Annotated in this window: 123 protein-coding genes, 1 tRNA gene and 1 riboswitch (2 of these 125 running past the window's edge); of the genes, 50 read left to right on the top strand and 74 right to left on the bottom strand. The window is 73.5% G+C overall.

What is annotated here, in order from left to right:
• Together nhaA and O2W15_RS06980 are read left to right on the top strand one after the other, a co-directional pair.
• On the top strand, positions 1-2,008 hold the 3' portion of the coding sequence (gene nhaA / locus O2W15_RS06975; RefSeq protein ID WP_269178876.1) for a Na+/H+ antiporter NhaA. The gene continues 650 nt to the left of window position 1, outside the view; the window shows 2,008 of its 2,658 coding nt (coding positions 651-2,658); its start codon lies beyond the left edge, outside the window; it ends in the stop codon at positions 2,006-2,008.
• Complete coding sequence (locus tag O2W15_RS06980; RefSeq protein WP_269178877.1) at positions 2,005-3,003, top strand: DUF2332 domain-containing protein; 999 nt, start codon at positions 2,005-2,007, stop codon at positions 3,001-3,003. The genes nhaA and O2W15_RS06980 overlap by 4 nt, the downstream gene beginning before the upstream one ends.
• Positions 3,004-3,018: 15 nt before the next feature.
• Here the strand turns inward: O2W15_RS06980 and O2W15_RS06985 are convergent, their stop codons facing one another.
• Entirely contained in the window at positions 3,019-3,474 is a 456-nt protein-coding gene (locus tag O2W15_RS06985) for a MarR family winged helix-turn-helix transcriptional regulator (RefSeq protein ID WP_269178878.1), read from the bottom strand.
• A 123-nt stretch (positions 3,475-3,597) separates the two neighbouring features.
• Between O2W15_RS06985 and O2W15_RS06990 the strand changes: the two genes are divergently transcribed.
• Positions 3,598-4,110 carry a hypothetical protein gene (locus tag O2W15_RS06990; RefSeq protein WP_269178879.1) on the top strand — a complete coding sequence of 171 codons (513 nt, stop codon included), beginning with the start codon at positions 3,598-3,600 and terminating at the stop codon, positions 4,108-4,110.
• A 1-nt stretch (position 4,111) separates the two neighbouring features.
• Positions 4,112-4,393 carry a hypothetical protein gene (locus O2W15_RS06995; protein WP_269178880.1) on the top strand — a complete coding sequence of 94 codons (282 nt, stop codon included), beginning with the start codon at positions 4,112-4,114 and terminating at the stop codon, positions 4,391-4,393.
• Positions 4,394-4,412: 19 nt separating this feature from the next.
• Here the strand turns inward: O2W15_RS06995 and O2W15_RS07000 are convergent, their stop codons facing one another.
• From O2W15_RS07000 to O2W15_RS07015, 4 genes are all read right to left on the bottom strand, one after another.
• Positions 4,413-5,387, bottom strand: a complete 975-nt coding sequence (locus tag O2W15_RS07000; RefSeq protein WP_269178881.1) for a methyl-accepting chemotaxis protein — start codon at positions 5,385-5,387, stop codon at positions 4,413-4,415.
• Positions 5,384-5,899 carry a PAS domain-containing protein gene (locus O2W15_RS07005; RefSeq protein ID WP_269178882.1) on the bottom strand — a complete coding sequence of 172 codons (516 nt, stop codon included), beginning with the start codon at positions 5,897-5,899 and terminating at the stop codon, positions 5,384-5,386. Before O2W15_RS07005 ends, O2W15_RS07000 begins: the two co-directional genes overlap by 4 nt.
• A 146-nt stretch (positions 5,900-6,045) precedes the next feature.
• Positions 6,046-7,308 carry a glutathionylspermidine synthase family protein gene (locus tag O2W15_RS07010; protein WP_269178883.1) on the bottom strand — a complete coding sequence of 421 codons (1,263 nt, stop codon included), beginning with the start codon at positions 7,306-7,308 and terminating at the stop codon, positions 6,046-6,048.
• Entirely contained in the window at positions 7,305-7,733 is a 429-nt protein-coding gene (locus tag O2W15_RS07015) for a hypothetical protein (protein ID WP_156119136.1), read from the bottom strand. Before O2W15_RS07015 ends, O2W15_RS07010 begins: the two co-directional genes overlap by 4 nt.
• Before the next feature lie 143 nt (positions 7,734-7,876).
• On the opposite strand from O2W15_RS07015, the gene O2W15_RS07020 reads away from it, so the two are divergent.
• Positions 7,877-8,665 carry an alpha/beta fold hydrolase gene (locus O2W15_RS07020; protein ID WP_269178884.1) on the top strand — a complete coding sequence of 263 codons (789 nt, stop codon included), beginning with the start codon at positions 7,877-7,879 and terminating at the stop codon, positions 8,663-8,665.
• 70 nt (positions 8,666-8,735) lie between these two features.
• Positions 8,736-9,137 (top strand): VOC family protein, encoded by a 402-nt coding sequence (locus tag O2W15_RS07025; protein WP_269178885.1) that lies wholly within the window; start codon positions 8,736-8,738, stop codon positions 9,135-9,137.
• 73 nt (positions 9,138-9,210) lie between these two features.
• Here O2W15_RS07025 and O2W15_RS07030 read toward each other — a convergent pair whose 3' ends face one another.
• Positions 9,211-9,663: a nuclear transport factor 2 family protein gene (locus tag O2W15_RS07030; RefSeq protein ID WP_269178886.1), complete on the bottom strand. Its 453-nt coding sequence runs from the start codon at positions 9,661-9,663 to the stop codon at positions 9,211-9,213.
• 26 nt (positions 9,664-9,689) lie between these two features.
• On the bottom strand, positions 9,690-10,088 hold the full coding sequence (locus O2W15_RS07035) for a DUF2237 family protein (RefSeq protein WP_269162604.1): 399 nt from the start codon (positions 10,086-10,088) through the stop codon (positions 9,690-9,692).
• 92 nt (positions 10,089-10,180) lie between these two features.
• Between O2W15_RS07035 and O2W15_RS07040 the strand changes: the two genes are divergently transcribed.
• Together O2W15_RS07040 and O2W15_RS07045 are read left to right on the top strand one after the other, a co-directional pair.
• The gene (locus O2W15_RS07040; protein WP_269178887.1) at positions 10,181-11,104 is read left to right on the top strand and encodes an NAD(P)H-binding protein; all 924 of its coding nucleotides are present in this window, start codon (positions 10,181-10,183) and stop codon (positions 11,102-11,104) included.
• Positions 11,101-11,895 (top strand): CPBP family intramembrane glutamic endopeptidase, encoded by a 795-nt coding sequence (locus O2W15_RS07045; protein ID WP_269178888.1) that lies wholly within the window; start codon positions 11,101-11,103, stop codon positions 11,893-11,895. The genes O2W15_RS07040 and O2W15_RS07045 overlap by 4 nt, the downstream gene beginning before the upstream one ends.
• A gap of 6 nt (positions 11,896-11,901) precedes the next feature.
• On the opposite strand, the gene O2W15_RS07050 is transcribed toward O2W15_RS07045, so the two are convergent.
• From O2W15_RS07050 to O2W15_RS07080, 7 genes are all read right to left on the bottom strand, one after another.
• Positions 11,902-12,936 carry an alpha/beta fold hydrolase gene (locus tag O2W15_RS07050; protein ID WP_269178889.1) on the bottom strand — a complete coding sequence of 345 codons (1,035 nt, stop codon included), beginning with the start codon at positions 12,934-12,936 and terminating at the stop codon, positions 11,902-11,904.
• A gap of 32 nt (positions 12,937-12,968) precedes the next feature.
• Positions 12,969-13,796 carry an MOSC domain-containing protein gene (locus tag O2W15_RS07055; RefSeq protein WP_269178890.1) on the bottom strand — a complete coding sequence of 276 codons (828 nt, stop codon included), beginning with the start codon at positions 13,794-13,796 and terminating at the stop codon, positions 12,969-12,971.
• Between the two features lie 73 nt (positions 13,797-13,869).
• A complete protein-coding gene (locus tag O2W15_RS07060) occupies positions 13,870-14,142 on the bottom strand; it encodes an FmdB family zinc ribbon protein (RefSeq protein WP_269178891.1) in 273 nt (90 codons plus the stop codon).
• 60 nt (positions 14,143-14,202) lie between these two features.
• Entirely contained in the window at positions 14,203-15,465 is a 1,263-nt protein-coding gene (gene fmdA, locus O2W15_RS07065) for a formamidase (protein WP_269178892.1), read from the bottom strand.
• A 36-nt stretch (positions 15,466-15,501) separates the two neighbouring features.
• Positions 15,502-16,755, bottom strand: a complete 1,254-nt coding sequence (gene fmdA, locus O2W15_RS07070) for a formamidase (RefSeq protein WP_269178893.1) — start codon at positions 16,753-16,755, stop codon at positions 15,502-15,504.
• A 62-nt stretch (positions 16,756-16,817) separates the two neighbouring features.
• Entirely contained in the window at positions 16,818-17,477 is a 660-nt protein-coding gene (locus tag O2W15_RS07075; protein WP_269178894.1) for an AmiS/UreI family transporter, read from the bottom strand.
• Between the two features lie 52 nt (positions 17,478-17,529).
• Entirely contained in the window at positions 17,530-17,853 is a 324-nt protein-coding gene (locus tag O2W15_RS07080) for an FmdB family zinc ribbon protein (RefSeq protein ID WP_269162613.1), read from the bottom strand.
• A 185-nt stretch (positions 17,854-18,038) separates the two neighbouring features.
• Between O2W15_RS07080 and O2W15_RS07085 the strand changes: the two genes are divergently transcribed.
• The 3 genes from O2W15_RS07085 (at position 18,039) to O2W15_RS07095 (ending at position 21,107) form a co-directional block, all read left to right on the top strand.
• Complete coding sequence (locus O2W15_RS07085) at positions 18,039-18,239, top strand: hypothetical protein (RefSeq protein WP_269162614.1); 201 nt, start codon at positions 18,039-18,041, stop codon at positions 18,237-18,239.
• Positions 18,240-18,383: 144 nt separating this feature from the next.
• Positions 18,384-19,652 (top strand): acyl-CoA dehydrogenase family protein, encoded by a 1,269-nt coding sequence (locus O2W15_RS07090; protein WP_269178895.1) that lies wholly within the window; start codon positions 18,384-18,386, stop codon positions 19,650-19,652.
• Between the two features lie 159 nt (positions 19,653-19,811).
• On the top strand, positions 19,812-21,107 hold the full coding sequence (locus O2W15_RS07095) for an AI-2E family transporter (protein WP_269178896.1): 1,296 nt from the start codon (positions 19,812-19,814) through the stop codon (positions 21,105-21,107).
• Here O2W15_RS07095 and O2W15_RS07100 read toward each other — a convergent pair.
• Positions 21,064-23,793, bottom strand: a complete 2,730-nt coding sequence (locus tag O2W15_RS07100) for an ATP-binding protein (RefSeq protein WP_269178897.1) — start codon at positions 23,791-23,793, stop codon at positions 21,064-21,066. The genes O2W15_RS07095 and O2W15_RS07100 overlap by 44 nt on opposite strands.
• 196 nt (positions 23,794-23,989) lie before the next feature.
• Between O2W15_RS07100 and O2W15_RS07105 the strand changes: the two genes are divergently transcribed.
• A complete protein-coding gene (locus tag O2W15_RS07105) occupies positions 23,990-24,367 on the top strand; it encodes an FKBP-type peptidyl-prolyl cis-trans isomerase (protein ID WP_269178898.1) in 378 nt (125 codons plus the stop codon).
• A 49-nt stretch (positions 24,368-24,416) separates the two neighbouring features.
• Here the strand turns inward: O2W15_RS07105 and O2W15_RS07110 are convergent, their stop codons facing one another.
• Positions 24,417-25,121: an SDR family oxidoreductase gene (locus tag O2W15_RS07110; RefSeq protein ID WP_269178899.1), complete on the bottom strand. Its 705-nt coding sequence runs from the start codon at positions 25,119-25,121 to the stop codon at positions 24,417-24,419.
• A 93-nt stretch (positions 25,122-25,214) separates the two neighbouring features.
• Here O2W15_RS07110 and O2W15_RS07115 point away from each other — a divergent pair, with 93 nt between their 5' ends.
• Genes O2W15_RS07115 through O2W15_RS07125 form a run of 3 tightly spaced genes read left to right on the top strand, consistent with a single transcriptional unit; the run spans position 25,215 to position 26,643 of the window.
• Positions 25,215-25,580 (top strand): MerR family transcriptional regulator, encoded by a 366-nt coding sequence (locus O2W15_RS07115; protein WP_269178900.1) that lies wholly within the window; start codon positions 25,215-25,217, stop codon positions 25,578-25,580.
• A 44-nt stretch (positions 25,581-25,624) separates the two neighbouring features.
• Positions 25,625-25,909, top strand: a complete 285-nt coding sequence (locus O2W15_RS07120; RefSeq protein WP_269162621.1) for a DUF1905 domain-containing protein — start codon at positions 25,625-25,627, stop codon at positions 25,907-25,909.
• Positions 25,910-25,950: 41 nt separating this feature from the next.
• On the top strand, positions 25,951-26,643 hold the full coding sequence (locus tag O2W15_RS07125) for a DsbA family oxidoreductase (protein WP_269178901.1): 693 nt from the start codon (positions 25,951-25,953) through the stop codon (positions 26,641-26,643).
• 84 nt (positions 26,644-26,727) lie between these two features.
• Here O2W15_RS07125 and O2W15_RS07130 read toward each other — a convergent pair whose 3' ends face one another.
• From O2W15_RS07130 to O2W15_RS07145, 4 genes are all read right to left on the bottom strand, one after another.
• Positions 26,728-27,690 carry an NAD(P)H-dependent flavin oxidoreductase gene (locus tag O2W15_RS07130; RefSeq protein WP_269178902.1) on the bottom strand — a complete coding sequence of 321 codons (963 nt, stop codon included), beginning with the start codon at positions 27,688-27,690 and terminating at the stop codon, positions 26,728-26,730.
• Positions 27,691-27,732: 42 nt separating this feature from the next.
• Positions 27,733-28,233: an FBP domain-containing protein gene (locus O2W15_RS07135; RefSeq protein WP_269178903.1), complete on the bottom strand. Its 501-nt coding sequence runs from the start codon at positions 28,231-28,233 to the stop codon at positions 27,733-27,735.
• Positions 28,234-28,357: 124 nt separating this feature from the next.
• Positions 28,358-28,600, bottom strand: coding sequence for an acyl carrier protein (locus O2W15_RS07140; RefSeq protein ID WP_269178904.1), 243 nt, complete (start codon positions 28,598-28,600; stop codon positions 28,358-28,360).
• Between the two features lie 107 nt (positions 28,601-28,707).
• Positions 28,708-28,944, bottom strand: a complete 237-nt coding sequence (locus O2W15_RS07145) for a hypothetical protein (RefSeq protein WP_269162626.1) — start codon at positions 28,942-28,944, stop codon at positions 28,708-28,710.
• 81 nt (positions 28,945-29,025) lie between these two features.
• Between O2W15_RS07145 and O2W15_RS07150 the strand changes: the two genes are divergently transcribed.
• Together O2W15_RS07150 and O2W15_RS07155 are read left to right on the top strand one after the other, a co-directional pair.
• On the top strand, positions 29,026-29,355 hold the full coding sequence (locus tag O2W15_RS07150) for an ArsR/SmtB family transcription factor (RefSeq protein WP_036335844.1): 330 nt from the start codon (positions 29,026-29,028) through the stop codon (positions 29,353-29,355).
• The gene (locus O2W15_RS07155) at positions 29,352-29,855 is read left to right on the top strand and encodes an SRPBCC domain-containing protein (RefSeq protein ID WP_269178905.1); all 504 of its coding nucleotides are present in this window, start codon (positions 29,352-29,354) and stop codon (positions 29,853-29,855) included. Before O2W15_RS07150 ends, O2W15_RS07155 begins: the two co-directional genes overlap by 4 nt.
• A 92-nt stretch (positions 29,856-29,947) precedes the next feature.
• Here O2W15_RS07155 and O2W15_RS07160 read toward each other — a convergent pair whose 3' ends face one another.
• Positions 29,948-31,123, bottom strand: coding sequence for an NADH:flavin oxidoreductase/NADH oxidase (locus O2W15_RS07160; protein WP_269178906.1), 1,176 nt, complete (start codon positions 31,121-31,123; stop codon positions 29,948-29,950).
• A 206-nt stretch (positions 31,124-31,329) separates the two neighbouring features.
• Here O2W15_RS07160 and O2W15_RS07165 point away from each other — a divergent pair, with 206 nt between their 5' ends.
• From O2W15_RS07165 to O2W15_RS07175, 3 genes are all read left to right on the top strand, one after another.
• Entirely contained in the window at positions 31,330-33,135 is a 1,806-nt protein-coding gene (locus O2W15_RS07165; protein WP_269162629.1) for a phosphoenolpyruvate carboxykinase (GTP), read from the top strand.
• 184 nt (positions 33,136-33,319) lie between these two features.
• Positions 33,320-34,567 carry an MFS transporter gene (locus tag O2W15_RS07170; protein ID WP_269162630.1) on the top strand — a complete coding sequence of 416 codons (1,248 nt, stop codon included), beginning with the start codon at positions 33,320-33,322 and terminating at the stop codon, positions 34,565-34,567.
• Between the two features lie 76 nt (positions 34,568-34,643).
• Positions 34,644-35,312, top strand: a complete 669-nt coding sequence (locus O2W15_RS07175; protein ID WP_269178907.1) for an acVLRF1 family peptidyl-tRNA hydrolase — start codon at positions 34,644-34,646, stop codon at positions 35,310-35,312.
• A 26-nt stretch (positions 35,313-35,338) separates the two neighbouring features.
• On the opposite strand, the gene O2W15_RS07180 is transcribed toward O2W15_RS07175, so the two are convergent.
• On the bottom strand, positions 35,339-37,168 hold the full coding sequence (locus O2W15_RS07180; RefSeq protein ID WP_269178908.1) for an NAD(P)/FAD-dependent oxidoreductase: 1,830 nt from the start codon (positions 37,166-37,168) through the stop codon (positions 35,339-35,341).
• 196 nt (positions 37,169-37,364) lie between these two features.
• On the bottom strand, positions 37,365-38,390 hold the full coding sequence (locus O2W15_RS07185) for a zinc-binding dehydrogenase (protein WP_269178909.1): 1,026 nt from the start codon (positions 38,388-38,390) through the stop codon (positions 37,365-37,367).
• 55 nt (positions 38,391-38,445) lie between these two features.
• On the opposite strand from O2W15_RS07185, the gene O2W15_RS07190 reads away from it, so the two are divergent.
• Positions 38,446-39,129, top strand: coding sequence for an alpha/beta hydrolase (locus tag O2W15_RS07190; protein ID WP_269162634.1), 684 nt, complete (start codon positions 38,446-38,448; stop codon positions 39,127-39,129).
• Between the two features lie 17 nt (positions 39,130-39,146).
• On the opposite strand, the gene O2W15_RS07195 is transcribed toward O2W15_RS07190, so the two are convergent.
• Positions 39,147-39,926, bottom strand: coding sequence for a YsnF/AvaK domain-containing protein (locus tag O2W15_RS07195; RefSeq protein ID WP_269178910.1), 780 nt, complete (start codon positions 39,924-39,926; stop codon positions 39,147-39,149).
• Positions 39,927-40,028: 102 nt separating this feature from the next.
• Between O2W15_RS07195 and O2W15_RS07200 the strand changes: the two genes are divergently transcribed.
• From O2W15_RS07200 to O2W15_RS07210, 3 genes are all read left to right on the top strand, one after another.
• The gene (locus O2W15_RS07200) at positions 40,029-42,110 is read left to right on the top strand and encodes a HelD family protein (RefSeq protein WP_269178911.1); all 2,082 of its coding nucleotides are present in this window, start codon (positions 40,029-40,031) and stop codon (positions 42,108-42,110) included.
• A gap of 23 nt (positions 42,111-42,133) precedes the next feature.
• Positions 42,134-42,988, top strand: a complete 855-nt coding sequence (locus O2W15_RS07205; RefSeq protein WP_269178912.1) for a PPK2 family polyphosphate kinase — start codon at positions 42,134-42,136, stop codon at positions 42,986-42,988.
• Between the two features lie 84 nt (positions 42,989-43,072).
• Entirely contained in the window at positions 43,073-43,654 is a 582-nt protein-coding gene (locus O2W15_RS07210) for a putative glycolipid-binding domain-containing protein (protein WP_269162638.1), read from the top strand.
• On the opposite strand, the gene O2W15_RS07215 is transcribed toward O2W15_RS07210, so the two are convergent.
• From O2W15_RS07215 to O2W15_RS07235, 5 genes are all read right to left on the bottom strand, one after another.
• The gene (locus O2W15_RS07215; protein WP_269178913.1) at positions 43,645-44,478 is read right to left on the bottom strand and encodes a YihY/virulence factor BrkB family protein; all 834 of its coding nucleotides are present in this window, start codon (positions 44,476-44,478) and stop codon (positions 43,645-43,647) included. The two genes, O2W15_RS07210 and O2W15_RS07215, sit on opposite strands and share 10 nt — an antisense overlap.
• Positions 44,479-44,543: 65 nt before the next feature.
• Positions 44,544-44,690, bottom strand: a complete 147-nt coding sequence (locus O2W15_RS07220; protein ID WP_269178914.1) for a hypothetical protein — start codon at positions 44,688-44,690, stop codon at positions 44,544-44,546.
• Between the two features lie 158 nt (positions 44,691-44,848).
• Positions 44,849-46,402, bottom strand: a complete 1,554-nt coding sequence (locus tag O2W15_RS07225) for a phytoene desaturase family protein (protein ID WP_269178915.1) — start codon at positions 46,400-46,402, stop codon at positions 44,849-44,851.
• Positions 46,399-46,851: a GNAT family N-acetyltransferase gene (locus O2W15_RS07230; protein WP_269178916.1), complete on the bottom strand. Its 453-nt coding sequence runs from the start codon at positions 46,849-46,851 to the stop codon at positions 46,399-46,401. Before O2W15_RS07230 ends, O2W15_RS07225 begins: the two co-directional genes overlap by 4 nt.
• Positions 46,852-46,855: 4 nt before the next feature.
• Positions 46,856-47,401 (bottom strand): hypothetical protein, encoded by a 546-nt coding sequence (locus O2W15_RS07235; RefSeq protein WP_269178917.1) that lies wholly within the window; start codon positions 47,399-47,401, stop codon positions 46,856-46,858.
• A 169-nt stretch (positions 47,402-47,570) separates the two neighbouring features.
• Positions 47,571-47,726: riboswitch (cyclic di-AMP (ydaO/yuaA leader) on the top strand.
• 16 nt (positions 47,727-47,742) lie between these two features.
• Between O2W15_RS07235 and O2W15_RS07240 the strand changes: the two genes are divergently transcribed.
• The 3 genes from O2W15_RS07240 to O2W15_RS07250 all read left to right on the top strand — a co-directional run bounded on the left by O2W15_RS07240 (position 47,743) and on the right by O2W15_RS07250 (position 50,777).
• Positions 47,743-48,924, top strand: coding sequence for a C40 family peptidase (locus O2W15_RS07240; RefSeq protein WP_269178918.1), 1,182 nt, complete (start codon positions 47,743-47,745; stop codon positions 48,922-48,924).
• A gap of 148 nt (positions 48,925-49,072) precedes the next feature.
• Positions 49,073-49,441, top strand: a complete 369-nt coding sequence (locus tag O2W15_RS07245; RefSeq protein ID WP_269178919.1) for a DUF3817 domain-containing protein — start codon at positions 49,073-49,075, stop codon at positions 49,439-49,441.
• A gap of 7 nt (positions 49,442-49,448) precedes the next feature.
• Positions 49,449-50,777 carry a serine hydrolase domain-containing protein gene (locus O2W15_RS07250; protein ID WP_269178920.1) on the top strand — a complete coding sequence of 443 codons (1,329 nt, stop codon included), beginning with the start codon at positions 49,449-49,451 and terminating at the stop codon, positions 50,775-50,777.
• A gap of 3 nt (positions 50,778-50,780) precedes the next feature.
• Here O2W15_RS07250 and O2W15_RS07255 read toward each other — a convergent pair whose 3' ends face one another.
• The 3 genes from O2W15_RS07255 to O2W15_RS07265 are packed head-to-tail and all read right to left on the bottom strand — an operon-like array spanning position 50,781 to position 52,990.
• The gene (locus O2W15_RS07255; protein ID WP_269178921.1) at positions 50,781-51,416 is read right to left on the bottom strand and encodes a pyridoxamine 5'-phosphate oxidase family protein; all 636 of its coding nucleotides are present in this window, start codon (positions 51,414-51,416) and stop codon (positions 50,781-50,783) included.
• 59 nt (positions 51,417-51,475) lie between these two features.
• Positions 51,476-51,994 carry a hypothetical protein gene (locus tag O2W15_RS07260; protein WP_269178922.1) on the bottom strand — a complete coding sequence of 173 codons (519 nt, stop codon included), beginning with the start codon at positions 51,992-51,994 and terminating at the stop codon, positions 51,476-51,478.
• Between the two features lie 42 nt (positions 51,995-52,036).
• Complete coding sequence (locus tag O2W15_RS07265) at positions 52,037-52,990, bottom strand: aldo/keto reductase (protein ID WP_269178923.1); 954 nt, start codon at positions 52,988-52,990, stop codon at positions 52,037-52,039.
• A 45-nt stretch (positions 52,991-53,035) separates the two neighbouring features.
• Between O2W15_RS07265 and O2W15_RS07270 the strand changes: the two genes are divergently transcribed.
• The gene (locus tag O2W15_RS07270) at positions 53,036-53,287 is read left to right on the top strand and encodes a DUF3253 domain-containing protein (protein WP_269162650.1); all 252 of its coding nucleotides are present in this window, start codon (positions 53,036-53,038) and stop codon (positions 53,285-53,287) included.
• Positions 53,288-53,357: 70 nt separating this feature from the next.
• Positions 53,358-54,827 carry an AAA family ATPase gene (locus O2W15_RS07275; RefSeq protein WP_269178924.1) on the top strand — a complete coding sequence of 490 codons (1,470 nt, stop codon included), beginning with the start codon at positions 53,358-53,360 and terminating at the stop codon, positions 54,825-54,827.
• A gap of 10 nt (positions 54,828-54,837) precedes the next feature.
• On the opposite strand, the gene O2W15_RS07280 is transcribed toward O2W15_RS07275, so the two are convergent.
• Genes O2W15_RS07280 through O2W15_RS07290 form a run of 3 tightly spaced genes read right to left on the bottom strand, consistent with a single transcriptional unit; the run spans position 54,838 to position 56,313 of the window.
• Positions 54,838-55,428 (bottom strand): hypothetical protein, encoded by a 591-nt coding sequence (locus O2W15_RS07280; protein WP_269178925.1) that lies wholly within the window; start codon positions 55,426-55,428, stop codon positions 54,838-54,840.
• Positions 55,429-55,478: 50 nt separating this feature from the next.
• Positions 55,479-55,829 carry a hypothetical protein gene (locus tag O2W15_RS07285; protein WP_269178926.1) on the bottom strand — a complete coding sequence of 117 codons (351 nt, stop codon included), beginning with the start codon at positions 55,827-55,829 and terminating at the stop codon, positions 55,479-55,481.
• Positions 55,822-56,313 carry an Lrp/AsnC family transcriptional regulator gene (locus tag O2W15_RS07290; RefSeq protein WP_269162654.1) on the bottom strand — a complete coding sequence of 164 codons (492 nt, stop codon included), beginning with the start codon at positions 56,311-56,313 and terminating at the stop codon, positions 55,822-55,824. Before O2W15_RS07290 ends, O2W15_RS07285 begins: the two co-directional genes overlap by 8 nt.
• Before the next feature lie 228 nt (positions 56,314-56,541).
• Between O2W15_RS07290 and pdhA the strand changes: the two genes are divergently transcribed.
• The 7 genes from pdhA to O2W15_RS07325 all read left to right on the top strand — a co-directional run bounded on the left by pdhA (position 56,542) and on the right by O2W15_RS07325 (position 63,266).
• Positions 56,542-57,681, top strand: a complete 1,140-nt coding sequence (pdhA, locus tag O2W15_RS07295) for a pyruvate dehydrogenase (acetyl-transferring) E1 component subunit alpha (protein ID WP_269178927.1) — start codon at positions 56,542-56,544, stop codon at positions 57,679-57,681.
• Positions 57,678-58,655 (top strand): alpha-ketoacid dehydrogenase subunit beta, encoded by a 978-nt coding sequence (locus O2W15_RS07300; RefSeq protein ID WP_269162656.1) that lies wholly within the window; start codon positions 57,678-57,680, stop codon positions 58,653-58,655. The genes pdhA and O2W15_RS07300 overlap by 4 nt, the downstream gene beginning before the upstream one ends.
• Positions 58,655-60,160 carry a dihydrolipoamide acetyltransferase family protein gene (locus tag O2W15_RS07305; protein WP_269178928.1) on the top strand — a complete coding sequence of 502 codons (1,506 nt, stop codon included), beginning with the start codon at positions 58,655-58,657 and terminating at the stop codon, positions 60,158-60,160. Before O2W15_RS07300 ends, O2W15_RS07305 begins: the two co-directional genes overlap by 1 nt.
• Before the next feature lie 2 nt (positions 60,161-60,162).
• On the top strand, positions 60,163-61,359 hold the full coding sequence (locus O2W15_RS07310) for an AGE family epimerase/isomerase (RefSeq protein ID WP_269178929.1): 1,197 nt from the start codon (positions 60,163-60,165) through the stop codon (positions 61,357-61,359).
• Between the two features lie 81 nt (positions 61,360-61,440).
• Complete coding sequence (locus O2W15_RS07315) at positions 61,441-61,911, top strand: hypothetical protein (protein WP_269178930.1); 471 nt, start codon at positions 61,441-61,443, stop codon at positions 61,909-61,911.
• A 114-nt stretch (positions 61,912-62,025) separates the two neighbouring features.
• Positions 62,026-62,484 carry an SRPBCC family protein gene (locus O2W15_RS07320; RefSeq protein WP_269162660.1) on the top strand — a complete coding sequence of 153 codons (459 nt, stop codon included), beginning with the start codon at positions 62,026-62,028 and terminating at the stop codon, positions 62,482-62,484.
• Positions 62,485-62,645: 161 nt separating this feature from the next.
• Positions 62,646-63,266 (top strand): flavodoxin family protein, encoded by a 621-nt coding sequence (locus O2W15_RS07325; protein WP_269178931.1) that lies wholly within the window; start codon positions 62,646-62,648, stop codon positions 63,264-63,266.
• 81 nt (positions 63,267-63,347) lie between these two features.
• On the opposite strand, the gene O2W15_RS07330 is transcribed toward O2W15_RS07325, so the two are convergent.
• Genes O2W15_RS07330 through O2W15_RS07345 form a run of 4 tightly spaced genes read right to left on the bottom strand, consistent with a single transcriptional unit; the run spans position 63,348 to position 67,604 of the window.
• The gene (locus O2W15_RS07330) at positions 63,348-63,608 is read right to left on the bottom strand and encodes an HPr family phosphocarrier protein (RefSeq protein WP_269162662.1); all 261 of its coding nucleotides are present in this window, start codon (positions 63,606-63,608) and stop codon (positions 63,348-63,350) included.
• Positions 63,609-63,640: 32 nt separating this feature from the next.
• On the bottom strand, positions 63,641-65,797 hold the full coding sequence (locus O2W15_RS07335; protein WP_269178932.1) for a PTS fructose transporter subunit IIABC: 2,157 nt from the start codon (positions 65,795-65,797) through the stop codon (positions 63,641-63,643).
• Between the two features lie 20 nt (positions 65,798-65,817).
• Positions 65,818-66,840 carry a 1-phosphofructokinase family hexose kinase gene (locus O2W15_RS07340; protein ID WP_269178933.1) on the bottom strand — a complete coding sequence of 341 codons (1,023 nt, stop codon included), beginning with the start codon at positions 66,838-66,840 and terminating at the stop codon, positions 65,818-65,820.
• Positions 66,837-67,604, bottom strand: a complete 768-nt coding sequence (locus tag O2W15_RS07345) for a DeoR/GlpR family DNA-binding transcription regulator (protein ID WP_036336305.1) — start codon at positions 67,602-67,604, stop codon at positions 66,837-66,839. Before O2W15_RS07345 ends, O2W15_RS07340 begins: the two co-directional genes overlap by 4 nt.
• A gap of 224 nt (positions 67,605-67,828) precedes the next feature.
• Here O2W15_RS07345 and O2W15_RS07350 point away from each other — a divergent pair, with 224 nt between their 5' ends.
• Together O2W15_RS07350 and O2W15_RS07355 are read left to right on the top strand one after the other, a co-directional pair.
• Positions 67,829-69,547 carry a phosphoenolpyruvate--protein phosphotransferase gene (locus tag O2W15_RS07350; protein WP_269178934.1) on the top strand — a complete coding sequence of 573 codons (1,719 nt, stop codon included), beginning with the start codon at positions 67,829-67,831 and terminating at the stop codon, positions 69,545-69,547.
• A gap of 317 nt (positions 69,548-69,864) precedes the next feature.
• Positions 69,865-70,020, top strand: coding sequence for a hypothetical protein (locus O2W15_RS07355; RefSeq protein ID WP_269162666.1), 156 nt, complete (start codon positions 69,865-69,867; stop codon positions 70,018-70,020).
• A 175-nt stretch (positions 70,021-70,195) separates the two neighbouring features.
• Here O2W15_RS07355 and O2W15_RS07360 read toward each other — a convergent pair whose 3' ends face one another.
• The 9 genes from O2W15_RS07360 to O2W15_RS07400 form a co-directional block, all read right to left on the bottom strand.
• Positions 70,196-71,035, bottom strand: a complete 840-nt coding sequence (locus O2W15_RS07360; RefSeq protein WP_269178935.1) for a tyrosine-protein phosphatase — start codon at positions 71,033-71,035, stop codon at positions 70,196-70,198.
• Between the two features lie 18 nt (positions 71,036-71,053).
• Positions 71,054-71,329 (bottom strand): hypothetical protein, encoded by a 276-nt coding sequence (locus O2W15_RS07365; protein WP_269178936.1) that lies wholly within the window; start codon positions 71,327-71,329, stop codon positions 71,054-71,056.
• Between the two features lie 474 nt (positions 71,330-71,803).
• Positions 71,804-72,505, bottom strand: a complete 702-nt coding sequence (locus O2W15_RS07370; RefSeq protein WP_269178937.1) for a hypothetical protein — start codon at positions 72,503-72,505, stop codon at positions 71,804-71,806.
• A 206-nt stretch (positions 72,506-72,711) separates the two neighbouring features.
• Positions 72,712-73,071 (bottom strand): hypothetical protein, encoded by a 360-nt coding sequence (locus tag O2W15_RS07375; RefSeq protein WP_269178938.1) that lies wholly within the window; start codon positions 73,069-73,071, stop codon positions 72,712-72,714.
• A gap of 307 nt (positions 73,072-73,378) precedes the next feature.
• A complete protein-coding gene (locus tag O2W15_RS07380; RefSeq protein WP_269178939.1) occupies positions 73,379-73,810 on the bottom strand; it encodes a hypothetical protein in 432 nt (143 codons plus the stop codon).
• A gap of 380 nt (positions 73,811-74,190) precedes the next feature.
• Positions 74,191-75,609: a recombinase family protein gene (locus O2W15_RS07385; RefSeq protein WP_269178940.1), complete on the bottom strand. Its 1,419-nt coding sequence runs from the start codon at positions 75,607-75,609 to the stop codon at positions 74,191-74,193.
• Between the two features lie 179 nt (positions 75,610-75,788).
• Complete coding sequence (locus O2W15_RS07390; RefSeq protein ID WP_269178941.1) at positions 75,789-77,408, bottom strand: hypothetical protein; 1,620 nt, start codon at positions 77,406-77,408, stop codon at positions 75,789-75,791.
• Positions 77,409-77,525: 117 nt separating this feature from the next.
• Positions 77,526-78,413 carry a 3-methyladenine DNA glycosylase gene (locus tag O2W15_RS07395; protein WP_269178942.1) on the bottom strand — a complete coding sequence of 296 codons (888 nt, stop codon included), beginning with the start codon at positions 78,411-78,413 and terminating at the stop codon, positions 77,526-77,528.
• Positions 78,404-79,087 carry a hypothetical protein gene (locus O2W15_RS07400; protein WP_269178943.1) on the bottom strand — a complete coding sequence of 228 codons (684 nt, stop codon included), beginning with the start codon at positions 79,085-79,087 and terminating at the stop codon, positions 78,404-78,406. Before O2W15_RS07400 ends, O2W15_RS07395 begins: the two co-directional genes overlap by 10 nt.
• Before the next feature lie 177 nt (positions 79,088-79,264).
• Between O2W15_RS07400 and O2W15_RS07405 the strand changes: the two genes are divergently transcribed.
• The 4 genes from O2W15_RS07405 to O2W15_RS07420 are packed head-to-tail and all read left to right on the top strand — an operon-like array spanning position 79,265 to position 82,897.
• The gene (locus tag O2W15_RS07405; RefSeq protein WP_269178944.1) at positions 79,265-80,227 is read left to right on the top strand and encodes an ABC transporter ATP-binding protein; all 963 of its coding nucleotides are present in this window, start codon (positions 79,265-79,267) and stop codon (positions 80,225-80,227) included.
• Entirely contained in the window at positions 80,224-81,051 is an 828-nt protein-coding gene (locus O2W15_RS07410) for an ABC transporter permease (RefSeq protein ID WP_269162670.1), read from the top strand. Before O2W15_RS07405 ends, O2W15_RS07410 begins: the two co-directional genes overlap by 4 nt.
• Before the next feature lie 41 nt (positions 81,052-81,092).
• Positions 81,093-82,295 carry a sensor histidine kinase gene (locus O2W15_RS07415; RefSeq protein ID WP_269162671.1) on the top strand — a complete coding sequence of 401 codons (1,203 nt, stop codon included), beginning with the start codon at positions 81,093-81,095 and terminating at the stop codon, positions 82,293-82,295.
• Positions 82,292-82,897 (top strand): response regulator transcription factor, encoded by a 606-nt coding sequence (locus O2W15_RS07420; RefSeq protein WP_269162672.1) that lies wholly within the window; start codon positions 82,292-82,294, stop codon positions 82,895-82,897. Before O2W15_RS07415 ends, O2W15_RS07420 begins: the two co-directional genes overlap by 4 nt.
• 78 nt (positions 82,898-82,975) lie before the next feature.
• Here the strand turns inward: O2W15_RS07420 and O2W15_RS07425 are convergent, their stop codons facing one another.
• From O2W15_RS07425 to O2W15_RS07480, 12 genes are all read right to left on the bottom strand, one after another.
• A complete protein-coding gene (locus O2W15_RS07425) occupies positions 82,976-83,155 on the bottom strand; it encodes a hypothetical protein (RefSeq protein ID WP_269162673.1) in 180 nt (59 codons plus the stop codon).
• A 177-nt stretch (positions 83,156-83,332) separates the two neighbouring features.
• Positions 83,333-85,177 (bottom strand): acyl-CoA dehydrogenase, encoded by a 1,845-nt coding sequence (locus O2W15_RS07430; protein ID WP_269178945.1) that lies wholly within the window; start codon positions 85,175-85,177, stop codon positions 83,333-83,335.
• Between the two features lie 117 nt (positions 85,178-85,294).
• A complete protein-coding gene (locus O2W15_RS07435; protein ID WP_164703369.1) occupies positions 85,295-85,450 on the bottom strand; it encodes a hypothetical protein in 156 nt (51 codons plus the stop codon).
• Positions 85,451-85,494: 44 nt separating this feature from the next.
• Positions 85,495-85,917 carry a hypothetical protein gene (locus tag O2W15_RS07440; protein ID WP_269178946.1) on the bottom strand — a complete coding sequence of 141 codons (423 nt, stop codon included), beginning with the start codon at positions 85,915-85,917 and terminating at the stop codon, positions 85,495-85,497.
• 22 nt (positions 85,918-85,939) lie between these two features.
• Positions 85,940-86,563: a TetR/AcrR family transcriptional regulator gene (locus O2W15_RS07445; RefSeq protein ID WP_269178947.1), complete on the bottom strand. Its 624-nt coding sequence runs from the start codon at positions 86,561-86,563 to the stop codon at positions 85,940-85,942.
• A 156-nt stretch (positions 86,564-86,719) separates the two neighbouring features.
• Positions 86,720-86,842 (bottom strand): hypothetical protein, encoded by a 123-nt coding sequence (locus tag O2W15_RS07450; RefSeq protein WP_269178948.1) that lies wholly within the window; start codon positions 86,840-86,842, stop codon positions 86,720-86,722.
• 69 nt (positions 86,843-86,911) lie between these two features.
• Positions 86,912-87,793, bottom strand: coding sequence for a metal ABC transporter permease (locus O2W15_RS07455; RefSeq protein ID WP_269178949.1), 882 nt, complete (start codon positions 87,791-87,793; stop codon positions 86,912-86,914).
• A 3-nt stretch (positions 87,794-87,796) separates the two neighbouring features.
• Positions 87,797-88,594 carry a metal ABC transporter ATP-binding protein gene (locus O2W15_RS07460; RefSeq protein ID WP_269178950.1) on the bottom strand — a complete coding sequence of 266 codons (798 nt, stop codon included), beginning with the start codon at positions 88,592-88,594 and terminating at the stop codon, positions 87,797-87,799.
• Positions 88,591-89,607 carry a metal ABC transporter solute-binding protein, Zn/Mn family gene (locus O2W15_RS07465; protein WP_269178951.1) on the bottom strand — a complete coding sequence of 339 codons (1,017 nt, stop codon included), beginning with the start codon at positions 89,605-89,607 and terminating at the stop codon, positions 88,591-88,593. The genes O2W15_RS07460 and O2W15_RS07465 overlap by 4 nt, the downstream gene beginning before the upstream one ends.
• Before the next feature lie 388 nt (positions 89,608-89,995).
• Positions 89,996-90,160 carry a hypothetical protein gene (locus O2W15_RS07470; RefSeq protein ID WP_269178952.1) on the bottom strand — a complete coding sequence of 55 codons (165 nt, stop codon included), beginning with the start codon at positions 90,158-90,160 and terminating at the stop codon, positions 89,996-89,998.
• A gap of 37 nt (positions 90,161-90,197) precedes the next feature.
• Positions 90,198-91,121, bottom strand: coding sequence for a ribokinase (locus tag O2W15_RS07475; RefSeq protein WP_269178953.1), 924 nt, complete (start codon positions 91,119-91,121; stop codon positions 90,198-90,200).
• Positions 91,122-91,153: 32 nt separating this feature from the next.
• The gene (locus tag O2W15_RS07480) at positions 91,154-91,666 is read right to left on the bottom strand and encodes a DUF6328 family protein (protein WP_269162684.1); all 513 of its coding nucleotides are present in this window, start codon (positions 91,664-91,666) and stop codon (positions 91,154-91,156) included.
• A gap of 48 nt (positions 91,667-91,714) precedes the next feature.
• On the opposite strand from O2W15_RS07480, the gene O2W15_RS07485 reads away from it, so the two are divergent.
• From O2W15_RS07485 to O2W15_RS07495, 3 genes are read left to right on the top strand one after another with little or no spacing between them, the layout of a single operon-like run.
• Positions 91,715-92,068: a DUF3140 domain-containing protein gene (locus O2W15_RS07485; RefSeq protein ID WP_269178954.1), complete on the top strand. Its 354-nt coding sequence runs from the start codon at positions 91,715-91,717 to the stop codon at positions 92,066-92,068.
• Between the two features lie 10 nt (positions 92,069-92,078).
• On the top strand, positions 92,079-92,825 hold the full coding sequence (locus tag O2W15_RS07490) for a methyltransferase domain-containing protein (RefSeq protein WP_269178955.1): 747 nt from the start codon (positions 92,079-92,081) through the stop codon (positions 92,823-92,825).
• 43 nt (positions 92,826-92,868) lie between these two features.
• Entirely contained in the window at positions 92,869-93,897 is a 1,029-nt protein-coding gene (locus tag O2W15_RS07495) for a type III polyketide synthase (protein ID WP_269178956.1), read from the top strand.
• Between the two features lie 14 nt (positions 93,898-93,911).
• Here O2W15_RS07495 and dhaM read toward each other — a convergent pair whose 3' ends face one another.
• Genes dhaM through dhaK form a run of 3 tightly spaced genes read right to left on the bottom strand, consistent with a single transcriptional unit; the run spans position 93,912 to position 95,958 of the window.
• Positions 93,912-94,322 carry a dihydroxyacetone kinase phosphoryl donor subunit DhaM gene (dhaM, locus tag O2W15_RS07500; protein WP_269178957.1) on the bottom strand — a complete coding sequence of 137 codons (411 nt, stop codon included), beginning with the start codon at positions 94,320-94,322 and terminating at the stop codon, positions 93,912-93,914.
• Positions 94,323-94,324: 2 nt separating this feature from the next.
• The gene (dhaL, locus tag O2W15_RS07505; protein ID WP_269162690.1) at positions 94,325-94,954 is read right to left on the bottom strand and encodes a dihydroxyacetone kinase subunit DhaL; all 630 of its coding nucleotides are present in this window, start codon (positions 94,952-94,954) and stop codon (positions 94,325-94,327) included.
• A gap of 2 nt (positions 94,955-94,956) precedes the next feature.
• Positions 94,957-95,958, bottom strand: coding sequence for a dihydroxyacetone kinase subunit DhaK (gene dhaK, locus O2W15_RS07510; RefSeq protein WP_269178958.1), 1,002 nt, complete (start codon positions 95,956-95,958; stop codon positions 94,957-94,959).
• A 211-nt stretch (positions 95,959-96,169) separates the two neighbouring features.
• Here dhaK and fdhA point away from each other — a divergent pair, with 211 nt between their 5' ends.
• Positions 96,170-97,396, top strand: a complete 1,227-nt coding sequence (fdhA, locus tag O2W15_RS07515; protein WP_269178959.1) for a formaldehyde dehydrogenase, glutathione-independent — start codon at positions 96,170-96,172, stop codon at positions 97,394-97,396.
• Positions 97,397-97,433: 37 nt separating this feature from the next.
• Here the strand turns inward: fdhA and O2W15_RS07520 are convergent, their stop codons facing one another.
• A complete protein-coding gene (locus O2W15_RS07520; RefSeq protein ID WP_269178960.1) occupies positions 97,434-97,988 on the bottom strand; it encodes a GNAT family N-acetyltransferase in 555 nt (184 codons plus the stop codon).
• A gap of 88 nt (positions 97,989-98,076) precedes the next feature.
• The gene (locus O2W15_RS23965; protein WP_442928847.1) at positions 98,077-98,382 is read right to left on the bottom strand and encodes a hypothetical protein; all 306 of its coding nucleotides are present in this window, start codon (positions 98,380-98,382) and stop codon (positions 98,077-98,079) included.
• A gap of 730 nt (positions 98,383-99,112) precedes the next feature.
• On the opposite strand from O2W15_RS23965, the gene O2W15_RS07525 reads away from it, so the two are divergent.
• Positions 99,113-100,021 (top strand): hypothetical protein, encoded by a 909-nt coding sequence (locus tag O2W15_RS07525; protein ID WP_269178961.1) that lies wholly within the window; start codon positions 99,113-99,115, stop codon positions 100,019-100,021.
• A gap of 16 nt (positions 100,022-100,037) precedes the next feature.
• On the opposite strand, the gene O2W15_RS07530 is transcribed toward O2W15_RS07525, so the two are convergent.
• The 4 genes from O2W15_RS07530 to O2W15_RS07545 form a co-directional block, all read right to left on the bottom strand.
• The gene (locus O2W15_RS07530; RefSeq protein WP_269178962.1) at positions 100,038-100,850 is read right to left on the bottom strand and encodes a hypothetical protein; all 813 of its coding nucleotides are present in this window, start codon (positions 100,848-100,850) and stop codon (positions 100,038-100,040) included.
• A 341-nt stretch (positions 100,851-101,191) separates the two neighbouring features.
• Positions 101,192-101,470 carry a hypothetical protein gene (locus O2W15_RS07535; protein WP_269178963.1) on the bottom strand — a complete coding sequence of 93 codons (279 nt, stop codon included), beginning with the start codon at positions 101,468-101,470 and terminating at the stop codon, positions 101,192-101,194.
• Positions 101,471-101,586: 116 nt separating this feature from the next.
• Positions 101,587-102,054: a hypothetical protein gene (locus O2W15_RS07540; protein ID WP_269178964.1), complete on the bottom strand. Its 468-nt coding sequence runs from the start codon at positions 102,052-102,054 to the stop codon at positions 101,587-101,589.
• A gap of 173 nt (positions 102,055-102,227) precedes the next feature.
• Positions 102,228-102,929: a hypothetical protein gene (locus tag O2W15_RS07545; RefSeq protein ID WP_269178965.1), complete on the bottom strand. Its 702-nt coding sequence runs from the start codon at positions 102,927-102,929 to the stop codon at positions 102,228-102,230.
• Between the two features lie 478 nt (positions 102,930-103,407).
• Between O2W15_RS07545 and O2W15_RS07550 the strand changes: the two genes are divergently transcribed.
• Positions 103,408-103,587, top strand: a complete 180-nt coding sequence (locus tag O2W15_RS07550; RefSeq protein WP_269178966.1) for a hypothetical protein — start codon at positions 103,408-103,410, stop codon at positions 103,585-103,587.
• A 241-nt stretch (positions 103,588-103,828) separates the two neighbouring features.
• Here the strand turns inward: O2W15_RS07550 and O2W15_RS07555 are convergent, their stop codons facing one another.
• The 5 genes from O2W15_RS07555 to O2W15_RS07575 form a co-directional block, all read right to left on the bottom strand.
• Positions 103,829-104,104, bottom strand: coding sequence for a helix-turn-helix domain-containing protein (locus O2W15_RS07555; protein WP_331253863.1), 276 nt, complete (start codon positions 104,102-104,104; stop codon positions 103,829-103,831).
• A 128-nt stretch (positions 104,105-104,232) separates the two neighbouring features.
• Positions 104,233-104,306 (bottom strand) — tRNA-Gly (locus O2W15_RS07560).
• 84 nt (positions 104,307-104,390) lie between these two features.
• Positions 104,391-107,072, bottom strand: a complete 2,682-nt coding sequence (locus O2W15_RS07565) for a S8 family serine peptidase (protein ID WP_269178968.1) — start codon at positions 107,070-107,072, stop codon at positions 104,391-104,393.
• A 123-nt stretch (positions 107,073-107,195) separates the two neighbouring features.
• Positions 107,196-108,146, bottom strand: a complete 951-nt coding sequence (locus O2W15_RS07570; protein WP_269178969.1) for a methyl-accepting chemotaxis protein — start codon at positions 108,144-108,146, stop codon at positions 107,196-107,198.
• Position 108,147: 1 nt separating this feature from the next.
• Positions 108,148-108,675: a PAS domain-containing protein gene (locus O2W15_RS07575; RefSeq protein WP_269162704.1), complete on the bottom strand. Its 528-nt coding sequence runs from the start codon at positions 108,673-108,675 to the stop codon at positions 108,148-108,150.
• A 187-nt stretch (positions 108,676-108,862) separates the two neighbouring features.
• Between O2W15_RS07575 and dcd the strand changes: the two genes are divergently transcribed.
• Both dcd and O2W15_RS07585 read left to right on the top strand, forming a co-directional pair.
• On the top strand, positions 108,863-109,456 hold the full coding sequence (dcd, locus tag O2W15_RS07580) for a dCTP deaminase (RefSeq protein WP_269178970.1): 594 nt from the start codon (positions 108,863-108,865) through the stop codon (positions 109,454-109,456).
• Positions 109,457-109,546: 90 nt separating this feature from the next.
• Positions 109,547-110,161, top strand: the 5' portion of a protein-coding gene (locus O2W15_RS07585) for a methyltransferase domain-containing protein (protein WP_269178971.1). It continues 159 nt past the right edge of the window; the window shows 615 of its 774 coding nt (coding positions 1-615); it begins with the start codon at positions 109,547-109,549; its stop codon lies beyond the right edge, outside the window.

The following is a 110,161-nucleotide window of genomic DNA, read 5'->3' on the forward strand; positions in this document are numbered from 1 at the left end:
CCGGCTGAAGGTGTGGCGCGGGCCGGCCTACTTCGCCGTCGGCGTGGTGATGTGGCTGGCGATGCACGCCTCGGGGGTGCACGCCACCATCGGCGGCGTGGTGCTGGGCCTGCTGGTCAGTGCCTACCGGCCGCGCCGGGACGAGGTGGAGTCCGCCGGCACGCTGGCCCGCGCCTTCCGGCAGGCACCCGACGTCGCGCTGGCCCGGCGGGCGAAGCTGTCGGTGGAGCGGGCGATCTCGCCGAACGAGCGGATCGGCGCGCTGCTGGTGCCGTGGAGCGGGTACGTCGTCGTCCCGGTGTTCGCGCTGGCCAACGCGGGGGTGCAGTTCAACACCGAGCTGCTGGACCGGGCGCTCACCTCCCCGATCACGATCGGCGTCTTCGTGGGCCTGGTCGTCGGCAAGTTCGTCGGCATCGGGCTGGCGTCCACGCTCGCCGTCCGGTTCGGGATGGGCTCGCTGCCGCCCGGGGTGTCGCTGGGCAGCGTGTGGGGCGGGGCGGCGCTGTCCGGCCTGGGCTTCACCGTGTCGTTGTTCGTCGCCGACCTGGCCTTCGACGACCCGGTGCTGCGCGAGGAGGCGATGGTCGGCGTCCTCGCCGCCGGCGTCGCCGCCGCCGCGTTGGGCGCGGTCTGGTTCTGGGCGCTGGGACGACGTTCGCCCCAGGTGGCCAGCACCGGGCCCCGGCAGCTGGACCCGCCGGTCGACCCGGACGTCGACCACCTCCGCGGCCCGGTCGACGCGCCGCTGACCCTGGTCGAGTACGGCGACGCCGAGTGCCCGTTCTGCGGCCGGGCGACCGGGGTGGTCGAGGAGCTGCGCCGCCGGTTCGGCGACGACTTGCGCTACGTCTTCCGGCACCTGCCGCTGCCCGACGTGCACCCGCACGCCGAGCTCGCCGCCGAGGCCACCGAGGCCGCCGGCGCCCAGGGCGCGTTCTGGGCGATGCACGACCGGCTGTTCGCCCACCAGGACCAGCTCGAGGCCGACCAGCTGCTCGACCACGCCGCCGCGCTCGGGCTGGACCTCGGCCGCTTCGCCGAGGAGCTGGGCAGCGGCAGGCACGCGGCCCGGGTCCGCGCCGACGTCGCCGGAGCGGAGGCCAGCGGGGTGCAGGGCACCCCGACGTTCTTCGTCAACGGCGTCGGGCACGACGGCCCGACCACCACCGAGGCGCTCGCCGCCGCGCTGGTCGCCTCCGACCCGCGCGGGCCCGGCCACGGCAGCCTGCTGCCGGCGGCCGAGCTGGTCACCCCGGCGCGGTCGTCGGTCGCCCTCTCCCCGGCCGCCCAGCTGCCCGCGATGGACGTGCTGCCGGGCGAGCGCCTCGCCGAGACGCCGGAGGACGGCGCCTCGCCACGGCTGTCCGACGGGCACACCGCCGTGCTGCGGCGGGTGGGGCGCCGGCTGAGCACCACTCGCGGGCAGGTGCTGCTGCGCTCGGGGCAGGCGGAGTTCGACTTCTTCGTGGTCCTCGCCGGCACCGTCGCGGTGGTCGAGGGGCCGCTGGACGGCGGGCCGGACGGCGGCAAGCGGGTCGTGGCCGTGCACGGCCCGGGGCGGTTCCTGGGCGGGCTGAACATGCTGGCCGGGCAGCGGCCGGTGCGCTCGCTGGTGGCCGCCGAGGACGGCGAGGTGCTGGTGCTCAGCCTGGAGCAGCTGCGCGCCGTCTTCACCCGGGACCGGGGGCTGGCCGACGTCATCACCCGGTCGTTCCTGCTGCGCCGGGCGATGCTCATCGGGCAGGCGAGCGGGCTGCGGGTGGTCGGCGACCGGCGCTGGCCGGCCAGCACCGAGCTGCGTGCCCAGCTGGCCGAGGACGGGGTCCCGCACACCTGGCTGGACCCGGCCGAGGACGACGCCGCCGCCCGGCTGCTCGCCGAGCTCGGGGTCGAGGAGGCGTCCGCGCCGGTGGTGCTCACCCCCGACGGCCGGGTGCTGGTGGAGCCGACCCGCGACGACCTGGCCCGCTTCGCCGCCGCCCCGCGCGACCTGACCACCACATGAGGTCCCTGGACGAGGAGCTGACCGACCTGGCCGACCACTACCGGTGGTTCGCCCAGGTGGAGGCCGCGCCGGTCTCGCCGCGGTACGCCGAGCTCGCTGCCGCGGTCGCCGAGGACGCCGAGGTGCTGGCCTTCCTGGGCACCCTGCCGCGGCCCAAGCGGCAGGCCAACCTGCTGCTCGGCGCGCTGCAGTACCTGTACGGCGGCCCGCCGGCCGACGGCGCGCAGCTGCACGAGCGGGTCACCGGCGACGCCGACCGGCTGCGGGCGACGATGCTGGCCCGGGCGACCCAGACCAACGAGGCCGCCCGCTGCGCAGCGCTGCTGCCGGTGCTCGCCGGCCTGCCCGGGCCGCTGGCGCTGATCGAGGTGGGCGCATCGGCCGGGCTGTGCCTGTACCCCGACCGGTACGGCTACGCGTACGACGACGTCCGGGTCGGGCTCGCCTCGAGCCCCGTGCAGCTGCGGTGCGCGGTGACCGGGCGTGGGCCGGTGCCGACGGAGGTGCCGCAGGTCGTCCGCCGGGCCGGCATCGACCTGAACCCGCTCGACCCCGCGGACCCCGACGACGTCGCCTGGCTGCAGGCGCTGATCTGGCCGGGCATGGACGAGCGACGCGACCGGCTCACCGCCGCGGCCGCGATCGCCGCCCGGGAGCCGGCGGAGATCCGGCGGGGCGACCTGGTCGAGCAGCTGCCCGGGCTGGTCGCGGCGATGCCGGCGGAGGCCACCGTCGTCGTCTTCCACACCGCGGTGCTGGCCTACCTGCCGGCGCCGGTGAAGGAGGTGTTCACCGAGCTGGTCACCGGGCTGCCGGTGCGCTGGGTCTCCCAGGAGGGGGTGGGCGTGCTGCCCGCCGTCCGGGAGCGGTTGCCCGCGCCGCCGGCCGACGACGAGGCCCGCTTCCTGCTGGCCCTGGACGGCGAGCCGCTGGCGTACACCGCCGCCCACGGCGGCCGGATCGACTGGCTCCCCGCCGCGGCCGCCCTCGGCTGAGGTCCCCGAGGCGGGTCAGGGGGCCGGCGGAGGACGGCGGGAGAGCTCCATCGTCAGCCGGAACAGGTCGCCGTCCGGCGGGAGCGCGGCCAGCGAGCGCAGTTCGACGTCCACGGCGGTGATCGCGGCCTGGCCGGCGGCGAGCAGCCGGTGGCCCTGCTCGGTCACCTCGAGCAGGGCCCGCTTCCCCCGGCCCGGCCCCGCAGGGGCGACCGCGCCGGCCTCGATGAGCGCGGCGACCGTGGCGTGCACGCTCTGCGGGGTCACCCGGGCCCGGCGGGCGAGCTCCGTGTAGGACAGCCCGGGCTGCCGGGCCAGGTGGCCGAGCGCGCCCATCAGCCGCAGCGACAGGCCGCTGGACTCCAGTGCCGCACCCAGCCGTGACTCGACCTCCCGGCCCAGGGCGACGAGGAGCACGGCCGGGCTCGTCGCCGGCGGCTCCGCGGCACCCGGCGCGGTCGGGTCGGTCACGTGGGTCTCCCTCGGTCCACCGCCCGGACGGCGGAACGCCCATCCTCGCAGCCTCCAGCACCGCAGACCGTCCCCAGTTTCAGCCGGGCTGATACTGTCCGCGGCGACCGAGAGGAGCAGTCGATGGCGGGGTTCCTGCTGAGCGTCCACGTGGTGGCCGCGATCGTGTTCGTGGGGTCGGTGACCGTGGCGGTGAGCCTGTTCCCCCGCTACGCCCGGCTCGCGCTGGAGGAGGAGACCGCGGCCCCGGCACTCCCGGCGGTGCACCTGCTGCACCGGATCAGCCGGGTGTACGCGGTGCTGGCGCTCGCCGTCCCGGTCTTCGGGATCGCGGTCGGGTCGGCCCTCGGGGTGCTCGGCGAGCCCTGGGTGCTGGTCTCCATGGCGCTCACCCTCGTCGCGGGGCTGCTGCTGGGCGGCGTCGTCCTGCCCCGGCAGCGACAGCTGCTGCAGCTGGCCGAGGGCGGCCCGGGGCCGACGTCCGCCGCGGCTGCACTGGTCGCGCCGACGACCCGGCAGGCGGACGCCGCCGTCCTGGTGCGCCGGCTGGCCATGGCCTCCGGCACCTTCAACCTGCTCTGGGCGGTGGTCGTGGTGCTGATGATCCTGCGCCCCGGATCGACCACGGGGGTCTGAGGTGCAGACCCGCTGGCTGACGGTCGCCGCGGCGGTCGAGACGGCGTCCCTCGTCCTGCTGCTGGCCAACCTGGCGACGGTGCACCTGCCGGCGGTCGCCTCCGCGCTGGGCCCGGTGCACGGCTTCTGCTACCTGGTCGTGATCGTGCTGGCCTGGCAGCTGCCGGTGCCGACCCGGGTGCGGCTGCGCGCCCTGGTACCGGCGATCGGCGGCCTGTTGGTGCTGCGGCTGTGGCGCCGGGCGACGAGCCGGCCCGCCTCGCCGCCCCCGCGCACGAGCTGACACCGGGCAGGGGTGGAGGTCAGCCGCGCATCTCGCCGAGGAAGCCGGTCATCTGCGACCGCAACTGCTCCGCCAGCTGGGAGAGGCCGGGGGAGGCGCCGCCGTCCTGGCCCAGTGCGGGTGAGCCGTCCACGGCCGTGGTGATGCCGTCGACCAGTCCGGTCATGTCCGCGACCGTCGTCCCGACGTTGCTCATCACCTCGGCGACGTCGTCGCAGGCCGCACGCACCGACTCCACCTGTGCGGTGACCCGCTCCGTGGCACTGGCGGTCTGGTCGGCGAGGTCCTTGACCTCGGAGGCGACGACGGCGAAGCCCTTGCCCGCCTCGCCGGCGCGGGCCGCCTCGATGGTGGCGTTCAGCGCCAGCAACCGGGTCTGCGCGGCGACGGCGTCGATCAGCGCGATCACCTGCTGGATCTCGGTGGAGGAGGCCTCCAGCGAGGTGATCGTCTCCCCGGCCCGACGCACCTCGGTGCTCGCGGAACCGGCGGCTCCGGTCAGCCCGGCAGCCGAGGCGCTCAGCTCGGTCGACGCCGTGGCCACCTGCTCGGACATGGCGAGCACGACCGACTCGAACTCGTCGGCCAGCCGCAGGCGGGTGGCCTGCGCCTCGGTGACCCGGCCGGCGGAGGCGCGCATCGCCTCGGCCGCCTGGTTGAGCACGCCGGCGCTGCGGCGGAAGGTGCCGGGCAGCCCGGCGGGCAGCACCCGACGGTGGAACCGGCCGCTCGCGGCGGAGGTCAGGGCGGCCCCGGCCTCCCGGACGAAGGTGTCGGAGACGTCCAGCAGCTGGTTCACCCCGTGCTGCAGCTCCCGCAGCTCGGGTACGTCCGCGGAGCCGTCCACCGCCCGGCTGCGGGCCTCCAGGTCACCGGCAGCCGCGGCGCGGCAGACCGCGCTCAGCTCGCGGACGAAGGCGCGGTAGACCGCCAGCTCCTCCTCGGCGCCCCGGGGCCCCCCGCCGTTCCGTCGCCTCCTCGGCAGCGCGCTCACCGAGGCCCTCCCTCACCGATCAGCGACCAGACGAACTCGTCGTAGCTCATCGCCCGCTCGGCCAGCAGCGAGCTCAGCAGCGCCGAGGACGCCGCGGTCGCTGCCCGGGCGTTCGGGTGGCGCCGCTCCTCGGTCAGCAGCAGGTCGTAGACCGGGCGCACCCCGGCGATCGCCTGCGGTGCCGGTGCCCGGCGGCTGGAGTGGTAGCCGATCACCGCGCCGCCGGGGTCGAAGGTGGGCGTGACGTTGGCGAGCACCCAGTAGTTGGCGCCGTCGGCGGCCAGGTTGTCCACGTAGGCGAAGACCTCCTGGCCGGCGGCGACGGTGTCCCACAGCAGCGCGAAGACCGCGCGGGGCATGTCGGGGTGCCGGATCAGGTTGTGCGGCTGCCCGAGCACCTCGTCCTCGGCGTACCGGGAGACCCGGAGGAACGACTCGTTGGCGTAGGTGATCACCCCGCGCAGGTCGGTCTTCGACACGATCAGGTCGTCGGGCTCCAGTCGGCGCTCCACGCCGCTCGGCTGCACCGTTCGCCGTCCGTGCCGCGGCTGCGCGCGCTCCGGCAGCGTGTCCGTCCCCACGTTCCTGCGTCCCCCTCGTGCCGGTGCCTCTGTCCAGCTTCGGCGGCGGGGCGCGGGAGTTGAGCGGAGCGCGGGGCTCAGGCCGACCAGGTGGTGTTCGGCGGGCGGCGGAAGTCGATGGTGTGCGGCACGAAGTAGGACAGGTCGTCGGTGATCAGCCCGTCGGACTCCCGGATGCCCAGGCCCGCGGCCTCCCCGTCGACCACCCAGGCGCCGAGCACCGGGTGGTGCGGGCCGTCGGGGCCGGCGAAGTCCGGCAGCGCGCACAGCTGCTGCACGACCCAGCCCTCCGCGCCGTACTTCCCGCCGAGCGAGGCCAGCGGCGCGCCGCCGGGGGCGAACAGCTCGACGTTGTTGCCCTCCCGGCCGAACAGCGGCTTGCGGGCGTACCCGGTCCGCTCCAGCTCGGCGGCGCGCGGGTCGTCGGCGAAGTAGGCGGGGAGCAGGTGCTTGGCGATCACCGGGTCGTCGGCGTAGCGCTGCCAGAGCACCGGCAGCAGCCCCTTGTTCGACCACAGCATCTTCCAGATCGGCTCGATCCAGGTGGTGCCGTCGGGGGTCCACAGGTCGGCGATCACCGAGGGGCCGTAGGCGTCGTCGAGCAGCCACTCCCAGGGGTAGAGCTTGAAGACGACGTCGACCCGGTTGCCCTTGGGGTCGTAGAACCGGGCGTCGCCGGTGTCCAGGCCCAGCTCCTCGGTGGTCAGCACCACCGTCTCGTAGCCGGCCCGCTGGACGGTGTCGGCCAGGTAGGCCACCGTCATCCAGTCCTCACCGCTGCGGTCGCCGTTGGTCCAGGCCAGGTGCACCCGGGGACGACGGCCGTGCTCGGCCTCCCAGCGGGACAGGTTGCGCCGCCAGGCGTCCACCAGCCGGTCGTCGAGCTGGTTCCACTGGTCGCGGCCCTGGCCGGTCTCCAGGTGCCAGGCCCACTGCACCACCGCGGCCTCGACCAGCGAGGTCGGGGTGTCGGCGTTGAACTCCAGCAGCTTCGGGGCGCCCTCGCCGTCCCACCACAGGTCGAAGCGGCCGTAGACGCTGGGCGGCTCCTGGTCCCAGGTGGCCTTGATGACCTCCCGGGCGTCGTGCGGGATCCGCATCCGGTCCAGCAGCCGCTCGTCGGCCAGCGCCACGTCACCGGCCTCCACGCAGGCGGCGAAGAGCTGGTCGGTGACGTCGGCGAGGTGGTCGATCTCGGCGGAGGTGAAGTCGTAGAAGACGTCCTCGCGCCAGTACGAGCGGGTCTCACCGCCGGGGACGGTCGTCTTGTTGTAGACCAGCCCCTGGCTCTCGATCTCGGCCTCCCAGCCGAGCCGGGCGGTGCCGTAGAGGCGTCTCACGAGCCGACGCTCCCGCTCCCGACCCGGCCCGAGCCGATGCCGCCGGAGATCCGGGTGCCGGAGGTGACCCGGCCGCTGCCGGGCAGCCCGGCCCGGGACCGCGCCGTGGTGTCGGCGGGGTTCACCCGGGTCGCCGCGCCGGTGTACTGCTGCGGGATGGTCTGGCCGACCGCGTACCGGTTGCCGCCGAAGCCGCCCAGCAGGAAGAAGTAGGGCACCCCGCCGATGAAGCCGCCGTTGCGTTCGGCCTCCTCGCACTGCTCCTCGTCCACGACCTGGTCCTGCTCGTCGACGCAGTAGACCCGCTCGGCCTCCTGCTCGTCCTCACCTGCGACGCCACAGGCGGACAGGAAGCCCATCGCCGCCCCGGTCAGGCTGACCGTGCCGATCGCCGCCCGCACCCGGTTGCTCCTCGACGTGCTCACCGTCCGCGCTCCTCACCTGGGCGTCCACCGTGTCCCCGGACCGCACATGCTGTCGGACCCGGCGTCCTGCCGTGCACCCGCCCCCTCGCATCATCCTCGGATCGGCCGGGGGTGCCGCGGCGTCGGCGGGGTACGGGACGGCGATGGCCCTCGCAGCGCACCGGACCGGTTCCGGCGACCCCCTCGTCCTCGTGCACGGCCTGGGCGGTTCCTGGCGCTCCTGGGACCCGGTGCTCCCCGGCCTGGCCGCGGCGCGAGAGGTGGTGGCCGTGGACCTGCCCGGCTTCGCCGGCGACACCCCGCCGCTGGCCGACCCCGGCTTCGGCTCGCTCACCGACGCAGTGGCCGACTGGCTGCGGGCCGAGGGGCTGGCCGACGCCCCGCTGGTCGGCAGCTCGCTGGGCGCCCGGATGGTGCTGGAGCTGTCCCGGCGCGGGCTGGGCGGGGACGCCGTGGCCCTCGACCCGGGCGGGTTCTGGACCGACCGGGAGGCCGCGGTGTTCCTGGCCAGCCTGCGCGCCTCGATCGCGCTGGTCCGCCGGGTCCGGCCGGCGCTCCCCACCCTGCTGGGCAACCCGGCCGGGCGGACGGCGCTGCTGGCCCAGTTCTCCGCCCGCCCGTGGGCGCTGGACGGCGAGGTGGTCACCCGTGAGCTCACCGGGTACGCGGACTCGCCGTCCTTCGACGCCGTGCTCACCGACCTCGCCCGCGGGCCCCGCCAGCAGGGCGCCCCGGCCGGGTCGCTGCCCGGCCGGCTGACCATCGGCTGGGGACGGCGGGACCGGGTGACCCTGGCCCGCCAGGCGGCGCGGGCGCTGGAGGCGTTCCCCGACGCCGAGCTGCACTGGTTCGACGGGTCCGGTCACTTCCCGATGTGGGACGTGCCCGCGGAGACCGTCGCCCTGGTGCTCGCCGCGACCGCCCGCCGATGAGTTCCCCGGGGATGGCCGGTCTGACTCGTGACGGGACCGGACGGTGGTCCCACGAACCGAGGAGCTCCCTGTGCGCACCATCTTCGTGAACCTGCCGGTCACCGACCTGGACCGGGCCACGGCCTTCTACGCGGCGCTGGGCTTCCGCAACGACGCCCGGTACACCGACGAGACCGGGGCCGCGATGGTGGTCGAGGAGAACATCCTGGTGATGCTGCTGACCCGGGAGAAGTTCGCCGGGTTCGTGGCGGGCGAGGTCGGCGACCCGGCGCAGGCCACCTCGGTGCTCAACGCCATCTCCGCCGCCGACCGGGCGGAGTGCGACGACCTGCTCTCCCGGGCGCTGGCCGCGGGCGGCAAGCCCTGGCAGCCGGCCCAGGACCACGGCTTCATGTACGGCACCAGCTTCACCGACCCGGACGGCAACGTCTGGGAGGCGGCGTGGATGGACCCCGCCGCGCTCGAGGGCTGACCCGCCCCGTCGAGTGGCGACCTGTGCACGTCTGCCCCGGGGCCGAGGGGTGCACAGGTCGCCGGTCGGTGGCTCAGTGCAGCGGGATCTCCGGCTCGTCCGGCGTGCGGGGGCCGGTCAGCCGCCGCTCGGCCTCGGTGATCGGGACGTCGTTGATGCTGGCCTCCCGTCGCCGCATCAGCCCGTGCGCGTCGAACTCCCAGTTCTCGTTGCCGTAGCTGCGCCACCACTGGCCGTCGGCGTCGTGCCACTCGTACTGGAACCGGACGGCGATCCGGTCGTCGGTGAACGCCCACAGCGACTTGCGCAGCACGTAGTCCTGCTCGCGGGCCCACTTGGCGGTGAGGAAGTCGACGATCTCGGCCCGGCCGGTGACAAAGGTGTCCCGGTTCCGCCAGACCGAGTCCTCGGTGTAGGCCAGTGACACCCGCTCGGGGTCCCGGCTGTTCCAGGCGTCCTCGGCTGCCTGCACCTTCGCGGCGGCGGTCTCGGCGGTGAAGGGGGGCAGCGGCGGGCGGTCGGTCACCCGCCCATCCTGGTCCGGTCGGCAGCTCAGAGCGAGGAGAGGTCGTCCGGGACGTCGACGGCCTGAGACCGCAGCGCCTCCAGCGGCACCACCTCCAGGGCGCGGGCGTTGGTCGCGGCCAGCACCACCCCGGCCGGTGTGCCCGCCTGGAGCGCCTGGAGCCAGCGGACGGCGACCATGCACCAGCGGTCGCCGGGGCGCAGCCCGGGGAAGTCGTACTCCGGGCGCGGGGTGATCAGGTCGTTGCCCAGCTCGCGCTGCATCTCCAGGAACTCGGCGGAGACCACGGCGCAGACGGTGTGGCTGCCCAGGTCGGCCGGCCCGGTGCGGCACGACCCGTCCCGGGTGAAGCCGGTCATCGGGTCGGTGCCGCACGGCTCCAACGGACCGCCCAGCACGTTGCGGTCCTCGCCGGGGGCGCTCATGGGCCTGATCATCGCGCCGCCGGAGCCGGCGCGCCGGGTGGGCCGTGCGCTTCTGAGTCGCGCCCGACCGGCCGCACCGGGAGGCTGGGGGCGTGCGAGTACTGGTCACCGGGGCGTCGGGGTTCGTCGGCAGCAGGCTGGTGCCTGCCCTGGAGGAGGCCGGGCACGAGGTCCGGGCGATGACCCGGCACCCGGACACCTACTCCGGCGCCGGCACGCCGGTGCCGGGGGACGTCGGCGACGAGGCGTCGCTGCGGACCGCGCTGGCCGACTGCGAGGCCGCCTACTACCTGGTGCACTCGCTGGACTCCGCGGACTTCCAGGAGAAGGACGCCGCTGCGGCCCGCGCCTTCGCCCGGGCCGCGGCCGACGCCGGGGTCCGCCGGATCGTCTACCTCGGCGGGCTCGGCAGCGACTCCGACGACCTCTCCGCGCACCTGCGCAGCCGCCGCCAGGTCGAGCGGCTGCTGGGCGAGACGGGCGTGCCGGTCACCGCCCTGCGGGCCGGGATCGTGGTCGGGCACGGCGGGGTCTCCTGGGAGATGACCCGCCAGCTGGTCGCCCACCTGCCGGCGATGGTCACCCCGCGCTGGGTGCACACCCGCACCCAGCCGATCGCGATCGCCGACGTCGTCCGGTACCTGGTCGGGGTGCTGGAGGTGCCGGAGGCCGAGGGGCGGGCGTTCGACGTCGGTGGCCCCGAGGTGCTCGAGTACCTGGAGATGCTCACCCGGGTCGCGGAGATCCAGGGCCGCCGGCTGCTGATCGTCCCGGTGCCGCTGCTGAGCCCGAAGCTCTCCTCCTACTGGCTGTCGCTGGTCACCGACGTCGACGTGCAGACCGGCCGGTCGCTGATCGACTCGATGACCAACGAGGTGGTGGTGAAGGACGACTCGATCCGCCGGGTCGTCCCCTTCGAGCCGATGAGCTACGACGAGGCGGTGCTCACCGCGCTGGGTGAACGGGCGCGCGCTCGCCGGGAAGCCCGGGCGTCGACCACGGGGCTGGTGGGATGACCCGCACCACGCGGCGGCCGGGCCAGGCGCTGCTGTCCGACGCCCGGCTGGCCCGGCTGCTGCGCCGGGCGCCGTCCTGGCTGGTGGACAAGGTGCCGCGCGACCACCGGGAGTCCGACGAGGCCTTCCGCCGCCGCCGCCGGGTGACCGCCGGGGTCTCGCTGGCCGGCGCCGGGCTGCTCGGGGTGTCGCTGTCGCAGAGGCCCAACTCGACGTCGTTCTACGCGCTGACCATGGGCGTGGCGGGCACCTGGGTGGCCGGGGGGCTCGCCTCCGGGCCGCTGCACCTGGGCTGGGTGCAGACCCCGAAGGCCACGTTGCGCCGCCCGCTGCTCACGCCGGTCGTGGCCGGGGCGGCGGCCTTCGCGGGGTTCTACGGCGCCGCGCTCGTGGCCAAGCGCATCGCGCCGCTGGACGCCGCGGTGTCCCGGGTGCTCCGGTACGCCCAGCAGGGCTCGCCGCCGCTGGTGCTCACCACCACGCTGGCCAACGGCCTCGCCGAGGAGGTCTTCTTCCGCGGCGCGCTGTACGCGGCGGCCGGCGTCCACCACCCGGTGCTCAAGTCCTCCGCCGTCTACACGCTGGCCACCGTCGCGACCCGCAACCCGGCGCTGGTGCTGGCCTCGGTGCCGATGGGCCTGCTGTTCGCGCTGCAGCGGCGGGTCACCGGCGGCATCCAGGCGCCGATGCTCACCCACGCCACCTGGTCGGTGCTGATGCTGCGGTACCTGCCGCCGCTGTTCGCCGACGAGCCCTCGGTGAACGACCCGCACCCGGCCGAAGAGCTCTGAGCCCGGTCAGGCCGGGCGGGCCAGCAGCTCCGCCAGCTCGCGGTCGATGAACTCGTTGTCCGCCGGGTTCTGCCCCAGGCCGGCGAAGTGCCCGTAGACGGTCGGGATGACCCGGACCTCACCGTTCTCGATGAACTGCGAGGCCCACTCCTCGTCCTCCGGCGGGAAGTACAGGTCGGTCTTCGCCGGCATGGCCACCAGTGGGCAGCGGATCGAGCGCAGCGCCGCCTCGGTGTCGCCGTCGAAGCCCGGGGTCTTCCCGACGTCACCGTGTTCCCAGGTCCACAGCATCCCCAGCAGGTCGTTGGGGTCGCGCTCGTCGAGCCAGTAGCCCTCCCAGAAGCCGACGAGGAAGTCCTCGAGGGAGGAGAAGCCCAGGTTGCGGTACTCCCGCTGCCAGTAGAAGGCCTGGGAGAGGCCCCAGCCGGCGTAGATCCGGGCGAAGGCCCGCAGGCCGGCGGTGGGCAGCGCGTCGGGCCGGTAGCGCCCGCCGGCGAACGCCGGGTCGAGCGTGAGCGCGGCCCGCAGGCTCTTCAGGAAGACCTGGTTGTGCTCGCTGGTGATCGCCGAGCCGACGATGGGCGCGGCCCGCTTGACCATCTCGGGGTGGCTGACCGCCCACTGGTAGGTCTGGCCGGCGCCCATGGAGGACCCGACCACCAGCTCCACCGACTCGATGCCCCACTGCTGGGTGAGCAGCCGGTGCTGCACCTCGACCTGGTCGTGGAAGGTCACGTGCGGGAAATTCGGCCCGTCGTAGGGCGGCGGGGTGTTGCTCGGCGACGTCGACAGGCCGTTGTTGAGCTGGTTGGGCATCACGATGAAGTACTTCTCGGGGTCGCAGGCCTTCCCCGGCCCGACCGACCACTCGTTGGCGTCGTGCCAGGCGCTGTACCAGGTGGGGTGGACGATCACGTTGGACTTGTCGGCGTTGAGCGTGCCGTACGTCTTGTAGGCGAGCTGGGCTCCGCGCAGGGTCGCGCCGCCCTGCAGGACGACGTCCCCCAGGTCGAAGAGCTCGTGGTCGGTGGGCCGTGGCATCGGTGCTCCTCGGGGCTGCGGGGACGGACGGGTCAGGCGGGCTGGACGGCGGCCTCGTCGACGAGCTCGACCGGGTCGCCGAGGGCGATCTCGCCGGGCTGCTCGACCGTGGCGTACATGCCGAGGATCACCGCGCCGTTGTCCGGCAGGTGCGCCACCGGCGTGCTGAGGTCGGTCGCGAGCTCGCCGCGGTAGCGCACGATCGCCTTGAGCGTGCCGAAGTCGACCACCCCGCTGTCGGGGTTCTCGTTGGTCACGACGCAGCGCGGCACGGGCCCGACCACCTGGACGGTGGCGCCGCCGATCCGCACCCGCCGGCCGGCCCAGGTGTCCTCCTCGTGGACGTCGCAGCCGTCCACCTCCACGAGCATCCGGAAGCGGCGGTGGTCCAGCCGCTCGCCGTCGGGGGTGACCCGCCGCAGGTGCTCCAGCGTCGCGGTGGAGATGAGCGTGACCGGGTGGACGTCGACCGCGTCACCGGGCCGGTCGACCGCGACCAGGTGCACCTCGCGCCCGACGAAGTCGCTGAGCGCGGCCGACCACGGCCCCTCGACGAGGTGCCCGTCGACGGGGCGCCCGTAGAAGTCAGTGCGGACCGCCTCGCCGAGCTCGGTGGTCCGGCCCGCCACGGGCGGGCGGTCGGGGAAGAGCAGTCGGAGCTGGTCGTCGCCGGGGTCGAACTCGGCGGTGAGCTGCACGAGCGGGCCGTGCTGCTTGCCGTTGAACAACCGCCGTCGGGCGTCGACCAGGTGGAAGCGCCGGTTCTCCGGCACGCCGTTCCGGGTGACCGTCACGGTGCGTGGACCGTGCAGGGCGGTGCCCTTGACCGGGGTGGTCGAGAGTCGGGAGACGAGCGGCATGGCCCTCCGTCCGGAGCGGTGCTGGTGCCGGTGCGTTGGACCGTAGCCGGGGTCGGGCGGTCCCGCTGCCGGGTCAGTGCCGGTGGGCCCCACCGCCGGGCAGGCGGCGTCCCGTGGGTGGGCCGGTGACCACCGGCTCGCCACTGCGGGCCCGGTCGACGCGGGCACGGTCGGCGCGGCCGGCGTCGCGCAGCGCGCCGGCGGGAGGGCGCCCGACCCCCACGCGGTAGTGGCGCTGTGCCGTCCGGTCGCAGGCCGGGCAGGGTGCCGTGGCGGCGGCGTCCCGCATGTCGCGGTGCAGGTCGAACGGGCCGCACTCGGGGCAGCGGAACTCGTACAGCGGCAACGCGGTGCTCCTCTCGGGGGAAGGAGGTGCGGGGCGGGCCGGGCCCGCCCCGCACCAGCGTCAGTCGGCCGTCAGGTCCCGGCCGCCGCCGGCACCGTCGGGCAGGATGTTCCGGTCGAAGATCGACAGCGGGATGCTGATCGAGACCGCGCTGTTCGGGATGTCGACCACCCCGCCGATCCGGCCGTCGATCGGTGCTGCCCCGAGGAACAGGTACGCCTGCTCGAAGGTCCAGCCCATGGCCGGCATCAGGTAGTTGATGGCGTTGAGGCAGGCCTGGCGGTAGGCGACCGTCGCGTTCATGTAGTAGTTGCGGCCGTCCTCGACGCTGATCCCCTCGAAGGTGAGGAACTCCGAGTAGTTCGGGCCCACCCGGCCGGGCTTGAAGAACGGCATGGACTGCTTGTGACGGTCCATCCCGCCCTTGATCAGGTCGAAGTGCAGGTCGATGAAGCCGGGCATCTCGATCGCCCCGCAGAAGGTGATCTCGCCGTCCCCCTGGGCGAAGTGCAGGTCACCGATGGAGAACTTGCCCCCGGGCACGTACACCGGCATGTAGACCCGGCTGCCCACGCCGAGGTCCTTGATGTCGACGTTGCCGCCGTGCTCGCGCGGCGGGATGGTCCGGCAGGCCTCGGCGGCCGCCCGGTCCAGGTCCGCGCCGCGCAGCGTCCCCAGCAGCGCGTCCTTGGAGAGCGGGGGGAGGGCGAGCGCCGGGACCTGCGGCGCCCCGGGGACGTCGCCGTCGTGTGCCGGGACGTCACCGGTGACCCGGTCCGGGTTCTGGTCGATCAGCGCCTGCTCCCGCCGGTTCCACTCCGCGAGCAGGTCGGGCGAGGGGGCGCAGCCGAAGAGTCCGGGGTGGGAGTTGCCGATGAACCGGACGCCGGGCACGTGCCGGCTGCTGGTCCAGATGCCGTCGAGGTCCCAGATCGCCTTGGACGCCTGCGGGGAGTGGTCCGTGAGGAAGCCGCCGCCGTTCTCCTTGGCGAAGATCCCGGTGTAGCCCCACTCCTGCTCCTGGAAGGGGCCGATGTCCACGATGTCGACGACGAGCAGGTCACCGGGTTCGGCGCCCTCGATGGCGAACGGCCCGCTGAGCATGTGGCACGGGTCGATGTTCATGTCGCGGATGTCGTCGGCGTCGTCGGTGTTGCGGACCTGGTCGTCGGTCCAGTCCTTGCACTCGATCCGGTAGGTCCCGCCGGGGGCCACCGTGTTGGCGGGCGGGATGTCGGGGTGCCAGCGGTTGTGGCCGGGCACCGTCTGGTCGCGCATCGACACGCTCAGGTCAGGGTTGATCTCGAAGATCACTTCGGGCACGGGAGGCTCCTCGGGTCGGGTGGACGGTCGGGCGGGTCAGAAGCTCGACCGGGGGACGCCCATGCCGGGGTCGATCCGCGTCGGTCCGGACGCCGAGGGGGTGACGTCGATGTCGAAGATGCCGGTGGGGAGGTAGACGGTGGAGCAGGAGTTGGGGATGTCGACCACCCCGGACAGCCGGCCCTCGATCGGCGCGGCGCCGAGGATCATGTAGGCCTGCTCGGGCGACCAGCCGAACTTGGTCAGGTAGTCGATCGCGTGCAGGCAGGCCCGCTGGTAGGACAGGTGCGAGTCCAGGTAGCGCTGTTCGTCGTCCAGCGTCACCGACGTCCCGGAGAAGGCCAGCCACCGCTCGTACCGGGGGTCGACGTTGCCCGGCATGAAGATGGCGTTCTCGCTGACCCCGTAGGTCTCCATGCCGCCCTTGATCAGGTCGACGTGCAGGTCGATGAAGCCGCCCATCTCGATGGCGCCGCAGAAGGTGATCTCGCCGTCGCCCTGGGAGAAGTGCAGGTCGCCGAGCGACAGCTTCGCCCCGTGCACGAACACCGGGTAGAAGACCCGGCTGCCCTTCGTCAGGTTCTTGATGTCCTGGTTGCCCCCGTTCTCCCGGGGCGGCGCGGTGCGGGCGGCCTCGCCGGCGACCCGGTCGTACTCCGCGCCCGTCAGGCCGGAGAGGATCGCGTCCTGTGGCAGGGGTGGCAGGGCCAGCGGCGGCACCCGATCGGGGTCGGTGGCGATCAGGGCGCCCTCGCGGCGGTTCCAGCGGGCCAGCAGCTCCGCCGACGGCGCGGTGCCCATCAGGCCCGGGTGCACGATGCCGGTGAACGAGACGTGCGGGACGTGCCGGGAGGTCGCCGTCTGCCCGGCGAAGTCCCAGATCACCTTGTAGGCGTCCGGGAACTGGTCGGTGAGGAAGCCGCCGCCGTTCTGCCGGGCGAAGATCCCGGTGTACCCCCAGCCCTGCCCGGCCAGCGGGCCGGAGTCCTCCTGCGGGATCGGCCCCACGTCGAGGATGTCGACGATCAGCAGGTCACCGGGCTCGGCGCCCTCCACGGCGAAGGGGCCGCTGAGCACGTGCACCGTGGACAGCGGCGCGTCCCGGATGTCGTCGGCGGAGTCGTCGTTGTGGATGGCCCCGTCGAACCACTCGCGGCAGTCGACCCGGAAGGTGTCCCCGGGGCGGACGGTCACCTGGGCGGGGATGTCGGGGTGCCAGCGGTTGTGGCCGATGTGCTGCTGCTCGGTGAACGGCTTGCTGGAGTCGAGGGGGAACAGGCGCTCGGGCATGGTCTGGCTCCTGGGCTCGGGTCTGGCTGCGGGGCGGTCGGCCGACGGCTCGGGGGCGGGCCTCACCTCCGCCGGTCGGCGGGCGCGTCCGGCACGGGCTGCTCTTCCACGACGTTGCCGTGCACCTGTGTGCTGCGCCGGTCGCGGAACGCGGGGAACAGGGCCAGGGAGAGCAGCAGGACGACGGCGAGCACGATCGCCGCCGTCGTCACGTTCTCCGCCCACACGCCGGTCAGCAGCAGGAACGCGGGGACGGCGCAGGTGAAGACCCCGGCGACGACGGCGACCAGCCCGGTGAACCGGGTGAGCTCCTCCCGCTTCAGCCCGAGCACCAGGAAGAACAGCGCCCACAGCACCGCCCAGTACAGCCAGATGACCCCGAAGGCCGGGTCGTCCAGCCGGCCGAAGTTCAGCCCCGCGTAGACCACGGCGCAGGCCGCCACGAAGGCGGAGAACCAGCCGAGCCCGGTGCCGTCCAGGCCGCGGGTCAGGTTCAGGCCCACGTAGAGGTAGGTGAAGCCGAACAGGTAGAGCCCGGAGGCGCCGAGGACCACGTCCGGGTCGCCGCCGGAGGTGATGATCAGGTAGGTGGGCGTGAACACCTGCAGCGCGCCGACGAAGAAGTTCAGCGGTGCGGCCGCCCGGGCGTCCACCCGGCCCAGGAGCATCAGGCCGTTGACGATCAGGACCGCTCCGACGTACAGCAGGCCGACACTGGCCATCTCGGCCCCTCCCCTCTCGTGCAGTCGATCGGGATCTGCGGAGGGCCCGCCCTCAGGGCCGGGGCAGCCGGCTCAGCGCCGGGTTGCGCAGCACGTCGGCCCGTCGGCCGGGACGCGGCCCCGGAGGCGGGGCGGAGACGACGTCGGGCTGGTCGCCGGTGCGCTCGGTCCGCTCGATCAGGGCCCGGCGCACCGGGGAGCCGAAGGAGAGGCGGGGAGCGGTGAACACCCGCGCGGCGGTCGACCCGCAGGCCGGGCACTCGACCGCAGCGGGGGCGGCGCCCATCGCGCACCGGGTCTCGGTCGTGCCGTGGTCGGGGCAGCGGTACAGGTAGACGGCGATGTCGCACCTCCGGTCACACCGGCGGAGGGGCACGGGCCCCTCCGGACCAGGCGCACGCTCGTCCCGCCCACCGGAGGGGGTCAAGGCGATGGGGATCCGGGGGAGGCCCCCGCCCCGGAGCGTGACGGCGCGTCGTGACGCACCGGATGGACATCGTCGTGGAACCGGCGGCCGGGCGAGATGCGGCCTACGTTGTCACCCACCGAACAGGAGCACCCATGACCAGACGGACGCTGCACACGAGACGGGCCATGATCGCCGGGCTGGCCGTCTCGGTCTTCCTGACGGTCATGACCACGCTGCAGGCGCCACCAGGGAGCCGCCTCGCGAGCTTCGTCCTCACCGCGGCTGCCTGTGCCGTCCTGGTGACCTCGGTGCTCCTCACCGCGCGAGCTGTCCAGGGACGACAGGGGCGTTGACACCCGGTGGGCGCGCTCCCGCGCTCGCTGAGCGGGCCGGTCCGTCACGCGATGGCTGTGTTGCCTCGGTCACGTAGGGGTGCGTCGGGCACGTTGTTACCCGACAGTAGGGCGGACCGGAACCCGACCCAGGAGGCACCGACGATGACGTCGACCGCCAGCCGCCCCGCCGAGACCGACGACACCTGGCTGCCCGAGCCACCCGTCCTGCACTCCCCGTGGCACACGCCCGAGCGGGCCGCGCTGATGGAGCAGGCCCGCCGGTTCGCCATGGACGAGGTGCTGCCGGTCGCGAACGAGCTCGACCCGCAGAAGGGCGAGATCCCGCAGCACCTCCTCGAGCGGCTCGGTGAGCTGGGGTGGTTCGGCGTCACCGTCCCCGCGGCCGACGGTGGGCTGGGGCTCGGCGTCTTCGAGTACTGCATGGTCAGCGAGGAGCTGGCCCGGGCGTGGATGAGCGTGGCCAGCATCCTGGCCCGGTCCCAGGGCATGGGGACGGCGGTCGCCGACCCCGACCGCCGCCGCGAGTTGCTGCGGCGCAGTGCCGGGGGCTCCTGGATCGGCGCGGTGGCGCTGTCGGAGCCCGAGGCCGGGTCGGACCTGGCCAACGTGCAGACCCGCGCGGTGCGCGACGGCGACGAGTGGGTGGTCACCGGGCGCAAGCGCTGGTGCGGCAACGCCAAGGCCGCCGACTTCATCCAGGTGCTGGTCCGGGTGGCCGACCCGCAGCCGGGGGAGTCCCGCTCCCGCGGCCTGCGGAACCTGCTGCTGGTCAAGGAGCGCGGCTCGTTCCCGCCGGGGCTGTCCGGCTACGCCATCGACAAGGTCGGCTACCACGGCTTCCTGACCTGGGACCTCACCTTCGACGGGGTCCGCATCCCGGCCGCGGACCTGATCGTCGGCCCGGGCGAGGGCGGAGGGTCCGACAGCAGCGGCGACTCCGGCGCCGGCTTCCGCGAGGCGCAGGCCTTCCTGAACACCGCCCGCGTGCACACCGCCGCTCGCGCCGTCGGCCTGGCCCGGGCCGCGGTCGAGGACTGCGTGCTCTACCTGCAGGAGCGCGCCCAGTTCGGCCACCCGATCGGCGACTTCCAGGCGCTGCGCTTCACGCTGGCCGACATGGCCGCCCAGGTGGAACAGGCGCGGGCGTTCTATCGCCAGGTGGCGCACCTGCTCGACGAGGGAGTGCCGTGCGAGAAGGAGGCGGCGATGGTGAAGCTGCAGGCCACCGAGATGGCGGTGCGCGTCACCAACCAGGCCATGCAGCTGCACGGCGGCAACGGCTACACCACCGAGCGGCAGGTCGAACGGCACTGGCGGGACGCGCGGCTGACCACGATCTTCGAGGGCACCAGCGAGATCCAGAAGCGGATCATCAGCAACACCATGCTGCCGCGCAGCCCGCTGGGCTGACCGGCTGCGGCCGTGCGTGTCGGCGGCGGCGCGGTCGGGCAGGAGGGGTGCCGGGACCGGCGGCGTCGCAGACGCCTCCGCCCGGTGCCCCGACTCGCCCACCTCCTCAGCCACGGGAGGCCCGCACCGACCCGAGTCGCCCCGGTGGAGGAGATGCACGTGTCAGCGGACCCCGATCAGCGCCCGTCGGCAGGCTCGCCGACCGACCCGCCCGCCGGTGGGCAGGCGGGGACGGCGACCGACGCAGGTGTGCCCGCCGGGGTCCGGACCGCCGGGATGTGGTGCGTCTGGACGCTCGCGATCGGCGCCGTCGTCTACTTCGCGGTGCAGCTGGCCGTCGTGCTCGGCACCGTGGTGCTCACCTTCCTGGCCGGTCTGCTGCTGACCGCGCTCATGCGGCCGGTCGTCTCCTGGCTGGACCGGGGCGGGCTGCCCCGCCTGGCGGCCACCTGGCTGGTGATGGTGGTCTTCCTCGCCCTGCTGGGCGGGGTCGTCTTCTTCCTGCAGCAGCAGGTCGCCGGGCAGCTGGCCAGCCTGCGGCCCACCCTGGCCAGCGGGCTGGACCGGCTGCGCAGCAGTCTGGTCGAGACGGTCGGCCTGTCCCCGCAGCGGGTCAACTCGCTCATCGACGGGCTGATCAGCCAGGTGGCCCCCAGTGGGGCCGGGGCCGGCGCACCCGGGCCGGGGATGCTGGTGTCCGGCGCCACGACGGCCATCTCCGTCGCGGCCGCGCTGGTCCTCGCCCTGTTCACCGCCTTCTGGCTGGTCTACGACGGGGCCCGGATCTGGCGGTTGTGCCTCCGGCTCGTGCCGGCCGACCGGCGTGCGGCTGCCGACGCCGCCGGGAACGGCGCCTGGAAGACCCTGGGTGGCTACCTGCGGGGGACCACGGTCGTGGCGCTGATGGACGCCGTCGGCATCGGCCTGGCCCTGGTGCTCATCGGCGTGCCGCTGCCCTTCGCCCTGGCCGTGCTCACCTTCCTCGGTGCGTACGTCCCGGTCGTCGGCGCCTTCGTGGCGGGGCTGGCCGCCGTGCTGGTGGCCTACGCCTCGGGTGGGCTGACCGAGGCGCTGTGGGTGCTCGCTGCGGTGGTGGTGGTGCAGCAGGTCGAGGGCAACCTCCTGCAGCCGCTGATCATGCGGCGGACGGTGTTCCTCCACCCCCTGGGCATCGTCTACGCGCTCACGGTCGGCGGCCTGCTGTGGGGGATCGCCGGGGCGGTCGTCGCCGTACCGCTGACCGCCGTCCTCTACGCGATCGCCGTGGCCCTGGCCGGTCGGCACGGCGAGGAGGACGCCGACCCGCGGCCCCGTGGGCTCCGGCTCCGGTTCGGGCCCGGCGGCGCGTCCCGGCGCGAGGTGTCGGCTGCCGGGGGCCGGCCGGCGGGGGACGGCGCAGGCAGCGGAGGAGCTAGCCGCCGGGGTGGAGCGGCGGAGGCGCCGGGCGACTCCTGATGGTCACGGTCGTGCCCTCGGGGCTGGGGACGACGGTGATGTCGGCGAACGCGCTCATCAGCGTCGAGCCGCGCCCGCGGTCCATGCTCGGCACCCGTTCCCGCCACTGCCCGTGGTCGCGCACGGTGATCTCCACGCCGTCCACGGATGCCTCGACGGTCACGTCGACGACGGGCTCGGTGGGGTCCTGGGCGTGTTCGACCGCGTTGGTGGCCGCCTCGCAGGCGGCTAGCAGCAGGTCGTAGACCTGGTCCTCGTCCAGCCCGGCGTCGATCAGCACCCGGCGCAGGGCCCGCCGGAGCCCGGGGATCGCCCGGGGGGTGGCGGGGAACCGCCAGTGCTCGCGGAGCACCGGTGCGGCCGTCGGTGCCGGGGTGGTGGCCGGCGGCCGGCAGGCCGGCACCAGCGCGCGGACCTCGGCCGGTCCGGCCGGCACGACCGGCGTCGGGGGCAGCGGGAGGGCGGGGACGGGACCGGCGTCGGTGCGGGCGCGGGCGCGGGCGCCTGCACTGCGCTCGACCGCGACGCGCACCCGGGCGATCAGCTCAGCGGCCTGGAACGGCTTGGCGAGGTAGTCGTCGACCCCGGCCGTGAAGCCCTCGACCGCGGCCTCCTGCCCGGCCCGGGCGGTCAGCATGATCACCGGGATGCTGGAGGTGGCCGGGGCGGCCCGCAGCCGGCGGAGCAGCTCGAAGCCGTCGACGCGCGGCATCATCACGTCGGTGAGGACGACGTCGGGCTGCTGCTCGGCGACGGCCGCCAGCGCCTCCTCGCCGTTGGTGCAGGTGCGGACCCGCCAGATCGGCGCCAGCAGCCGGGTGAGGTAGGTGCGCATGTCGGCGTTGTCGTCGACGACCAGCACCGTGGCGGTGGCGCCTGCGGGGGTGGCGGGCAGCTGGTCGGGGGTCACGTCGGCGATCCAGGAGGCGGCGGTGCCGTGCGCGGCGGCCGAGGGAGCGACCGAGGACGCCGGGTCGGCGGGGGCGTCGGGGCTGCCGTAGGGGATCGTGACGGTGAAGGTGCTCCCGGCGCCGGGCTCGCTGTCCACCGTCACGGTGCCGCCGTGCAGGCCGACCAGTTCGCGGACCAGGGCCAGTCCGATGCCGGTCCCCTCCCGGTTGCGGGCCAGGGACCCCTGCACCCGGTGGAAGCGGTCGAACACCAGCGGCAGTTCGGCTGCGGGGATGCCGATCCCCGTGTCGGCGACGGTGAGCACCACCGCATCGGCCCCGCCCCGCAGCGTCAGCTCGATCCCGCCGACGAAGGTGTACTTGACCGCGTTGGAGAGCAGGTTGAGCACCACCTTCTCCCACATCCGCGGGTCGACGTGCACCCGGCGGTCCAACGGGGGGCAGTCGACTGTCAGGCTCAGTCCGGCCCGTTCGGCGGCGGCCCGCAGCACCCCGGCCAGCTCGGCGGTGAAGGCGGCGACGTCGGTCGGCACGCGCACCGCGCCGGCCCGGCCGGCCTCGATGCTGGCGAAGTCCATCAGGTCGTTGACCAGGCGCTGCAGTCGCTGCCCGTTGCGCAGGGCCAGGCCCAGCTGGTCGCGGGTGGCGCGGGGCAGCGGGCTGGTGGTGTCGGCCAGCACGTCGCTGATCGGCCCGAGCAGCAGGGTGAGCGGGGTGCGCAGCTCGTGGCTCACGTCGGAGAAGAACGCCGTCTTCGCCCGGTCGAGCTCGGCCAGCGACTCGGCTCGCCGCCGCTCGTCCTCGAACGCCCGGGCGTTGCCCAACGCGCTGGTGAACTGCCCGGCGACGAGGTCCAGGAAGGTGCGGTACTCGGCGTCCAGGGCGCGGTTCGGGCTGACCCCGGCGACCAGGACGCCGATCCGCTCCTCGTCCACGGCGCCGCCCAGCGGCAGCACGACGGCGTCGCCGACCGGGTCCTGCCAGAACCCGCCGACCAGCCCGAGCCCGGCGACCGGTCCGGGCAGCTCGGCGGCGTCGGCGACGGAGGCGGGCAGCAGCTCGGCCGAGCAGCCGACCGTGCCGGCCCGCCGGAGGCCGTCGCCCCCGTCGAGGTAGACCGCCGCGAACGGGACGTCGAGCGGATCGCTGCCCAGGGTGTGGCACAGGGCGGCGAGCACCGCCTGCTCGTCGCCCCGTTCGGCCTCGGTGCAGGAGAGCTCGTGCAGCAGCTGCTGACGCCGTTCGCCGAGCACCTCGTTGGTCACCTCGGTGCAGACGGCGTGCATCCCGGCGACCAGCCCGTCGTCGCCGAACGCCGGGGCGTGGGAGACGGTGAAGTAGGTCTCCTCGCGGTAGCCGGCGCGCTCGAGCAGCAGCGGCAGCCGGGGCAGCCAGGTGGCCTCCCGGGTGGTCATCGCGTGCTCGACCGGGCCCTGGAGGACGTCCCACCCCTCGGCCTGGGTGACCCGCAGGTCGCCACCGAGGGCCCCGGGGTGCTTGGCGCCGATCAGGGTGGCGTAGCCGTCGTTGTACAGCTGGGTGTACTGCGGGCCCCAGGTGAGGATCATGGGGAAGCGCGAGGCCAGGATGGTGCGGACGGCGTAGCGGAGGCTCGCCGGCCAGCCCTCGACCGGGCCCACCGGCGTGGCGGACCAGTCGAGCCCGGCCATCAGCCGGCCGGTCTCGCCGCCACCGGCGAAGATGTCGGCGGCACCGGGAGCACCCGACGCAGCCGAGGTCGCATCGGGGGCCACGCACACCTCCAGCCTGGACACCAGCACGCCTGCGGACCCGGACAGCCCGGGCAGGGCTGTGCTCGGCGGCGGTCACCAGCGACCCACCCGCGACGTGCAACCTACCTCCGGGGGTCTGCCCGGCCCCGGAGGCCAGCTGTGCCCCCAGGCCGCCGGGCGGGTTGGATGGGGGCAGAACCGCCGGGAGAGCCCTGGCGCCGACCCCGAGGAGACCCCCGTGGCAGAGCTGGCCCGCCCCGACGTCGAGCCCCCCACCGGGCCCGTCCCGTCCGACCTGGTGATCGAGGACCTGGTGGTCGGTGACGGCCCCGAGGCCACCGCCGGCAGCCTGGTGAGTGCGCACTACGTGGGCGTCACCCACGACGGCGGCGAGCAGTTCGACGCCTCCTGGGACCGCGGCGACCCGTTGGAGTTCCGCATCGGCGTCGGCATGGTCATCCAGGGCTGGGACGAGGGCATCGTCGGCATGAAGGTCGGAGGCCGCCGCCGGCTGACCATCCCGCCGCACAAGGCCTACGGCGAGCGTGGCGCCGGCGGCGTCATCAAGCCCGGCGCCACCCTGGTCTTCGTCGTCGACCTCGTCGGCGTCCGCTGACCCCAGCGGCAGGCCTCCTCCCGGCGACCCGCCGGGAGGAGGCGTCCCCTCAGGAGGCCTGCGGGCTGTAGAACTCGCGCGGGTCGGCGGCCAGTGCGGCCTTGACGCCCCGGCTCCAGTCGTCGACCAGCACCTCCCAGTCGCCGGCCTGGACGCCGTCGAGCGCAGCCCGGACGACGTCGGCCGGGTCGCTCATCGGGCCGGTGTAGCCGGCCATCATGTCGGTGTCGGCGGCTCCCAGCACGACCCCGGTGACCGAGGTGCCCTGCTTCGTGAGCTCGATCCTGACGCCGTTGGTCAGGCTCCACTCCGCGGCCTTGGCGGCGCTGTAGGCGTTGGCGCCGGCGGTGGAGAACCAGGAGAGCGCCGAGAGCACGTTGGCGATCGCGCCCCCGCCGTTGCGGGCGAGCACCGGAGCGAACGCCCGGATGACGCCCAGCGTGCCGAAGAAGTGCGTCTCCATCTCCAGCCGGACGTCGGCCAGGTCACCGGTGACGAGGTCGGCCCGGGTCGTGAGGCCTGCGTTGTTGACCAGCAGCGTGACGTCGCCGGCGGCTGCTGCGGCGGCGGCGATCGACTCCGGGTCGGTGACGTCCAGCCGCAGCACCTCCACACCGGGGACGTCGACGAGCTCGGGGCGGCGGGAGGTCGCGTAGACCTTCGTGGCCCCGCGCTCGAGCAGCTGCTGGGCGAAGTGGCGGCCGAGGCCGCGGTTGGCGCCGGTGACGAGGGCGACCGATCCGGTGATGTCCATGGTGTTCTCCTTGTGTCGGCGGGATCTGTGGGGGACGCTAAGACCTGACGTTGACGTCAGAGGCAAGGGTGATCTGGGCCACCGGGAGGACCTGTGCGGATCGGTGAGGTCGCTGCCGCGGCGGGCGTGAGCGTGCGGGCGTTGCGCTACTACGAGGAGCAGGGGCTGCTGGAGGCCGAGCGCAGCCCCAGCGGTCAGCGCCGGTACCCGGAGGGCGCGGTGGACCGGGTGCACTTCATCCAGCAGCTCTACGCCGCCGGGCTGACCAGCAAGGACGTGCTGGAGCTGCTGCCGTGCGTGCACACCCGGGTGGCCACGCCGGCGATGATGGACCGGCTGGTCGAGCAGCTCGACGGCATCGACCGGCAGATCGCCGAGCTCACCCGGGCCCGCGAGCGGCTTGCCGAGATCATCCGCATCGGTGCCGAGTACGTGCCGGCGGTCGAGGCCGCCTCCTGACGCGACGCCGATGAGTTCTCGGCGGGTCGGCAGTCCTCTCCTGCATGACCACCACATCCCAGCCCGTCGACGCCGCCTTCTCCTGCGTCATCGCCAAGGACGGCGCCTTCCCCACCTACCTGGAGCTCCCCGGTTCGGCAGAGGTGCTGGGCACCCGGCGGGCGGTGCGCGTCGCCGGGACGCTGGACGGCCACCCGTTCGCCGCCACCCTGATGCCCTCGGGTCGGGGGCCGCACTGGTTGCCGCTGAAGAAGGCGCTCTGCGCCCAGATCGGCAAGAGCGAGGCCGGCGCCCCGGTGCAGGTCCACCTGGCGGAGCGCGCCGGCTGAGCAGTCGGAATGCCGTGGCCAGGCCGGGGGTTTGGGGAGGCATGCAGGTCGAGGTGTGGTCCGACGTCGTGTGCCCGTGGTGCTACATCGGCAAGCGCAAGCTGGAGACCGCGCTCTCCCGCTTCCCGCACGCCGACCAGGTCGAGGTGGTCTGGCGCTCCTTCCAGCTCGACCCGAGCGTGCCCGAGGGGCATACCGAGCCGACGCTGCCGGCGCTGGCGGCCAAGTACGGCCGCAGCGTCGAGGAGATGGCCGGCCAGATGCGCCGGGTCGAGGAGGTCGCCGCCGCCGAGGGGCTGGACTACGACCTCGTCCATGGGGTCAGCGGCAACACGCTCCTCGCCCACCAGCTCCTCCACCTCGCCGCCGAGCGGGGCCTGGGCGGGGCGATGAAGGAACGGCTGCTGAACGCGCACTTCACCGAGCGCCGCTCGGTGTTCGACGTGGACGCGCTGGTGCCCCTCGCCGTCGAGGTGGGGCTGGACGAGGCCGAGGTGCGCGCCGCGCTGGCCGACCACCGGTACCTGCCCGCCGTCCACGCCGACATCGAGACCGCCCGGGCGCTCGGCGCGACCGGCGTCCCCTTCTTCGTCGTCGACCGCGCCTACGGCGCCTCCGGGGCGCAGCCGGCCGAGACGCTCCTGCAGCTGCTCGAGCGGGCCTGGGCCGACACCCACCCGCTCACCACCGTCCCCGCCGCCGAGGGCTGCACGGACGGCAGCTGCGCCGTCTAGGTCCCACTTGCTCTGCACGCTTTCCAGCCGCTTCGCACGCGTCGCAGCACGTGCAGAGTGGGGGAAGCGCGTGCAGAGCGCCGCTCAGCCGAGCAGGCGGGGAGCGCGTTCCAGGGCCTTGCGGGCACCGCCAGCGAGCCGGCGGACGACGTCGGTCGCCGACTCCTCAGTGGTGACCAGCCCGACCGACTCCCCGGCGTAGACCGGGGCGTGGTCCAGGTCGCCCTCCTCCCGGGCCCGCCGGACCAGGTCGGCCGCCGCGGTGTCGCCGCGCAGCTCGGTCTCCCGGCCGTGCCAGAGCTGGGTGAACTCGTTGGCCAGTGCCCGCCCGGGCCAGCGAGCCGGCCAGGGCAGACCCTGGGCGACGTCGAAGGCGCTGGTCAGCACGGTGGAGTCGCCCCCGGCGGCCCGGACGCGCGCCCGGGCGGCCGGGGTGTTGGCCGCCTCGGTGCAGGACAGGAACGGGGTGCCGATCCAGGCCCCGGCGGCGCCGGCGATGAGGACGGCGGCCAGGCCGGCTCCGGTGGCCACCCCGCCGGCGGCGAGCACCGGCCGGTCGGTCGCGGCCAGCACCTCCTGCAGCAGCGGCAGGGTGGCCCGCTGCCCGGTGTGCCCGCCGGCCTCGGTGCCCTGCGCCACGATCACGTCGGCCCCGGCGTCCAGGGCGCGGTCCAGGTCGGCGCGTGAGTTCACCGCGGTGGCCACCGCGATCCCGGCGTCGTGCAGCGGCCCGACGAAGGGCGCCGGGTCGCCGAAGGAGACCGAGACCAGCGCCGGCTCGGTGGCGATCGCCGCGGTCAGCAGCTCGGGGCGCCGCTCCAGGGCCCAGGCCATCAGGCCGACGCCGAAGGAGACGTCGGCTTCCGCGGGAAGCCGCGCCTGCTCGGCGACCCACTCCACCGGGGTGTCCGAGCCGACGCCGATCATGCCGAGCCCGCCGCCGAGGGAGACGGCCCGGGCGAGTTCGCCGCCGGCCACCCCGGCCATCGGAGCACCGAAGACCGGGACGTCGAGGTCGAACCAGCGGGTCAGCGGGGTCTTGATCACCGGCCCATCGTCGTCCCTCGGCTCGGGGAGTGCAGCGGGCGGTCAGCGGCGGGTGACGTCGGCGGTGAAGGCCTGCAGCCGCTTGTGCAGCCCCACGACCTGCTCCTCGACCGCGAGGGCCTGCAGCTCCTCGTCCAGGTGCAGGGCCGACGGCGGGACGGCGGTCACCCGGCTCGCGCAGTCCAGGTCGGCGCAGATGTAGGTGCCCACGGTGTTGCCGTTGCGCCCGGCCGCGCCGACCCGCCGGGCGGTGAACAACGAGACGTCGGCGGCCGACTGCACCGAGTGGCACAGCAGGCACATCGCCGAGCGGCGGCTGGACATCTTCGTGTCCGCGGCGCGCAGGGCGGCACCGACCGGTTCGCCGTCCCGTTCGTGCACCAGGTAGCCGCGCAGCTCGGCCTTCGCGTCCCGCCACCCGAGCACGTCCAGCGACGCCCAGTCCAGCTCGGCGAGGTCGCGGGGTGGCGTGAGGGCGGCGGCCTCGCTCCGGGAGCAGTTGACCATCGAGCGGCGGATGGCCGCCTCGGTCAGGGCGTGCACGGGAGACCTCCAGGGGCGTCGGGACGGGACGGCCGCAGAGGTTACGTACCGCGCCCGTCCCGTCGCACCCGGATTTCCCGGCGCCTGCGATCCACCAAAATGGCCATTTTGGTGGAGCACGGCGTCAGGTGGTGGCTGGGCCGCCGTGCTCGGTGCCCGCCAGCGTGCGGAGCAGCTCGTGGGCGCGCTCGGCGCGCTGCGAGTCCTGCTCCATCACCTCGCGGAAGAACGAGGCGACGTCGTCCAGGCCGGCGTTCTCGGCATCCCGGACGTACTGGCCGTAGTCGTGCCCTGCCTTCAGGGAGTGGTACTGGACGGAGATCAGGTCGAACGTGACGTCGGCGAAGCCGGTCTCACCGGTGGCCATGGGTCCTCCTCAGGAGTGCGCATGGGGCCGTTGCTGAGCCTCGGGATCTGACCTCGTCGCGCTACCCCGCCCACGGGCGGGTGACACCCGGGTCGGACCGTTCCGTCTCAGGTCTGGTCGTTGGTCGGCGCCTCGCCCACCGCGCCGGCGAAGCCGCCGGTCACGTCACCGCCGCCGGCCTCGTCGGCCTCGGTGCGGGACGAGGCGAGCTCGTCCTCGCCGGTCGAGACCTGGTCGTCCTCGGTGGAGGCGAGGTCCTCGCCCTCGCCGAGGGCGCCGGGGTCGGCCTGCAGCGTGCGCGGGTCGTTGAGGGGGTCGGGGACGTCGGGATCGGTGACGGTCATGGTCCGACCGTGCCCCGGTGGTGCGCCGTCCGAACGTGCGTAACTGGACAGTTAAGTAAGCCACCTGTTACACATCTGGTCGTGGAGGCACTCGCGGCCCTGGCCGACCCGACCCGGCGGCAGATCGTCGCCCTGCTCGCCGCCGGGGAGCAGGGCGCAGGTGAGCTGGCCGGGCAGTTCCCGGTCAGCCGCCCGGCGATCAGCCGGCACCTGCGGGTGCTCCGCGAGGCCGGACTGGTGCAGGTCCGGGCCGAGGGGCAGCGCCGGGTGTACGCGCTGGACCCGCGGCCGCTGTCGGAGCTCGACGCCTGGCTGGCCCCCTACCGGCGGCTGTGGGCGCAGCGGCTGGACGCGCTGGACACCGAGATCGCCCGCGGACGGCGGGCCCGAACGCAGGAGGACGGTCGATGACGACACCGGACGAGCGGCTGGGGCAGGTCACCGAGCTGCCCGAGGGCGTGCGGCTGCAGTTCCGCCGCAGCTGGCCGGACCCGATCGACGACGTCTGGGCGGCGCTCACCGAGCCCGACCGGATGGCCCGCTGGATCGGCACGTACGAGGGAGAGCGCCGGGCCGGCGGCTCGGGCACCTTCACGATGACGCACGAGGAGGCGCCGATCGGCGAGCCGATGCGGATCGTGGAGTGCGCGGCGCCGCACCGGCTGGTGGTCGACTGGGACACCGAGGAGGGCTGGCGGGTCGAACTGGACCTGACCGCCCGGGACGGCGAGACGGTGCTGCTGTTCACCCAGCTCTTCGCCCCGGGCACCGAGGTCACCGACTACGTGCTCGGCTGGCACTGGTACCTGGACAAGTTCGACGCCGAGGTGGGCGACCGGCCGGCGCCCGGCGACTGGGACGGCTTCCTCGCCGCCACCGGGCCCGCCTACGGGCGCTCGCCGCAGGCCTGAGCTGACCGGCCGACCGTGGAGCCGGGGTGCGCCGCGGCTCCACGGTCGAGCAGGTGGCTCAGCCCCTGGGGGGCGGCCCTGGCCCGGAGGGGTCAGCCTCGAGGCGTCGAGGCCGGCTCGTGGACCCGGACCGGGTCCGGGCCGGTCCACGGGCCCAACCGACCCAGCAGGCGGTCGCGGGAGGCCAGCCGCGGGCCGGCCTGCACCGGGTAGGCGTCGTAGGAGCTGGTCAGCGCCCGGGCGGCGTGCAGGGCGAAGTTCGCGTCGTCCTGCGCCTCCCGGGCGACGGCGACCAGGTCGGCCTGGCCGGTGGCGACGACGGCGTCGGCCTGCTGCGGGTCGACGACCAGGCCCACGGCCATGGTCGGGATGCCGACCTGCTCCTTGATCGCGGCGGCGAAGGGCACCTGGTAGCCGTAGCCGATCGGGTGCTCCCAGCCGGTGCCGATGCCCCCGCCGGAGACGTCGACCGCGTCGACCCCGAGGGCCTTGAGCTCCCGGCAGAAGGCGATCGTGTCGGCCAGCGTCGTCCCCTCGCGGGTCGCGTCGACGGCGGAGACCCGGACCATCAGCGGCAGGTCGGCCGGCCAGACGGCGCGCACGGCCTCGACCACCTCGAGCGGGAACCGCATCCGGTTCTCCAGCGACCCGCCGTAGGCGTCGGTGCGGGTGTTGGTCAGCGGGGAGAGGAACTCGTTGAGCAGGTAGCCGTGCGCGGTGTGCACCTCGGCCACCTGGAACCCGGCGGTCAGCGCCCGGCGGGCGGCGGCGACGAAGGCGTCGCGCACACCGGACAGCTCCTCGGTGGTGAGCGCACGGGGGGCCGGCCAGCCCTCGCCCATCGGCACGCCGCTGGGGGAGACCGGCGTCCACGGGACGTCGCCGGGGCGGGCGTTGTCCGCGGTCACCGGGCCGTCGCCGTCCCACGGGCGCAGGGTGCTGCCCTTGCCGCCGGCGTGCGCCAGCTGGATGGCCGCGACGCTGCCGTGCTCGCGCAGGAAGGCGGCCACCCGGGCGAGGCCGGGCACCTGCTCGTCGTTCCACAGGCCGACGTCCCCGGGGCTGATCCGGCCGTCGGCCGTCACCCCGGTCGCCTCCACCATCACCAGGCCGAAGCCGCCGAGGGCGAAGCGGCCCAGGTGCACCAGGTGGTAGTCGCCGACCACCCCGTCGGAGACGCAGTACTGGCACATCGGAGCCACCGCGAGGCGGTTGGGGAGGGTGACCCCGCGCAGGGTCAGGGGCTGCAGGAGCTGAGGGGTGCTCACGACCGCCGACAACCCGAGAGGGGCTCGATGGCATCCCGGGGGGAGGTACGTCACACTTCAGGTAGACGTTCTAGACGTACGCCTGGCAGGCGGTAGCCTGGCCCGATCCCCCGGCCCCAGCGTCGCGGCCGGGGGGCCGACACAGCGCCAGCGCCGGTGCGACACCCACGCCGGCGGCACCCGAAGGAGGAGACGCCGTGACTTCCGTGGCCATCCCAGGTCTCGAGAACGCCCCCACCACGCACGCCCGACTCCTCGCCTGGGTGCAGGAGATGGCCGAGCTGGCCCAGCCCGACCAGGTGGTGTGGGTCGACGGCTCCGACGAGGAGTGGGAGCGGCTCACCACCCGGCTCGTGGACGCCGGCACGTTCACCCGGTTGGCGAAGAAGCCCAACTCCTTCCACTGCGCCTCCGACCCCAGCGACGTCGCCCGGGTCGAGGACCGCACCTTCATCTGCTCGGTCGACGAGGCCGACGCCGGTCCCACCAACAACTGGATGGAACCGGCCGAGATGAAGGCCGTCATGACCGAGCTGTACCGGGGGTGCATGCGCGGCCGGACGATGTACGTCATCCCGTTCTGCATGGGCCCGGTCGAGGCCGAGAACCCCATGTTCGGCGTCGAGCTCACCGACTCCGAGTACGTCGTGGTCTCGATGCGGGTCATGGCCCGGATCGGCGGCCGGGTGCTCGAGGCGATGGGGTCCGACCGGCCGTTCGTGCCGGCGATGCACTCCCTCGGCGCCCCGCTGGAGGCCGGCCAGAACGACGTCCCCTGGCCGTGCAGCGACACCAAGTACATCGTGCACTTCCCCGAGGAGCGGGCCATCTGGTCCTACGGCTCCGGCTACGGCGGCAACGCCCTGCTGGGCAAGAAGTGCTACTCGCTGCGCATCGCCTCGGTCATGGCCCGGGACGAGGGCTGGCTCGCCGAGCACATGCTGATCCTCAAGCTCACCAGCCCGCGCCAGAAGACGTACTACGTCGCCGCGGCCTTCCCGTCGGCCTGCGGCAAGACGAACCTGGCGATGCTCGAGCCGACCATCCCCGGCTGGAAGGTCGAGACCCTCGGCGACGACATCGCCTGGATGCGCTTCGGCGAGGACGGCCGGCTCTACGCCCTCAACCCCGAGTACGGCCTCTTCGGCGTCGCCCCGGGCACCGGCTGGGACACCAACCCCAACGCCATGCGCACCATCGACCAGGGCAACTCGGTGTTCACCAACGTCGCGCTGACCGACGACGGCGACATCTGGTGGGAGGGGATGACCGACGACGCCCCCGCCCACCTGACCGACTGGAAGGGCCGGGACTGGACGCCGGACTCCGACGAGCCCTCCAGCCACCCGAACAGCCGCTTCTGCACCCCGATCACCCAGTGCCCGATCCTGGCCCCGGAGTACGAGGACCCGAAGGGCGTGCCGATCTCGGCGATCCTCTTCGGCGGACGCCGCAAGACCACGATCCCGCTGGTCAGCGAGGCCCGGGACTGGAACCACGGCGTGTTCATGGGCGCGACGCTCTCCTCGGAGACCACCGCGGCGGCCACCGGTGCCGTCGGCGTCGTCCGCCGCGACCCCTTCGCCATGCTGCCGTTCATCGGCTACAACGCCGGTGACTACTTCCAGCACTGGGTCGACACCGGCAAGCAGCACGACGCCAGCAAGCTGCCCCGGATCTTCTACGTGAACTGGTTCCGCCGGGACGACGACGGCGGCTTCCTGTGGCCCGGGTTCGGGGAGAACAGCCGCGTGCTCAAGTGGGTCGTCGAGCGCCTCGAGGGCACGGCGGCCGCCGAGGAGACCCCGGTCGGGCACGTGCCGACGCCGGACTCCCTCGACGTCTCGGGTCTGGGGATGACGCGCGAGCAGGTCGAGCAGGCGCTGCGCGTGGACAAGCAGGAGTGGCAGGCCGAGGTCCCGCAGATCACCGAGTGGTTCGAGAAGTTCGGCGAGAAGCTGCCCAGCACCATGTGGGACGAGCTGGAGATCCTCAAGAGCCGCCTGGCCTAGCGGCACGCCCCTCCGGGGGCCCATGGACCGGGTCGGCCGTCGCGGTGGCCGACCCTCGGACGAGGTCCCGCTCACCGACAGCGTCGTCGGGGGGCGGGACCTCGTCGCGTCCGGGATCCCGTCCGGCGACGCTCCCGTGCCCGTCCCGCGGGTGGCGATGCCGCCGGGTTAGCGTGGCGGGGGCGTGCCCATCCCCGTGACGGAGGCCAGTCCGCTCGTGCCCAACCCCTACCTGCACGTGCTGCGGACCCCGCATGCCCTGCCGATGGTGCTGGCCGCGTTCATCGGCCGGCTGCCGCTGTCGATGATCGGTCTGGGCAGTGTGCTGCTCGTCCAGTCCGAGACGGGCTCCTACGGCCTGGGCGGTGCGGTGGCCGCGGTCGGCGCGATCGCCACCGCGATCGCCGGGCCGGTGATCGGCCGGCTGGCCGACACCCACGCCCAGCGGCGGGTGCTGTTGGGCGTGCTGGCGATCTTCGTCGTCTCGGGGGTGGCCTTCCTCTGGTCGGTGCGCGGCGGCTGGCCGCTGTGGACGGTGTTCCTCTCCGCCGCCGCCGCCGGGGCGAGCATCCCGCCGGTCTCCTCGATGATCCGGGTGCGCTGGACCCACCTGCTCCGCGGCACCCCGCGGCTGCCGACCGCCCTGGCGATGGAGTCGGTGGTCGACGAGTTCGTGTTCATCGTCGGGCCGGTGCTGGTCACCTTCCTGTCCACCACCGGGCACACCACCTCCGGGGTCGTCACCGCGTTCACGCTGGCCGCCGTCGGCAGCCTGCTGTTCGCCGCGCAGGGGCACACCGAGCCGCCCCCGGCCGCGCACGGGCACCGGCGCGGGGCGTCGGCGATCCGGGTGCGGGGGCTGCGGGTGCTGTTCGTGGTGGGGGCCGCGGTCGGCGCCATCCTCGGTGCCCTGGAGATCGGCCTGGTCGCCTTCGCCGACGAGGTCGGTCAACGCTCGCTGTCCGGTCTGCTCATCGCCGGCCTGGCCGCCGGCTCGATGTTCGCCGGCATCGGCTGGGGCGTCGTGCACTGGAAGGTGCGGCTGCGGCACCGGTTGGTCGCCGCCCTCGTCGTCCTCACCGTGCTGACCGTGCCGCTGGTGCTGGTCACCAGCTACTGGCTGATGCTGCCGCTCGTGGTGGTCGCCGGCATCGCCGTCTCACCGTCGTTGATCAGTGCCTTCACCCTGGCCGAGGTGCTGGTGCCCCGCTCCGCGGTCACCGAGGCGTTCACCTGGATCGGCACCGCCCTCGCCCTCGGGGTGGCGATCGGGGCGTCGGCCGCCGGGAAGATCGTGGACACGGTCGGCGCGAACGCCAGCTTCCTGGTCGCCACGGTGGCGGCGGGACTGGCGGCGGTGGTGGTCGCCCTGTGGCAGCGGACCCTGCACGTGCCGGCCGAGCACGCCGCCTCCCCGGCGTTGGCGCACTGAAGGAGAACCCTTATCCGGGGCCTGGGGTCGGACCCGGGAGCAGGCCGGGACGACGTGCGGCTGGGATGCTCGGCCGGTGACCGCACCCCGCCCCGCCGCCGGTGGCGGGCGATCGCTCGGGGTCGCCCCGGAGCGGCTGGACCGCTGGCTGGACGGCGTCGTCCGGCGGCACGGCGCGTTCACCGACGTCCGGGCCGACGAGGCGGGCGTGGTCACGGTGACCTGCCAGGACACCACCACGGTGCGGCTGACCGCCCCCTACGGCTGGACGCCGGGCCCCGCGCCGCTGACCGCCTTCAGCGCCGCGGCCAAGGTGCCGCGGCGCACCGCCGTCCTGCTGGTCCGGCGCGGCCGCTGGGCGGTCGGGGTGTTCGACGGCGCGGAACTCGTCGTCTCCAAGGTCGACTCCCGCCAGGTGCAGGGCCGCACCGCCGCCGGCGGGTGGTCGCAGCAGCGGTTCGCCCGGCGGCGCGGGCACCAGACCGACGCCGTCGTCAGCCATGCCGCGGACACCGCCGCCCGGGTGCTGCTGCCGCACGCCGGCACGCTCGCCGGCCTGGCCCCGGGCGGGGACAAGGGCCTGGCCGCGGAGGTGCTCACCGACCCGCGACTCCGCCGGCTGGCCGACCTCCCGCGCCTGCCTGCACTGGAGGTCGGCGAGCCGACCAAGGCCGTGCTGCTGGAGACCCCGGCCCAGTTCCGGGCCGTCAGGGTGCACATCGTGGAGCCCACCGACCGCACCTGAGGGGCCGAAGTCGCGATTCCGGCCCCTCAGCAGGTGTGGTGGGTCTCCTGGAGCCGGTACACCGGGGTCGGGATGCCCACCTGCCGGGCCTTGAGCTGCAGTGCCAGGTAGAGCGAGTAGTGCCGGGACTGGTGCAGGTTGCCGCCGTGGAACCACAGCGCCTCCTGCTGGGTGGGCTTCCACATGTTGCGCTGCTCGCCCTCCCACGGCCCGGGGTCCTTGGCGGTGTCCGAGCCCAGGCCCCACACCTTGCCCACCCGGTCGGCGACCTCCTGGCTGATCAGGTCGGCGGCCCAGCCGTTCATCGACCCGTACCCGGTGGCGTAGACGACCAGGTCGGCCGGGAGCTCGGTGCCGTCGGCCAGCACGACCGAGTCCTCGGTCAGGTGGTCGACCTGGCCCCGGACCAGCCGGACGTCGCCGTTCGCGACGAGGTCGGCGGCGCCCACGTCGATGTAGTAGCCGGAGCCGCGGCGCAGGTACTTCATGAACAGGCCCGACCCGTCCTCGCCCCAGTCGTGGTCGAACCCGGCCGCCTCGAGCCGCTGGTAGAAGTCGGCGTCCCGCTCCCGCATCTGGTCGTACAGCGGGATCTGGAACTCGTGCATGATCCGGTAGGGCAGCGAGGCGAACGTCAGGTCCGCCTTCTCCGTCGTCATGCCGCCGGCCACGGCCTCCTCGGAGTACAGCGCGCCCAACCCGATCTCCATCAGCGAGTCCGACCGGACGATGTGGGTCGAGGAGCGCTGGACCATCGTGACGTCGGCGCCGTTCTCCCAGAGCGCCCCGCAGATGTCGAAGGCCGAGTTGTTCGAGCCGATGACGACGCAGCGCCTGCCCCGGTAGGCGTCCGGCCCGGGGTGGGCCGAGGAGTGGTGCTGGTCGCCGCGGAAGACGTCCTGTCCGGGCAGCACCGGGACGTTGGGCTTCCCCGACATCCCGGTGGCCAGCACCAGCTGCTGCGGGCGCAGCACCACCGGCACGCCGTCCCGCTCGACGGTGACCGTCCACTCGGCGGTCTTCTCGTCGTAGGCGGCGCTGATCGCCCGGGTGTTCGCCCAGTAGTCCAGCTCCATCACCCGGGTGTAGGACTCCAGCCAGTCGGCGATCTTGTCCTTGGGGGCGAAGACCGGCCAGTTGTCCGGGAACGGGATGTAGGGCAGGTGGTCGTACCAGACCGGGTCGTGCAGGCACAGCGACTTGTAGCGGCTGCGCCACTGGTCACCCGGGCGCGGGTGCTTGTCGATCACGATCGTCGGGACGTCGAGCTGGCGGAGCCGGGCCCCGAGGGCGATGCCGCCCTGCCCGCCGCCCACGACCAGCACGACGGGCTGGGTCTCGTACCCGAGCTCGCGGGCCTCCCGCTCGCGGCGGTCCCGCCAGGTCTCCCGGTCCCGGTGGACACCGTGCTCGGCGCCCATCGGCCGCCGGGCCCGGACCGGCTCCTCGTGCCCGGTCAGCTCGAACAGCGTGGTCAGCAGGGTCCAGGCCCTGCCGTCCTGCAGCCGCAGGTGCCCGCGGCCGCGGCCGACCGCCGTCTCGAAGGCGATCCACGCCTCGTCGACGCCGTCGGCGCCGGTGGCCGGTTCGCTGGCCCGGAAGCCCTGCGGGTCGGTGCGGTCGAGCGTGGCCTGGAGCAGGTCCCGGACGCCGTCCTGCCCCTCGACCGTGGTGATGTTCCAGCTGAAGGCGACCAGGTCGCGCCAGAAGCAGGTGGGGGCGAAGAGCTCGGCCACCCGGTCGACGTCCCGGGCGGTCAGGGCCGACTGGAACTCCTCCAGCCAGGCCCCGACCCGGCTGCCCGGGTCGTCGGCGTCGGTGGTCGTGGTGTCGGTCGGGTCCAGGGTCTGGGTCACCGCGCGGCTCCTGCGTCGTCGGAGGAGTGGCCGCCGCGACCGGCGTCCGGGTGCAGCTGACCACCCCCGCGAGGCCCGACGAGAGAGCGGCGCCGGACCCGGCCCGGCGACCGTCGAGCGCCGCCACCCGCCGTATGACTCACGTCACACGGGGTGACTCCGGAGGGGCCAAAGTCGCGACTTCGGCCCCATCAGTTCAGGGCTGCAGGACCAGCCGGATGGGGTTGCCCTCCTTGCTCGACAGCCGCTCGACCGCGGTCGCCGCCTCGCTGAGCGGCAGGGTGTCGCTGACCGAGCGGGCGAAGTCGATCCGGTGGTGCCGCACCAGCTGCACCAGTTCGACGACGTGCTCGGGCATCGACCCGTAGTGGCCCAGCACCTTCTGCCCGAAGTAGCTGAACGCCGTGCCGTCCTTGATCGTCACTGGCTGCCTGGTCAGTCCGACCAGCACGAGCGCGCCACCGACGCCGAGCGCGCGCACCGCCTGCTCGCGAACCGCGGCGACGCCGGCGAAGTCGAAGGCGAACGCCAGTCCGGCGCCGCCGGTGGCCGCGCGCACCTGGTCGACCAGGTCGTCCTCGGCCGGGTCCAGCGCCAGGTCCGCACCGAACTGCAGCGCGCGTTCCCGGGCGGCCGGCACCGGGTCGACGGCGATGATCGGCGCCGCACCGGCCAGCCGGAGCAGCTGCACACCGTGCGCCCCCAGCCCGCCGATGCCCCAGACGCCGACCGGCTGGGCCGGCCGGACCCCGGCCGTGGCGGTGATCGCCGCCCACGGGGTGGAGACCGCGTCCGGCACGATGCAGGCCTGCTCCAGCGGCAGGTCGTCGGGGACGGCGACCAGCGTGTCGGCCCGGGCGACGGCGTACTGCGCCCATCCGCCGTCGTAGTCGACGCCGCGGGTGTGCACCACGCCGTGCCGCTCCTCCCCGGCCTGCAGCAGCACCCGTTGGTCGTCGGCCCAGCCGGTCACGCCGGCGCCCAGCGCCGCGACGGTGCCGGCCACCTCGTGGCCCAGGGTCACCGTGTCCCCGGGGAGGAACAGCGGGGTCAGCTCGCCCTCGATCAGGTGCACGTCGGACAGGCAGACGCCGGCGGCACGTACCCGGACCAGCACCTCACCGGGGCCCGGGGTCGGCACGGGCACCTCGGTGACGGCGAAGTCGCGGGTCCGGACGTTCAGCCGTCCGGCGAGCATGGAGTCAGGGATCGTCTCGGGCACCACCCCACCCTGCCCTCGGCCGTGCAGGCGCGCCGTCCGGGGGTAGGGGAGCGTGGTGTCTCCTTCCTCACGCGCGGCGGACGGCCGCCTCGACAGCCGCCCCGACCAGCCGACCGGCACCGCCCCCGGTCCGGGGGTCACCCGGCTCGACCTCGGGCCCGGCGCGGAGGCGCTGCTCGCCGTCCCGCCCGGCGATCCGCGGCCGCGCCCCCTGCTGGTGTTCTTCCACGGTGCCGGGGGGACGGCGGAGCAGTCGCTGGCCGCCGTCGCCGAGCTGGTCACCGCCCGGGACGTGCTGGTGCTCGCCCCGACCTCGACCGGCACCACGTGGGACCTGATCGACGGCGGCCTGGGCCGGGACGTCGCCGTCCTGGACGCGGCGCTCGCGCAGGTCTTCGCCGGCTGCCCGGTCAGCCAGGTGGCGATGTCGGGCTTCTCCGACGGTGGTTCCTACGCGCTGTCGCTGGGGGTGGCCAACGGCGACCTGGCCGCCGCCGTGCTGGCGTTCTCCCCGGGCTTCGTCTCCTCGCCGGGCCGGTACGGCCGGGCGAGGTTCTGGCTGAGCCACGGCACCGAGGACCCGGTGCTGCCGGTGGACCGGTGCGGACGGCGGGTGTCGGCCGAGCTGCTCGCCGACGGCTACGACGTGACCTACGAGGAGTTCGCCGGTGGCCACGTGCTCACCCCGGAGCTGGTGAGCGCCGGGTTGGACTGGTGGCTCGGCGCCCCGGCCGGCTGACCGGCCGGGGCGGCGACTCAGTCGCGCGGCGTGTCGGCGGTGGAGAGATCGACCTCTTCGTGCCGCAGCTGCTCGGTGACCGACGACTGCTCGGTCTCCCACGTCGTGGTGAGCCGTACCCGCTCGGCCGGCACCCGCTCCAGGGACACCCGCGGCTCCTCGGCGTACAGGGTGACCCAGCCGGTGCTCCGGGAGGGCTGCCGCTCGCCCGTCGCCGCCTGGCCCGGCTCGCGGTCGCCGTGTGCCAGCGGCAAGTGCTCGATCCGGGCGCGCTGCCGGGTGATCGTCACCGGCACCAGCACCTCCTCGCTGACCTCCTCGATACGGATCACGGCCCGGGTCCAGGGCTCGACCACGGTCGTGACGTCCAGCTGCTCCTCGGCGAGGGTCATCGTGCCGTCGCCGCCCCGGGCAGGGACGTCCTCGCCGCGCCGGGCGAGACTCCCGTCGCCGCCCCGGGCCGGCGTGGTCGACGACCCGCGGTAGTGCTCGAGCAGCGCCGTCTCCTCCTCCGGGCTCAGGTGGTCCGGCCGGGTCGCCCGGGGCGCGGAGTGGACGGCGGCGGAGTCGACCGCCAGCTGCATCCGGTCCTCCGCGAGCTGGGACCCGGTGACCGGGGCGATGAGCGGGACCTCGTCGTCGTCCGGGGCGGCGTGCGTCCCCGGGGTGAGGCCCACCCAGGTGGGCTGCTCGGTCACGTCGTCCAGGTAGACCGCGGTGACCGTGCCCAGCGGCTTCCCGTCGCGGTCGTGGGCGATCGCACCGATGACAGAGGGGGGAGTCGGGTCGCTGGCCATGACTGGTGGGTGATCCAGATGCCGGTGGTCTACACATCGTCCGGCGGGTCGTGCCGGAAGTCGGTTGAGCCGAGCACGGTCCGCGCGTAGCGTCCTCCGATCGTGTCCGCGCCGTCCGCCCCGGCCCACCCCACCGCCGCCGATCCCGTCCTCGCCGCCGAACGCGACCACCTGGCCCACGCCGCCGGGTGCCTGACCTCCATGCGTGCCGCCGCCGTCGCGGTCGCCGATGCCGGCGTCGACGCCTGGGCCTCCGAGCGACTCGGCGCCGCCCGCGCCGAGCGACTGCTCGCGCTCGCCGCCGACCCGGGCGTCCCGGCCTTCTTCGGCCGCACCGACGCTGCCGGTGGCACCGACCCGGAGACCTTCCACATCGGCCGCCGCCACGTGCGCGACGCGGCCGGCGACCCGGTCGTCATCGACTGGCGGGCTCCGATGAGCCGGCCGTTCTACCAGGCCAGCGCCGCCGAACCGCAGGGCCTGCTGCGCCGTCGCCGGTTCGGCTTCGCCGACGGCGAGCTGACCAGCTACGAGGACGAACTGCTCGCCGACGGCCAGGACGACGGCGGGACCGGTGAGCTCCTCCGGCAGGAGATCGAGCGCCCGCGCAGCGGCCCGATGCGCGACATCGTGGCCACCATCCAGCCCGACCAGGACGACATCGTCCGGGCGCCGCTGACCGAGTCGATCTGCGTGCAGGGCGCCCCGGGCACCGGGAAGACGGCGGTCGGGCTGCACCGGGCGGCCTACCTGCTCTACACGCACGGGGACCAGCTGGCCCGCACCGGTGTGCTGGTGGTCGGGCCGAACCGGGCGTTCCTGCGGTACATCGAGCAGGTGCTGCCGGCGCTGGGCGAGGTGGAGGTCGACCAGGCGACGGTCGCGAGCCTCACCGCCCGGGTGACCGTGCGCGCCCAGGACGAGCCGGCGGTCGCCGTCCTCAAGGGCGATCCGCGGATGGCCGAAGTGCTGCGCCGGGCGCTGTGGGGCGGCATCCGCAAGCCGACGGACTCGGTGCAGGTGACGCTGTCCGGGCGGAAGTACCGGATCGGTGAGGACCGGCTCAAGCGCTTCGTCGACGACCTGCGCCGGGCCGGGACCTCCGGGGTCGACGACCAGCAGCTGGTGCACTACGCCGCCGGCCGGGAGCGGCTGGCGATGGGGCTGGCCGAGTACGCCCGGCGGCTGAAGGAGGCCGGTGGGGGCAGCCCGACCGACGCGGAGACCCGGCGGACCGCCCGCAGCGCCGAGGTGCGGGCCTTCTGCGACGCCGTCTGGCCGGCGGTGGACGCCGCCGGTCTCGTGCACGACCTGTTCACCGACCCCGAGCGGCTGGCCCGGGCAGCCCGGGGCGTGCTGACCGAGGAGGAGCAGGCGCTGATGCACTGGCCGAAGCCGCCGCGGTCGGTGCGCGCCGCGCGGTGGACCGCCGCGGACGCGGTGCTGGTCGACGAGGTGGCCGGGATGCTGGAGCGCACCCCGGGCTACGGGCACGTGGTGGTGGACGAGGCGCAGGACCTCTCCCCGATGGAGTGCCGCGCCGTCGCCCGCCGGCTGGGCGCGGGTTCGCTGACCGTGCTGGGCGACCTGGCCCAGGCCACCAGCCCGTGGTCGGTGGCGGACTGGTCGCAGACACTGACGGCGCTCGGCCGGCCGGCCACGACCGTGCGGCCGCTCACCCGGGGCTACCGGGTGCCGGGCGAGGTGCTGGACTTCGCCAACCGGCTGCTGCCGGCGATCGCCCCCGGGCTGGCCGCAGCCACCGCGGCCCGCCGGGAGCCGGGGGCGCTGCAGCTGCGGCCGGTGGGCACGCTGGCCGGGCCGCTGGCCGAGGTGGTCGGCGAGCTGGCGGCCAGAGCCGGGTCGACCGGGGTGGTCTGCGCCGACGCGTCGGTCGCCGAGGTGGTCGGGGTGCTCACCGCGGCCGGGCTGGACGTGACGCCGCTGGCCGACGACGGTTCGGCGCCGGCCCGGGTGTCCGTCGTCCCGGCCGGGCTGGTGAAGGGGCTGGAGTTCGACCACGTCGTGGTGGTGGAGCCGGCCGCGATCGTCGCCGCGGAGCCGCGCGGGCTGCACCGGCTCTACGTCGTCCTCACCCGGGCGGTGAGCAGCCTGGTCGTGCTCCACCACGCCGACCTGCCCGACCTGCTGGTCGAGGAGATCACCGCCGTCCCATCCTGCTGAGCGGCGTCCCTAGGCTCCCGGGCATGCCCGACTCCCTGCGCCGCGCGCTGCGCGTCCCCGCCGCCCCGATCGAGCTGCGCGAGATCGACCCGCGGTCGACGCCACTGGCGCCCGGCGACAAGGAGCGCACCCGGGAGGCGACGCGGCTGGACGCCACCCACCTGGCCGAGCTGCAGCAGCGGCTCTACGCGGAGGGCAGCGGCGGCAGCCGACGGCGGGTCCTGCTGGTGTTGCAGGGCATGGACACCAGCGGCAAGGGCGGCGTGGTGAAGCACGTCGTCGGCGCGATGGAGCCGCACGGGGTGGCGGTGGCGAGCTTCGGCGCGCCGACGCCGGAGGAGCTGCGGCACTCCTTCCTCTGGCGGGTGCGCCGGGCGCTGCCCGGGCCGGGCAAGGTCGGTGTCTTCGACCGTTCGCACTACGAGGACGTGCTGATCGGCCGGGTGCGCGAGCTGGCGACCCCGGAGGTGATCGAGCGGCGTTACCGGGAGATCGTGCGGTTCGAGCGCCAGCTCGTCGCCGACGACGTCACGGTGGTCAAGGTGCTGCTGCACCTGTCGCCGTGGGAGCAGAAGCAGCGCCTGCTGGCCCGCCTCGACGACTCGAGCAAGCGCTGGAAGTTCGACCCCGCGGACATCGACGAGCGGGCCCTGTGGCCGCAGTACCAGCAGGCGTACGCCACCGCCCTGGAGCGCACCGACACCGACACCGCACCGTGGTACGTCGTCCCGGCCGACCGGAAGTGGTACCGCAACTGGGCGGTCGGCCGGCTGCTGCTGGAGACGCTGACCGAGCTGCAGCCCCGGCTGCCGGAGCCGGAATGGGACGTCGACGAGCAGCGCGACCGGCTGATCGAGGAGCACCCGGTCGCCCACTGAGTGCTGGTGGAGCACGGGGTGCCCGGGTAGCTTGGGCGGCCCGGTGGAGCGCGCGCCGGCTGGGCCGAGGAGCGGGGTGCCGACGTGAGCTTCGTCGACCCGCCGGCCGTTGCCGCATGGCGCCACCAGCAGGCCCGCACCGGTTTCGAGGTGGTGCACTTCCGGCGGTCCGGCGGGGGCTGGCAGGTGGTCGGCTGCACCACGGCGGTCGAGGCCGGCGTGGCCTGGACCGTCGACTACACCCTCGATCTCGACGCCGCCTGGGCCACTCGCCGGGCGGTGGTCACCGGGCGGTCGTCGATGGGTGCCCGCAGGACCACGCTGGACTCGATCGGCGACGGCCGCTGGCACGTCGACGGGCTCCGGGCACCGGACCTGGACGGCTGCCAGGACGTCGACCTGGAGTCCTCGGCCATGACCAACGCACTGCCCGTGCACCGGCTCGACCTGGCGGTGGGGCGGCGGGCGTCCGCGCCGGCCGCCTACGTGCGGGCCGTGGGCTTGGGCGTCGACCGGCTCGAGCAGTCCTACACCCGGTTGCACGACGACGGGGCCCACCGGCAGTTCCACTACAAGTCCCCGGCCTTCGACTTCAGCTGCCAGCTGGTGTTCGACCCGTCCGGGCTGGTGCTCGACTACCCGGGCATCGCCGTCCGTCAGCTCTGAACCGGTGTCCCGCGGTCGAGGCGCTCGTCCAGGGCCTGGGTGAACAACCAGCCGCCGATGAGGACGAACTGGAGCAGGAACAGCCAGAACCCGATGGCGATCACGCCGCCGACCACGGTGAGGCCGCCGAACGGGGCGCCGAGGTCCAGCGGCAGGGCCAGGAACAGCACGAACCCCTGCAGGAAGCCGGACAGGCAGGCGGCGGTGAACAGCGCCCCGGACAGCACCGCCCGCCAGCCCAGCCGGCTGGCCGCGACGACCCGGAAGATCCACACCAGCGGCAGGGTGAGCGCGAACAGCACCGAGTAGTAGCCGGTGGCGAACCCGCCGACCGCGGCGCCGAACCCGGGGGTCTCGGCCAGGTGCGCGAGCACCCCAGCGACCAGCAGCAACGGGTACAGCAGCAGCGGTGCCAGCACCAGCAGGGGCAGGGCCAGCGCCCGGCCCCGCCAGGCGGTGAACCGGTCGTGCGCCGGGCTGAACCGCAGCAGCGCCCGGCGCAGCCCCTCGCCGTAGAGCGAGATCGGCAGCAGGGTCAGCAGGGCACCGACGACGCTGAGGCCGGTGCCCGCCTCGGCCAGCCGCTGCACCGCTGCCGGGGCGCCCAGCTCGTCGGGCAGCACCTCGGACAGCCGGGTGGCGAGCTCGCGCACCTCGTCGGCCCCGGCCACCCAGCTGGTCAGCCCCAGGGAGAGCACCAGCGCCGGGACGACGGCGATCCCGGCGTAGAAGGTGAGCCCGGCGGCGATCAGTGCGGTGTCCCGGTTGCGCAGGCGGGCCCGGATCGCCCTCAGCAGGCCGCGCGCCTCCCTCGCCAGCTGCACCGGGTCATGTGACCAGGTCCGGCCTGGTCCCGCTCGGCGGCGCGCCCGGCGCCGTGGTCTGGAGGTCAGCCGAGGGTGCCGACCAGGATCATGAAGGTGAAGGCCACCACCAGGATCAGCACGAAGGTCGCGACGATGATCAGGCGGGCCCGGTTCTTCGGCAGCCTGCCCTGTCCGCTGCGGTCGGTGCGGCCGTCGGGTCGCTCGCTCATCGGTCCTCCTGGGAATCGGTACGCGCCCCGGTCCGACACGTGGTCTCCCCGGGTCGCCGGCCTGCTCGGGCGAGCGGGCGGCTGTGTCCGGTGCCTGCCCAGTTCTGCGGACGCTCACGCCTGAGACGTGACCCACTCCGCTCAGTGGACCACTCCGCTCAGTGGACCCCGAGCAGGTGCTGCGCCGCGGCGAAGCCGCCCAGGCCGCTGACCGCACCGCCGCGCACCGTGCCGCCCGAGGAGGCGGCGACCACCCGCGGATGCGCCGTCGCCACGCCCCAGGTGCCGACGGCCTCCGGGTCGGGCGCGACCGGCCAGGCGAGGTCGCCGTGGAAGATGTGCCCGCCCGGCATCGCCAGCGACGCCTCGACGTCCAGCGGCGAGGACGCCTGCAGGCACGGCCGCCCGTCGCCGTCGGTGGCCAGGCAGTCGGCCAGCGGCTCGGTCAGGTGGGCGTCCAGCTGGGCCAGCACCCGCCGCACCGCCTCCGTCCGGGTCCCGACGGGGTCGGCCGCGTAGAGCTCGGCCGGCGTGTGCAACCCGAACAGGGTCAGGGTGTGCAGCCCGGTGTCGCCGACGATCGACGGGTCGGTGAGCGAGTGGCAGTACACCTCGAAGGGGACCACCTCGGGCAGCTGCCCGGCCGCGGCCTGCGCGTACGCGGCGTCGAGCTGGCCGGCCGCCTCGTCGACGTGCACGGTGCCGCTGAAGACCCGGCGGGGATCCGCGCCGGACCGCAGCCCGGGCAGCCGGCGCAGCACCATGTTGACCTTCAGCTGCGACCCCGACGGCCGCGGCGCCGGGGCGGCGCCCAGCAGCTCGTCGAGCACGGCCGGGGCCGCGCCGCTGACCAGGTGCCCGGCGTCGGCCGCGTGCGCCGTCCCGTCGGCGTCGGTCCAGTGCACGGTGACGCCGTCGGCCCGGGTCTCGACCGCGGTGACCTCGGCGCGGGTGAGCAGTGCGGCACCGCGCGCCCGGGCTGCGTCGGCCAGCGCGCCGCTGACCGCACCCATCCCACCGACCGGCACCCGCCAGCGGCCGGTGCCGTTGCCGATGAGGTGGTACAGGAAGCACCGGCCGGCCAGGCCGTCGGCGGCGTGCACGTCGGCGAAGGTGCCGATCAGCCCGTCGGTGAGCGCGATGCCCCGCACCTCGTCGTCGGTCAGGTGGTCGGCGACGACGTCGGCCAGCGGCCGTTCCCGCAGGTCGCGCCAGATCTCCGGGTCCCGCAGGCGCGCGGTGACCGCCGCCTCGCTGGGCAGCGGTCCGGTCAGGGTGGGGGCCAGGTCCTCGGCGAGGGTGGTCAGTCGGCCGTAGAACCGCTGCCAGCCGGCGAACTCGGCGTCCGAGCCGGTGAGGGCGCGGAAGGAGGCCGCCGTCTCCGGCCCCTCGTCCCGCTCGACCAGCAGCCCGGTGGCCGCACCGCCGCGGCGCAGCGGGGTGTAGGAGGCGACCGCCCGGTCCAGCAGGGTGATCGGCAGCGCCAGGTCGGTGACGACCCGGTCGGGCAGCAGGCTGACCAGGTAGGAGTAGGCCGACAGCCGGACGCCGACGCCCGGGAAGACCTGCTCGCTGACCGCGGCGCCGCCGAGCACGGCCCGCCGCTCCAGCACGAGCACCGACCAGCCCGCGCGGGCCAGGTAGGCGGCGGCGACCAGCCCGTTGTGGCCGCCGCCCACCACGACGGCGTCGTACCGGGCTGCGGTGCTCACGCCAGCTCCCGAGCGAAGCAGAGCGAGAACGGGTCGTCCACGTAGTGCCCGAACGCCGGGATCGGCCGGTAGCCGGCCGCGGTGTACAGCCCGACCGCCTCGGGCTGGCGCGGCCCGGTCTCCAGCAACACGGTGGTCCAGCCCCGCCCCACCGCCTCGGCCTCCAGCGCGGTGAGCAGCAGCCGGGAGACGCCCCGCCCACGCGCCGCCGGGACGACGTACATCCGCTTGAGCTCGGCGGTGCCGTCCCCGAGGGGCCGCAGCGCGCCGCAGCCGATCGGCGTGCCGTCGTCGTCCCGGGCGAGGAGGACGACGGCGACGTCGGCGGCAGACGGCGGCACCCCCGGCTCGCTCGCACCGCCGTAGCGGGCCCGCAGCTCGACCTGCTGGGCGGCGGTCAGCGCGGCGACGTCCGGGTCGTCCCACGAGGCGGCGGAGAGGGTCGGCACCGGGTCATCCTGGCGCGCCGTCGTCCACCTGCTGCAGCAGCCCCCACACGAACCGGGCCCGCACCCGGCCGGGGAGGTGCACCTCGAAGCGACTCGGGACGCCGGGGTCCACCGCGGCCGCGCCGGGCAGGGTCACGACGTCGTCCACCACGTGCTCCCAGACGCGCAGGGCCCCCGGTGCGGCGGCCGGCACGGCGGAACCGGGCGCGCGGACCAGCTGCTCGTGGAGCACCGCGCCGTCCGGGCCGCCCAGCACCTCCCACCGCAGGTGCGGCCACAGCGGCAGCGGCCACCGCCGGACGACGAGGTCGACGTCACCGAACCGGCGGTCCTCCTGCTCGGCGGATGGACCGAGCACGGCAGCGCGCAGCACGAGCCCGCGCGGTGCTCGCTCTGTGTGATGGAGCGCGCGCCAACGACGGTGCGCGGCACGCGCCTCGGCCCGGTCGGCGCCGAGTCTGGGCAACGCCTCGGAGACCAGGTCGGGTCGCGTGTCGGCCATGCGGCGGAGCAGCACGAGGCAGAACTCCCGCTGTGCCAGGCCCTTCACGCGGCGAGCCTGTCACGCTCGGTGAGCGTGTTGCAGCACACGCCCGGGGATTTCCACAAATTGACCCCAGTCGTTTGTCACGAGCACATAACGCACGTACGGTCACCAGCGGTCCTGACGGGCAGCGCAGTCGCCCACCCGGGTGACCACCGACAGGACCGCCGCCGAACCACACGGCTCGCCGCAACACTCGCGGGCTCGTGGACCGGGGACCCACCGCAGCACTGGGGTGAAGCTCCGCACGGCCCGCTCGCGGGCCCGAGGAGCCGGGCGTCTTCCCGCCCGAACCCGTCAGCTAACTCGGTAGGCGGCAGGTGGAAGAAAGGACACACCCGCCGAACATGGCGAGTTCGCACATCTCTGTCCGTCGTGGCCGCAACGGCCGACGGGCCCTGCTCACTCTGTTCGTCGCGGGTGGCGTCGCCCTCGCACCGGTGCCCGCCCTGGCGGCTCCTGAAACACCCACCACCTCGCAGGAGGCGGCCGAGCTCATCGCCGCCCGTGGTCACGACCTCGAGGTCGTCACCGAGAAGATGCACGAAGCGACCGACGTGCTGACCAGCATGAAGGCCGCCTCGGACGCCGCCGCCGCCGAGCTCGTCGCCGCCGAGGCGGCCGTGGTCGAGGCCCGTGACCACGTGCGCCAGGTCGCCCGCAGCGCCTTCACCGGTGAGCAGCTCTCCTCGCTGCAGGCCATGCTCACCAGCTCCTCCGCCGACGAGATGCTCGACCGGATGGGCACGCTGGACAGCATCGCCGGGCACAACAACGAGGTGCTCGGGGTCGCGCAGCAGGCCACCGTCAGCGCCGACGAGGCGAAGGCCGCTGCCGAGAAGGCCGCCGCCGACGCGGAGGCCCAGGTCGCTGAGGTCGCTGCCCAGCAGGCCGACCTGAACGAGCAGATCGCCGAGTACCAGGCCGAGTACGACCGGCTCTCCGCCGAGGAGCGCGAGCGCGCTCGCATCCTGGCCGAGCAGCACGCGGCCGCAGAAGCGGCGGCAGCCGCAGCCGAGCGCGAGGCCCAGGCCGCCGCGGCGGCGGAGCGCAACAACGCCCAGACCGCCTCGCGCGACGAGCGCACGGCCCCCGCTGCCCGTGCGGCCGCCCCCGCCCCGGCCGCCGCTGCGGCGCCGGCACCGGCTCCGGCCGCGCCGGTCGTGGCCAGCAGCGGCGCTGCCGCCACCGCGGTGAGCACCGCGATGGCCCAGCGCGGCAAGCCCTACGTCTGGGGCGCCACCGGCCCGAACTCCTACGACTGCTCCGGGCTGGTGAAGTACTCCTACGCCGCGGCCGGGGTCAACCTGCCCCGCAGCAGCCGGCAGCAGGCGGCGTCGGGCCGGGCGGTCTCCCGCGGCGAGCTGCAGCCGGGCGACCTCATCGCCTACTACAGCCCGGTCAGCCACATCGGCATCTACATCGGCAACGGCCAGATGGTCCACGCGCCGACGTCGGGTGACGTGGTCAAGGTCGCCAGCATCGACGCCATGGGCCCCATCACCGCCATGCGTCGGGTCGCCGGCTGACAGCTGCACCACCCCGCGACACCCGCCGGTGCCCCGGTCGCCTGACGGCGGCCGGGGCACCGGCGCGTCCGGACCCGGTGGCGACGATCACCCGGGTACGCGCACCGGCACCCCGTCCCGCCGGGCACGATGAGGTACAGCCCACGCCATGCCCACCCCGAGGAGCACCGTGCCCGCCGCACTGACCGACCCCACGAGGGTCGCCCGCGTCTTCCGCGTCGTCGCCATCGCCGAGGCCGTCTCCTGGGTGCTCCTGCTGGCCGGCATGTTCGTCAAGCGGGTGCTGCAGGCCTCGGAGCTGGGCGTGCAGGTCTTCGGCCCGGTCCACGGTGCGGTGTTCGTGGCCTACGTCGTCGTCGCCCTGCTGGCGTGGCGGGTGCTCCGCTGGACCCCGGCCACCGGGCTGCTGGCGCTGGCCGCCTCCATCCCGCCACTGGTGACCATCTGGTTCGAGCGCTGGGCCCGGCGTACCGGCCGGCTGCCGGTGGACGCCACCACGCCGGTCCGGGCCGGCTGAGCGCACGATGGTCACCCCCGTCCTGCCCGCCACCGCCCGCACCCTGTTGGCCCGCACCGCACGGGTCCAGCGCGACGGCCGGGCACCCAGCCTGGTCGCGGGCGTCGTCCGGGACGGCGGGCTGGCCTGGTCGGCCGGTCGCGGCGACGTCGCCGAGCCGCACACCGACGTGCAGTACCGGCTGGGCTCGATCAGCAAGACGGTGACGGCCCTGGCCGTGCTCCGGCTGCGCGACGAGGGCCGCCTGGGGCTCGACGACCTGCTCGAGGAGCACGTCCCCGACACCCCCTTCGGGGAGCGCACCGTGGGCCAGCTGCTCGCCCACCTCGCCGGCGCGAGCTCGGAGAGCCCCGGCGGCTGGTGGGAGCGCGTCCCCGGCGGGTCGCTGGCCGAGCTCCGGCTGACCGACGACGACGTCGTCCTGGGCAGCGCCCGGCGGTTCCACTACTCGAACCTCGGGTTCGGGCTGCTCGGTGAGCTGGTCGCCCGGCATCGTGGGCGCTCCTGGGCCGAGGTGGTCCGGGACGAGGTGCTGCTGCCGCTGGGCATGGAGCGCACCACCCCGCGGCCCACCGGTCGGGCGGCGCAGGGTGCGGGGGTGCACCCGTGGGCAGACGTCGTCCTGCCCGAGCCCGAGCACGACGCCGGCGTCATGGCCGCGGCCGGCCAGCTGTGGGCGACGCTGGCCGACCTCGGCCGGTTCGCCGCCTTCCTGCTCGGCGACACCGGCGACGTGCTCTCCCCGGCGACGCTGGAGGAGATGACCGTGCCGGCCGGGATCGACTCGTCGTCCCCCGGGTGGTCGGCGTACGGGCTGGGGGTGCAGGTCCTGCGGGTCGACGGGCACACCCTCATCGGCCACGGCGGTTCGATGCCAGGCTTCCTCGCCGGGGTCTTCGTCGACCGGTCCGAGCAGGTCGGAGCGGTGATGCTGGCCAACACGACCAGTGGGCTCGACCCGCTGGTGCCCGGGTTGCTGGCCGACCTGCGGGCCGCCGAGCCCCGGATCGTCGACGCCTGGGTGCCGTCCCCGCCGCCGCTGCCGCTGGACTCGCTCGGCGTCTGGTTCTGGGGGCCGGCTCCGCTGGTGCTGCGCGCCCAGTCCGGTGGCCTGCTGCACCTGGGGCCGCTGCCCGGCCGGTCCGGCCGGGCGAGCCGGTTCGCTCCCCGCGCGGACGGCACGTGGGTCGGGCTGGACGGCTACTACGCGGGCGAGACGCTGCGGATCGCTCCCGACCACCTGGACCTGGCGACGTTCGTGCTCACCCGTACGCCCTACGACCCCGAGGCACCCGTGCCCGGCGGGGTCGACGAACGTGGCTGGACGGCGCCCTAGGCGTCAGGCGCCGGACGGTCGGGCGCTGGGGTACAGGCCGGCGGCGTACTGCTCGCCGTAGTACTGCTGCAGCTCGGCCAGTGGCGTGGCGGCAGCCTCCTGGGCGTGCGCGATCCGGGCCCGGGAGGGCAACGCCCCGGGATCCCAGGTCGCCGGGTCCCACAGCTGCGACCGCAGGAACGCCTTGGCGCAGTGGTAGAAGACCGACTCGATCTCCACGACCATGGCCAGCAGTGGCCGGTGTCCGCGGACGAGCATCCGGTCCAGCAGGTCCTCGTCGCGCACCAGGCGGGCCCGGCCCTGTACCCGGAAGGTGTCGCTGCGACCGGGCACCAGGTAGATCAACCCGACGTGCGGGTTGGTCAGGATGTTGCGGAACCCGTCGGCACGACGGTTGCCGGCGCGCTCGGGCAGCGCGATCGTCCGGTCGTCCAGGACGACGGTGAACCCGGGCGGATCGCCCTTCGGGGAGACGTCGCAGCTCCCGTCGGCCGCCGAGGTCGCCACCAGGCAAAACGGTGAGGCGGCCAGCCAGTCCCGGTCGATCGCGTCCAGGCAGGGGCGGTCCTTGGTGGCGGCGCGCGGCGCCGGTTCACCCAGCAGCTCGCGCAGCTCCGCCTCGGTGGTGATCTCGTCCACGGCGCCAGTCTGGCCCACCGGACCAGTCCCGAGGCCACCGCGAACGGGCGGGTCCGCCGTCAGGGGAGGTCGAACGCGTCCATCGTCGTCTTCACGATGACGCCGTAGGCCAGGTGCGGGACGACGTCGCTGACCCAGTCGGTGGCCGACCAGGTGCGCGGGTCGGTGATCCCGAGCGCGGTCATCGGGCCGTTGGTGCCGATCAGCACGCCGATCGTGGTCAGCGCCGTCCCGACGAGGGGCTGGGAGCGGAAGCCGGCCGCCCGGGCGAGCCCGGCGAGCACCCCGACCCCGACCCCGGCCGCCAGCCCGGTGAGCGGACCGAGGCCCTGGACCCGGTTCTGCCGGGTCTCCTCGTCGCCCGGGATCGACACGTGGGCCTTCTCCGCGAGCACCTCGACCGTCTGCTCGGGGGTGGAGCTGGTGCCCCGGCCCCGGCCGACCATGTCCAGGTAGGTGACGGCGTTGAGCGCGGTCGTCCCCGCTGCGCCGGCGGCGGCCCCGCGGAGCACCCAGCCCAGCGTGCTGATCCCGCGCTTGCCCTTGCCGATCGTCCCGAACGGGGTGTGCGTGGCCATGGTCGCCGCCCTACCCGGGCCGCCGGGCGGGCGAAACGACCGTCAGCGCCAGCTGAGCCGGCTGCGGGCCGACCAGTACTCCGCTGGCTCCTCGGGTTGCACCCAGCCCGCCGCCGTCGGGTCCGCCGCGGTCAGGTCCAGGGTGCGGGCGGCGGCGTTGCTCTCCAGCTGCGCCACGGTCACCGCGCCGGAGAGCACGACGTCGCACCACGGCTGGGCCAGCGCCGCCGCCAGGGCGACGGCGTCGACCCCGGCGCCGCGCTCCCGCGCGGCAGCGGCCAGCGGGGAGTCTGGCGCGGTGCCCCGGTCGGTCAGCCGGCCGTTGGCGACGCCCTCCTTGACGACCACCCGGGCGCCGGCGGCCGACGCCTCGGCCAGCGCCGGCCCGGCCGAGGGCTCCAGCAGGTTCCAGGTCGACTGCACGCTGGTGAACAGCGGCGCGCCGTCCACGGTCAGCTCCAGCCCGCGCCGGACCGCGTCGGCCTGGGCCGGCCCGGAGGTGGAGAATCCCAGCTCGACGCCGTCGGCGCGCAGCCGGGCCAGTCGGTGCTGCAGCGGCCGGTCGGTCCACAGCGGGCTGTCGGCGGTCAGCGAGTGCACCTGGTACAGCTTCAGCCACGGCCCCAGCAGCGCCGTCGTCTCGGCCAGCTGCCGCTCGAAGGCGGGCTCCGTGTGCTCCTTGACCTCGTGCACCGTGGCGTCCGGGCGCCAGTCGGCGGTGTAGCGATAGCCCCACTTGCTCGCCACGAACGGGGCTGCGTCGGTGGTGCTCAGCCACGAGGCGAGGAACTCCTCGGCGCGGCCGTAGGACCGCGCGGTGTCCACGTACTCGATGCCCAGCGCGGTCGCGGCGTCGAGCAGCTCGGAGGTGCGGGCCTGGAGGACGGCGGGGGCGCGGTCGGCGGGCAGGTCGGCGTCCCGGCCGAGGGTGAGGTAGGCCGGCCGGCCGACGGCGGCCAGGCCGACACCCAGCTGGGCAACGGAGTCGTGGGGCACGGGCCCATCCCAGCACCCGGACGGCGTCCGGGGCATCCTGACCGGGTGGACGACGTCGACCGGGTGCTCGAGCAGACCATCGACGCCCTGCTGGACCAGCGTCGTCCCGGTGCGTCCATCTGCCCGTCGGAGGCGGCCCGGGCGGTCGACCCCGACGGCTGGCGGGACCTGATGCCCGCCGCCCGCTCGGCGGCCGGGCGGCTGGCCGCGGCGGGCACGGTCGAGGTCACCCAGTCCGGCGCAGTGGTCGACGTCGCCACCGCGCGCGGGCCGGTGCGGGTCCGCCGGCCCGGCTGAAACGGCTGTCCCCGCGGGCCGGTGCGTCGCTACCGTGCGGTCTCCACCGGCGTACGGGAAGCGGGGCAGCGTGGCGGTCGACGGACAGGCGTACCGGTCCGAGCTGAGGCTCGAGTTCGACCCGCCGCCCACCGCGGCACCGCGGCCGGAGCTGGCCGACGTCGGCAAGCTGGTGCGCCGCGGGGTGCGGGCAGTCGTCGGGGCGGCCCGCGCCGAGGACCGGACGACGCTGTCCGGCCTGCTGCTGGCCCATCTCGGTCCGGCGGGTGCCGAGCTCGACGTCGTCGAGGAGGCGTGGCCGGGCTACGAGCACGTGAACGTCCAGGCCGGGCTGGACACCTGGCTGGCCGGCGCGGACCGCGCCTGGCAGCTGGTCGGCGTCGTGGGCTTCCAGCACCGGCCGTTCGGGCTGGGGGAGCTGCTGTCGGCGGGACCGGAGGCGCAGGACCCGTACGGGCCCCGGCCGGGGAACGCCTCGCGGGTCAACCGGGCGGCCGGACCGGACGGGGAATCGCGGCCGTGCGTGCGCTGCGGCGTCTACCTGGTGACCGAGGGGCCGGCCCGCACCGCGGTGCTGGTGCGCGGCCCGGAGCCGGAGTCGGGGCTGCCGAACACCACGGTGCAGGTGGTCAGCACCGACCCGGAGCTGGCTGCGCGGGCCGCGACGGAGATCCGCGCCGCGGCGATGGCACAGAACGTGTTCCGCGGGCAGGTGCTGTCCTTCGGCGCCGAGGTGTTCGGCCACGGCCAGACGCTGCTGCAGTTCCACCGTCGGCCCACCCTCGCCGCCGACCAGCTGGTGCTCGCCGCGGACACGCTCGCGGAGGTGCAGCGCCAGGTCGTGGAGGTGGCGCGGCACAAGGAGCAGCTGCTCGCCGCCGGGCAGCACCTCAAGCGCGGCGTGCTGCTGTACGGGCCGCCCGGCGTCGGCAAGACGCACACGGTGCGGTACCTGACCAGCAGGCTGACCGGGACGACGGTCCTCCAGCTCACCGGCAACGCCCTGCACCTGATCGCCGAGGCCTGCTCGGTCGCCCGCGCGCTGGCGCCGGCGATGCTGGTCATCGAGGACGTCGACCTGATCGCCGAGGACCGCGGCATGCACCCCGGCCAGCACCCGCTGCTGTTCCAGCTGCTCAACGAGATGGACGGGCTGGCCGAGGACGCCGACGTCGTCTTCGTGCTGACCACCAACCGGGCCGACCTGCTCGAGCCGGCGCTGGCGGCGCGGCCGGGGCGGGTGGACCAGGCCGTGGAGCTGCGGCTGCCCGACGCCGAGGCCCGCCGGGCCCTGTTCGAGCTCTACCGGCGCGGGCTGGAGGTGGACACCAGCGGACTGGACGACGTCCTGGCCCGGACCGAGGGCGTGACCGCGTCGTTCCTCAAGGAGCTGCTGCGCCGGGCGGCGTTGCTGGCGGCCCAGCGGACCGAGACAGGGCCGCTGAGCGTGTCCGCCGTCGACCTCTCCGGCGCGCTGGACGAGCTGCTCGACACCCGCAACGCGATGACCCGCACCCTGCTGGGCAGCGCACCGGGCTGAACTGCGCCGATCAGCCGCGGCGGTGCCGCGACCGGCGCGCCAGCAGGCCGGTGAGGAGGGCGAGGCCCGCGCCTGCGACGACCAGCACGCCGGCCCAGGACTGCGGCGCGGACCGCAGCTCGGTGCCGGCGGCGCCGGGCAGCGGGTCGACTGCGACGGCGGCGCCCTCCGCCGCGCTCAGCGCCCGGACCTCGGCGACCAGCTCTGGCGCGGCCGGCGCGGTGCCGCCACAGAGGTCGGCGCGGTGGGGGCCGCCGTCCTGCCCGCCGGCGAAGACCAGGAACGGTCCGTCACCAGCCAGCTCCAGGCCGCAGCTGGCGCCCGAGGCGGCCGAGACGACGCCCTGCCGGGCGTGCGCCGTGCCCTTGAACACCGCGTCCACGGCGAACACGTGCAGGGCGGGGTCGCTGCTGCTCGCCCCGCCGTTCACCTCGCGGGAGACCAGGTGCCCGGCGAAGACGACGTCGGCCCGCTCGAACTGCTCGGGGGTGGCCAGTCCCGCACAGCTGCACGCCGACGCCGGGGTCGCCAGGACCCAGCCGGTGAACACGAGCGCCACGGCGGCCAGGACCACCGCGACCAGCGTCGTCGTCCTGGACATGGCCGGGAGCATGCTCCCGCAGGATCTCGGTCAGGTCTCGCCGACGGGGCTCACCGGCGCCGCATCCGGTGGGCCTTCCAGGGCGGCTCGGGGTCGAAGCCGCCGCCCTGGTGGGTCCACCAGCCGGTGGGGTGCGGCTCCCGAGCGGCCAGCGACTCGTCCCAGTGCACCAGCATCAGCCGGGCCGTGGACTCCACCGCGCTGACGCCGGGGCCCCAGAGCAGCTCGGCGTCCTCGTCGACGTGCACCCTCCCGGGGTCGATCCACAGCCGGTGGGTCCGTCCGTCGACCACGACGACCACCTCGTCCCGGTCCGCTCCGCGGGAGACCGGCGTCCCCTGGCTGTCGAGCTTGCGGACGAACAGGTCGACGATCTCTCGGCCCACCGCGTCGTCAGCCATCGTCGGTGACCGGCAGGGACCCGGCGGCGCGTTCCAGCAGCGGGGTCATCCGGTGGTCGACGAACCGGCGCAACGCCAGGTTCGTGTCCGTGCGCTGGACGCCGGGGATCGCCAGCACCTGCTCGGTGATCCGCCACAGGTCGTCGGCGTCGACGGCGACCACCTGGACGAGCAGGTCGGCGACCCCGGAGAGCCCGATGACCTCCAGCACCTCGGGGATCGCGGCCAGCGCCTCCCCGACGTCGGCGAGGCTGCGCTGGACGACCTGCACGGTGACGTAGGCGCCCAGCCGGTAGCCCAGCGCTTCGGGTCGCACCCGGCGCTCGAAGGGGTCCAGGACGCCGTTGGACTCGAGCCGGGCCAGCCGCGCCTGGACGGTGTTGCGGGCCAGGCCGAGCCGCTGGGAGAGCGCGAGGACGGTGGCCCGGGGGTCCTCGGAGAGGGCGAGCAGCAACCGCGCGTCGGTGGCGTCCAGGGCGGGCACGTTGCTCAGTCTGACATGGGAGGGCGGTCAGTCAGTGCCCTTTCTGCGCAACGGCGACGGAGGTGGTTGCGCAGATCGGCTGCAGAGTGATCTTCTCCACACACGGCCCGGCGTGCCACCATGTGTGAGTGGCGCCACACCCCGGCGCCGCGTGGACGTCCAGCGACGGGCGCTCCGGTGACCCCGGGCTCCGTCGAGGCGGCAAGGCCAGACGGCGAGGAGAGTGGCGTGACTGCTTTGCAGCAGAAGACCACCGAGGTGGTCGATCCCGTACCGGGCGCCGGAGCGCCGCACCTGCCGGGCCAACCGGACCTGGTCCAGCTGCTGACCCCCGAGGGCGAGCGGGTCGAGCATCCCGACTACGGCCTGGACATCTCGGAGGAGGAGCTGCGCGGCCTCTACCGCGACCTCGCTCTCGTCCGCCGGTGGGACGTCGAGGCGACCGCCCTGCAGCGACAGGGCGAGCTCGGCATCTGGGCCTCGCTGCTCGGCCAGGAGGCGGCCCAGGTGGGCGCCGGCCGGGCGCTCGCCGAGGGGGACATGGCCTTCCCGACCTACCGGGAGCACGGCGTCGCCTGGACCCGGGGCGTCGACCCGCTGCACGTGATGAGCCTGTTCCGCGGCGTCGACCAGGGCGGCTGGGACCCGGTCGCCCACAGCTTCAACCTCTACACCGTCGTCATCGGCGCGCAGACCCTGCACGCCACCGGCTACGCGATGGGCGTGCAGCGCGACGGCGCGGAGAGCGCGGTGCTGGCCTTCCTCGGTGACGGGGCGACCAGCCAGGGCGAGGTCAACGAGGCGATGATCTGGGCGTCGTCCTTCACCGCCCCCGTCGTCTTCTTCTGCCAGAACAACCAGTACGCGATCAGCGCGCCGATCGAGCGGCAGTCCCGGGTACCGCTGTACCAGCGCGCCGCCGGGTTCGGGTTCCCCGGCGTGCGGGTCGACGGCAACGACGTCCTCGCCGTCCTCGCCGTGACCCGGGCGGCCCTCGCCGCCGCCCGCGAGGGCTCCGGCCCCACCTTCATCGAGGCGTTCACCTACCGGATGGGCGCGCACACCACCTCCGACGACCCGACCCGCTACCGGTTGGCCAGCGAGCTGGAGGAGTGGAAGCTGCGCGACCCGATCGCCCGGCTCAAGGCGCACCTGTCCCGCGCCGGCATCGCCGACGCCGACTTCTTCACCGGGGTCGACGCCGAGGGCGACGAGCTGGCCGCCCGGATCCGGAAGGGCACGCTGGAGATGCCCGACCCGGCCGGCACCGAGATGTTCGACCACGTCTACGCGGAGCAGACCCCCGAGCTGGTCCGCCAGCGCGAGGAGTTCGTGGCCTATCACGCCTCGTTTGAGGGGGAGCAGTGACCGAGACGCTGACCATCGGCAAGGCGCTCAACCTCGGCCTGCGCAAGGCCATGGAGGACGACGGCAAGGTCGTGCTCATGGGGGAGGACATCGGCAAGCTGGGCGGGGTCTTCCGGATCACCGACGGCCTGCAGAAGGACTTCGGCGAGGCCCGCGTCGTCGACACCCCGCTGGCCGAGGCCGGCATCCTCGGCACCGCGGTCGGGCTGGCGATGCGCGGCTACCGGCCGGTCTGCGAGATCCAGTTCGACGGGTTCGTCTACCCCGCCTACAACCAGATCGTCACCCAGGTCGCCAAGATCCACGCCCGCTCCCGGGGCCGGATGCCGATGCCGATCGTCATCCGGATCCCCTTCGGTGGTGGCATCGGTGCGGTCGAGCACCACAGCGAGAGCCCCGAGGCCTACTTCGCGCACACCGCCGGCCTGAAGGTGGTCGCGGTCAGCACCCCGGCCGACGCGTACTGGGGCATCCAGCAGGCGATCGCCTCGCCCGACCCGGTCGTCTTCTTCGAGCCCAAGCGGCGGTACTGGGAGAAGGGCGAGGTCGACCCGGACGGCAGTCCCGACCCGCTGTTCGGCTCCCGGGTGGTCCGCGGCGGGGACGACGTCACGGTGCTCGCCTACGGGCCGATGGTGAAGACGGCGCTGCAGGCCGCCGACGCCGTCGCCGAGGAGGGTCGCTCGCTGGAGGTCGTCGACCTGCGCACCCTCTCCCCGCTGGACCTCGACCCGGTCTACGAGTCGGTCCGCCGCACCGGTCGCTGCGTGGTCGTGCACGAGGCGCCGGTGACCCTCGGCCTGGGCGCGGAGATCGCCGCCCGGGTGACCGAGCACTGCTTCCACTCGCTGGAGGCGCCGGTGCTGCGCGTGGGTGGGTACGACACCCCGTACCCGCCGTCGAAGCTGGAAGAGGACTACCTCCCCGACCTCGACCGCGTGCTCGACGCCGTCGACCGAGCGATGGGCTTCTGATGGCCGAGCTGCGCCAGTTCAAGCTGCCCGACGTCGGGGAGGGGCTGACCGAGGGCGAGATCCTGTCCTGGCTGGTCGCCGTGGGCGACACGGTCACCGTCAACCAGCCGCTGTGCGAGGTGGAGACGGCGAAGGCCGCCGTCGAGCTGCCCAGCCCGTTCGCCGGCACGGTGACCGAGCTGCTGTTCGACGCCGGGACGACGGTCGACGTCGGCGCGCCGATCATCACGATCGACGTCGGCGGCGGCGCAGCTGCGGCCCCGGCCCCGGCCGCGGACGCACCGGCCGCCGAGAGCACCGGGTCCGGGCTGATCGGGGAGACCAACGCCAACGGCCGGACGGCGGTGCTGGTCGGCTACGGCCCGCGCAGCACCGAGGCCAAACGCCGTCCCCGCCGGGGGCAGCCGGTCGAGGCCGCAGCTGCCCGGGCCACGGCGCCGCAGGTGCTCCCCGAGGCCGACTACGGCTCGGGCAGCGACCGGCCGCCGCTGCTGGCCACGGCGCCCGACGCCACCGTCAAGCCGGTCCGGCACGGTGGGCTGGAGGCCGCCCGTGCGGCCGAAGCAGCGGCGGCCCGCCGTCCCGCCGAGCCCACCACGTCGGCGCCCTCGGCGACCGCCGGCCGCGGCGCGCCACGCCCGCTGGCCAAGCCGCCGGTGCGCAAGTACGCCAAGGAGCTGGGCGTCGACCTCACCACGGTCCGCGGCAGCGGCACCGGCGGCGTCATCACCCGCGCCGACGTCGACGCGGCCATCGCGGGCCCGTCGTCGCCGGAGACCGCGGCAGGGCCGTCGCGGGAGGCTGCGGCCGGCGACACGCGGATCCCGATCAAGGGGGTGCGGAAGCACACCGCCGCGGCGATGGTGGCCAGCGCGTTCACCGCCCCGCACGTCACCGAGTTCCTCACCGTCGACATCACCCGCACGATGAAGCTGCGCGAGCGCCTGTCCGCGCGGCCGGAGCTGGCCGGGGTGAAGGTCAGCCCGCTGCTGTTCGTGGCCAAGGCGCTGCTGCTGGCGGCGAAGCGGCACCCGATGGTCAACAGCTCCTGGGACGAGGCGGCCCAGGAGATCGTCGTCCACGGCACGGTGAACCTGGGCATCGCCGCCGCCACGCCGCGGGGCCTGATCGTGCCGAACGTCAAGGACGCCGGCCGGCTGTCGCTGGCCGAGCTGGCCGGTGCGCTCAGCGAGCTCACCGAGACCGCCCGGGCCGGGAAGACCCAGCCCGCGGACATGACCGGCGGCACGATCACGATCACGAACGTCGGCGTCTTCGGCATCGACACCGGCACGCCGATCCTGAACCCCGGCGAGTCGGCGATCCTGGCCTTCGGCGCGGTCCGGGAGATGCCGTGGGTGCACAAGGGCAAGGTCGTGCCCCGGCAGGTCACCCAGCTGGCGCTCTCCTTCGACCACCGGATCGTCGACGGCGAGCTGGGCTCCCGGTTCCTGGCCGACGTGGGGGCGCTGCTGCACGACCCCGGCACCGCACTTACGTTCTGACCGTGCGCACCCAGCTCGGTCCCCTGCTGTCCTTCGCCGCCGCCTCCCGGGTCCCCGAGGGGTTCGGTTACCTCGGTGACGACGGGCGGGTGCTCGCCGGCAAGCCGGTGGAGACCTGGATCAGCGCCCGGATGACGCACGTCTTCGGCCTCGCCGCGCTCGTCGGCGAGCCGGGCGCCGAGGAGCTGGCCGCCCACGGGGTGGCCGCGCTGCGCGAGGGCCCGTTGCACGACGCCGAGCACGGCGGCTGGCGCTCCGCGGTGGGGGCCGGTGCCGACGACGACACCAAGGCCGCGTACGTGCACGCCTTCGTGGTGCTCGCCGGCTCGACCGCCACCGTGGCCGGCATCGCGAGCGGCCGCGCGTTGCTGGAGGAGGCGCTGGAGGTCTGGGAGCAGCGGTTCTGGGACGACGACGAGGGCCTGGCCGCCGAGTCGTTCGACCGCACCTGGGCCACCAGCGAGGCCTACCGCGGCGCGAACGCCAACATGCACGGGGTCGAGTCGACCCTGGCGGCGGCCGACGCGCTGGCCCCCATCGACCCCGGCGCGGCGGCCCGGCTGCGCATCCGCGCGCTGCGGGCGACGGAGCGGATCGTGCACCAGTGGACCCGGGAGCGGGACTGGCGGCTGCCCGAGCACTTCACCCCCTCCTGGGAGCCGTTGCCCGAGTTCAACCGGGACCGGCCGGCCGACCCGTTCCGCCCGTACGGCGTCACCGTGGGCCACCAGTTCGAGTGGGCCCGGCTGTGCCTGCACCTGGCTGCGGCGCTGGGCGAGGAGGCGCCCGGCTGGCTGCACACCGACGCCGACGGGCTGTTCCTGGCCGCTGCCGAGCGAGGCTGGGCGGCCGACGGGCACGAGGGCTTCCCGTACACGCTCGACTGGGACGACCGCCCGGTGGTCGCCGCCCGGATGCACTGGGTGGTCACCGAGGCGATCGCGGCCGCGGCCGTCCGCCACGCCGTGCTCGGCGATCCGCAGTCACTGGCGCTGCAGCAGCGCTGGGAGGAGCTGGGGGACCGGCTGTTCCTGGACCCGGCGGTGGGCAGCTGGCACCACGAGCTCACCCCGGAGGGCGCGGTGGGCAGCGGCACCTGGGCGGGCAAGCCGGACGCGTACCACCTGGCGCAGATGCTGCTGCTGCCCGGACGCCCGGTGCGGGGCAGCGTCGCCGCCGCCGTCCTCGCGTCGCGCTGATCCGAGGCGGGATCCCGCTACGGTGCACCAAGATCACGGCGCCGTCCGGCGTCGGGGTGACCGTCGAGGAGGAGCTGGACCATGAGCGGAGCAGGGAGCGGCCGCACCGCCCGGCACGCGCAACTCCCGGAGCCGCTGGGGATGCCGACCCTGCTCCGGTGGCGTCGCATCGGCCTGACGGCGGGCACGGTGGCGGTGCTCGCCGTCCTCGGGTTCCTGGCCGTCGCGGTGGTGCAGGACGGCGTCGGCCGCCTGGTGAGCGCGTTCGTCCTGGTCTCGGCCCTCGTCTGTGCGCTGGCTGCGCTGAGCTTCCTGCGGCGTGCCTGGGCCGAGCCCGAGGTCGCCGACGACCCGCAGGTCGTCCGGGCCCGGCGCTGGGCGGGCATCGCCTCGACCTCCTGGCTCCTGGCGATCGTGCCCGGTCTCGCGGTCCGGCTCCTGCCCGAGTCGTTCGACTGGCTCCGCTGGCTGGTGCTGGCCCTGGGCGCCTCCGCCGCGCTCGCCTTCACGGCGATGCTCGTGCTCACGGCCCGCTGGTGCCCCGCGCGCTGAGGGCGCGACCGTTCCGACGGGGCGCCGGGCAACTGCGGATCTTGTTTGTTGATCGTGCACGTCCGGGTAGGGGGCGACTGGACGTACGAGACCCCTGAGCAGAGGAGGCTCCCCATGGCGAACGTGGAGAAGTCGATCGACGTGGACGTGCCGATCCGGCAGGTCTACGACCAGTGGACCCAGTTCGAGACGTTCCCCCAGTTCATGAACGGGGTCGAGCGGATCACCCAGCTCGACGACCGGCACACCCACTGGGTCACCAAGATCGGCGGGGTCGAGCGCGAGTTCGACGCCGAGATCACCGAGCAGCACCCGGACGAGCGGGTGGCCTGGAAGAGCACCGACGGCAAGTCGCACGCCGGCGTCGTCACCTTCCACAAGATCAGTGACACCACGACCCGGGTGATGGTCCAGATCGACTGGGAGCCCGACGGCGTCGTGGAGAAGGTCGGGGCGGCGGTCGGCGTCGACGACCGGCAGATCAGCGCCGACGTCAAGCGCTTCAAGGAGTTCATCGAGAGCCGCGGCACCGAGACCGGTGCCTGGCGCGGGGACGTGCCGCGCGAGGGCTGAAGGAACACCCCGTTCTCCTCATCCCTCGCAGGCTCGGGACGAGCCTCTGAACGGGGCCTGACGGCGCCCGCTCCCTCAGCTCGAGGGGGCGGGCGCCGTCGCGTTCGTCCGGGGCCGGATCCGATGTGCAGTGCGCGACCGGATGGGGCATGGCCTGGTTCATGACCACAGCGACCCCGCTGCGCGCACTCGCGCTGACCTGCAGCCTCAAGCCGTCCCCCGCCCCCTCCAGCACCGACCTGATCGCCCGCCAGGTGCTCGACGCCCTGGCCGAGCACGGCGTCGAGGGTGAGCTGCTCCGGGTCGTCGACCACGACGTCAAGCCCGGCGTCGAGGTGGACATGGGCGACGGCGACGCCTGGCCGTCGATCCGGGAGCAGGTCCTGGCCGCCGACGTCCTGCTGATCGCCACGCCCACCTGGGTCGGGCAGATGAGCAGCGTCGCCAACCGGGTCGTGGAGCGGCTGGACGCCGAGATCTCCGAGACCGACGACCAGGGCCGGCCGCACACCTTCGGCAAGGTCGGCATCGTCGCCGTCGTCGGCAACGAGGACGGCGCCCACAAGATCAGCGCCGACCTGTTCCAGGCGCTGGACGACGTCGGCTTCACCGTCCCGGCCCAGGGCGCCACGTACTGGAACGGCGAGGCGATGCACGGCACCGACTACCAGGACCTCGACGAGACGCCGGAGGCGACCGCCACGACGACGGCCACCGTGGCCCGCAACGCCGCGCACCTGGCCCGGCTGCTGAAGGCCTCGCCCTACCCGCCGGCCTCCTGAACCGCCGACGACAGCGCCGGCCCCCCTGCCGGGGGCGGGCGCTGTCGTCGTCTCAGGCCCTTCGAACAGGGCCGAGAGGTCCTACTCGGCGTCGAGGTCGCTGGCGACCATGTCGGCGATCCGGTCGAGCACCGCCTCGTCCTCGCTGTCGACGACGACCTCTGTGCCCTGCTTGGCGCCGAGCGTCATGATCATCAGCGGCGAGCCGGCGTCGATCGGGTTCCCGCCGGGAGTGGCCAGCGTGACCGGCACCCCGGACTTCGAGACGGCCTCGGCGATGAGGGCGGCCGGACGGGCGTGCAGGCCGACGGCGGAGCCGACGGTCACGGTCTTGGAGGGCATCAGTGCCTTCTTTCTGGTCGGCGTGCTGGTGGTCAGTGTGCCGGACGGCCGGCGGGGGCCCCCGGCCCGGCAGTGGCCGGGCGAGGGTCGTCGGCCAGGTCGGTGGTCAGGTCGGCGTCCTCGGCCGGGACGGCGGGCTTCCGGCCGATGCTCTTGGCCAGGGTCACCGCGACGCCGCCGACGGCCGCACCGATGAGCACGGCCAGGATGAACAGGACGGCGTTGCTCATCGCGAAGAACACGAACACGCCGCCGTGCGGGGCGCGGAGCTCCAGCCCCAGCCCGGCGACGATCGCCCCGGTGGTCGCTCCGCCGAGCATCATCGAGGGGATGACCCGCAGCGGGTCGGCAGCGGCGAACGGGATGGCGCCCTCGGAGATGAACGAGGCGCCCAGCAGCCAGGCCGCCTTGCCGTTGTCCCGCTCGGCCGGGGTGTAGAGCCTGGGCCGGAGGAGGGTGCTGGACAGCGCCATCGCCAGCGGCGGCACCATGCCGGCCGCCATCACCGTGGCCATGATCACCAGCGGACCGCTGGTGGCGGCGGCGGTCAGCCCGGTCGTGGCGAAGACGTAGGCCGCCTTGTTGACCGGCCCGCCCAGGTCGAAGCACATCATCAGGCCCAGGATGACCCCGAGCAGGACCGCCGAGGTGCCGGTCAGCCCGTTGAGGAAGTCGCCGAGGCCCTCGAGCGCGGCGGCCAGCGGGCGGCCCAGCAGGACCACCATGATGCCGCTGGAGATCAGCGTGGCCAGCAGCGGGATGATCACGACCGGCTGCAGGCCGCGGGCGAAGGTCGGCAGCTTCCAGCGGCTGATCCACAGCGCGGCGAAGCCGGCGATGATGCCGCCGACCAGGCCGCCGAGGAAGCCGGCACCGACGGTGAGCGAGACAGCACCGACGACGAAGCCGGGCACGATGCCGGGCCGGTCGGCGATGGCGTAGGCGATGTAGCCGGCCAGCGCCGGGACGAGGAAGCCGAACGCAGCCTGGCCGAGCACGGTGAACAGCGCGCCCAGGTAGCCGAGCAGGCCGCCGCGGAGGTAGTCGACGCCGGGGTCGCCGGGCAGGTCGAAGAAGTTGTTGTTGAGCGCCCAGTTCAGCGCGTAGCTCTGCGCGCCGTCCGTGGTCGGGTCGGTGTTGACGATCGGGTAACCGGCGAAGAGGAAGCCCAGCGCGATGAGCAGGCCGCCTGCGGCGACGAACGGGATCATGTAGCTCACGCCGGTGAGCAGCCAGCGGCGGATCTCCGACCCGGTGCTGGGCCGGTCACCGCTCGCCGCGGGCGCCGCCCCGGCCCCGGCCGTGCCGGGCACCCGGCGGCCGTTCGGGTCGTCGGCGACGGCCAGCGCCTCGCGGATCATCACCTCGGGCTCGTTCATCGCCCGCTTCGTCCCGGACTGCACCAGCGGCTTGCCGGCGAAGCGGTCCCGGTCCTTGACCCCGACGTCGACGGCGAAGATGACGGCGGTGGCCTGGCTGATCACCGACGGGTCCAGCGGGGTCGAGCCCGAGGAGCCCTGGGTCTCCACGTGCAGCTCGACGCCCATCTCCTTGGCCGCGGCGGTGAGCTTGTCGGCGGCCATGTACGTGTGCGCGATGCCGGTGGGGCAGGCGCTGACCGCGACGATGCTGCGGCCGGCCGTCGTCGGGGCGGGCTCGGCTGCCGGGGTGGGCGCCGTCGCCCCGGCGGCGGTGGCGCCGCCGGTGGTCTGCGGGGCCGGAGCGGCCGGTGCCTCCGGCGGGGAGACGACGTCCTGCACCAGCGCGACGATCTCGTCGGCGGAGCCGGCGGCGCGCAGCGAGGCGACGAACTCCGGGCGCACGAGCGCCCGGGCCAGGGCGGTGAGCAGGGTCAGGTGGTCGGCGTCGCCGTGCTCGGGGGCGGCGATGAGGAAGGCGAGGTCGGCCGGGCCGTCGGGCGCGCCGAAGTCGACCTTCGGGTCCAGCCGGGCGAAGGCGAGCGACGCCTGGGTCACCGCGGCGGAGCGGCAGTGCGGGATGGCGATGCCACCGGGCAGGCCGGTGGCGGCCTTCGCCTCCCGGGCCATCGCGTCGGCGTGCAGGTCGTCGGCGCCGGTGGCCCGGCCACTGGCGGCGACCAGGCCGGCCAGCCGGCGGACGACGGCGTCCTTGTCGTGACCGAGGTCGGCGTCGAGCGCCACCAACTCGGTCGTGATGAGTGCGGACATGGTGGTTCCCCCGGGTGTTCTCAGCGAGCGCCGGCGGCCGGGACGGCCTCGGCGGGAGTCGGGTGGTCGGGCGGCCCGGCGTTGACGGTGACCGCAGCCGGGTCCACCTGCGTGGGTGTCGGCACGGCGGAGCCGGGCAGCGCGGCGCTGGCGGCGCCGTAGGCCACCGCCGACCGCAACCGATCGGCGGGCGCGGCACCGGCGAGGTCGGCCAGCAGGTACCCGGCGAGGCTGCAGTCGCCGGCGCCGACCGTGCTGCGGACGGTGACCCGCGGCGGGCGGGCCGACCAGACCTCGCCGTCGGCGGTGGAGAGCAGCGCCCCGTCGGCACCGAGGGTCAGCAGCACCTCGGCCACGCCCCGCTGGTGCAGGGTGGCGACCGCGGCCAGCGCGGCCGCGGGGTCGCCGGTCACGACCTCCTCGGGCACGCCGGCCAGCTGGGCCAGCTCCTCGGTGTTGGGCTTGAGCAGGTCGGGAGCCGACTCCGGGCCGGCGGCCAGCAGCGCCAGCAGGGGCGCCTCGGAGGTGTCGACGGCGATGCGGGCGCCGGTGCTGCGGAGTGCGCGGACGAGCGTGGCGTACCAGTCGCGCGGCACCCCCGGGGGGAGCGATCCGGAGAGCACGACCCAGCTGGCGGTGGCGGCGTGCTCCAGCAGGGCGTGCTGCAGCGCGGCGAGCGTCGGCTCGTCCAGCCGGGCGCCGGGCTCGTTGAGCTTGCTCGTCGTCCCGTCGGGCTCGGTGAGCGTGTAGTTGGTGCGCACCGGGGTGTCGATGGGCACGCTGGCCAGGTGCAGGCCGAGCGCGTGGAGGGCGCGGACGATCGGGTCGTCGTCGGCGGCCGGGAGCACCGAGACGACCTCGGCCCCTGCCGCGGCCACGGCCCGGGAGACGTTGACCCCCTTGCCGCCGGGTTCGGTGTGGCTGCCGCCCAACCGGGTCACCGCGCCGCGGTCCAGCGGGCCGGGCAGGTCCAGCGTCCGGTCCAGGCTCGGGTTGGCGGTCAGCGTGACCACCCGCCCGCCCGGTGCGGAGTGCGTCCTCATGCGACGAGCACCTCGATCCCCTGTTGCTCGAGCTCGGCGACGACGGCCGGGTCGGCCTCCTCGTCGGTGACCAGGACGTCGACGTCCTCGATGGCCGCGAAGCGCACCAGGTGCTCGCGGCCGAGCTTGCTGCTGTCGCCGAGCACGACGACCCGCTGCCCGGCGCGCGCCATGGCCCGCTTGACCGCCGCCTCGGCCTCGTCGGGCGTGGTGAAGCCGAAGCCCGCGCTGATCCCGTTGGTGCCCAGAAAGACGACGTCGGCCCGCAGGTCGGTGAGCGCGGCGAGGGTGGACTCCCCGACGGCGGACTGGGTGATCCCGCGGACCCGCCCGCCGAGCACGTGCAGGGTGATGCCCGGGGAGCCGGAGAGCCGGGCGGCGATCGGCACCGAGTTGGTGGCGGTCACCAGCGGCCGGTCGCCGGGGAGAAGCTCGGCCAGCGCCGCGGTCGAGCTGCCGCCGTCCAGGATCAGGCTGCCGTTGGCAGGTGGCAGGAGCGTGAGCGCCGCGGTGGCGATGCGGCGCTTGGCCTCGATGCGGGTGCCGCGCCGCTCGCCGAGCGCGGGCTCCACCACGGTCAGCGTCCCGACGGGGACGGCGCCGCCGTGCACCCGGCGCAGCATCCCGGCACGCTCGAGGACGGCGAGGTCGCGGCGGACGGTCTCGGTGGTCACCCCGAAGTGCTCGGCGACGGCGGTGACGGCGACCCGGCCGCGCTGGGTGACCAGGCCGGCGAGCGCCTGCTGGCGTTCCTCCGCGTACATGCTCACCCCCGGGGTCGCGCTGTACTGACAGATCGGGCCGATGCCCGATCATGTGGCTATCGGCCCGCTTTCATGTTGTTCTACGTGGGATCAGTTGACAAGTCAAGGGTTGCTGGTGACTCTGGTCACCGGATGCAGCATTGTCGTTGCGCCGCCCCCAGTCATCTACGACGGAGCTCGTCCGACCGGACACCCCCCGGCCCGAGCAGACAGTGAGGCCCCCGATGTCCAGCACGCCGACCGGGACCCGGATCGCCCCGGACGCCCTGACCGGAGCGACCGTCTTCACCGGGACCCCGGTCGTCCCAGGTGTGGCCGCCGGCCCTGTGGTGCGCCCGGTCGGGGCCATCGAGCTGCCGCCGGCCGACGGGCCGGTCGTCCCGGAGCAGCAGCGCGCGGCCGAGAAGGAACGGTTCACCTCGGCAGCCGACGCGGTGGCCGAGCGGCTGGCCGGCCGGGCTGCGGCGGCGACCGGCGTGAGCGCCGAGGTGCTGAACACCACGGCGCAGCTGGCCCGGGACCGTGGGCTGCTGTCCGCCGTGGAGCAGCGCATCGGCGACGGCGCCTCGGCGGAGGCCGCCACGGTGGGCGCCGCGGCACAGTTCGTCGACCTCTTCGTCAGCCTCGGCGGCGTGATGGCCGAGCGGGCCACCGACGTCCGCGACGTCCGCGACCGGATCGTCGCCGAGCTCACCGGCCAGGGTGAGCCGGGGGTGCCTGCGCCGGACACACCGTCGGTGCTGCTCGCCGACGACCTCGCACCGGCCGACACCGCCGGCCTGGACCCGTCCCGGATCGTCGCGCTGGCCACCCGGCTGGGTGGGGCCACGAGCCACACCGCGATCATCGCCCGCCAGCTCGGCCTGCCCTGCGTAGTGGGCGTCGGCGGGCTCTCCGACGTCCCCGAGGGCGCGATGGTGCTGGTCGACGGCGAGCAGGGCACCGTCACCGTCGACCCCGACCCGGAGGAGGCCCGCACCCGGGTGGCCGCCGCGCAGGAGGCCGCTGCGGCGCTCGCCGGGTACCGCGGGCCGGGCACGACCCGCGACGGCCACCCCGTCCAGGTGCTGGCCAACGTGCAGGACGGCGCCGGGGCGCGGGCCGCGGCGGCGGCGCACGCCGAGGGGGTCGGCCTGCTCCGCACCGAGCTCGCCTTCTTCGGCCGCACCGAGGAGCCGTCGGTCGAGGAGCAGGCGGAGATCTACGCCGGCGTCTTCGCCGCCTTCCCCGAGGGCAAGGTCGTGCTCCGGACGCTGGACGCGGGCTCGGACAAGCCGCTGCCCTTCGCCACCCCGCCGGACGAGGCGAACCCGGCCCTCGGGGTGCGCGGGCTGCGCACCGCCCGTCGTGACCCCGGCCTGCTGACCCACCAGCTGGACGCCGTGGCCCAGGCCGCCAGCAGCACCGGAGCCGCCCCCTGGGTGATGGCCCCCATGGTGGCCACCGTCGCCGAGGCCGCGGAGTTCGCCGCCCAGGTGCGGGAGCGGGGCATGGTGCCCGGCGTCATGGTGGAGGTGCCCTCGGTCGCCGTGCTCGCCGACCGGTTCCTGGAGCACCTGGACTTCCTGTCGATCGGCACCAACGACCTGTCGCAGTACACGCTCGCCGCCGACCGGCTCTCCGCCGACCTGGCCGACCTGACCGACCCGTGGCAGCCGGCGTTGCTGGCGCTGGTGCAGGCGACGGCGGCGGCCGGTCAGCGGGCGGGGAAGCCGGTGGGGGTCTGCGGCGAGGCGGCTGCGGACCCGATGCTGGCCTGCGTGCTGGTGGGCATGGGGATCAGTTCGCTGTCCTGCGCCGCCTCCTCGGTGGCCGGGGTGGGTGCGCGGCTGGCAACGGTGGACCTGGCCACCTGTCAGCGCGCTGCGGAGGCGGCACTCGCCGCAGCCGACCCCGCCTCCGCCCGCGCCGCCGTGCGTGAGGTGCTTCTCGCCGGCGACTGAGGTCCCCAGTGCGCGCAGGCCCGTGGCGGGCCCGCGCAGAGGGGGAGAGCGCCCGCGCCCCGTCGGTCGAAGGTGACCGGCGGGGCGCTGACGTCTCCAGGACGACGTCGATCACGCCGCAGAGGTGACCGACTGCACTCCGTAGGTGCTGGACAAGTGGCGCCAAGGTGACGGATCCATGGCCACCACCCCCTTCGGGTGAAGATTCCATCGGAAACTTCAGCGACACGACCTTGGATCCGTTGGAATACCAGCCGCTACGCCTGGTTTAATACAGACGTAACACCCACTCAGGACCACCGAAAGAAGGCAGTGACATGAGCAGCGTGACCTCCAGCTGGCGTCAGCGTCGGCAGGCGTCGCGTACGCGGCGGGCAGTGGATGCCGCCGTGGCCCGCACCAGCAGCCCCGCGATGCGCGACGACCTGCTGACCCTGGCCAACAGCAGCCAGTTCACCAACATCCTGCGCTGATCGACCCCCGCCGTCGACGACGACGGCGGACGCAGGCACGCACCGCGACCCCGACTCCCCCTGGGAGCCGGGGTCCTCTGCTGTGTGGGTGCATGCGTTGCGTGTTGTCGCCGGCCTGCGGCCCCGTCCAGAGGCTCGCCCCGAGCTCGCGAGGGGTGAGGAGGACGGGGTCCTTTCAGTCGCGGAGGCGGGACCGCAGGGCTGCCTGCTCGTCGGCGCCGAAGCCGTGCTGCTCCAGCCAGCCGACCGGGCCGCCCCAGCGCTCGTCGAGCAGCTCCAGCACCCGGCGCATCGACTCCGCCCGCGGGGTGTGGCTGCCGACGTCGCGCCGGGTCATGTCCTCGGCATAGGTGGGGCTGCTGGCCAGCTTGGCGACGAGCGCGTCGATGACCTCGGCGGTCTGCGCGTAGTCGGCGATGATCGCCTCCGGCGTCGCGCCGGCCACCGCGAGCGCCAGGGCGCAGATGACGCCGGTGCGGTCCTTGCCCGCGGCGCAGTGCACCACGGCGGCACCGGGGCCACCGGCGGCGAGCGAGCGGAGCGCGGCCAGCACGTTCTCCGTGCCGTCGGTCAGGTAGCCGAGGTAGGAGCGGACGGCGGGCGGCTCGCCCTCGTCCCCGGGCGTGACCTGACGGGGGAGGATCGACTCCGCCCAGTCGGCCGGCAGCTGGGCCCGGATCTCCTCGTCGGTCTCCTCGGCGGCGAAGACGTCGGTGCGCATGCCGCGCTCGACCAGCAGGGTGAAGTGCCGGTGGGTGACCGAGTCGACGTCGCGCAGCGGGCTGCGGCCCTCCAGCAGGATCTCCGCGGTGGTGCGCAGGTCGACGACCTCGGTGAGCCCCACCTCCTCGACCAGCGCGGCGACGTCGGCCTCGCTGAGGGTCTGCAGGTTGTCGCTGCGCAGGACCCGGCCGAACTGCGTCGTCCCGCCGTCGGTGGTGGGCAGCCCGCCCAGGTCACGGGTGTTCGTCGTCCCGTCCAGGTGCAGCCAGCGGTCGGTGCGGGTGGAGGTCACGCCCCCGACCGTACGACGTCAGCCGAGCTCCAGCAGCTCCCGGCACACCGCGAGCAGCCGCTCCCGCAGCACCGCGCCGCGGTCGGCGAAGCCGCGCTGCGCGGCGACGTACTCGGCCTTGCCCTCCGGCGTCTCGACCGCCACCGGGGCGTACCCGTGGCCCGTGAGGTCGTAGGGGGAGGCGCGCATGTCCAGCTCGCGGACGTCGGCGGCCAGCGCGAAGCAGTCGGCCAGCAGCTCACCGGGCACCGCGGGACCGAGTTTGTAGGCCCACTTGTAGAGGTCCCTGTCCATTCAGATAGCACACACCTACTCGCGGGCTGACGAAACTCGGCATCCGTTAGACCGCTACGGAACGTAACTCGCTGGCGCTCCGGGTGCAGTGACCGCACTCCGGTCTGAGCGTGGGGGAGGGGGGTCTGCCGCCCCTGTCTGCACGCTGACGTCGCCGTGGATGCGGTCCACAGCCCTGCCGGGTGTCCTCGGGTGGGTCCGCTCGCGGACCGCACCAGGGGGCAAGGGGAGAGGGTGGGGGGTTGACCCCCTCGGCCTCTACAGGGGCACCGTTCCGTGATAGCAGGTCCGATCCTGCCCGGGATGGAAAGGTCGCGGGAGCGCATCGGCCGGGGTGGACGTCAGGGACTTCCGGCAGCTCATCCCCGCACGATGTGGTCCTAGGCCGGGTGTGCAGGATCGTCACAACGGCCCGGAAACTGCGAACGCCCCCGGCGACAGGATCGTCGTCCGGGGGCGCGGCAGGTCAGGGGGTCAGCGGGTCTTCAGCTCGATGTAGCCGGGCGCGGTGAGCCGGTAGCCGACGGCGGTCAGCGCCTGCGTGAGAACGTCCAGCAGGGCACGATCGTGGCGGATGAACGGGAGTTCCTGGCCGTCGATGTAGACGGCGCTCGGCAGCCGGTCCCCGTAGTGCATCGTCCACCCGAACCGGAGTTCTCGGGACTGGTTGGGGATGCCAGCGGCGCTGGCCTGACGAGCGGCCTCCAGCATGACGGCCTCGCGCCCCCGCACCTGCTCGACGTACGTGCTCATCGCATCGGTGAGCGACTGCACGACGGCATCTTCGGCGGTCACCTCTGCCCGCAGTACCCGCTCCGAGAGAAGGTCGGCATAGTGCTCGGCCAGCAGGGGAGCCTCTGCCGCTCGGGCTGCGTCAGCGTCGGCAGCGGTGGACTGCGCCAGCCCTTCTCGGCGGGTGATCTCGGCATCGGCGGTCAGCAGGTCCAGTGCAGTGACCGTGGTGTCCCCGGCTGCGTTGCGTCGGATGACCTCGGCCTGCTGAGTGCGCGCCTGCTCCACGGCCTGCACTGCGTTGGCGTGGGTCCGCTCGGCAGCCTCTCGGGCGGTACGGGCGGCGTCGTAGGCAGTGGCGGTGGTGATGGTGTTGGTGTTGCTCACGGGGCAATCTCCTTCGGTTGTGGCCTCGCCTCGGTGGCGATGCCTGCTCTTGCTCATGGGTCATGGGCGGACCCTGGCGGGTCCGCTCACTGGCTTGCTGTGTGCGGCAGACATAGATGGCCCCGGAGGGGCCGATCCCTGGCCTAGCTCTTCCCCATCGCTTCGCCGCCGCTCTACTAGATGTGAGAGGGACGTGCGTTTGCGCTGGTCAAAGCGATGGGACTTCACCTCTGCGGTGAGGTGACTTCACCTGTGGCGTGAACTCATGTCCAGCGGATGCCGTGGACGTCGCAGGTGCTACTTCCTGAGCCGGCCTTCTGGAAGTGCTGAGAGGACAGGACGAGGCAACGGGCACCCGAGTCGCGGTGGATCAACCCCTTCCGCTTCGCCTCTGCGATGGCGTTGCTGATGACCCCCTCGGAGCGAGGCGTCCCATCGGCACGGCGCAGCAGGTGCCGCAACTCGCCCTCGCTGAACTCGGCGTGGCCGACGCGGTTGGCGCGACCGAGCGCAGCGAAGTACACGCGGTACGGCAGGGGGTGCGCGTCGTCCTTCGCCATCCGGCGCTGCTCGACCTGCGAGAGCCCTCCCCACGCTCCAGCGAACCGGATGCCGCCGGTCACCGCTCCGGGCACTGTGCTGGGTCGATGGGCACTCGGGGTGCTGTCCGTACGCCCGCCAGGGCGCGACTGGAGATCCCCTGCCTGTTCATCAGGGTCCACTTGCCAGTCGGCCCCATGATGATGTTGACGTACAGCCCAGGTGCCGCCTCCAGCGTGCGGCGAGTGTTCGGCGGTAGTGCGGCCAACTCCTGCTCGTCCAGCTCAGCCCACTCGGGCAGTGTCGTCCAGACCACTGGCACAGCGGGCGCAGAGCGCGGCCGGAACTGCGCGGCGTTGGGGACAGGGCGCAGGTGCTGTGGTGCCTCGGTCACCGGGTCACCTTGCCGGTCAGGACCCGTGCCGGGGTGGAGATGACACCGATCACCCGGCGGCCCTCCAGCGTGCCCGTGAGTGCGGGCGGCAGCTCAGGGGGCACCGGGAGACTCCCGGGGTCCGTGGACCGCGTTGACGGGGCACCTGCTCGGCCCCGCTTGCGCGTGCGGAAGGACAGGTGCGCGGTCTCCTCGGGGAACGTCGCCATGATGGCTCGGCACTCGGGGCACGGGGTGCGCGTCAGGCGAGCGAACCCCACGGCGTGCCCCCATGCGACGGCAGCGGCGTCGGGGTCGCACAGGCCGTCGCGGGAGGCGGCGTTGCGGATGCGCTGCCACTCACGGGCGGACCCGATGGTCTCGGGCAGCTCGGTGCGTGTCAGGTGGTCGGTGGTCGGGATCGCGTGCGGGGGAGCGTGATCGCTCACTATCGTTGCCTCTGTCTCATGCGTGGGACAGACCAGCGCGGGTGCTCTGGCCTGTTGAGCAGCAGAGGACGCCCTTGGCAACGCAGTACATCGACTGACACGTGGATCGCACGTAGCCCGCACCAGTACAGCGACCACCGCCGGGCATAGGGATGCCCGGGAAGGGAGTCGTGCTGCCAGTGCGGGCGGATCCGGGCTCGGTCTTCGCCCGGTCGCTCACCAGTCCGCCCCCGGGATCTCGGAGCCGGTCGCTGGTGTCTTGTGTGGCCGCTGACTTCAGGTTATGCGGCGCTTACAGCGTCGACAAGGGGCGGACACGGTGTGTGGGGACGTGTCTGTGACGGAGCGCCCTCCTGACTGTCGGGGCGTGCTGGTGATGATCAGCCGTGGACCGTGGTCACCTCGGCAGGCTGCCGGGGGGTGAACCGGAAGTGGTCCGGGTGCAGCATCCGCACCCCACGCCCCCGGGGCATGAACTCGACCCGCTCGAACATGGCGGCGACCAGTGTGCGCAGCTCGTCCACGTTCATGGGGGCGTTCTCGGGGTCCGGGGTGGTCGGGTCCATCGCCAGGAAGCTCTCCACGACTTCGCTCCCGTGGCTCACGGTCTCGGCCAGGTCGGACACCTGCCCGGCCTCCTCGATCTGCCGCTCGACCTCGGCCAGCAGTGTCCGCAGCTTCTCGGTGCCGGTACGGAACTGCCCCCGGTCCATGAGCCCATCGGCGTAGTCCTCGATCACGGCGTCCAGCCGGGACCGCAGGGTCGCCTGCTCGACCAGTAGAGCTTGCGACACCTCGCCCCCGCGCTTGCGAGTGGTCTGCCACTTCTCTCGGTTGTGCGGGCTGTCCACCTCGCTGGCGAGGCGGGCCATCACGGCGTGGTCGGCTGCCAGCACCGGCACCGACACGCACGACGATGCCCGACAGACGTAGACCGCGTACGCACCCGGCTCGCCTGCTCGCCCGGCCCTCCACCCGACCTTCACGCCGCCCCCGCACTTGCCGCAGGTGGCGACCCCGGTCAGCAGGTTGCGCGGCTCGGCACCTCCACCCCCGGTGCGGCGGGCGGGGTTGGTCAGCAGGCGGACGGCAGCCCTCCACCTGTCCTCGGGGATGATCGCCTCCCACGCGGCTGCCCCGATCTCCTCGCCGTCGTACACCCGGATGGCAGCGTTCCGGGCGTTCAGCAGGACAGGGCGCAGGGTGGTGGCGGTCCACTTTCCACCCCGGCAGGTGGTGTGCCCGGCATCGTTGAGCTGGCGCGCCAGGGTGGGCAGAGATGCCCCGGTCAGCAGGTCGGCGTACGTCTGCACCAGCGCGGCAGCCTCGTCCGCACGGTGCGTGCCGTCCAGCTCAAAGCCGAACGGGCGGGAGGACCACCACGACTTGCCCTGCTCGGCGCGCTGGCGCATGGCCAGCCACATGCGCTCGGCCTTCTGCTCACCCTCCCAGGTGGCGATGACCGTACCCATCCGGGACTGCATCCGGCCGGTAGGACTGCTGAGGTCGATGGGGCCAGCGGAGGTGACGGGGTAGACGTCGACGTCCAGAGCGATGACCCGCTCCAGGTCCCCACCCTTCCGCAGCAGTCGGTCCAGGTGCCACACCACGATCACGTCGGGCGAGGACGTCAGCAGCGCCTCAAAGGCGGGGCGGCGCTTCCCGGTCGTCGCACTGATGTCGTTGTCCCGGTAGATGCGGTCCTCGCTGACCTCCCACCCCTTCTCCTCGCAGAGCGCCCGGCACTCCTTCTCCTGCCGGTCGATCCCGAGACCTTCGCCGGTCCGGTCGTAGCTCATGCGGACGTAGATGCTGGCCCGCACCGGGCCGGTCCGGGCAGTGCGACGGGAGTTGCGACGGGGAGGCATAGTTGTATCTTAGCTCGATGTAGAGGCCTCTTACCGTTTGGATGCTCTGATCTGCCGTTGGAGTCGCTAGGGTCCGGGCCGACGGGCGTCTCCGAGGTTCGTTAGCCGACTCAAAAGCCTCCTGCCTTTAGGCGTGACCACACCTGTCCGCCAGCGTGTATGCGCAACTCTTCCAAGTACTCGTAGTCCGCGACCCATTCGCGGCCTGCAAGGCTAAAACTCTCTGGCCACGGCAGCATGATCTGCCTTTCCCCCCAGTAGAGGGCCATGAGTCCTCTCAGGAAGTCCTTGCCCGACTGTAGGTGGACAGGGTCGCTCGCCTCGTTCTCCGGCACGACGGCGACGTGGCCCGTTCCGCGGTCGTGTGCAAAGCATTCGAATTGTCTGGGCTTGACTTGGCGTAGGTATAGGACGCAGTCGGCCGCAACCGTCCCCGGCTCCCGTCTCTGCCACCCCAACTCTTGGTCAACCGCCGTCCGCCACCGCTGAAAAGTGTTCGGCCAGTTGGGCTCGGTAGCGTCGTGTCGCAATAGATCGATCCAGTAGGGGTACTTGCCCCTGCGCCTTATACCGTCCGGACCCGACCACGCAAGGGCAGTGCGTGGATACCGTTTAATGGTTGGCGGCGCACACAAGCTGTCACCAACAAACGTCTCCAGTCCTCCTAAAGCTGTCCAGGCAGCCTCCAGCTCGCCGGGGGTTGGCCAGTACCCTCCGTGGAGAACGCGATTTCTGACCTGAACCGCTGCGTAGAACTTGGCGACGGGACCGTCCCCGTCCGTTCGCCATCCACTGCCTTTGAGCTTCTGCCCGAGGTGGCCAATCGATTTGCTGATGCTCGCCTTCTTCGCGAAGGGCTTGGCCCCCTCTTCGGGAGAGGCGCCCTCCTCCCACGTGCAGTGAAGCAGTGCAGTGTTCAAGAGAAGCTCGCCGGCCGCAGCCGCCGAGGAGACGCCCAAGGCAGTGTTTCCGTCGAACAAGGCTTGGACCATCGCCTCGCGTCGCATGACGGCGATGAGCTGAAAAGCGGGACTTTGTAGGCTGACCAGCTCCTGCATCTGCTGCCACTGCGGCTTGGTGAGGGGCTCTGGCGCGATCGAGAAAGACTCGGGTAGTGCGCAGTAATCGATAAAGAAGTCAGGCACGATGGCCTCAAACGTGGGCGGCTGACCGTCGCCATTCAGTCGTCCGGTTACTACGGGCAGCGTGGGCTGTAGCGTCGCCCTGCTTATAAGGCGAACCGGCCTCTTCGTGACGATGGCGACCATGTTCTGTAGCTCTTGGATAAGACTTATGGACTGATCCAGAGCGGCGTCGAGTAGCTCCTTCTCCGGGAGGCAACCCGGTACGGCTGCCTCAATTACCGTGAGTGTCGACGACTCACCCGCGCTGACGTCAAACTGCTCGACCAGACCACGGCGAACATCCGCTGGGAGAGAATGTTTGAAAGCCTTCTCCTCGACCAAGTGCAAGATGTCGGTGTAATCGCGAACCATGATGTTCGTTGAACGACGAACTTGATGCACGAACAGTGAGCAGTCGAGGCCGGAAGGAGAAGCTGTCTCGCGAGCTAGAGCCCCGGCGTCAGACGCCTGGGCTAGGGCTTCCCCCTCAGGTAGTCCCAGCGGGTGTGGTAGCGGCAGATAAAACCAGACGCATGGAACGCTAAGCGGTTCCCGGTCCTCTTCCGCACTGTCGTCGTCGTCAGGGCTGATCGGCTCCTGGGTCATCCCCCCATGGTGGCCTGTCCAGGGGGCGGGTTGCCGTGGCGACACGGGTCAGTATTCGGCGCGAGGCCTAAGTGCTGAGGCGCATCTGGCGCCCGCGTCGCGCGAAACTGTTCAGCGTCAGCCGTGGTTTTGCGCGACTAAGGGCTCGCAGACCCTAATAAGGCGCTGCCGTAAGTCGGCGGCTCGATCCGTTAGTGCACGCTGTCGAGTCACGTAAGCGGCCTTGCCGGTCGCCGTCTCGATCGGCACGGAACTCAACCCGTAAGAGGACAGGTCGTACGGCGACGCCTGCATGTCTAGCCCTCGCATCTCGCGTGCTAGTTCGAAGCAGTCCAGGGCGACTTCGCCAGGCACCGCCGGTCCAAGCTTCATGGCCCACTTGTGGCAGTCCATCGCAGCGTGCAGGCAGCCGGGTTGTTCCGTGTGGAGTTGGGACTCCCGGGTCGGCTGCATGCGGTTCAGTGGCGCGGCGGACGGGGTGAAGAACCGGAAAGCATCGAAGTGTGTGCAGCGGATCTGGTGTCCCTCGACAACGGCGTCCGTCCCTGACTGCCCCAGGCGCAGAGGGAGTGGATGGCGGTGCTCGTCCTGGCGGTATGCCATCGCCCACTCGTGCAGGCCGAAGCACCCCGTGAACGCGGGACGCGCAGCCGTGGCCGTGAGGAGTCGGTGGATGAACCGGACGGTGTCTCCCCGGTCCGCCAGGAAGGTGGCGACGTCCAGCGACACGCTCCCATCGGGCTCGGTCCGGTACCACCGCCACGCGGCATGGGGCGCTGGGCCATCCTTCGTCGGCGCCAGGGCTACGCCTGCCCCGGGATGCCATCGGCGCAGCAGTGATGGCCGGGTGTTGTAGTACGTGAAGAGGAAGTCCTCGACGGCATGCCGCTCTCCTCGCGCAGAGCGGGAACGGTGCCCTGCCGTGAGTCCGTCGGCGCGGTCCGCATGCCGGGTCGACAGCTCCGTCCAGGTGGATGCAGGCAGCCGTTGCTTCTTCAGCTGCATGCTGACTCGATGTAGAGGTCCATCGTGGCGTGCAGGCAGCCCGGCTGCTCCAGCTGCTGCTGCGTCTCCCGGGTCGGCGTCAGCGTGTTCCGCGGGGCGCCGGCCCGGGTGAAGAACCGGAACGCGTCGATGTGGCTGCACTGCACCCGGTGCGACTCGACGACGGCGTCGGTGCCGGCCTGCCCCAGCCGCAGCGGCAGCTGCTCGTGCCGTACCTCGCCGTCGCCGGGGCGGTAGAGCATCGCCCACTCGTGCATCCCGAAGCAGCCGAACTGGCCCGGGCGGCTCGCCGTCCCGCGCAGCAGGCCCTCGACCCAGCCGACCGATGCCCGCCGCTTGGCCAGGAACGCCGGGACGTCGAGCCCCACCCCACGCACCGGCTCTCCCGCGGCGTCCCGGGCGTCGACCTCCGCGTAGAACGGCCAGCTCAACCGCTCGGTGGCGGCCTCGCCGGTCAGCACGACCCCGACCCCGGGGTGCCACCGGCGCAGCCGGGCCGGCGTCTCGGAGTAGTAGGTGAAGAGGAAGTCCAGCACCGGGTGGGCGACCCCGGTGCGACGGCGCTCCTGGTGCGGGGTCAGCCAGGTGTCCATCCGCTGCCGGTGGGCGCCGGCCCGGGCCGTCCACGCCGCCTCGGGCAGCACCGTCGGCGCGGGGGCGAGCACGGGGAGCACCGGCCCAGGGTAGGCGTGCACGCACCACCCATGACGCGTGTCACCGCCCGTCCGTGCACCGGCGGGGAGAAGTCGTGCGCCCCGGCACCTGTGCCGGCCGCGGAGTGGCAGCAACGTGGGGGATGCGTCCGACAGACCGGCCCGACGGCGGCCGGCGGCGCATCGAGGAGGTCGACCGTGCACCCCAGCGCCCCACCAGTGTCCGCGCCCGTCGAGGCCGCTCCCGCGATCGAGGTGCGGGACCTGCGGCGCAGCTACGGCGACTTCGAGGCGGTGCGGGGCGTCTCCTTCGAGGTCCGGCCCGGGGAGGTGCTCGCCCTCCTGGGGGTCAACGGTGCCGGCAAGACCTCTGCCCTGGAGGTGCTGGAAGGGCTCGCCGCCGCGGGCGGTGGAACTGTCCAGGTGCTGGGCATGGACCCGGTCGCCGAGCGGGCCCGGGTCCGCCCGCACCTGGGCGTGCTGCTGCAGAGCAGCGGCCTGCCCGGCGACCTCACCGTCGCCGAGACCCTGCACACGTGGGCCGGCACGCTGACCGCACCCCGGCCCGTCGAGGAGGCCCTGGCCCAGGTCGGGCTCACCGGCCGCGCCGACGTCCGGGTGCGCAGCCTCTCCGGGGGTGAGCGACGGCGTCTGGACCTCGCGCTGGCCCTGCTCGGCCGGCCCGACGTCGTCGTCCTCGACGAGCCGACCACCGGGCTGGACCCGGAGTCCCGACGGCAGGTCTGGGAGCTGGTCCAGGGGCTGGTGGCCGACGGTGCCGCGGTGCTGCTGACCACCCACCACCTGGAGGAGGCCGAGGAGCTCGCCGACCGGGTGGCGATCATGCGCGCCGGGCACGTCGTGCTGTCCGGCACCCAGGCCGAGATCGCCGAGACCCAGCCGGCGACCATCCGGTTCACCCTCGACGACGACGCCCCCCCGCCGCCGGTGCCCGCCGGCGCGCAGGTGGTCACCCAGGGCCGGCGGGTCGAGTGGCACACCCGCGCGCTGCAGCCGGTGCTCGCCGAGCTGCTGGCCTGGGCCGCCGAGCACGGAGTCGTCCTGCGGACCCTGCTGGCCCGCGCGGGCTCGCTGGAGCAGGCCTTTCTCGCCGTCGCCGACGGCACTGACCCGCACCGCACCACGGAGGAGAACCGATGAGCACCGTGACTCCCGATCGCAGCACCCTCGACCGCCCCACGAACGGCCCCTCCCGGCTCTCCCGGGCCTGGTCCCTGGCCTCCGCCGAGACCCGGCTGCTGGTCCGCAACCGGACCGCCCTGGTGAACTCGGTCCTCCTGCCGCTGCTGTTCGTCGCGGCCGTCCCGGCCCTGGGCCTCGACGAGGGCGAGTTCCCCTACGGCGCCCGGCTGCTGGTGACCGCCGTCGGCATCAGCCTGGTGATGGTCACCTACTACAACCTGGTCACCACCTACGTCGCCCGCCGGGAGGACCTGGTGCTGCAGCGGATGCGCACCGGGGAGCTGACCGACGTCGAGGTGCTGGCCGGCACCGCTGCGCCCACCGTGTTCGTCACGCTCGGCCAGGTGGTGGTCATCGCCGCGGGCGTGGTGCTGCTCGGTGAGTGGTCGGCCCCCGCCGACGTCGTCCTGCCGCTGGTCGCCCTGCTCGCGGGGACGCTGCTGATGGTCGTGCTGGCCGCGGCGAGCACGAGCTTCACCCGGACGCCGGAGTCCGCGCAGATCACCACGCTGCCGATCATCGTGGTCTCCACCGGGCTGTCCGGCGTCTTCTACCCGCTCTCCGTGCTGCCCGAGGCGCTGGGCCAGATCGCCCGGTTCCTGCCGCTCACCCCGGTCGTCGAGCTGCTGCAGCTGGGTCTGGCCGGCCAGACGTGGCAAGGCGACGCGGTCGACGGCAGCGTCTGGCCGCACGCCGGCATGCCGCTGGCGGTGCTCGCCGGCTGGCTGGTCGTGGGCTCGATCGCCGCCCGGCGCGGGTTCCGGTGGGCTCCCCGCCGGTGAGGTCCCGCCCCCGGGACGGTCGGTACGGCAGCATGACCGCCGTGCCGACCGTCTCCCGCTGGTGGAACAGCCGGACGGCGCCGCAGCGGATCGACCTCTACACCCGCTGGTCCTTCTACTTCTTCCTGGCCGGGCTGCCGCTCTTCGCCCTCGCGGTGGTGGGGGCGGCGGTCGAGGGGGCGGCGCCGACGGCGGGGTCCTGGCTGTTCGTCGCCGGATCGGTCGCCACCGCGGCGGTGGCGGTGCAGCTGACCCGGCGGGGGTTGGCGGCGCACCTGGCCGGGCGGCCGCTCCCCGGGCGGCTCGCCGTCCTGGCGTTCTGCGCCGCGGGGGCGACGGCGGCCGGCGGGGTCTGGGCGTTCGCCGACCGCGATGCGTCGGTCGCGGTGCCGTGGTCGGTCACCCTCCCTCTCGGTGCGGTGCTCATCGCCTGCTCGACGGTCTGGACCACCCGGCAGCTCGCCCCGCAGGCAGTGGGCATCGGGGTGCTCAGCGGCTTCGTCACCTCGCTCGGCGACGCGCACCCTGCCGCGGCCGTCGTACAGGGCCTGGTGATGGCCACGACGGTGCTGTTCGTGGTCCTGGCCTTCCGGTTCACCGTGTGGGTGCTCGACGTCGTGCTGGAGATGGAGCGCAGCCGCGGCGTGCAGCTGCAGCTGGCGGTGGCCGAGGAGCGGTTGCGGTTCGCCCGTGACCTGCACGACGTCATGGGCCGCAACCTCTCCGCGATCGCGGTGAAGAGCCAGCTGGCCGGGGAGCTCGTGCGCCGGTCCCGGCCGGAGGCGGCCGACGAGGTCGCCGACATCAGCCGGATCGCCGAGGCGTCGCTGAAGGAGGTGCGGGAGGTGGTCCGCGGCTACCGCCGGACCGACCTCACCGGCGAGCTCGCCGGGGCACGCTCCGTGCTGCGCGCGGCCGGCGTGGGCTGCACGGTGCAGGGTGAGGACGGCGCCGGCACCTTGCCCGAGCCCGTGCAGGCCGCGCTGGGCTGGGTGGTGCTGGAGGCGGTCACCAACGTGCTGCGGCACAGCGAGGCCGCCGAGTGCACGATCACGCTGGAGCGAGGGAGTGGAGAGGTGCGGCTGACCGTGAGCAACGACGGCGTCGCCGCCGACCCGGGTGAGGGCAACGGCCTGACCGGGCTGCGGGAGCGACTGGCCGGTGCCGGCGGGACCCTGCACGCCGGCCGGGACGACGACCGGTTCACCGTCACCGCCACGCTGCCCACCGGGGGTGCGGCGTGATCCGGGTGCTGCTCGCCGACGACGAGAACCTGGTCCGCTCCGCCTTCGCCGCGCTGCTGGGCCTGGAGGACGACCTCGAGGTGGTCGCCCAGGCGTCGTCGGGGGCAGAGGCGCTGGCGATGGCCCGGGCGCACACCCCGGACGTCGCCGTCCTGGACCTGCAGATGCCCGACCGGGACGGGATCAGCGTGGCCGGCGAGCTCACCACGCTGCTGCCCGGCTGCGGGCTGGTCATCGTCACCGGGCACGGGCGACCGGGGCACCTCAAGCGGGCCCTCGAGGCCGGGGTGCGGGGGTTCCTGCCGAAGACGGTCAGCGCGACCGTCCTCAGCGACGTGGTGCGCACGGTGCACCGGGGCGGGCGCTACGTCGACCCGGAGCTGGCCGCCGAGGCGATCAGCGCCGGGGACAGCCCACTGACGCCGCGCGAGGCCGACGTCCTGGAGCTGGCTGCCGGCGGTGCCCCCGTGGAGGAGATCGCCGCGCGGGCGCACCTGTCGCCGGGGACGGTCCGCAACCACCTGTCCGCGGCGTCGGCCAAGCTGGGTGCACCGAACCGGCACGCCGCGGTGGACACGGCGCGCCGGCACGGCTGGATCTAGGAGGACCCCCTTGCCCCCCACTGCTCGCACGCTCGCAGCGGGACCCTGCAAGGGAGCCGGGGGGCAGGGGGTGCTCCGTCAGGAGTTGCCGGGGCGGGTGACGGAGTCCTCGCTCTGGGCGTCGTCGTCGGTGAGCAGGACGGTGTCCTTCTCGCCGCCGTCCCCGCGGTCGTGGCCGGAGGTGCCGTCGACCAGGTCGCCGTCGGGGTCGGAGGTCGCCGGAGAGTCGTGGTAGCCGCTGCCGGTGGGTTCGGTCATGGGGTGGGCCTCTCGATCAGGGGTTCAGGACGGGGCGCGCTGCGCCGGCGAGGAGCCCGGTCGGCACGGGCGTCCTCGTGGACGTCGTCCCCCGCCCATGCCCGCGATCCCCGGGCCTCATGCACCGCCGGCCGCCTCCCCCGGTGCGGGGAGGCGGCCGGCAGTGGGGGTCCTCGTTCAGAACGCGGCTTCGTCGACGTCCATGAGGGCGTTGTCGGTGTGCTCGACGATGAACCGCTCGCTGGTGAGCGTCGGCAGCACCTGGGCGCAGAAGAAGCGGGTGGCGGCGAGCTTGCCCTCGTAGAAGTGCCGGTCGGACTCCGACACCTCGCCGTCCAGCGCGGTCAGCGCGACCTCGGACTGGCGGACCAGCAGCCAGGCGGTGATCAGGTCACCGGTGGCCAGCAGCAGCCGGGAGGTGTTCTGGCCGACCTCGTAGAGCTTGCGGACGTCGGTCTGGGCCGCGGTGAGCTGGCCGAACATCGCGGTCAGCATCCCCTGGACGTCGCCGAGCGCGGTCGCCAGCAGCGCCCGCTCCTCCTTGAGCCGCCCGTTGCCGGCCTCCGCCGTGACCGTCGCCTGGACCTGCTCGGCCAGCCAGGTCAGCGCCACCCCGCCGTCCCGCACGATCTTGCGGAAGAAGAAGTCCTGCCCCTGGATCGCCGTGGTGCCCTCGTAGAGGGTGTCGATCTTGGAGTCCCGGATGTACTGCTCGATCGGGTGGTCCTGCAGGTAGCCGGAGCCGCCGAGGGTCTGCAGCGACTCGGCGGTGAGCAGCTGGGTGGCCCGCTCGGAGCCGTGGCCCTTGACGATCGGCAGCAGCAGGTCGTTGAGCTTGGCGGCGAGGACGGCCTCGGGGCTGTCGGCCGTGCCGGCGGCCTCGGCCTCCATGACCTGGTCGCGGAAGGTCGCGGTGTACAGGTACAGCGCACGCATGCCCTCGGCGTAGGCCTTCTGCAGCATCAGCGAGCGCCGGACGTCGGGGTGGTGGGTGATGGTCACCCGCGGGGCGTCCTTGCTGCTGGCGGTGAGGTCGGCGCCCTGCACCCGCTCCTTCGCGTAGGCCAGCGCGACCTGGTAGCCGGCGGAGAGGGTCGCGATCGCCTTGGTGCCGACGAACATCCGGGCGTACTCGATCACCTTGAACATCTGGGCGATGCCGTCGTGCACGTCGCCGACCAGCCAGCCCTTCGCCGGTACCGGGCCGTCACCGAAGCTCAGCTCGCAGGTGGTGGAGACCTTCAGGCCCATCTTCTTCTCCACGCCGGTCACGTACACGCCGTTGCGCTCGCCGAGCGCGCCGGTGGCCAGGTCCACGTGGTACTTCGGGACGACGAACAGCGACAGGCCCTTGGTGCCCTGCCTGGCGCCCTCGGGGCGGGCCAGGACCAGGTGGACGATGTTGTCGCTGAGGTCGTGCTCGGCGGAGGTGATGAACCGCTTCACCCCGGTGAGGTGCCAGGAGCCGTCGGGCTGCTGCACCGCCTTGGTGCGCCCGGCGCCGACGTCGGAGCCCGCCTCGGGCTCGGTGAGCACCATGGTGGCGCCCCAGAGGTGCTCGATCATCAGCTCGGCCAGCCGCTGCTGGTCCGGGGTGCCCAGGGAGTGCAGGATCGCGGCGAAGGTGGGGCCGGAGCCGTACATGAACGCCGCGGGGTTGGCGCCGAGCATCATCTCGAAGGCGGCCCAGCGCAGGCTGAACGGTGCGCCGAACCCGCCGAGCTCGTCCGGCAGGTCGAGGCGCCACCACTCACCGGCGTTCACCGCCCGGACCGACGCCTTGAACGACTCGGGCAGCGTCACCGAGTGCGTCGCCGGGTCGAACACCGGCGGGTTCCGGTCGGCGTCGGTGAAGGAGGCGGCGAGCGGTCCCTCGGCGAGCCGTCGGACCTCGGCCAGCACCCCGCGGGCCGTCTCGGCGTCCATCTGCTCGAACGGCCCGGTGCCGAACCTGTCCTTGGTGGTCTGGAACTCGAACAGGTTGAACTCGAGGTCGCGCAGGTTCGCCGTGTAGTGGCTCATGGAGGGTGCTCCCGTGCTCGCTGTTGCCCGCGAGCAGGTCCTACTCGCGGGTAACAAACGCTATTACCGCTCGGTCGCCAGGGGCAAGCGCCGCGCCGCCCCCGGCCCTCCGGGGGGTCAGTCCCTGCCGTGCGCGTCGGGCTCGGTCTCCGGGGGCGGGTAGACCGGGCCGGCCATGCCGTCGGCGTCGTCCTCGCCCTGGGTGGGGGAGACGGCACCGCCCAGCGGCTCGACGTCCCGGTCGTCCTGCGGTCCCTGCGCTGAGCTGGTCATGTCCCGAGTCTCGACCGCGCGCGGCCGGGCGGCGAGCCGGCGGGTCAGTCGTCCAGGACCGGGCCGGCCTCGTGGCGAGGGTGCCCGGACGTGCGCTCGCCCTGCTTCATCCGCGCCTCGAGCACGTGCCGGTCACCGCCGGCCAGCTCGTCGCGGGCGCGCTGGTCGAAGGCGCGGTAGGTGCTCCAGTAGTTGGCGTCGTAGTCCTCCACGACCTGGAAGGTCCACCGGTCGGCGATCACGTTCCGGCCGACGAGGTCGCGGTCGAGGTCGTCGGCGAGCTCGGTGTGCCCGGCGTCGCGGAGGCCGGCGACGGCGTCCTGCAGGAGGAGGTCGGCCTTGCCGGTGAGCTGGTGGAAGCCGTACAGCAGGCCGCGGGCCTGCTCGACGGTCTCGAGGGACTCGGAGAGCTTGCCGAGGGCGGCGACGGTGGCGTCGTCCAGGTCCGGACGCGAGCGGTCGGTCATGCGCCCAGTCTGTCGTCCTGGTTCAGGCGACGGCGAGGTCGATGAGCTGCTCGGCCAGCCGGCGCCCGTGCGAGGCGGGGCCGTCGGGGCCGAGGAGGCCGCCGGAGAGGTACATCCCGTCGATGATCAGGTGGACCTGCGCGGCCAGGTCGTCGCCGCCGCCGGGGATCAGCTGGTCGGCCAGGCCCTCGAGCCGGGCGTGCAGCTCGAACTTGTAGTCGGCGGCCGCGCTGCGGGCGGGGTGCTGCGGGTCGTCGTACTCGCTGCTGACGTTGGTGAACGGGCAGCCGCGGAAGCCGACGCTGGTGACGTCGGCCTCGACGGCGTCGACGACGGAGAGGAGTGCGGCCCGCGGGTCGTCCCGGTGTCGGTCCAGCTCGGCGTCGATGGAGGAGAGCACGGTGGCGGCCTTGCGCGAGAGGTAGGAGCCGACCAGGTCGTCCTTGCTCTTGAAGAGCCGGTAGACCGTCATCTTGCCCAGGCCGGTCTCCCGGACCAGCTCGTCCATCCCCACGCTGCGGGAGCTGCGCGCCGAGAAGAGACGCTCGGCGGTGTCCAGGACGATCTCCTGCCGCTCCGCGCGGGAACGACGGGCCGGGACGGCGCCGTCCTCAGGTGCGTGGAGGGAGAGGGCTGCTGCGGTCACGGTCTGATCGTGCAGCACATCGTGACGGAGCGGTTCGCGGCACGCCGGGGTGCGCAGGCCGCTGACCAGCACGTCCGGGGCGGGAGGGGCGGCCCGGGCCGGTGGGGGACTGTGAGGCGCCTGTGACTCTCCGCGAGGGGTGCTGGTCGCGGGCCCTCAGTTGCGGCGGATCCGCCGGGGGTTGGCCAGCATCCGGATGGCCGTCGCCTGCTGCGGCGTCTGCTCCTCGTCGGCGGTGGTCGTCTCGTTCAGCTGCGGGTCGCGTTCGTCGTCGTGCACGTGTCCCACCCTCCTCGCCCGGGCCTGCGGAGGGACAGCCCCCGGACGGGTGGACGACGGAGACGTCGATCACCTGGTCCGGTCGGGCACCAGGTGAGGCACGTCCAGCACCGGTGCGGCGGTCTCCCGCGGTGCGCGGGCCCGGGTGAGGGGCAGCGTGACCGCCCAGGTCAGCACGGCGAGGGTGGTGACGAAGAAGCTCGGCGGGAGGTTGACCATCGCCGAGAGCACCAGGCCGAACCAGACGCTGCCCAGGGCGATGGCCACGGCGATCGCGGCCACCAGGCCGGGCCGGGCGGTCATCCGCAGCGCCGCCGCGGCCGGGGTGACCACGAGCGCGAACAGCAGCAGCGTGCCCACCACCTGCACGGCCATCGTGATGGTCAGCGCGAGCAGGACGACGAAGGCCACGCCCAGGGCGCGCACCGGCACCCCGCGGGCCTCGGCCACGGTCGGGTCCACCGAGGCGAACACGAGCGGCCGGGCGATGACCGCGAGCACGCCGACCACGAGCAGGGTGAACCCGCCGAAGACCCACAGCTGGTCGGTGCTGATGGCCAGCAGGTTGCCGAACAGCACGGTGGTCGTGCTGCTGGCGTTGGCCGTGGCCAGCGAGGCGAACAGCACGCCGAGGCCGGTGGCGAACGCGAGGATCGTGCCGGTGGCCACCTCCCGGTCGGCCACCCGCTTGCCGAACAGCCCGATCAAGAGCCCGCCGCCGACGCAGAACACCGCCAGGCCCAGCGTGACCGGGGCGCCGATCAGGATGGCGCCGGTCGCGCCGGGGAAGCCGATGTGGGCCAGGGCGTGGGCGGCGAAGGCGTTCTGCCGGGTGACGACGAACCAGCCCATCAGGCCGGCGGCCAGCGCGACCATCGAACCGCCGAGCAGGGCGTGCTGCATGAACGTGGTCTGCAGCACCTGCAGCCAGTTCTCCTGGAAGGTGACCACGGCTCAACCGCCCCGGGTGAAGAGATCGCCCTGCGCGGTGCGCACCACCCGGACCGGGGTGCCGTACAGGTGGGTGAGCAGGTCCTCGGTGACGACGGCGTCGATCGGGTCGTGGTGCGGGTGGCCGTCGAGCAGGTAGACGGCGTCGGTGAGCACGGGCAGCAGTGGGTTGAGGTCGTGCGCGACGACCAGCACCGTGACCCGGCGCTCGCGGGTGAGCTCGCCGAGCAGCGCGACCACCTCGTGCTGGTTGCGCAGGTCGAGGTTGGCCAGCGGCTCGTCGAGCAGCAGCAGTTCGGCGTCGTCCACGATGGCCTGGGCGATCGCGACCCGCTGCTGCTGGCCGCCGGAGAGCTCGGACATCCGCCGGTCGGCGTAGCCGTCGGCACCCACCCGGCGCAGCGCGTCGTCGACCCGGGCCCGCTCGGCAGCCGAGGCGCGGCGCAGCCCGAAGCGGCCCCCGGTGAGGCCGAGCATCACCAGGTCGCGGGCGCGCACCGCCTCGCCGAGTGCGGCGGTGTAGTTCTGCGGCACGTAGCCGATCCGGCGGTCGCCGCGGCTGGGGGTGCGGCCCAGCACCTCGACCCGCCCGCCGGCCGGGGGCAGCATGCCGAGGACCAGCTGGAACAGCGTGGTCTTCCCGGCGCCGTTGGGGCCGATGACCCCGACCACGGCGCCCGCGGGCACGGTGAGCGTGCCCTGCGACCAGACCACCCGGCCGCCGCGCACCACCGAGACGTCGTCGAGGACGAGCGCCGGTGGCCGCGCGGCGACCTGGTCGGCCGTCGGGACGTCTGTCACTGACCCCCACCGAGTGCGTTCGAGAGCTGCTGCAGCTGGTCCAGCTGCCAGGACACGAAGGACGACTCCCCGTCCGGCGCCGACTCGGTGACCTCGACGACCGGCACGTCGGCAGCCTCCGCTGCGGCGCGCAGCTGCTCGGGGACGCTGCCCTCCGTCTGAGAGTTGTACACCAGCACGTCGACCGATCCGTCGGTCAGCGCCGCCTCGAAGGCCGCCACGTCGCCGGGCGCGGGGTCGGTCTCGTTGCTGGCGGCGTCGCGGTAGCCCTCGGGGGTGGCGTCGGTCAGGCCGATCGCCTCGGCGGTGTACTGGAACACGCTCTCCGTGGCGGCGTACGAACGCCCGGTGGCCGCGGTCTGCAGCGCCGCCAGCTCGTCCAGGTAGGGCTGCAGGTCCGCCTCCCAGGCCTCCGCCTGCTCGGCGAAGTGGTCGGCGGCGTCGGGCGACAGCTCGCTGAGCTGCTCGGTCACCGCGGCGGCGACGTCCTGGACGTGCTCCGGGGAGTACCACAGGTGCGGGTTCACCCCGCCGTGACCGTGCTCCTCCTCGGCGTGCTCCTCCTCCTCGGCGTGCTCCTCGCCCTCGGCGTGCTCCTCTCCCTCGACGCCGACCACCTCGGCCGCATCGACGACGGCCGGCGCGGGGTCGAGGGTGGCGACGGCGTCGGCGGCCCAGTGGTCGTAGTCGGCGCCGTTGAGCACGACCATCTCGGCGTCGGAGAAGGCCGCGATGTCGGCGGTCGTCGGCTCGTAGTCGTGCGGGTCGACCGCGGAGGAGGCGAGCACGGTGGTGACGTTGGTGCAGTCCCCGCCCAGCTGCTCCACGATCGAGCCCCACTGGCTCACCGAGACGACGACGTCGAGCACCTCGCCGGGGCAGTCCGCCTCGTCGGCCTGGGTCGTCGTGGTCCCGGCGCCGGCGCTGGAGTCGCCGCAGGCGGCGAGGGTCAGCGTGGCGGTGGCGGCCACGGCGGCGAGCGTCGGACGGCGGAACAGGTCGAGGCGGCGCACGGGAGGTCCTCACGAGAGCAGTTACTGGGAATGGTCGTCACAATCAGTATCACCCCAGCCGTGCGCTGCGTCGATGTCGGCCCTCCCACACCGGGTCCGCTCCCGGTCCCGGCCCGCTACGGTCCGAGCGTGCCGATCCAGCCCGGACGCACTCCGGTCCGTCCGCCGACCGCTCCACCCCGGCGGGCGCCGCGTGCCCCGGACCGCCGGCCCGGTCCCGCCCCGGCGCCTGCTCAGCCGGACCCTGCCCAGTCGGACCCTGCCCAGTCGGACCCTGCCCAGCCGGGCCCGGACGAGCCGGGCCGGGACTGAGCCGGGCCGGGACTGAGCCGGGCCGGGACTGAGCCGGGTCGGGACTGAGCCGGCGGCGGCCCGCCTCAGGCGGGCGTCAGGCCCCGGTCACCCGGTTCTCCGGGTCCACGCCCGCCGCCGGGTCGGTGCCCTCGGCCGGCTGCTCGGGGTGCGGTGTGCGCCCGGTCTCGTGCTGGTCGGCGCGGGCGTCGCCCTCGGCGGGCTCTTCGGCGTGCGGGGTGCGTCCGTTGCTCTCGGTCATGCCCCGCCCCGTGCCCCCGCCCGGTGCGGCGCAACCATCAGCCGACGGGCGTCGCCGCGGGGGTCTGGGGCAGGAGTGCCCGGACCTCGTCGTCGTCCGGCAGCGCACCGCGCGCACCCGGGCCGGTGGTCGACAGCGCCGCCGCCGTGACCGCGTAGCGGACTGCGTCGGCCAGCGGCTCGCCCCGGTCGAGTGCGCTGCTCAGCGCGCCGCAGAAGCAGTCGCCGGCGCCGGTGGTGTCGACCGGCCGGACCGGCGGTGGACCCTGCACCAGCGCCGGGCCGTCCGCCGGCACCACCAGTGCCCCCCGGGCGCCGAGGGTGACCACCGCCGACCGCACGCCGAGCCCGCGGGCCAGTTCGGCCAGCTCGGCGGGGGAGAGGTCGCCGGGCGGGGCGTCGGCCAGCCTGCGCAACTCGTGCTCGTTGGGCACCAGCACGTCGACCCGGGCCAGCAGGTCGGCCGGCAGCGGCTGCGTCGGCGCGGGGTTCAGCACGACGGTGCCCCGGGTGGCGGCGGCCGCGGCCCGCACCGTGTCCAGCGGCGTCTCCAGCTGGAGCAGCAGCACGCCCGCGCGGTGCACCGAGTCCACGTCGACGTCCACCGGGGTCAGCTCGGCGTTGGCGCCGGGCACCACCACGATCAGGTTCTCCCCGCCGTCCGCCTCGACCGGGATCGTCGCCGTCCCGGTGGGCACGCCCTCGGTGCGGTGCACCCGGCCCACGTTGACCCGCGCGTCGGCGAGCGCGGCGAGCTGACGGCCGGCGGCCGGGTCGGTGCCCACCCGGCCGACCATGTGCACCCCGGCGCCCAGCCGGCCGGCCGCCGCGGCCTGGTTGGCGCCCTTGCCGCCGGGCAGGACGGCGACCGACGAGCCGATGACGGTCTCCCCGCGGCCGGGCAGCCGGTCGACGGTCACCACGACGTCCTCGTTGAGGCTCCCCACCACGGTCACGGACACGGTGCGTTCCCGGTGATCAGCACCCGGCCAGCCTAGGAGGGCTGCTCGGTCCGCCGACGCAGCGGCAGCAGGTACCAGGTGGTCAGCCCGACGACGCCGATGGCCGCACACACGACGATCGCCGGCCATCGGCCGAGGACCACGTCCAGCACCAGCAGCACCGCGCTGACGACGGCGGTCATCAGCAGGCCGAGCCCGATCATCAGCGACCGGTCGGCGAACTGGACGATCGCCGCCTTCTGCCGCCGCCGGAACAGCATCCGGTGGAAGGAGACGGGGGCGATGAGCACCACCGTGGCCAGGGCGGTGCTGGTCATCGTGATCGCGTAGACCGTCGTCCCGAAGGTGCCCAGTTCGGCGAAGCGGGACTGGAAGGGCAGGGTCAGCAGGAAGGCGAACAGCACCTGGACGGCGGTGATCGCCACCCGGATCTCCTGCAGCACCTCGTTGACGTTGCGGTCCAGCACCTCGTCGGGCGTCTCGCCGCGGGCCTCGGCGGTCCGCTCCGCGTCGGCGCGTTCCGCCTCGGTCCGTTTCTCCGCCACTCACCTGCGGTACCGCAGGCACAGTCGATCAACACCCGGGAGACGCCCATGTCCGAGCACCAGGCCGAGGACGCCGACGCCGTCCGCCGGGAGTTCGGCGAGGCGGTGAACATGACCGCCGGCGAGCTGGAGGAGTGGCTGGCCACCGAGGAGTCGCAGTCGGTGGGGCAGAAGAGCAGCGGGTCGGCGGAGTCCACCGGCCACGAGTCGGGCCGGCGGATCGTGCAGCTGCTGCGCACGAAGAAGGCCGACCTCACCGACGACGACCTGGCGCACATGCGCAAGGTGCACGGCTACGTGCAGCGGCACCTGGCGCAGGAGCCCGCCAAGGAGGACGTCGAGACGTCGAAGTGGCGGTGGTCGCTGATGAACTGGGGCCACGACCCGCTCAAAGACAAGTAGCGTCCGCGGCGTGCAGCGCAACGACCCGGCGCAGTACGACGAGCTGGCCGACCAGTGGTGGGACCCGCACGGCGGCTTCGCGATGCTCCAGTGGATCGCCGCCTCGCGGGCCGGCCACGTGCCCCCGGCGTCGACGCCCGACGCCGTCCTGGTCGACCTGGCCTGCGGTGGTGGCCTGATGGCCCCGCACGTGCAGCGGTTGGGGTACCGGCACGTGGGCGTCGACATCGGCCTCGCCGGGCTGCAGGTCGCCCGCGGGCACGGGGTCGGGGTCGTGCGCGGGTCGGTGCTCGCCGTCCCGCTCGCCGACGGGTGTGCCGACGTCGTGACCGCCGGGGAGATCCTCGAGCACGTCGAGGACCCCGGGCAGGTGCTCGCCGAGAGCGCCCGGCTGCTCAAGCCGGGGGGCCTGCTGGTCATCGACTCGATCGCGGCCACCCGGCTCGCCCCGCTGGTGGCCGTCCGGATCGCCGAGCGGATGCCCGGCGGGCCGCCCCCGGGCATCCACGACCCGGCGCTGTTCGTCGACCGCGGCGAGCTGCTGGCCACGGCCGACCGGCTGGGGCTGGACCTGCGGCTGGTCGGCCTGCGCCCGTCGGTGCGCGACCTGGTCGCCTGGCGGCGGGGACGACGGGACACCGTGCGGATGCGCACCATGCCCTGGACCGGGATCCTGTTCGCCGGCTCGGCGACCAAGCGTGCAGAGCCCGGCGCCGAGCGGCGGACGCCGGGCTCCGCACGTACCGTCGGGTCATGAGCGTCTGCGGTCCCGCCACCCCCCACGCGCCGGGAACGGCCTGGTGAGCGCCGCCGTCATCACCGGATCGGGTCGGGCACTGCCGGCGAGGTACGAGCAGGGCGAGGTCTGGGACGGCTACTTCGCCGAGAAGTACGCCGGGCTGCGGGCCGCCGAGCGGGTCTTCCACGCTGCCGGCGTGCGGAGCCGGCACGCGGTGGTGAACCCCGTCGACGAGGACGTCTCGCAGTGGGGCACCGGGGCCCGCATGGAGCGTTACGTCACGGAGGGCCTGCCGCTGGGCAAGCAGGCCGTCGCCACGGCACTGGACGCCGCCGGGCTGGCTCCCGGGGACGTCGGGCAGTTCGCCGTCGCCACCTGCACCGGGTACGCCACCCCGGGCCTGGACATCCGGCTCTCCAGTGACCTGGGCATGCCGCTGGGGTTGCAGCGGCTGCTCGTCGGCCACATGGGCTGTTACGCAGCGCTGCCCGGGCTGGCCGCGGTCAGCGACTTCGTCACCGCACGTTCCCGGCCGGCTGTGCTGCTGTGCCTGGAGCTGACCAGCCTGCACGTGCAGCCGGCCGTCGCCGACCTGGAGCAGGTCGTCACCCACGCGCTGTTCAGCGACGCCGCGGCCGCGGTCGTCGTCGAGCCCGCCGCGCGACGGGGACGGCGGGTCGCCGGGATGGTCGCGCGCACCGACCACGCCACCGCCGACCACATGACCTGGGACGTCACCGACCTCGGTTTCCGGATGGGCCTGTCGCCGCGGGTGCCCGACGTGCTGGCCCGGCACGTCGGCGGCGTGGTCGAGGAGCTGCTCACCGAGGCCGGCCTGCGGGTCGAGGACGTGGCGGGCTGGGCCGTGCACCCGGGCGGGCCGCGGATCCTGGACGTCGTCCGGGACGAGCTCGGGCTCGCCGAGGAGCAGATGGCTCCCTCGCGCCGGGTGCTCGCCGAGCACGGCAACTGCTCCTCGGCGACCGTGCTGCTGGTGCTCGACGAGCTCGGGGACGTCGACGGCCCGGTGGTGGCGATGGCCTTCGGCCCGGGCCTGACCCTCTACGCCGCCCTGCTGCTCCCGGCCTGAACCAGGGTCCTTCCTCAGCCCAGGTGGGCCTGCTTGGGGGCCAGGCCGCGCAGCGCCTCGGCGGCCACCCGGTCCCGGTCGGCGCCGCCGGCGGCGACCACCGCCGCGCCGACCAGGCCCTCGACCAGCGGGGCGGCGCTGAGCACCACCCGCGCCCGGACGTCGTCGTCCAGCAGTTCCAGCGCCGTCTCGGCCGACATGACCGCGCTGCCCAGATCCATCAGCACCACCACGCCGTCGCCGGTGTCCGCGGTCGTGATCGCGGTGGAGACGGCGACGGCGTCGGTGCCCAGCCCGCCGTCGTCGGTGCCGGCGGCCACCTCGATGGCCAGGGTCGAGTTCGGCAGCATCTGCCGGGCCAGCTCGACCGCGGCCTCGGCCAGCGGCCGGCTGTGCGAGACGACGACGATCCCCACGGCGGCCATGGTCAGCTCCTCCCGAGCGTCGCCGCGGCGGCCTCGACCAGCAGCACCGCCGACTCGGCCCCCGGGTCGACGTGGTCGGCGCTCCGCTCGCCCAGGTAGCTGGCCCGGCCCTTGCGGGCGACCAGCGGCGTGACGGAGTCGCGCCCCGTCGCGGCGGCGTCGGCGGCGGCTCGCAGGGCGGCGTCCAGCTCCTGCCCGGCCTCGACCGCCGCGGTGAGGGCGTCGGCGGCCGGCAGCAGTGCGTCGACCATCGTCTTGTCCTCCAGCTCGGCCTTGCCGCGGGCGACGACGCCCTCGACCCCGGCCCGGAACGCAGCGGCGAAGGCAGCCGGGGAGCCGTCGTCCAGCGCACCGGACATCCGGAGGAAGAACGTCCCGTACAGCGGGCCGCTGGTGCCCCCGACCTTGCTGATCATCGTCATCGCGACCGTCTTCAGCAGCGCGGCGGCGTCGGCCGGCGGGGTGGCGTCGAGGGCGGCGACGGCCGCGGTCATCCCGCGGTGCATGTTCGTGCCGTGGTCGGCGTCGCCGATGGCCGAGTCGAGCTCGGTGAGCTCCTCGCGGTGCTCGGTGACGGCGCGGGCGTACTCGCGCACCCAGGCCCCGAGGGCGTCGGTGTCCAGCGCGGTCATGCTCAGACCCCCCACCGCAGCGCGGGGGTGCGCACCGGCGCGTCCCAGAGCCGGATCAGCTCGTCGTCGACCTTGAGCAGCGTCACCGAGCAGCCGGCCATCTCCAGGCTGGTCATGTACGAGCCGACCAGCGAGCGGGCCACCGTCACGCCGGCCTTGGCCAGCACCGCCTGCACCTCGGCGTAGACCACGTAGAGCTCGAGCAGCGGCGTCCCGCCCATCCCGTTGACGAAGGCGAGCACCCCGTCGCCGCCGGTGAAGTCCAGGTCGGCCAGCACCGGCTCCAGCAGCATCTCGGCGACCTCCCGGGCCGGGGCCATCGGGACCCTGCGGCGGCCGGGCTCGCCGTGGATGCCCACGCCCAGCTCCATCTCCCCCGCGGGCAGGTCGAAGGTGGGCTTGCCGGCGGACGGCACGGTGCAGGAGGTCAGCGCCATGCCCATGCTGCGGCCCTGCCCGTTGACCCGGCGGGCCACCTCGGCGACCTCGGCCAGCGGGCGGCCCTCCTCGGCGGCGGCGCCGGCCAGCTTCTCCACCAGCACGGTGACGCCCACGCCGCGCCGGCCGGCGGTGTACAGGCTGTCCTGGACGGCGACGTCGTCGTCGGTCACGACGGCGACCACCTCGGTGCCGGACTCCGCGGCCACCAGCTCGGCGGCCATCTCGAAGTTCATGACGTCGCCGGTGTAGTTCTTCACGATGTGCAGCACGCCGGCGCCCGCGTCGACGCCCTCGGTCGCCGCGACCATCTGGTCCGGGACGGGGGAGGTGAACACCTCGCCGGCGCAGGCGGCGTCGAGCATGCCGAGCCCGACGAACCCGCCGTGCAGCGGCTCGTGGCCGGAGCCGCCGCCGGAGACGAGCCCGACCTTCCCCGCCACCGGGGCGTCGCCGCGGAAGACGACCCGGTGCTCGGCGTCGATCCGCAGCTCCGGGTGGGCGGCGGCCATGCCGCGCAGGGCGTCGTCGACGACGTCTGCCGGGTCGTTGATGAGCTTCTTCATCGCGGGCTCCTGATCATGGGGGACGAGCGAACCGTAGGAGTGGGCCAGGTCTCAGGGCAACGGGGGGCGGTCCGCATCGTCGGACGGAGCTGCGGGGTGGACGTGACCTGGGGCACACTCGGCCTCCCATGCTCTCCGATGCATGCCGGTCGTGGTGACGTCCGGAGGGTGTGCGACCAGGACGGTCCCCCAGAGCTGAGGAGCTCCCCAGATGGCTGGCAACAGAGGCGTTGCGTACATCGAGCCCGGCAAGGTCGAGGTGCACGAGACCGACTACCCGAAGCTGGAACTGCAGGACGGTCCGGGGGTGAACCCGGCCAACGTGGGCCGCAAGCTGAACCACGGGGTGATCCTCAAGGTGGTCACCACCAACATCTGCGGCAGTGACCAGCACATGGTCCGCGGCCGGACGACGGCGCCGCCGAACCTGGTGCTCGGCCACGAGATCCTCGGCGAGGTCGTGGAGAAGGGGTCGGACGTCGAGTTCATCGAGGTCGGCGACCTCTGCTCGGTGCCGTTCAACATCGCCTGCGGGCGCTGTCGCAACTGCAAGGAGGGCAAGACCGGGATCTGCCTGAACGTGAACCCGGCCCGCCCCGGTGCGGCCTACGGGTACGTGGACATGGGCGGCTGGGTCGGCGGGCAGGCCGAGTACGTGACGGTGCCCTACGCCGACTGGAACCTGCTGAAGTTCCCGGACAAGGACCAGGCCATGGAGAAGATCCTGGACCTGACCATGCTCTCGGACATCTTCCCGACCGGCTTCCACGGCGCGGTCACCGCCGGGGTGAAGCCCGGCTCGACCGTGTACATCGCCGGGGCCGGCCCGGTGGGGCTCGCGGCGGCCGTCGGTGCCCAGCTGCTGGGCGCGTCGGTGGTGATCGTCGCCGACCTCGTCGAGCAGCGGCTGGCCCAGGCGCGCAGCTTCGGCTGCGAGACCGTCGACGTGTCCAAGGGCTCGCCGCAGGACCAGATCGAGCAGATCCTGGGGGAGCCCCAAGTGGACGCCGCCGTCGACGCGGTGGGCTTCGAGGCCCGCGGCCACGGCGAGGGAGCGGGCAAGGAGGCGCCGGCCACGGTGCTGAACTCGCTGATGGAGGTCACCGCGGCCGGTGGGGCGATCGGCATCCCCGGGCTCTACGTCACCGGCGACCCCGGGGGCATCGACGAGGCGGCCAAGGTCGGCTCGCTGTCGCTGAGCCTGGGCACCGGCTGGGCGAAGTCGCTCTCCTTCACCACCGGTCAGTGCCCGGTGATGCGCTACAACCTCGGGCTGATGAAGGCGATCCTCAACGACAAGGTGCAGATCGCGAAGGCGGTCAACGCCACGACCATCTCCCTGGACGAGGCGCCGAAGGGGTACCAGGACTTCGACTCCGGTGCGGCGAAGAAGTACGTGATCGACCCGCACGGGATGGTGGGGAAGAAGGCCGCCTGAGCGGTGGCCGGCCCGGGGCGCACGCCCCGGGCCGGCGTCACCACAGGTCGCCCCGGCGCCAGTCGCACACCAGCCGGACCGCAGGGTCCAGCGGCGCCGGGGTGGCCGGGGTGGGCAGCACGAACACCACCTCACCCGGGGTCGCGACCACTCCGTCCGGGGTCAGCGCCGCCAGGTCCCCGGACCAGGGCAGCCACCCGCGCGCGGTGTACAGCCGAGCGCCGTCCTCGCTCGCGGCCAGCGCGCCGAGCTCGAACCCGCCGCGGACGAGCCGTTCCGTCTCGGCCATCACCGCGGCCCCCACGCCCCGGCGGCGCATCGTGGCCGCGGTGGCGACGGCCTCGACGTAGCCGGTCCGCAGCGTCCGGCTGCCGGTGATGAGCTGGCGGACGACGACGGCGGCATGCCCGGCCGGCTCACCGTCCACGGTGGCCAGCACGTGCACGCCGCCGAGGGTGTGGGACCAGTCGTCGTCGCCGAACTGGCCTTGGAACGCCGTGTCGAGGAACTCCCGCAGCCGGTCGAGCTCGCTCGTGGAGAGGTCGGCGGTGGGGACGCTGCGGACGGTGACCGTCGGCCGGGGGGAGCTCACCGGACCAGCGTCGCGGAGGCGTCGCCGTGCCGCCCCGGGAGGGGGCGCTGGAGGAGGGAAGCGGGTGACGAGAATCGGACTCGCACTGTCAGCTCATCCTCCACAGCCGACGCCAGGATGCTGCGCACCAGCCGGAACACCTGGGAGCGCCGATCACCCCTGCGTCGTCGGGCCCGGTCAGCTTGGCGTGCCAGGTCCGGACGTGGCGTCGGGTGATCTTGCGCAGCTCCAGGCGATCCAAGGTTGGCAGGACGTGTCGGGTGAGCTGGTGCCTGTACGGCGCCTTTGTGCTGTCGGCCAGCGGACGACCCTTGACGCGGCGGACCACTACCCACTGTTCGGCGTAGGCGGCGAACCAAATCTTCCCGTGGGTGGGGTCGGACCAAGAACCCACCCCGTCCAAGGTCTGTGCGGAACGCGGCCAGGGCGTCGTCAGCGGCGGCGTCGGTCGGTTAGGTCTCAACCCCCGTGTGCTCCACGCCGTCGTTGTCTCGGGATCGGATCTGCCACCGATTCGAGGCGAGCTGGCGCATCGAACCGAATGTGCTCCGGCGCTTCGTGTTCTGGTTGGTTGTTGGGGTCCTCGGAGTTGGCGAAGCTGACAGTGCCTCTACGCACTCCGGGGTGTTGGTGACAACCTGCGAGTGGCTGGAGCAGGTTGGACCAGCTTGTGCTTCCGCGCCAGTGGGCGTGGGCGAAGGTTGCGGCTGGTCGTCAGCTGCTGAATCCCGTGTCTCCAGCCGGCCGCGCGTCAGCTTCAAGGGCGCGGCCGACCCTGGGGACCAACCCGGCAAGGGGTTCGACGGCCTTCCTGTGCGCAACGCCAGCAGCTGGTGCGCGCCCTGTTCGACCTCACGGTGATGCCCGGTCGTGATGCCTCGCGGTTCGTGATCGAGAATCGCGCCACCAGCGGTGCCGAGGCACTTAGCTATCCCTGACCTGGTGAGTGGCCGTACCAGAGCGACCAGTCGCTGAACCGCCTGCTTGGATAGGGCCTTCGTGAGCCGGGGGGCAACGTGGCTTGGGCAGAGGACGTCGAACGCCTGGTCGTGGACGTAGCGAGGCTCTGGGAGCACCCGGACCTCGGTCGTCTGCCGACTCCAGCGGTTGGGCCAGCCGAGCGCATGCTTGAGCTCTGGCGCGATCTTCTGGTTCAGGTGCCGCGTGACCTCGACGGGCCGGACTGGCAACCCTTCTTGAGCGACGGCAATAGAGGTTTGCTGCTCGACTTGATCGCGATGCGGTGGGGGCAAGTGCGCGAGGTCGTGCGTCGATCCCCGAAGACTTCACCGCACGATCTCGTGGACCTCACCGACGATCTCCTCGGCATGGCCATCGAGTTGTGCGATTTCCTGGCTGGTGCTTGGGCTGCAATGCCAACTCAAGACGACGACACGGTGCCTCGTGGGCCGAGGCGTCGGGCCGTAGCTCGCAAGGACGTCATCACGTCGCTAGTCCGCCTTCGAGACCAGTTCAGGTCGGAGGTAGAGCTGGCTGTGATCAGGCGAGCGGCGGCTGAGGTTAAGGAAGTCCGAGACAACACAAGGGCTGCCGCTGGTGAGATTGCGACTGGAGATCTTGCTCAGCACTTCGAGAAGTACGGCAACTCCGAGCGACGGCAGGCGGAGGGGTGGCGAGCCCTCGCGGTGGTCTTGACTGTGGGCGTCGTGGTGGCTCTCGCGTTCCTGGTCCCGGGGGAGCGCTCCGTGGCTGAGGTGCTCCAGCGCGGGGCGTTCGCCCTGCCGATCTTCGGGTTGGCGGCCTATCTGTCGGCCGAGTCGGCGAAGCACCGCAAGGCGGCTCAGTGGGCAGCCACGTTGAGAGTCCAGCTGTTGACGATCGACCTCTACGTCGCCCCGCTGGGTGCGAAGGAGGCGGCGGAGGTGCGCCAACTGCTGGCCAGGCGTGCCTTCGGTGACGTTCCGATGCTTGCCTCCGGTGACGCGACCAAGGACGAGGCAGCTATGCCGCTCAGCGTGCAGGCTGTTCTGGAACGGCTATTGGTCGAGATGCGCAGCAAGCCGGAGAAGTAGGTCAGCACCTCATCACCTACGCCTGATACTCCGGGTCGATCCAGGGCCGGACGGCCAGGGCCACGGCCTCGTACATCCGGCCCAGCTCGGTGAAGTTGAGGTCTCGGCCCTTGTGGTCGCGGAACACGACGGTGAGGGGCCAGTTCAGCTTGACCAAGAACTCGTCAGGCGCGGGACCTACGAACCGGAAGCGGGTGGCCTCGTCGCCGTGGGCTAGCAGCGCGCTCCGAGCGGGCGTCCAAATGATCTGTACCTGCGTGGTCGCGGGCAGGACCGACAGCACCTCCTGGTCGGCATCGGGGGCGGTGTAGGAGATGGCGGCGTGGAGCATCTGGTGCTTGTCTGCGTTGTTCACCCGCCCCACCAGCGCGAGCGGGTGGTGAGTGGGGTCGTCGGCGTGGAACGGCTGGACGTCCTCGATCAGGTCGAGGGCCTCGCGCGTCACACCGGCCAGCGGCCCGTCTGCTGGCCAAAGGTCGGCGACCGATGCCGTCCACTCGTTGAGGTGCGTGCTTAGCGGGAACTTGTGGTGGCTCTTGGGGGTACCGCCGTTGCGCACGACGAGCGCGGTGACGAGGTTGTCCAACGCGCTCCGGGCGTTGTGGGCGAACTCGCCGAGCATGAGGCTCATCGCGGGGTGCGGCTCAGCTGTCGGTTCGTAGATCGAGGAGAACGAGCCGTCGGCGTTCGCCTCCGGGCGGGCCGCGGTCGGCGAGCTGAGGACCCGGTCGATCTCCTCCGTCAAACCCTCGGACAGCACGCGGGCCCGATAGACCTTGAGGGCTACGCCCAGGAGGACCTCGTCGGGGTCGATCTTGTGAGTCGCCACGTACCGACCATCAGGGCCGCCCGGGCAGGAGTGCCGAAGGCTCGCCGGTCGGTCGCTACGTGGGCGCTTAGGCTCTGCGTGCGGCGGTCTCGTCGTCCAGGGCGGCCGAGGCGAGCACGGCCCGGACGGTGGAGGGTGCCACTTGGCGCCGCCCTGGGCCTACGAGGTGGCGCACCTGTGCCGGGCTCCGGGGACCTGGAGGAGCCGGTGCCCGGCACAGGCTTGGAACCCCGGCGGTCGGCACCCAGCCCCGTGGCTGGGCGGTTGAGTCCGACGACGCCGGGAGCTTGTGTCAGCGGAAGACGGACGTCGTCCGCGAGGTCGTGGCCTGCTCGCCGAACTCAGCGCGCACGGCGGCGGCTGCTGGGGGCCGCTCGCTCTCCGGGCGCCGGGCGCCGGTCGACGTCCAGACGACGCGCCTCCCGGGCCTCCATCCAGGCCAAGCTGCCCGGCTCGTGGCGGCCACGGCCCTCCGGCCACGGCCCGCGCCGGAACTTGACCTCGTGCCACCGGTCGAGCTGGGCGGCCTCGTCCATCTCGAAGACGCTCTCGCCACGTCCGTTGCGGCCGGCCTCCAGCAGCTCCGGCGTGACGAGCAGCTCCTGCCTGTGTGCGAGCACCTCGCTGTTGGTGATCCGGCTCAGGCGGGTGACCTAGGTCGGGACGATCAAGCCCGACCCGAAGAAGTGGACGAGGAACGCGGTCGGCGCGGTGGTCTGGTCGGTGGTGGTGTCGGTCATCGGGAGACTCCAGTCGAGGGAGCGGGGGCGGGGACTGCAGTGAGAGCCGTGGGGCGGCTGGTGGTGCGCATCGCGTCGGCCACCTCAGCGGACCCGGCAGCTTCGACAGCTGCGGCCAGCTCGTCGGCCAGGGCGGGGTGTGTGCGGGCGACCTCGATGAGGGCGGTGACCATTGCGTCCATCTCGCCGATGGCGCCGAGTACCTCCTCGGAGTCGATGCCGAGGCGGGCGAGCAGCGTGAGGAGGGTGTCCCGCTCGGTGGCGACCGCCTCGAGCAGCAACCCGGCGTTGTGGGTCTTGTGCGCGTGCTGCCGCACGGCGGCCGCCTCATCGGCCAGTACCAGCAGGCGGCGGGCGAAGTCGGTGACCCGAGTTCCATCGACTGCCTCGCTGACCTCGCGCAGCGTGCTGGCTACGTGGTTGCGGAGCCTGCGGCCTGCCGATTCGCCGTATGGGGTGCCCACCGCGATGCTGCGGACGGACTCACCATCCAGTGCGCGGCGGGTCCACTCGGCGCCCCTGGGGTCCATGCACCAGGCGCACCGACCGGGGCCTCCGGTGGCGCGGTGCGCCGCATCCGCCGCTGTCGTTCGCATGATCAGTCCATCGGGCGGCGTGCGGCGCAACCTCTCCGAGATCAGCTCGGCTCGTCGGAGTCGAGCAGGAAGAGGCAGCGCGAGCCGGTGGGCGTGATGACCCACGCCTCTGGTCCGGGCTGGCTGCTGTAGTTCACGCCCGTGTTGTCGCGCAGCAGGCCGGTGCCGCTGAGGGTGGCCACCAGTGGCTCCATCACGTCCGCTAGGTCGGGCAACGCCTGGGCGATCACCGGCACCTGCCACCCCGTGACCCCGATGTGGCGCACGTCGAGCAGCTCCGGCGGTGGCAGGCGAATGCGCTCCAGGTGGTCGAGCACGACGACGTGCGGCCCGTCCAAGGCTTCTAGTGCTCGTGCCAAGATCAGCGCCTCAGCGGTGTCCCCGTCCTCCTGGAGTCCGTCGGCCAGTACTTTGCCCAGTGCCTCGACCTTCTCCGGGATGGTTGACCTGGCCGACGCCTCGATCACCCGGGCTAGCAGCTCCAGCCGGTCCTCGTAGGCGAGCGATCTCTCCAAGACGATGTCCACGCCGACGCCCATGCGGTCGGCTGCGACTTCGATCGACCGGGTGCTCTTGTTGACCCAGTGCGTCCGGATGGCGACAGCGGCCTGGACTGCCACGGGGGCGAGGCCGCTCGCCAGCGACTCCACCGGGTTGGCGCCCGCGAGGATCCCGCCGATGACTCCGCTGGCGCTCATCGTGAGCGCCAGGCGCAGCTCCTTGCCGGGGGAGTCGTCAGCCATGGCGCCAGCTTGCCCCGCCAGCCTCCTACTTGGGCACTACGTTGGGCGTTCGGATCTGGCGGGTCCGGAGGAGCGTCGGGGCGGTGGTGGACGACCTACGGCAGGCGTTCGTGGACTGGGCGGGCCTAGCTAGAGGTCAAGGCCCGCCATGATCGCGTTGCGGTCGACCGGCCCCACGACTCGTCGCACGCGGCCGTCTGCGGATCCGGCATCACCAGCCGGCTCAAGCGGCCACCCGCTACAGCGCTGTCCGGGGAAGCGTCAATGCAACCTCGCGTCCGCTGCCCTGGCTCGGCCGAGCCGAGCCGAGCCGAGCCGAGCCGAGCCAGCTAGCGGGTTGCAGCCAAGAATCGGTGTCCTCTCCCCATCGAGTGACTCAACGGAGCGACGGGGTGGGCGAGGCGGCAGGCCGTGTCGAGAAGTAGGCAGCCGCCGAGCCCTATTTTCGGAGCGGGACCGCAGAAAGCAGGACGTCCTGGTGATCGCCGCCCTCGTGCTCCTCATGACGCTCTTGTCGGCCGTCGGGCTGCTCGGCTCGATCGCCGTCGGGCTGTTTGTCTTGGCGCGGATCGGCCTGCTCATCGCCAAGGTGGCGGTGCTAGGCCTGGCGCTCATGGCGGTCGTGGCCGCGTTCTCGTGGCTCCTCGGGGGCGGCTGATGGTGGTGTGAGCGCCGCAAGCAGTCACGTTCCTGATTAGTCCTGCTCGTAGGGCGTGACACCCCGGCTCCACCGGCGGAGCCGGGCGGCGCCCGGAGGTGGCCGCGAGCGGGTCTGGGCGGAGCCGGTCGCCGGTCTCTACTGGGTCCCGACCGGACATATCGCGGGGACGTAGGTCTTGCCCACGTAGGCGTCCAGGTCCCGCCGGTTGAAGAACAGTCGCCCGCCGACGTCGCCCGTTTCAGAGGCTGGCGTTGGAGTGCTCGGCCTCGTAGTCCAGGACGTCGCTGAGCCGGTAGCGCACCGACCGGCCGATGCGGGTGACGGGCAGGTCCCCGCTGTCGACCATGCGCCTGAGCGTCCGGTCGGTAGCCGACCATCGGGCGGCCAGCTCAGGGACGGTCAGGAATACGGGCGCGGACTGGCGAGGGCGTGGACGGACAGCAGGCATGGGATCTCTACAGAGTGTCCGCCCAAAGTGACAAGCCACGGCCAAGGCGTTCAGGCCCCGTGCCATGGCCGTGCCACTCCCGTGCCACTACAGGTGTCCGCTGGCGCCGTTCTTGTCCGGACATGTCCGGTGCCTAGGGCGGGGGCCATCTGGCGGCTCACCGGGCCGGATGCGCTGGTCGCCGGTGAGGCGCGTGGAGCGGGTGACGAGAATCGAACTCGCACTGTCAGCTTGGGAAGCTGATGTTCTACCATTGAACTACACCCGCGACAGGTCAGTGACCTGTCCGAGAGCTTAGCAAGACAGGCGCCCCCGACCGGTACCCGGTCGGGGGCGCCTGTGTCTCAGCGGCTCAGAGCAGCACGCCTCGGCAGCTGGTGCTGCAGTCCAGCGACCAGAACGAGCTGCCTAGCCGCCCGAAGGCCGCCGAGCGCACCAGCCGCTCGCCGTTCGGCCCGACTGCGGTGACCAGGGACGAGCCGCCGCCCGTGCCCGGCGTGCTGCCGGAGTCCGGCGTCGACCCGTCGTCCGTGCCCGGCGCCGTGCCGCCGCTGGCCGGCTCCTCGACGTAGGTGAGGCCGTCGGCCAGCACCGAGGACTCCGTGCCGGACGGACCGAAGACGGAGACGTCGTACACCCCGACCACCAGCTCCGGTGCGGTGAAGACGACCGACGTGCTGTCGGAGCTGACGACGGTGGCCTCCCGGGTGTCCCCGATCCGCACCCGTGCGCCGTCGGGGACGTTGGTCCCGGTGACCGTGACCCGCGTCCCGCCGGCGGTGCTGACGACCGCTGGGGAGATGCTGGTCAGCCCGAACGGCCCGACCTCCGGGTAGGTGATGACGGTCGGCGGCGGGGTGGTGTCGCCCGGCGCGGGGTCCGTGGTCCCGGGGTCACTGGTGCCCGGGTCCGTCGTGCCGGGGTCACTGGTGCCCGGGTCCGTCGTGCCGGGGTCGCTCGTGCCCGGGTCCGTCGTGCCGGGGTCGCTCGTGCCGGGCTCGGTGGTGCCCGGACCCGTCGTACCGGGGTCACTGGTGCCCGGGTCCGTCGTCCCGGGGTCGCTCGTGCCCGGGTCCGTCGTACCGGGGTCGCTCGTGCCGGGCTCGGTGGTGCCCGGACCCGTCGTGCCGGGGTCGGTGGTGCCCGGGTCGGTCGTGCCGGGCGTGCTGCCTCCGGTGCCGGGGTCCGTCGTCCCGGGCTCGGTGGTGCCCGGGCCCGTCGTCCCGGGGTCGGTGGTGCCGGGGTCCGTCGTCCCGGGGTCCGTCCCCGGCGCCGTCCCGCCGTCCGGTGCCGGTGCCGGGGTCGAGGTGTCGCCGACCAGCAGCGGCGCAGCGAAGGTGCTGCCGAACGGCTGGCCGTCCACGAGCAGCTGCGCGCTGAAGGCGTAGCGGCCGGTGGCGAGGTCGATCGAGGGGGCGAGCTCCAGGCCCTCCACCGTGGTCAGCGTGCCCAGCGGGACGGTGACCTGGCCGGCGTCGTCGGTGGTCAGCGTCGTGCCGGCGACCGTGACGGGCTCACCGGACAGTGCCCAGACCTCGCCGCCGTGCTCCATGCCCAGGCCGAGCACGAGCTCGTAGCTGCCGGCCAGCTCGGGACCGGTCGTCCGGACCCGCGGAGTCGCCGGGCCCGTCGGGGCCGTCATCGAGGTGAACTGGTAGCCGACGGAGGCCGCACCGGGGTCCAGCCGGCTGACGTTCAGCCGGCCGCCGGTGACCGACTTGCCGGTGAAGGCGGCGATCGGGTCGACGTCGGCCAGCAGCGCCGCCCGCAGCTCGGCGGTGCTCGCGGTCGGCATGGTGGCCCGGTGGAGCGCCAGGGCGGCGGCCACCTGGGGTGCGGCGATCGACGTCCCTGTCACCAGCTGGTAGCCGCCGTCGTTCGAGGTGGTGAAGACGAGCTCGCCGGGGGCGAAGAGGTCGACGGAGGTGGCGCCGTAGGCCGAGGAGGGGGCCACGGTGTCGGCGGCGGTCGAGTTGCCGACCGTGACGACGTTCGGCTCGGTCAGGCTCGCCGGGTACACCGGCGCGGTGTCCCGGTCGGCGGCGTCGTTGCCCGCAGCGGCGACGACGAGCACGCCCTTGGTCTCGGCGTAGGCGATGGCGGCACGCAGGGCGTCCAGTTGCGGCCCGGTGCCCGGGCCGCCCCAGGAGGCGGTGACCACGGCGGCGCCGTGGTCGGCGGCGTAGCGGATCGCCTGGGCGCCGAGGTTGACGTCGACGCCCTCGCCGGAGCCGATCACCAGCGGCATCAGGGTCACGTCGGGGGCGACGCCGGCCGAACCGACCCCGTTGTCCTTGCGGGCGCCGATGACGCCGGCGACCGACGTGCCGTGCCCGCCGCCCGCGCCGTTGTCGACGTCGGGGCTGTTCGTCGTGAAGTTCCAGCCGTGGCAGTCACCGGCCAGGCCGTTGCCGTCGACGTCGACCGAGCCGCAGGACTCGGCCGGGTTGGTCCACAGCGAGCCGGCCAGGTCGGGGTGGTCGGAGTCGAAGCCGGTGTCGACGACGGCGACGATGAGGCCGGCGCCGGTGGAGGCGTCCCAGCCGACCGAGCCGTCGATGTCGGCGTCGGCCACCACCGGGGACTGGCCGTAGGCGTTGGACCCGGTGTTCTCCAGGTGCCAGGCGTACGGCGCGTAGTACGGGTCCGAGGCGGTGCCGAACACCGGCACCGAGGGGGAGAGCTCCACCGCGGCGACGCCGGGCAGGGCGCGCAGCTGGGGCAGGGTGGGACCGTCGACGGCGACCAGGGCGGTGCCGTCGAAGAGCCGCTGCGCGGAGTCGACGCCGTCCTGCTGGTCCAGTCCGGCCAGGAACTCCGGCGTCGCGTCCCCCGCTGCTGCGGTGACCACGTACCGGGTCAGCCCGTCCCCGGGGCCGAAGCCCTCCGCCACGGGGACCGTCGGCGGGCCGACCAGCGCGTCCACGGCTGCGGCACCGCCGAAGCCGGTCAGCGCAGCGGCGACGACGGCGACCACGCGCACGCCCCGGCCGTGCGCGGGCAGCCGACTGCCCTGGTGGCCCACGAGATCCATCCGGTCCTCCTCCGAGGGGCACCCCGTGCCGTTACGGCGGTGCTCGAAGGAGGGGCATCGGTCCGGCAGGTCCTCCGCTGGAGCGGCCCGGTCGCCGCTCCCCCCATCGGGTGACCCCGGACCTCAGCCCCGCATCGCGCCCAGGAAGCCGGTCATCTCCGACCGCAGCTTCTCCGCCATCTGGGACAGCCCGGTGGTGTCGCTGCCGGCCGGCCCCAGCGACGCGGAACCGTCGACCGCTGCGGCGATCCCGTCGACCAGCCCGTTCATCTCCGTCACGGTGTTCCCGACGTTGCTCATCACGGTCGCGACGTCGTCGCAGGCCGCGCGCACCGTCTCCACCTGGGTGGTCACCCGCTCGGTGGCCCGGGCGGTCTGGTCGGCGAGGTCCTTGACCTCGGAGGCGACGACGGCGAACCCCTTGCCCGCCTCGCCCGCGCGGGCCGCCTCGATGGTGGCGTTCAGCGCGAGCAGCCGGGTCTGGTCGGCCACCGTCTCGATGAGCGCGATGACCTGCCGGATCTCGGTCGAGGAGCGGTCCAGCGAGGTGATCGAGTCCTGGGCGCGGTCCACCTCGGTGCTCGCGGCGGTGGCTGCCCCGGTGAGGCCGGCGGCGGAGGCGCTGAGCTCGGTGGCCGCGGTGGCCACGCCCTCGCTCATCGCCAGCACCACGGACTCGAACTCGTCGGCCAGCCGCAGCCGGGAGTCCCGGGCCTCCACCACGCGATCGGCACTGCACCGCATCGCGTCCCGGGCTGCGTTGATGTCCGACGCGCTCTGCCGGTAGGCGCCGGGCAGGCCGGTGAGCAGCACCTGCCGGTGGAAGCGGCCCTCGGCCGCCGAGGTCAGCGCGGCGCTGGACTCCCGGATGAAGGCATCGGAGACGTCGAGCGCGCGGTTGACGCTGTGCTGCAGCGCGACCAGCTCCGGGACGCCGTCGGACCCGGGGACCGGGCGGCTGCGCGCCTCGAGGTCGCCCCGGGCTGCGGCATCGCAGGCCTCGGTCAGCTGCTGGACGAAGGCCCGGTAGACGGCCAGCTCGGCCGCGTCGCTGGAGGAGGGACGCCGTGGCATCTCAGTCGCCCTTCTCGCTGATGATCGACCAGATGAAGTCCTCGTAGCTGGGTGCCCGTTCCGCGATCAGCCGGCGCAGCAGCTCGCTGGAGGCCGCCACCGCGGCCCGCGCCGTGGGGTGCCGCCGCTCCTCGGTGAGCAGTTGGTCGTAGAGCGGCTTGACCGCCGCGATCCCGGCGCGGGAGGGCCGGCGCCGGTTGGAGTGGTAGCCCACCACGGCGCCGTCCGGCCCGTAGGAGGGCGTGACGTGCGCGAGCACCCAGTAGTGGGCGCCGTCGGCGGCCAGGTTGTCGATGTAGGCGAACAGCTCCTGCCGCTGGGCCAGGGTCTCCCAGAGCAGGGCGAACACCGCGCGGGGCATGTCCGGGTGCCGGATCAGGTTGTGCGGCTGGCCGATCACCTCGTCGAGGGAGTAGGCGCCGACCCGCAGGAACACGTCGTTGGCGTAGGTGATCACCCCGCGGGCATCGGTCTTGGAGACGATGAGCTCGTCGGGGGAGAAGGTGCGTTCGACCCCGGTCGGTCGCACCGCCCGGCGTTCCGTACGAGGCCTGTCCGGTGTCGCTGTCGTCAGGACCACGGGCCTCTGCTTCCGTCCACTGCCGTTCCGGCACTCGGTTGTCTCCCGGCTACATCGGCAGGGGGCCAGTGCTGTTGACCCGGGTCGGGCGAGACGGGACCAAGGTCTCGAGCGGGCGGTCCCTAGACTCCGCGCCATGCTGCTGTCCGACCGCGACATCCGAGCGGCCCTGGCGACCGGCCGGCTCGGGATCGAGCCCTACGAGCCGGCGATGGTGCAGCCCTCGAGCATCGACGTCCGGCTCGACCGGTTCTTCCGGGTCTTCAACAACGCCCGGTACACCCACATCGACCCGGCCGAGCAGCAGGACGACCTGACCACCCTGGTCGAGCCCACCGGTGACGACGCCTTCGTGCTGCACCCGGGTGAGTTCGTGCTCGGGTCGACGCTCGAGGTCGTCCGCATCCCCGACGACCTCGCCGCCCGGCTGGAGGGGAAGTCCTCCCTGGGGCGGCTCGGGCTGCTCACCCACTCGACGGCGGGGTTCGTCGACCCCGGGTTCACCGGGCACATCACGCTGGAGCTGTCCAACGTGGCGAACCTGCCGATCACGCTGTGGCCGGGGATGAAGATCGGCCAACTGTGCCTGTTCCAGCTGAGCTCGGCGGCCGAGCACCCCTACGGCTCGGCGGTCTACGGCTCGCGCTACCAGGACCAGCGCGGACCGACGCCGTCCCGGTCGTTCCGCAACTTCAGCCGGGCGCAGACCCGCCGCCCCGACCCGGCCTGACGGGTGCCCGCGGGCGGCGGGTGTCCGACGACTCGGTGAACGGTGGCGCGAGGCCGGATGACGGACCGCCTTCTGGGGTAGGCCTGCCCCATGGACCCCCGGGACACTGCTGTTCTCCTGCCTCAGCCGTCGGGCAACCACATCGTGGACGGCTTCTTCGACTGTGCCGAGGAGTCGGCGCACTACGCGTTCTCGGTGCAGCTCCTGCTGACGCAGTACGCGACGCTGGTGCCCTGGCAGACCGAGGGGGTCGCGGAGCTCGGCAGCGGCGACGCTCGGGCCATCGCCCACGTCGTCCGGGCGGTGCCCGGGTTGCAGGTCCACGGCACCGACATCAGCGCGACGTCGGTCGAGCGGGCCCGGCAGACGATCAGCGGCCTCGGCGTGGCCGACCGCTACGCCGTCGAGCACGGTGACTTCTTCGCCTGGGCCGACTCCCCGAGCGGGCGGGACGTCTCCACGGTGATCGCCAACCCGCCCTACATCCCGGCACCGGACGCCGACATCCTGATGCCCGAGCTGTGGGGCGGCTGGTACGGCAACGACATGGTGCTCCGGCTGCTCAAGGCCGGGTTCGATCACCTGCTGGTCGCGCTGCCCAGCTACTCCGACCCCGCCGCCACCCTGGCCACGGCCCGCGACCTCGGGTACCAGGTGGCCAACTTCCTGGCGATGGGCCTGGAGTTCGGCGCGTACAGCGGGGAG

The organism is Modestobacter sp. VKM Ac-2979 (assembly GCF_026967995.1).
Taxonomy (GTDB): domain Bacteria; phylum Actinomycetota; class Actinomycetes; order Mycobacteriales; family Geodermatophilaceae; genus Modestobacter.

Bases quoted from the DNA above. Each gene is read 5' to 3' on its own strand.
- O2W15_RS07285 (WP_269178926.1), bottom strand. From the start codon at position 55,829: ATGGCTGACGACGCGGTGGGCCGAGAGATCGTCGACCTGTTCGTCCGC.
- O2W15_RS06980 (WP_269178877.1), top strand. From the start codon at position 2,005: ATGAGGTCCCTGGACGAGGAGCTGACCGACCTGGCCGACCACTACCGG.
- O2W15_RS07050 (WP_269178889.1), bottom strand. From the start codon at position 12,936: ATGCCACGGCCCACCGACCACGAGCTCTTCGACCTGGGGGACGTCGTC.
- O2W15_RS07140 (WP_269178904.1), bottom strand. From the start codon at position 28,600: ATGGCCACCGGTGAGACCGGCTTCGCCGACGTCACGTTCGACCTGATC.
- O2W15_RS07425 (WP_269162673.1), bottom strand. From the start codon at position 83,155: ATGACCGAACCCACCGGCAGCGGCTACCACGACTCTCCGGCGACCTCC.
- fdhA (WP_269178959.1), top strand. From the start codon at position 96,170: ATGGCTGGCAACAGAGGCGTTGCGTACATCGAGCCCGGCAAGGTCGAG.
- O2W15_RS07430 (WP_269178945.1), bottom strand. From the start codon at position 85,177: ATGAGCCACTACACGGCGAACCTGCGCGACCTCGAGTTCAACCTGTTC.
- O2W15_RS07485 (WP_269178954.1), top strand. From the start codon at position 91,715: ATGTCCGAGCACCAGGCCGAGGACGCCGACGCCGTCCGCCGGGAGTTC.
- O2W15_RS07260 (WP_269178922.1), bottom strand. From the start codon at position 51,994: ATGGCCACGCACACCCCGTTCGGGACGATCGGCAAGGGCAAGCGCGGG.
- O2W15_RS07545 (WP_269178965.1), bottom strand. From the start codon at position 102,929: ATGGCTGACGACTCCCCCGGCAAGGAGCTGCGCCTGGCGCTCACGATG.
- O2W15_RS07145 (WP_269162626.1), bottom strand. From the start codon at position 28,944: ATGACCGTCACCGATCCCGACGTCCCCGACCCCCTCAACGACCCGCGC.
- O2W15_RS07240 (WP_269178918.1), top strand. From the start codon at position 47,743: ATGGCGAGTTCGCACATCTCTGTCCGTCGTGGCCGCAACGGCCGACGG.
- O2W15_RS07075 (WP_269178894.1), bottom strand. From the start codon at position 17,477: ATGGCCAGTGTCGGCCTGCTGTACGTCGGAGCGGTCCTGATCGTCAAC.
- O2W15_RS07350 (WP_269178934.1), top strand. From the start codon at position 67,829: ATGTCCAGCACGCCGACCGGGACCCGGATCGCCCCGGACGCCCTGACC.
- O2W15_RS07335 (WP_269178932.1), bottom strand. From the start codon at position 65,797: ATGTCCGCACTCATCACGACCGAGTTGGTGGCGCTCGACGCCGACCTC.
- O2W15_RS07440 (WP_269178946.1), bottom strand. From the start codon at position 85,917: ATGACCGACCGCTCGCGTCCGGACCTGGACGACGCCACCGTCGCCGCC.
- O2W15_RS07525 (WP_269178961.1), top strand. From the start codon at position 99,113: ATGCTTGAGCTCTGGCGCGATCTTCTGGTTCAGGTGCCGCGTGACCTC.
- O2W15_RS07385 (WP_269178940.1), bottom strand. From the start codon at position 75,609: ATGAGCTACGACCGGACCGGCGAAGGTCTCGGGATCGACCGGCAGGAG.
- O2W15_RS07470 (WP_269178952.1), bottom strand. From the start codon at position 90,160: ATGACCGAGAGCAACGGACGCACCCCGCACGCCGAAGAGCCCGCCGAG.
- O2W15_RS07410 (WP_269162670.1), top strand. From the start codon at position 80,224: ATGAGCACCGTGACTCCCGATCGCAGCACCCTCGACCGCCCCACGAAC.
- O2W15_RS07305 (WP_269178928.1), top strand. From the start codon at position 58,655: ATGGCCGAGCTGCGCCAGTTCAAGCTGCCCGACGTCGGGGAGGGGCTG.
- O2W15_RS07090 (WP_269178895.1), top strand. From the start codon at position 18,384: ATGACGTCGACCGCCAGCCGCCCCGCCGAGACCGACGACACCTGGCTG.
- dhaM (WP_269178957.1), bottom strand. From the start codon at position 94,322: ATGGCCGCCGTGGGGATCGTCGTCGTCTCGCACAGCCGGCCGCTGGCC.
- O2W15_RS07565 (WP_269178968.1), bottom strand. From the start codon at position 107,072: ATGGATCTCGTGGGCCACCAGGGCAGTCGGCTGCCCGCGCACGGCCGG.
- O2W15_RS07155 (WP_269178905.1), top strand. From the start codon at position 29,352: ATGACGACACCGGACGAGCGGCTGGGGCAGGTCACCGAGCTGCCCGAG.
- O2W15_RS07085 (WP_269162614.1), top strand. From the start codon at position 18,039: ATGACCAGACGGACGCTGCACACGAGACGGGCCATGATCGCCGGGCTG.
- O2W15_RS07280 (WP_269178925.1), bottom strand. From the start codon at position 55,428: ATGTCCAGGACGACGACGCTGGTCGCGGTGGTCCTGGCCGCCGTGGCG.
- O2W15_RS07045 (WP_269178888.1), top strand. From the start codon at position 11,101: ATGACCCGCACCACGCGGCGGCCGGGCCAGGCGCTGCTGTCCGACGCC.
- O2W15_RS07120 (WP_269162621.1), top strand. From the start codon at position 25,625: ATGACCACCACATCCCAGCCCGTCGACGCCGCCTTCTCCTGCGTCATC.
- O2W15_RS07355 (WP_269162666.1), top strand. From the start codon at position 69,865: ATGAGCAGCGTGACCTCCAGCTGGCGTCAGCGTCGGCAGGCGTCGCGT.
- O2W15_RS07220 (WP_269178914.1), bottom strand. From the start codon at position 44,690: ATGAGCGAGCGACCCGACGGCCGCACCGACCGCAGCGGACAGGGCAGG.
- O2W15_RS07125 (WP_269178901.1), top strand. From the start codon at position 25,951: ATGCAGGTCGAGGTGTGGTCCGACGTCGTGTGCCCGTGGTGCTACATC.
- O2W15_RS07035 (WP_269162604.1), bottom strand. From the start codon at position 10,088: ATGAGCGCCCCCGGCGAGGACCGCAACGTGCTGGGCGGTCCGTTGGAG.
- fmdA (WP_269178893.1), bottom strand. From the start codon at position 16,755: ATGCCCGAGCGCCTGTTCCCCCTCGACTCCAGCAAGCCGTTCACCGAG.
- O2W15_RS07570 (WP_269178969.1), bottom strand. From the start codon at position 108,146: ATGCCACGGCGTCCCTCCTCCAGCGACGCGGCCGAGCTGGCCGTCTAC.
- O2W15_RS07315 (WP_269178930.1), top strand. From the start codon at position 61,441: ATGAGCGGAGCAGGGAGCGGCCGCACCGCCCGGCACGCGCAACTCCCG.
- O2W15_RS07395 (WP_269178942.1), bottom strand. From the start codon at position 78,413: ATGCAGCTGAAGAAGCAACGGCTGCCTGCATCCACCTGGACGGAGCTG.
- O2W15_RS07365 (WP_269178936.1), bottom strand. From the start codon at position 71,329: ATGGACAGGGACCTCTACAAGTGGGCCTACAAACTCGGTCCCGCGGTG.
- O2W15_RS07250 (WP_269178920.1), top strand. From the start codon at position 49,449: ATGGTCACCCCCGTCCTGCCCGCCACCGCCCGCACCCTGTTGGCCCGC.
- O2W15_RS07245 (WP_269178919.1), top strand. From the start codon at position 49,073: ATGCCCACCCCGAGGAGCACCGTGCCCGCCGCACTGACCGACCCCACG.
- O2W15_RS07345 (WP_036336305.1), bottom strand. From the start codon at position 67,604: ATGTACGCGGAGGAACGCCAGCAGGCGCTCGCCGGCCTGGTCACCCAG.
- O2W15_RS07055 (WP_269178890.1), bottom strand. From the start codon at position 13,796: ATGCCGCTCGTCTCCCGACTCTCGACCACCCCGGTCAAGGGCACCGCC.
- O2W15_RS06990 (WP_269178879.1), top strand. From the start codon at position 3,598: ATGGCGGGGTTCCTGCTGAGCGTCCACGTGGTGGCCGCGATCGTGTTC.
- dhaK (WP_269178958.1), bottom strand. From the start codon at position 95,958: ATGAAGAAGCTCATCAACGACCCGGCAGACGTCGTCGACGACGCCCTG.
- dcd (WP_269178970.1), top strand. From the start codon at position 108,863: ATGCTGCTGTCCGACCGCGACATCCGAGCGGCCCTGGCGACCGGCCGG.
- O2W15_RS07555 (WP_331253863.1), bottom strand. From the start codon at position 104,104: ATGGCACGGGGCCTGAACGCCTTGGCCGTGGCTTGTCACTTTGGGCGG.
- O2W15_RS07205 (WP_269178912.1), top strand. From the start codon at position 42,134: ATGCCCGACTCCCTGCGCCGCGCGCTGCGCGTCCCCGCCGCCCCGATC.
- O2W15_RS07340 (WP_269178933.1), bottom strand. From the start codon at position 66,840: ATGAGGACGCACTCCGCACCGGGCGGGCGGGTGGTCACGCTGACCGCC.
- O2W15_RS07330 (WP_269162662.1), bottom strand. From the start codon at position 63,608: ATGCCCTCCAAGACCGTGACCGTCGGCTCCGCCGTCGGCCTGCACGCC.
- dhaL (WP_269162690.1), bottom strand. From the start codon at position 94,954: ATGACCGCGCTGGACACCGACGCCCTCGGGGCCTGGGTGCGCGAGTAC.
- O2W15_RS07435 (WP_164703369.1), bottom strand. From the start codon at position 85,450: ATGACCAGCTCAGCGCAGGGACCGCAGGACGACCGGGACGTCGAGCCG.
- O2W15_RS07020 (WP_269178884.1), top strand. From the start codon at position 7,877: ATGGCCCTCGCAGCGCACCGGACCGGTTCCGGCGACCCCCTCGTCCTC.
- O2W15_RS07110 (WP_269178899.1), bottom strand. From the start codon at position 25,121: ATGGACATCACCGGATCGGTCGCCCTCGTCACCGGCGCCAACCGCGGC.
- O2W15_RS07320 (WP_269162660.1), top strand. From the start codon at position 62,026: ATGGCGAACGTGGAGAAGTCGATCGACGTGGACGTGCCGATCCGGCAG.
- O2W15_RS07325 (WP_269178931.1), top strand. From the start codon at position 62,646: ATGACCACAGCGACCCCGCTGCGCGCACTCGCGCTGACCTGCAGCCTC.
- O2W15_RS07390 (WP_269178941.1), bottom strand. From the start codon at position 77,408: ATGACCCAGGAGCCGATCAGCCCTGACGACGACGACAGTGCGGAAGAG.
- O2W15_RS07370 (WP_269178937.1), bottom strand. From the start codon at position 72,505: ATGAGCAAGAGCAGGCATCGCCACCGAGGCGAGGCCACAACCGAAGGA.
- O2W15_RS07195 (WP_269178910.1), bottom strand. From the start codon at position 39,926: ATGGCCAGCGACCCGACTCCCCCCTCTGTCATCGGTGCGATCGCCCAC.